The organism is Dokdonella sp. (genome assembly GCF_019634845.1).
Taxonomy (GTDB): domain Bacteria; phylum Pseudomonadota; class Gammaproteobacteria; order Xanthomonadales; family Rhodanobacteraceae; genus Dokdonella_A.
The window spans coordinates 57,672-162,057 of the sequence record NZ_JAHCAQ010000008.1 but is presented as its reverse complement, the minus strand read 5'-3'; the positions used below and the strand labels follow the sequence as shown (position 1 = coordinate 162,057).

The following is a 104,386-nucleotide window of genomic DNA, read 5'->3' as shown; positions in this document are numbered from 1 at the left end:
AGGCCACCCCCGCCGCGCCGCCGGCCGAAGCCACGCCAACGATCGCGGCCACGCCGCCGGCGACGGCGGGCGTGGCCGCCGCACCGGCGCCGAGCGCATCGGCACCGAGTGCGCCGGCGCCAAGTGCACCAGCGCCAAGTGCACCAGCGCCAAGTACACCAGCCGCTGCGGCCACCGCCACGGTCGGCGAGGTGAGCTGGCGCTGGCCGGCGGGCGGCGTGCTGGTCGGCTCCTTCGCCGCTGGCGATCCGACGCGGCAGGGCATCGACCTCGCCGGCAAGGCCGGCGACCCGGTACGGGCGGCCGCTGCGGGCAGCGTGGTCTACAGTGGCAATGGTCTGGTCGGCTACGGTGAGCTCATCATCATCAAGCACAACGCGAGTTTCCTGTCGGCCTATGGCCACAACCGCAAGCGCATGGTGCGCGAGGGCGAGCAGGTGCAGGCCGGGCAGGTGATCGCCGAGATGGGTTCGAGCAGTGCCAGCCGCGATTCGCTGCACTTCGAGATCCGCCGCAACGGCAAGCCGGTCAATCCGCTCGACTACCTGCCGCGACGGTGAGCCTCGTTCCGCTGCCGCTTGCAGCGGCGTAAGCTCGCGGCGTGACATCCGTTCCCGATCCATCCGCATTGCCCGACGGCGAGGAGCTCCTTGCGCTGTTCGATGCGGCTGGGTCGCAGGATGAGGAAACACGCAGTTCGACGGCGGCCTATCTGGCCGAGATCGGGCTGATTCCGCTGCTGGACGCCGCGCAGGAATGGGCACTGGCCGAGCGTGTGCAGGCCGGTGATGCGCTGGCGCGACGCAGCCTGATCGAGGCCAACCTGCGTCTGGTGGTGAGCGCGGCGCGCGGCTACGTGGGGCGCGGGCTGGCATTCATGGATCTCGTCGCGGAAGGCAACCTCGGCCTCATTCGCGCCGTGGAGAAGTTCGACCCGGCGCGGCGCCTGCGCTTTTCCACCTATGCGATGTGGTGGATCCGCGAGGCCATGCAGGCCGCGATCATGAACCAGGGGCGCACGGTGCGGGTGCCGGTGCATGTCCTGCGTGACCTGGCGCAGATGCTGCGCATCGAGCGCGAGCTCGCCGCGCAACTGGGCGTGGCGCCGGGTACCGAGCAGGTGGCGGCGGCAGCGGGGCGCGACGTGCGCGAGGTGGCACGCTTGTTCCAGCTCAGCGAGCACGTCTCCTCGCTCGATGCACTCGAGGCGGGACCGCGCGCGCTGATCGACCTGGTGCAGGAGCGCGACGAGGACGACAGCCTTGCCGCGCTCGGCAGCGAGGCCCTGCTGGGGTTGCTGGAACGGCTCAGCCCGCGCCAGCGCGAGGTGCTGCAGCGGCGCTTCGGACTGGGCGAGCATGCGGCACAGGCGCTGGCCGAGATCGGTCGCGAGCTCGGCATCTCGCGCGAACGCGCGCGTCAGCTCCAGGAAGAGGGCCTGCGCCGCCTGCGCCAACTGGCCGGCACGCCCCGAGTGTGATGCGCGCCGTCAGCGCGCGGCGTCACCGGGCAACATCAGGGCGACCACCACGCGGCGGCCTTCGTCGGCCAGCAGGTTGTAGGTGCGGCAGGCGGCGGCGTTGTCCATGATTTCGACGCCGATGCCTCGGCGCAGCAGGTGCGCCCGCAGTTCGGCGCGCGGGAACACCTGGCGCGCGCCGGTGCCGAGCAGCACGAGCTCGGGTTCGAGCGCGCCGATTGCGTCGAGCGCGGCCTCGTCGAGCTCACCGACGTCGCTGACCGGCCAGTCCTCGATCAGGCGATCGGGGGCGAGCAGGAAGCTGCGCGTGACGACGCGGTCGACGATCGTGACGTCGCGCTCGCCGTAGCGGCGAAAGTACAGGTAGCCGTCGGGCAGGTGCTGATCCAGTTGCATCGGACTTACCTGGGCAGCGTGAACTGGTTGCGCTCGGGGTTGCGGCGGTAGAAGCAGGCTGTCTTGCCGATGGCCTGCACGACGTCGGCGCCGGCGTGCGCGCGCATGGCCTCGATCAGCGTTGCGCGTTGTTCACGCTCGGCAGCCAGCTTGACCTTGACCAGTTCGTGGTGCGCGAGCGCGCCCTCGAACTCGGCCAGCACGGCTTCGGTGACGCCCTTCTGGCCGACCAGGATGACCGGGCGCAATTCGTGGGCAAAGCTGCGCAGGTAGCGCTTCTGGGAGGCGGTCAGGGACATGCGCGGTGGCGGCGTGGGCGGCTGGATCGGGCCTGACAGGGTATCATGGCCAATGCTCTCGACCCGGCGCCCCTCGATCCCTGCCCTGGCTGCACGCCGTTGCAGCGGCCGCGCCGTGGCCGCGCGAGTGCGGCGCGGCGATGCCGGCGCCGGACCAGGTAGCGCCTGATGGCCGCGCGGAGCAAATCCAGTGCGCGCTGGCTCAAGGAGCACTTCAACGATCCGTATGTGAAGCGGGCACAGGCGGAAGGCTGGCGTTCGCGCGCGGTGTTCAAGCTCGAGGAACTGATCGAACGCGACCAACTGCTGCGGCCCGGCATGGTGGTGGTCGATCTGGGCGCGGCGCCCGGCGGCTGGTCGCAAGTGGCGCGCGAGCGGCTGGGTGACCGCGGCCGCGTGATCGCGCTCGACATCCTGCCGATGCAGGGCATCGGCGGGGTCGACTTCATCCACGGCGATTTCCGCGAGGAAGCCGTGCTCAGCGAGCTTGAGCAGCGCCTGGCCGGCGCGCCGGTCGACCTTGTGCTTTCGGACATGGCGCCCAACATGAGTGGCGTGGCGGCGGTCGATCAGCCGCGCTCGATGCATCTGGTCGAACTGGCCGAGGAGTTCGCCGCGCGGCACCTGCGGCCGGGCGGTGCTTTCCTCACCAAGGTGTTCCAGGGCGAGGGCTTCGACGAGTTCGTGCGGCGCTTGCGTGGCGCCTACGCGCGCGTCAGCATCCGCAAGCCCAAGGCATCGCGCGCGCGCAGCCCCGAAGTCTACGCGCTGGCGACAGGCAAGAAAGGATAGGTATTCATGGCGACAAGGCACGATGGCGGTTTGCTGCTCGCGCAGCGCGGTTCCCTCGCGTTCACGGCGCGTTGGCCGGCTCTCGGGCAGGTTGTCGCCACCACCGGGCACTGCAGCCGGCAGCAGGAGATTGCACGATGAACGACATGGTCAAGAACCTCCTGTTGTGGGTGGTCATTGCGGTGGTGTTGCTCACGGTGTTCCAGAGCTTCAACCCACGCGCGGCGCAGCCGTCCGAAGTGGCCTATTCGCAGTTCACCCAGCAGGTCGGCAACGGCGGCATCTCGTCGGTGACGATCAGCGCCGAGAACCCGGCCCGTGCCACCGCCAAGCTCAAGGACGGCAACACGCTGTGGACGATGGTGCCGCTGGGTGCCAACGAACAGTTCAACGCCCTGCTGGCCAAGAGCAACATCGAGGTCACCCAGCAGCCGCTCGACAGCATCAACCCGTTCCTGCGCATCCTGTTCGACTGGGTGCCGATCCTCATCTTCATCGGCCTGCTGATCTATTTCATGCGCCAGATGCAGGCCGGTGCCGGCGGCCGCGGCGCAATGAGCTTCGGCCGCTCGCGTGCCAAGCTGCAGGGCGAGGATCAGATCAAGGTCACCTTTGCCGACGTTGCCGGCTGCGACGAAGCCAAGGAGGAAGTCGGCGAGCTGGTCGAGTTCCTGCGCGATCCGTCCAAGTTCACCAAGCTCGGCGGTAAGATCCCGCGCGGCGTGCTGATGGTCGGCTCGCCCGGCACCGGCAAGACGCTGCTCGCCAAGGCCATCGCCGGCGAAGCCAAGGTGCCGTTCTTCTCGATCTCGGGCTCGGACTTCGTCGAGATGTTCGTCGGCGTCGGTGCCGCTCGCGTGCGCGACATGTTCGAGCAGGGCAAGAAGCATGCGCCCTGCATCATCTTCATCGACGAAATCGACGCGGTCGGCCGCCATCGCGGCGCGGGTCTTGGCGGTGGCCACGACGAGCGCGAGCAGACGCTCAACCAGCTGCTGGTGGAAATGGACGGCTTCGAGGGCAGCGAGGGCGTGATCGTCATCGCCGCCACCAACCGCCCCGACGTGCTCGATCCGGCGCTGCTGCGCCCGGGCCGCTTCGACCGCCAGGTGGTGGTGCCGCTGCCGGACCTGCGTGGTCGCGAGCAGATCCTCAAGGTCCACATGCGCAAGGTGCCGCTGGCGAGCGACGTCGATCCGCTCACGATCGCGCGCGGCACGCCGGGCTTCTCGGGCGCCGATCTGGCCAATCTCGTCAACGAGGCGGCGCTGTTCGCCGCGCGCGACAATCGCCGTGACGTCGACATGAATCACTTCGAGCGCGCCAAGGACAAGATCATGATGGGCGCCGAGCGGCGCTCGATGATCATGAGCGAAGACGAAAAGAAGCTCACCGCCTACCACGAGGCGGGCCATGCGATCGTCGGCCTCACCGTGCCCGAGCACGACCCGGTGCACAAGGTCACGATCATTCCGCGCGGACGTGCACTCGGTGTCACGATGTTCCTGCCCGAGGCGGACCGCTACAGCCATTCGCGCACCTCGCTCGAAAGCCGCCTTGCCAGCCTGTACGGCGGGCGTGTGGCCGAGGAACTGATCTTTGGCGAGGACAAGGTCACCACCGGTGCCTCCAACGACATCCAGCGTGCGACCCAGATCGCGCGTGACATGGTCACCAAGTACGGCCTGTCGGAAGAACTCGGACCGATGACCTACGCCGAAGAGGAGGACGAGGTGTTCCTCGGTCGCTCGGTGACCCAGCACAAGAACGTGTCGGAAGCGACCGCGCGTCGCATCGACGAAGCCGTGCGCGCGACGATCGACCGCGCCTACGCGCGCGCCAAGGAGATCCTCGTCGCCAGCCACGCCAAGCTCGAGGCGATGGCGCAGGCGCTGCTGCACTACGAAACCATCGACAAGGACCAGATCGCCGCCATCATGGCCGGCGAGGAGCCGCAGCCGCCCAAGGACTGGCAGGGTGGATCGCGGCCCGGTCCGAGCAGCGGCGGCGGTGCGCCGCGTGCGGACAAGCCGCCGATCGGCGATCCGGCGGCGCAGCACTGAGGCGTCGCGGCGCCGCCTGGCGCGGCGCAGGGCCGGCCAAAATGTGATCGACGTCACACTTCGGCTCGCGTTTGTGTAGGATGTCGCCCCGGCGCGCCCGGAGGCGGCATGACCACGCAGCCCGGCTTTTTCGAGGAATTGAAACGCCGCCATGTGTGGCGTGTCGCGATCGCCTATGCGGTGACGAGCTGGCTGATCGTGCAGGTTGCGACCCAGGTCTTCCCGTTTTTCGACATTCCCAATTGGGCCGTTCGGCTCGTCATCGTGGTGATCGTGCTCGCCTTTCCGGCCGTTGTCGTGCTGGCCTGGGTGTACGAGATCACGCCCGATGGCATCCGTCGGACCCAGCCCGCAACAGCGCCCGATGCACGTCCGGCACATATCGGCAGGCGTGTCGCGCGCGCCCTCAACGCGCTGATCATCGGCGTGCTGGCACTGGCGGTGGCGGTGCTCGGCTGGCGCTTGCTGGCCCTGCAGCGGGTCGTGCAGCACAGCGCGCCGCAGGCGGGCACAACGGTCGCCACGGCCCCGTCCGCACCCGCGGCGCCAGCGGCGTCGAGCGCTGCCGCGGGCCACGCTGGCGCCGCGGCCGCCGGTCTTGCTGATCGGCGCAAGTCGGTGGCAGTGCTGCCGTTCGACAACGACGGCGATGACCGCAGCCAGCAGTATTTTTCCGATGGCTTGTCGCAGGACCTCATCACCGCGCTGTCGCAATTCGACTCGCTCAAGGTCATCAGCCGCGATTCGGCGTTCCAGTTCCGCGGCAGCCAGGACAGCCCGCGGATCATCGCCGCCAAGCTCGGCGTGGCGCACCTGCTCGAAGGCTCGGTGCGCAAGCAGAACGATACCGTGCGCGTCAGCGTCACCTTGGTCGACGCCGATGATGGCAGCGTGGTCTGGTCGCAGCGTTACGACAAACCTTACGGAGACCTGTTCGCGCTGCAGGATGCGATCACCCAGTCGGTGGCCGATGCGCTGCAGGCGCATCTGCTGGTCACGGCCGACGCGATCGGGCAGAGCGAGCGTCCGCCCGGTGGCAGCCTCGCTGCCTGGCAGGCCTATCAGCAGGGCCAGTACTACACCGCGCGCAACACCCAGGCCGACGTGCGCCAGGCGATCGATGCCTACACCCAGGCCACCCGGATCGATCCGCGCTACGCCGCCGCCCAGGCACGCATCTCCTACGCCTGGGCGGGGCTGGCCACGCAGTATCTGGTCGGCAGCGCGCGCGATGAAGCCTGGGCCAAGGCGCGCGACGCGGCCAACCGCGCCCTGCAACTGGCACCCGATCTGGCGCAGGCGCGCCGCGCACGCGGCCACCTGCTGCTCAACGCCGACTTCGACTGGGTCGGCGCGGAGGCGGAGTACCAGCGCGCAGTCCAGTTGGCGCCGCATGATGCCGGCATGCTGTTCAGCCTCGGCAACGTCGATGCCGCGCTGGGCCGGCTCGAATCCGCGGTGAGCCTCACCAACGAGGCACTGGCGCGCGACCCGTTGCGGGCACGCTGGTACAACTGGCTCGGCTTTTACCTGGCCGGGCTGGGCCGGCTCGACGAGGCACGGCACATGGTCGAGGCCGCAATCGAGCTGCAGCCGGCGGCCGACAGCTTTCACCAGCAACTGGCCGTGATTGCGATCCTGCGCGGTGACGCCGCGGCGGCGCTTGCTGCGGCCGAGCAGGAAAGCGATCCGAGCTGGCGCCGCGTGGCACTGGCGCTGGCCACCCAGATCGGCAGCGACCGCGAGGTCGCCGATGCCGCTCTTGCAGCGCTGATCACCAACGACGCCGACAACGCGCCCTACCAGATCAGCGAGGTATACGCGCTGCGCGGCGACGCCGACAACAGTTTCCAGTGGCTCGATCGGGCTTGGGACGTACGCGATCCGGGCGTGAGCAACCTGTTGGTCGATCCTTTGCTGCTGCGCTATCGCGATGATCCGCGCTTTGCGCGGTTCTGCGCCAAGGTGGGCCTTCCGCTGACCAGCGATGCGGTTGCGGTGCGGCCGCCAAGCTGATCCGCGCGACGTGCTGGCCTTGCGCCGCTGCCGCCGGCCGGCGTCGTCGACTGCCGCCAGCCATGCTAGGGTTGCGCGTTTGTGCGCGCGCGGTCGCCATGGCCGTGGTTGGCGCGACATGGCCGGGCGCCGCGGCGCGCGCTGGCCCGGACTTGGCTGGGGAGACACAGGCATGTGGGCAGATGGGAAATGGGCGCGTGCATCGCGCCGGACTCGAGTCGTCGTGGCGGGTGAGGTTGGCATCGCGCGGATGTTCCGCGCCGGAGCGCGCGGTCTGCGCGGCTGTGCCGGGGCGCGGGCAGTGCCAGCCCGGGCCGGTGTGACGGCGCTGCTGCTTGCGCTGTTCGCCTGCGGCGCGGCGCAGGCTGGCGCGCGCCAGTGGCTGCGTGTCGAGACCGATGCCGCGACGCTGCGGCAGGTGCTGGGAGCGCCGGCGCCGGCCAGCGACTATGGGCGTTTCCAGTGGCTCGAGGTCGATGACGACCAGCTCGCGCGGTTGCGCGCACGCGCCGGGCTGCGGCTCGACGTGGTGGAGGCACCGTTCGAGCTCGATCTGGGTGGCCAGCGCTTCGATCCGCTGGCCGGCGTGCCCGATTTCGGTGCCTGGCCGACGACGACCGCAGCGGCGGGACAGGCCGACTTCCGCCTCGTGCAGTTCAAGGGGCCGGTGCGCGAGAGCGACCTGCGGGCGCTGCGTCAGGCCGGCCTCGAACCCGTGCAGTACCTGCATCCGTTCGCCTACGTGGTGTGGGGCCGCGGCAGCGACCTGCAGACGCTGCAGCGCAGCGCCGCGGTGCGCTGGAGCGGCGAGTTCCTGCCGGCCTGGCGCCTGCTGCCGCAGTGGCGCCTGCTCGCGGCGGGCGAGCGCGAGGTGCATGTGCTGGTCTACCGGCATGCCACCGGGGTGATGGCCGCGCTCGCTGCGGTGGCGCCGATCAGCGCTCCAGCGCAGCCGATCGATCGCATGCTGGCCGTGGTCAGTCTCAAGCTGCGCACCGATCGGCTCGCCGAGCTGGCGGTCCTGCCGGGCGTGTATAGCGTGCAGCCGGTGCCGCTCGATGGCGGCCTGCGCGGCGAGATGAGCAATCAGGTCAATGCCGGCAACATCGATGCCGGCAACATCGCGTTTCCCGGCTACCTCGACTACCTCGACGACATCGGCGTGCACGGCAACGGCGTCATCCTGGCCGACGTCGATGGTGGCATCTACGATACCCATCCCGATCTCGTCAATCGCATGCTGCCCTGCCTGGGCAGCACCTGCGGCGGCAGCGCGGTCGATTCGCACGGTACCCATACCGCGGCGACGATGGCGGGCGACGGCAGTTCGGGGGTCAAGGCCGGTGCCTTCCTGCGCGGCCTCGGCATGGCGCCGCAGGCCAAGCTCATCGAACAGGTGTATGACCCGACCTTCACCCAGCCCGGCGGCATGCTCAAGCTGATGACCGAATCGCAGCGCAACGGCGCCTATGCTTCGGGCAACAGCTGGGGCCCGGCGGGCTCGCCGCTGGGCTACGACGGTGATACGCGCCAGGTCGATGTCGGCGTGCGCGATGCCGATCCGACGGCAGCGGGCGACCAGCCGCTGGTCTACGTGTTGTCGATCATGAATGGTTACGGCGGCAGCGTCAGCTCGCTCGGCACGCCCGACGAAGCCAAGAACCTGTTCGCGATCGGCTCGACCCGGATGCAGTCGAGCGCGACCGTGCAGTCGACGCAGATCGACGACATCTCGAGCAACAGCGCCCATGGCCCGGCGCAGGACGGGCGCAGCGTGCCGGCGATGGTGGCACCGGGCTGCTCGGAAGACTCGGCGGCCAGCGCCACCGGCTACGGACTCATGTGCGGCACCAGCATGGCCTCGCCACACGTGACCGGTGCAGCCGCGCTGTTCGCGGAGTACTACCGCGGCCTCACTGCCGGCAGCGATCCGAGCCCGGCCCTGGTCAAGGCCGCGTTCGCCGCGGTGGCCAAGAGTCTCATCGGTCATCTCGATGCCGATGGCGTCGTCATGACGCACCTGTTCGACAATCGGCAGGGCTGGGGCCGCATGCAGGTGACGCCGGTGCTTGCGCCCGCGCAGCACGTGGAATATCTCGACCAGAGCGTGGTATTCGACAACACCGGCGACAGCTGGTCGCACACCTACACCGCCGACGATCCGAGCCAACCGATACGCATCATGCTGGCCTGGACCGATGCGCCCGGTCATGGCCTGGGTGGCACCACGCCGGCGTGGAACAACAATCTCGACCTGCGCGTCACGGCCAACGGCCAGACCTATCTGGGCAACGACCTCGACGGCAGCGGCTGGTCGAAGACCGGCGGCAGCGCCGATGGCAGGAACAACATGGAAGCGGTGTTCCTGCAGTCCGCGCAGCATGGTGGTCAAGTCAGCGTCGAGGTCCTGGCCAGCGACATCAATTCCGATGCCTTGCCCAACAGCGGCGATGGAACCGATCAGGACTTTGCCCTGGTCTGCTACAACTGCCGGGCCGCCACGCCCGCGCTGAGCGATCTCGCCGTCAGCGCCAGTGCGACCGACGACCACGCCACGCCGGGCCAGCGGCTGACGTTCGCGGCCGAGATCACCAACGTCGGCCTGGCCGACGCCAGCGACGTGCACATCACGCTGATCGCGCCTGGGCTCGACGATGCCATCGTCACCACCGGCGCCGATTGGGATTGCGGGCTGACGGTCGCGCTGCTGTCGTGCACCCATGCCGGAGTGCTCGCAGCCGGCGCCAGTGTGGTCTTCCCGGTCGATGCGCGGGTCAAGCCTTCCGCGGCCGATCCGCTGCTGGCCACGTTCAAGGTATCCACGCCCAGTGCCGAGGTCGGGCTGGCCAACAACACGGTCGTGTTGTCGCTGCCGCTGCTCGACCGCATCTTCGGCGATGGCTTCGACGCCGCCGGTGCCCCGTGATCGCCGCGCGTCTGGAGTGTGCGGGGCGTGCGCTGGTGCTCGACCGGCCGCGCATCTGCGGCATTCTCAACCTGACCGCGGACTCGTTCTCCGGCGATGGGATCGGCGGCGCGGTCGAAGCCGCCGTGCAACACGGTCTGCGCCTGGTCGAGGAGGGCGCCGACCTGCTCGACATCGGTGCCGAGTCGACGCGACCGGGTGCCGAGCCGGTGCCGGCCGAGCAGGAAATCGCCCGCCTCGTGCCTGTGCTCGAGGCGCTGGCCGCGCGCACGACGGTGCCGCTGGCGGTCGACACCAGCAAACCCGAGGTGATGCGCGCGGCAGTGGCCGCCGGCGCCGGCATGATCAACGACGTCTGCGCGCTGCGCCGCGACGGTGCGCTCGATGCCGCCGCCGCGCTCGGTGTGCCCGTGTGCCTCATGCACATGCAGGGCGAGCCGCGCACGATGCAGGACGATCCGCACTACGACGACGTGGTCGGCGAAGTGCACCGCTTTCTCGGTGATCGCCTGTTCGCCTGCCAACTCGCCGGCATCGACCGCAAGAACATCGTGGTCGACCCCGGCTTCGGCTTCGGCAAGACGCTGGCCCACAATGTGGAACTGCTGCGGTCACTGGCGCGTTTCGCCGAACTCGCACCGGTACTGGCCGGGCTGTCGCGCAAGGCGATGATCGGCACGCTGACCGGACGCGAGGGCGGGGCCGCGCGCGCCACCGGTTCGGCTGTGGCCGCGTTGCTGGCGGTGCAGAACGGGGCCGCGATAGTGCGCGTGCACGATGTGGCGGCCACGCGCGATGCGCTGGCCGTGTGGCAGGGAGTGGGGCCGGCAGCCAGCAGCAACCGCCGCGAGGTGGCAGCGTCGCGGCCCACGTCGTGGGACGAGGACTGACGCCAGCGGCGCCGCGGCGGCCGCGTCTGGCTCAGGGTCGGCCGATCGGCTTGCGCGCGGCTGCCGGCGGCTGCAGCAGTTGCAGCGCAATTGCGCGCTCGCCGGCCAGTGCCTGGACCCGTGCCAGCGCGCTGCGCCATGCATCGGTCTCGCCGAGCGCGTGGTAGTAGCGCAGTTGCAGCAGGGCGCAGCGGAAGTCCTGGCCAGCCCAGCGCGCGACCTGGCCGACCACGCTGCCGGCCCGGTCGAGCTCGCCGGTGGCGAGCAGGCGATTGCCGTACGAGACCACGATGCGCGCGGTGGCGGCGGGCATGTCGTGCTGCGCAGCGCTGGCCAGCGCGGCCTCGTAGGCCTTGTGCGCCGCCGGCAGGTCATGCAGGGCCCAGGCCTGTTCGGCACGGGCGAGCTCGGCAAACTCCTGCATCGGCGGCTGCGCATCGACGCTGGCCCAGGCCGCGAACCGCGCTGTCTGTTGGTCGGCCTCGCCGTCACGCTGCTGCGCACGCAGGGCCTGCGTCAGCAGCAACCAGCTCCAGCTGCGTTCGAGGCGCGAGTCGGCATCGTCGAAGGCGTCGCTGGCGGACTGGGCAAGCTGGGCGGCATCGGCGTAATTGCCGCGATCGAAGTCGAGCCGCGCCTGCTCCAGTTGCAGCCGCGGCGTGATCGGGTCGCCGCCGCGCCCGATTTCGCCGAACAGTTGCGTCAGCAACGCCTGCGCCTGGCCCAGTTGTCCGTTCTGGATCAGCGCGGCGACCTGTTCAACCTGCAGGCCATGCCGGGCGTTGCGGTTTTCCAGCCGCTCCAGCAGCGGCAATGCACGTTGCACGGTGGCCAGGGCGGCGCTCGGCTGCAGCAGTGCGAGCTGGGTGCCGGCGGCGTTGCCGAGGGTGTCGACGAGCTCGTTCAGGGCGCCGAAGCGCTCGAAGCTGCGGGCGGCGGTTTCGTGTGCGGCGAGCGCTTCGGCGAGGTGGCCGCGCTTGGCGAGCATGATGCCTTCGTTTTCCTCGACGCGGGCCAGGGCCAGGCCGTCGCCGGCCAGTTCGAGCGCAACGCGGGCGCGCGAGAAGTTGCCTTGCGCGGCGCCGTAGTCGCCTTGCGCGGCGGCGCTGATGGCTAGACCCATGTAGGCCTGGCCGAGCGCTGCCGGCTGTTGGCGCGTCTCCAGCAGCGTCACGGCTTCGGCAAACGCGCGCCCTGCCACCGCGAGCTGGTTCTGGCGCACGGCGGTGGCGCCGATCCCGTTGAGGATGCGACCGCGCAGCACGGGCTCGGCTTCGGCGCCGACCTCGTGCAGCAGCGCCTGCAGGCGCGTTGCGGCATCCTCGAAGTGGCCGCCACGAAACGCGATCTGTGCCAGGCGCAGGCGCAGTTCAGGGCGCTCGCGCAGTGCCGGCGGCGCCTGCTCGAGCAGGTTGCGGGCGCCGTCGAGATCATCGGTGAACAGCGCCGCGTCGGCGCGCGAGAGCAATTCGTCGAGGGGCAGGTCAGCTGCCTCGGTGCCGGTCGGCTGCCGGTCCAGCTGAGCCAGCAGGCGGTCGCTCGCGCGACGTGCGGCAACGATCGCGTCGGCTGCCTGGGCCTGCACCTCGTGGACGGTGGTGGTGTCACGCTGCAGCAACAGGCGCACGTTCCACTGGCCGTCACGGCGCGACACGCTCGGCACCACGATCAGGTGGGCGCCGGTGGCGGCACCGACCGCCGCGCCGGTCGCGGCGGAGTCGTCGCGATGGGCGAGCGCGACCACGTTGTCGCTCGGCACCACGATGAGACCCGCGTGACGCAGGTGGTTGGCGATCAGATCCATGAGACCCAGTCGCAGCCAGGTCCAGTCCTGCGGCGCGCTGCCCACTTCGACCGGCAGCACGGCGAGCGTCGGCAGGCTGCCGCCCGCGCTGGGCGCGGCGGCCGCCGGTACATCGGACGCGGCCGGTCGCAGTTGCCACCACAGCAGTGTGGCCAGGGCCAGCAGCAGTGCGCCGGCGACGATCAGCCCTGCCGCGTGCCGGCGCGGCCCTGACGGTGCGGATTTCGGCGCCGGCGTCGGCACATGCACGGGCAGCGCGGTGTCGGCGGCATCGCCGGCAGGCTCCGGCGCAGTGGGTTGCGCCGCGAGCGCCGTTGCGGCCGATGTCGGTGCGATCGGCGCGCTGGCTGCCGTGAGCGGCGCAATCCAGCGGTAGCCGAATCGCGGGATGGTGCGGATCGCGCGCTGTTCGTTGCCATCGTCGCCGACGGCCCGTCGCGCCTTGAGTACGGTCTGCCCGAGCAAGGTGTCACTGACCTCGGCACGGCCCCACACGGCGGCGATGAGTTCGTCGCGCCCGACCGCGCGCTCATGATGTTCGATCAGGTAGGCGATGCAGTCGAATACCTTGGGCGACAGCGACGCCACTTCGCCGGCGCGGCACAGCTCGCGTGCCGACAGGTCGATGCGGCAATCGCCGAAACGGTAGACACGGACAGTCATCGGCACGAGCCTAGCGCGCGGTGATGGCCGCGGTCACGCGCTGCGCCGCCGCGTTCAGCGCCCGAGCAACCAGGTTGCCAGGCCCAGGAACAGCCCCAGGCTCGTGATGTCGGTGGCCTTGGTCAGGAAGATGCTCGATGCGGTGGCAGGATCGGCGCCGAGGCGCTTGAGGATCTGCGGCACGCCGCTGCCGACCACGCCGGCGAGCACCGAGGCGCCGGCCAGCGCGGTGAACGTGATTCCGGCCAGGGTCAGTGGCTGCGGGTTGTGCTGGTAGCTGGCCAGTCCGAACATGGCCAGCGCCGCGACGGCACCGGTGAGCACGCCATTGAGGAAGCCGAGCCAGGCTTCCTTGGCCATCAGGGCGAGGCCGCGACCGCGCTTGAGTTCGCCGAAGGTGAGTCCGCGCAGCGTGACGGCAAGCGCCTGGCAGCCGGTGTTGTTGCACTGGTCGGAGATCACGGGCAGGAACACCGCGAGCAGGACCACGTGATCGATGGTGTCCTGGAACGAACCGACCACGCTGGCAGTGATGAAGCCGGTCAGCAAATTGAGTTGCAGCCACGGATTGCGCAGGCGCAGGCTGCGCGTCCACGCCGTGCCGAGCCGCTCTTCCTTCTCGATACCGACCGTGGCGCCGAGCTGGGCGCTGATCTCGAAGGCCTGCTCCTCGAACAGCACGGCGCCGCGGACGAGTCCGAGCAGTTCGCCCTGCGCGTTGCACACGGGGTACACGGGATAGTGGCGATGCACCACTTCGCGCATCGCCGCGATGATGCTGGTTTCGGGCTGCAGCGCGAACGGTTGCGCCAGCATGATTTCGGCCAGGCGCTGGGTGGCGCGGGCGAAGGCCAGTTCGCGGAACGCGACCACGCCAAGCAGGTGTTGCCGCGCGTCGACGACGAACACGTAGGTGACGAGCGTATGCGAGACGACCGGACGCAGGCGCTCGATGACCTCGGCCACGGTGGCGTCGGCGCCGAATGTGGCCGGTGCCGGTTCGAGCAGGCGGCCCACGCTGCCCTCGGGCCAGTTCTGGCCGAGCAGCCAGGCGTCGGCGCCGGTCGCCACCGCGCTGAGGCGCGCGCGACGCTCGGCGCCGACGCGGTCGAGGATCGCCACCGCGCGGCCGGGCGGCAACTGACGCAACAGGGCGGCGGCCTCGCCGTCAGCCAACGTGGCCAGGCGTGCCGCGGCCGCTTGGGCGTCGATGTCGAGCAGTTCGGCGGCGGATGCGGGAATCGGCATCGGCGGGTACCGTGCGTGGGTGCGAGGCGCGCATCATGCCTCAAGCCAAGGTGCCGTTCACGAGCTCTTTAGGCGCTTGCGGTCACGATGGCTGTCACTCCACCCAGAGGTCGACGACATGAGCGGCAAGGTTCCGGCAGCGGTATTTGCGGGTGTGCTTGGCTTGACCCTGGCTGGCTGCGCGGCGACACCGCCGCGGGCCCGCTACTACGACGATGACTACTACCAGCGTCGGGCCCAGTTCGACTGCTCGCGCTGCGGCGTGGTCCGCGAGGTGGCCCAGGTCTACGTGCGCGACAACGCCACCAGCGGTGGCGGGGCGGTGCTCGGCGCGATCATCGGCGGCGTGCTCGGCAGCACGATCGGCAAGGGCGACGGACGTACTGCGGCGACGGTCGCCGGCGCGGTCGTCGGTGGCGCGATCGGCAACCAGGTCGAGCGCGATTCCAGCGACTATGGCGGCCGCCCGGCTTGGCGGTTCACGGTACGGCTCGACGATGGTCGCTGGGCCACCGTCACTCAGTGGCATCACGACAACCTGCGTCCGGGTGACCGGGTGATGATCCGTGACAACCGGCTGTTGCGCCTGCGCTGATCGCGCGGGGCGCCGGCGTCATCGGCCGGCACGGGCGGCGGCGCTGATCGCCGCCCGGGCGCCGGCCGGATTCAGTTGATGTGGTAGAAGTTGTGTGCGCCGATCGTGGTGGCCGCGGCGCCCTTGATCCAGGCGGGTGTGGTCGACTCGGCCAGCACGAAATGGTCGGCATCGGGCACCACCAGGCGGCGCCGGTCGATCGGCAGTGACCACATGTGGATGGCGTGGCCGGCCACGGCCCAGGCCGCGGCCCAGGCCCGCGGATTGCGCAGCGCGTACCGCGGATTGGTGGTGGTCAGCGCAAACTGGCCTGGCGCGCGCACCACGTCGCATACGGTATTGCCCCAGCGCCCGTGCTCGCGCCGGCGCATGGCAACCTCGGCCACGGCCATCTGGCCGACCTGCGATTCGCTGCGCGCTTCCAGATAGACGGTCGTGGCCAGGCAGACCTGATCGGCCGCCGGTTGCGGCAGGATCGTGGCAAGCCAAAGCAGAAAGGAAATGGTCATCGTGCTCCTTGGTTCATCCAGGGATGGCCAACCGCCTTGCCTTGGCGCGCTGCGCGCGTCACGACCCTGCGCCTTGGCGCACGGCGATTCACCATCGGTGTTTGAAAACCTGGTGCCTGCGCGACCGTTCGTCGCATTCCAGGCGCCACGTCGGCGGCGTCTGCCACCCCGGCAGTCGCTCCGACGTCTGGTCGCTGCCGGGGTCGAGTCCCGGCACTGGTTGCCGGCCCCGCAAGCGGAACCGGTCGCGTGCGCTTCGGTGGCGCACAAAAAAGCCCTGACTGAGCAGGGCTGGGTGCGGAGAATACGGACTGGAGCCGGGCTTGTCGCGTGCCGGGCGTTTCGCGTTCAGCGGCGGGTAAGTGTGCGTTTCTTTGTCATTCAATGGGATAGCGCTTCTGCGGCGTGTGGTCGCAGCCGCCCTCAGGCGCTCCCGGCGGTGTCGTCCGCGGCGGCGGGAGCGGCGAGTTCGGCCACCACCAGCGCCGCTGCCGGCTGCCCGCCCTGTGCCGGCACCGCATACAGCACCTCACCGATGCGTTGACCATCGGCATCGGACAGCGTGGTGCCGGGCGGCGGCGCCAGCGTGCCGGTCACGACGGCACGCAGACCACGCTTGTTGCCGCCGCGGAAATGCAGCCGGGCGGCGATCTCCTGCCCGGGGTAACAGCCCTTGTCGAAACTGAGTGCGCCGATGCGCTCCAGTTCGAGCGCCTGTGGCACGAAGCGGCCCGCCACGGCGGTCTCGAGCCACGGCAGCCGGGCGCATAGGTCCTCGCGCTGCCACTCCAGCGCCGCGGCGGCGTCGATCGGCAGTGCCGCCGGCGCCAGCAGCAGGCCGCGCTGGGCCGTCGGCGCCGGGCGCAGCAGGCAACCGTCGGCGTGGGCGAGCCATCGACCGAACGGCGGCGCAGTCGTGGCCGGCGGCGCTGCCAGCACCTGCCAGCCGGGCACGACGTCGATCTGCACCCTGCTGCGCAAGCGATAGCGGCCAACAGCGCTCGCCAGCGCCGCGGCATCGCCGCGTGGCAGCCACAGCAGCAGGCTGTTGGCATCGCTGCGCAAGGCCACGAACACGGCCTGCACGCGGCCTTGCGCGTCGAGCCATGCACCGCAGCCGCAATCGCCCGGCGCGAGCGCCTTGATGTCGCTGCTGAACTGGGCGTGGGCAAAGGCGATCGCGTCGGCGCCGGCGAGGCGCAGCAGCGCCGCCGCGGCGAGTGCGGAGGCCATCGATGCAGGGCTGGTCTGGGATGCCGCGCATCTTAGCAGCCGGCCATGGCCGCAGTGATCGATGTGCAATGCGCGGTGCGCAAGGCTTGTCCGCTGCGAGGTTGTCGGATCGTGGCGCAAGGTTTAACCTTCACGGCGCACTGCATCATGTCCAAGTCCTCGTCGATCACGCCCGCACCCGAGCCGTTGCCGCCATCCGGCCCAGCGACGCCGGTGCCTGCGCCGCAGCCGCCTGTCGAGCAGGGCGGTCGCGAGGGCCTTGATCCGGTGCGCTATGGGGATTGGGAAAAGAACGGCCGCTGCATCGACTTCTGATGCTGGGCGCAGCGCGCCGGCCGAACCACGACAACGCGAGCCAGGGCCAGCCATGTCAGCGAACGCGCGACCGCTTTCACCGCATATCCAGATCTACCGCTGGCAGGTGCAGATGGTGACCTCCATCCTGCATCGCGCGACCGGCATCGCGCTCGCGGCCGGGACCCTGCTGCTGCTGGCGATGCTGCTGGCGCTGGCGGCGGGGCCCGAGGCGTGGAGCGGACTGGCCGCCTTCGCGCGGTCCTGGATCGGTCTGCTGCTGCTGGTCGGTTGGAGCTGGGCGCTGTCGTATCACCTGCTCAATGGCGTGCGCCACCTGTTGCAGGACGTGGGCTGGGGTTTTGCGATCGCCCAGTTCGTGCGCAACGGCTTCCTCGTCAGCATCGGCAGCGTCGTGCTGACCGCGCTGCTGTGGCTGTGCGCCTGGCTCAAGTGGGGTGGGGCATGACCGCGTTGCGTACACCGCTCAAGACCGCGCTCGCGCTCGGCTCGGCCAAGCACGGCGTGCATCATTTCCTGGTCCAGCGCATCACCGCCGTCGCGCTGCTGCTGCTCGGCCTGTGGTTCGTCTGGCTCGTGCTGCGGCTGCCGGGTCTGGACTATGCCGGCGCGCATGCGCTGCTGGCCGAACCCTGCAACGCGCTGCTGATGGCCCTGTTCGTGATCGCCGTGTTCTGGCATGCGCAGCTCGGCCTGCAGGTGGTGATCGAAGACTACGTGCACAGCCACGGCTGGCAGCTCGTGCTGCAGGTGGCGATCCGACTGCTGTGCATCCTCGGCGCCGCTGCCGGCGTGCTTGCCGTACTCCGAATTGCGCTGGGACGTTGACATGGCCGGTACCGCTTACAAGATCCAGGAACACAAGTACGACATCGTCGTGGTGGGCGCCGGCGGCGCCGGCCTGCGCGCGACGATGGGACTGGCCGCAACCGGGCTGTCGACCGCCTGCGTGACCAAGGTATTCCCGACCCGCTCGCACACGGTGGCGGCGCAGGGTGGCATCTCGGCCGCGCTCGGCAACATGGGCCACGACGACTGGCGCTTCCACTTCTATGACACGGTCAAGGGTGGCGACTGGCTCGGTGACCAGGATGCGATCGAGTACATGTGCAAGCACGCGCCGGCGGCGGTCATCGAGCTCGAGCACTTTGGCGTGCCGTTCTCGCGCACCGAGGAAGGACGCATCTACCAGCGCCCGTTCGGGGGCATGACCACCGATTACGGCAAAGGCGTGGCGCAGCGCACCTGTGCGGCGGCGGACCGCACCGGTCACGCGATCCTGCACACGCTCTACCAGCAGGCGCTCAAGCACCACGCGCAGTTCTACATCGAGTACTTTGCGCTCGACCTCATCTTCGACCAGGACGGTGCCTGCCGCGGCGTGCTCGCGCTCGACCTCAACGAAGGCACCTTGCACCTGTTCCGCGCCCACGGTGTCGTGATCGCCACCGGCGGCTATGGGCGCGCCTATTTCAGTTGCACCTCGGCCCATACCTGCACGGGCGATGGCGGTGGCCTCGTGCTGCGCGCCGGCCTGCCGCTGCAGGACATGGAATTCGTGCAGTTCCACCCCACCGGCATCTATGGCGCCGGCTGCCTCATCACCGAGGGGGTGCGCGGCGAGGGCGGCTTCCTGACCAATTCCAAGGGCGAGCGCTTCATGGAGCGCTATGCGCCCAACGCCAAGGATCTCGCATCGCGCGACGTGGTCAGCCGCGCGATGACGATCGAAATCCGCGAAGGTCGCGGCGTCGGCGAACACCATGACCACATCTTCCTCAACCTGCAGCACCTGGGCGCCGACACGCTGCACGAGAAGCTGCCCGGCATTTCCGAGTCGGCGCGCATCTTCGCCGGTGTCGACGTGACCAAGCAGCCGATTCCGGTGCTGCCGACCGTGCACTACAACATGGGCGGCATTCCGACCAACTACCACGGCGAAGTCGTGCGCAAGGTCGGTGACGATCCCGACCGCATCGTCGAGGGCCTGTACTCGATCGGCGAGGCCGCCTGCGTGTCGGTGCATGGCGGCAATCGCCTGGGTTCGAACTCGCTGCTGGACCTCGTCGTGTTCGGTCGCGCGGTGGCGCAGCGCTGTGCCGAGACGATCAAGCCCGACACGCCGCACAAGCCGCTGCCGGCTTCGGCCTGCGACGAGGCGCTGACGCGGCTCGACGGCCTGCGCAATGCCAAGGGTTCGCTGCCGACGGCGCAGATCCGTCTCGACATGCAGCGCACGATGCAGGCCGACGCCGCCGTGTTCCGCACCGAGAAGACGCTGCAGGAAGGCTGCGCCAAGATGGACAAGGTGTTCGCCTCGTTCGCCGACGTGCGGGTGGCGGACCGCTCGCTGGTGTGGAACTCCGACCTCATCGAGACCTACGAGCTCAACAACCTGCTGTACAACGCCGTGGCGACGATCCACTCGGCCGAGCAGCGCCACGAGAGTCGCGGCGCGCACGCGCGCGAGGACTATCCCGAGCGTGACGACGTGAACTGGATGAAGCACACCCTCGTCAGCGTCGATGCCAACGGCAAGTGCAGCTTCGATTACCGTCCGGTGCACACCAACACGCTGACCAGCGACGTCGAGACGGTGCCGCCGAAGAAGCGCGTGTACTGAATGCCGGGAAATGGGCGGCGGCAGTCGATACAGCGGCTGCCGCCGCACGAGCCAGACCCCATTCCCGATTTCCCATCCCAGATCACCGGTGCAACGCCATGGCCGAATTTTCCCTCCCCAGAAACTCCAGGATCCAGCCCGGCAAGCATTTTCCGGCCAGCGAGGGAGCCAAGCGCACGCGCACGTTCCGCATCTACCGCTGGGATCCGGACACCAGCGACAACCCGCGCATGGACACCTACGAGGTCGACCTGGCGACGTGCGGGCCGATGGTTCTCGACGCGCTGCTCAAGATCAAGAACGAGATTGATGCGACGCTGACCCTGCGCCGTTCGTGCCGCGAAGGCATCTGCGGTTCCTGCGCGATGAACATCGACGGCACCAACACGCTGGCCTGCATCACCGCGATCGACGACTGCAAGGCCGGCGATGTCAGCATCCATCCGCTGCCGCACATGCCGGTGGTCAAGGATCTCGTGCCCGACCTCACGCATTTCTACGCCCAGCACGCCTCGATCAAGCCGTGGCTGCAGACCAAGTCGCCGGCGCCGCCCGACCGCGAGCGCCTGCAGTCGCGCGAGGACCGCGCCAGGCTCGATGGCCTGTACGAGTGCATCCTGTGCGCCTGCTGCTCGACCGCGTGCCCGAGTTACTGGTGGAACGCCGACCGCTACCTCGGTCCGGCGATCCTGCTGCAGGCTTATCGCTGGATCGTCGATTCGCGCGACGAGGCCACCGGCGAGCGACTCGACGAGCTCGAAGACCCGTTCAAGCTCTATCGCTGCCACACGATCATGAACTGCACGCGCACCTGCCCGAAGGGCCTCAATCCGGCCAAGGCGATCGCCAACATCAAGAAGCTGCTGGTCGAGCGACGCGGTTGAGTCGCATGCGTTGCCGCCGCTACCAGGGCGGGCGACAGCCGGCGGCAGCGCCGATGCCGCTCGGCGCGTGGACATGAACGGCGCGCCCGAGGTCATCCCGGGCCGCTTGCGTTGGCGCGCGCGGCGCGGCACGCGCGAGCTCGACCGCATGATCGGCTGGTGGCTCGAGAGCCGCTACCTGCAGGCGGCGACAGCGCAGCGCGAGGCCTTTGCCGATCTGCTCGAGGAGTCCGATCCGGACCTGTGGGACTGGCTCATCGCCCAGCATGCGCCGCCGGCGCGGTATGCGCCGATCCTCGATGAAATCCGCGCCCACCATCGCCTTTGACTACGCGCCGTCGCGGCGCCTGTTCGCGGCGCTGGCACTGGTCACCGCGTTGGCCACGCTTGCACCCTGGCTCAGCGCGCTCGGCTGGCCGGCCTGCGTGACGCTCGACATGCTGGTGCTCGGTGGTGCGGCCACGGCCGCCGGTCGCTTGCGGCGGCCACGGTTCCGGCGCATCGCCCACCAGGCCGCCGGCTGGGTGCTGCTCGATCGCGACGGCGGTGAACGCCTCGCCGGGCTCGTCGACTGGCGTCAGCTCGGCGACATGGTCACGCTCGACTGGCGCGTTGACCGCCGCCGCCGATTCCGGATCGTGCTCGCGCCCGACAATCTCGATGCCGACACGCGTCGCCGGCTCGTCCTGTTGCTGCGCAGCCTCGGACCCGACGCCGACGCCACCGCGCCGCTGCGCTGAAGCGGCGCTGCGTGCCCGTTGCCGCGCCGTTGTGCGCGCGCAATCTTCAGGGCAGGGCGAGGCCGCATTCGCGCAGCAGGCGCGCCAGCGCGATCAGCGGCAGGCCGACCAGCGCGGTCGGATCGCTGCTGTCGATGCGGTCGAACAATGCGATGCCGAGGCCTTCGGCCTTGAAGCTGCCGGCGCAGTCGAGCGGGCGCTCAGCCTCGACGTAGCGCGCGATCGCCTCGGCGTCGAGCGGGCGGAACAGCACCCGCGTGCAGTCGATGGCGCTGCGTGCGCGCGGTGCGGCGCCGCGCGTGTCGAGCACGCAGACCGCGGTATGGAACTGGACGACATGGCCGCTGCAGGCCGCCAGTTGCTGCCGCGCCGCCGCGATCGAGCCCGGTTTGCCGAGCGCCTGGCCGTCGAGCTCGGCGAGCTGGTCGCTGCCGATGATGAGCGCGCCGGGTTCGTCGACGGTGACCGCGCGCGCCTTGGCCTCGGCCAGCCGCAGCGCGGTGCGGGCGGGACTCTCGCCGGCCAGCGCCGACTCGTCGCTGGCCGGTGCGGCGACGCTGAAGTCGTGGCCGAGCCGCGCCAGCAGCTCGCGGCGGTAGCGCGAGGTCGAGGCCAGCACGAGGCGCGTCATGGTCGGCGCGCCCGGTTGGCGGCGTCGAGCAGTTCACGTGCGCCGTCGAGATCGGCGCGCGCCTGGTTGAGGCGCTGCAACTGCGGCTGCAACGCCTCGCGGGCACTGGCCAGCGCATCGCGCGCAGCCGTCAATGCCTGCAGCGAGGCGCGTGATCCCTCGTTCTTGAGCCACAGGCGATGGGCGAGCAGGTCGCGCAGGCCGGCGTCGAGCACGCCTTCCACCGATGCCGGCGTACCGGCGGTCGGCATCGCCCGCAACTGCGCCCGGCAGTGCATCACCTGGCTCTCGAACGAGTCGGCCAGGTCGAGCACCTGCCGCAGCAGGTCGCGGCGTGCCCGCAGGCGGCGCTCGCGCAGCGCCAGCAGCAGCACGGCTACAGCCAGCGCGAGCGCGCCGGCCAGCAGGTACGGCATCGCACACTTCCCCCTGTTGCCTGGCTGCAGTGTAGCCATATTGGCGTGCGGCGACAGACGCGGTTGACAGCGTGCAGCGCGCCACCTACCATCGCGCGCCCATGTCCGCAGCCCTGCCAGACCGCGTGGATGTCGCGCGCCAGGTGCAGGCTCGCCGCATCTACGAGGGAACCCTGCCGTTCATCGCCATGCCGCGCCTGTGCGGACTGTTGGCGACGAGCGCGGGCGAGGCGCGCTATCATGCGCAGTTCGACAGGGATGAGCTGGGCGTGGATTATCTCGGTGTGCGCGTGGACTGCGGCTTGCCGCTCGTGTGCCAGCGCACGCTCGAGGTGTTCACGCTGCCGGTGCAGATCGACGAAAGGCTCGGCCTGATCGTCGACGAGCGCGACGAGGCGGCGCTGCCGGCCGGATACGAACCGCTGCTCGTCGAGCACGGCACGATCGACCTGGCGGCGGTGATCGAGGATGAATTGATCCTCGCCGTGCCGGTGGTGCCAACCCAACCGGGCGCGGCGCTGGACTGGGTCGACGGCAGCACCGACGAAGCCGCCGAGGCGCCGCGGGCCAACCCGTTCGCGGTGCTGGCAGGGCTGAAGAAGGATGGCGCTGCGCGCTGACTGCGGTCGCGCCGGTCGCCGCCGGTGATTTTCATGGCGTGGCCCGGATGGCTGCGTCGCAGATGCGGACAGGGCGTCCGCGACACCCGACACGACGGCCACCAGGGTCGTCGCCAAGAGCCGGACGGGAACGTCCGCACCAGGAGTACACCATGGCTGTTGCCAAGAGTCGCAAAACCCCTTCCCGCCGTGGCATGCGCCGCGCCCATGACGCGCTGTGCAGCAAGCAGCTCGCGACCGACCCGACCTCGGGCGAGGTCCACGTGCGTCACCACGTGACCAAGGATGGCTACTACCGCGGCAAGAAGGTCATCGAGAGCAAGACGCCGGTTCACGAGGAAGGCTGAGCAACAGCCTCGCGCGCCGGCACCACGCCTGCGCGCCACGCGGCGCCGTGCCCGGCGCCGCCCCGTTTCGTGCAGGCCGGTTGTCGCCAGCGGCGGCAGCCGATCCAGGCCCATTCGTGCCGGCCGTGGCAGGACGCCCGGCATCGCTGTCTCCCGCGAGCGTGGCGGATGCGCGTTCGTTGGCCCGAAGGGGAACGGTCTTGATCCATTCGCGCATCGCCGGCACCGGCAGCTATCTGCCGCAGAAAATCGTCACCAACGCCGACCTCGAGGCTCTCGTCGACACCAGCGACGAGTGGATCGCCAGTCGCACCGGCATCCGCGAGCGGCGCATGGCCGCCGAGGGCGAGACCACGGGCGATCTGGCCTTCCATGCCGCCACCCGTGCGCTCGAGGCCGCCGGAGTCAAGGGCAGCGAGCTCGATCTCATCGTGCTCGGCACCACCACGCCCGACCTCATCTTCCCGGCCACGGCCTGCCTGCTGCAGCACCGCCTCGGCGCCAACGGTTGCGCCGCGTTCGACGTCAACGCCGCCTGCTCGGGTTTCATGTACGCGCTGGCGGTTGCCGATCAATTCATCCGCAGCGGTTCGGCACGCAAGGCACTCGTGGTCGGCGCCGAAACGCTCACGCGCATGCTCGACTACGGCGATCGCTCGACCTGCGTGCTGTTCGGCGACGGCGCCGGCGCGGTCGTGCTGGAGGCGTCGGACGGGCCCGGCATCATCACCACGCGCCTGCACGCCGATGGCGGCTACAAGCACCTGTTGTACAACCCGGTCGGCGTGTCGGCTGGCTTCCGCCTCGATGAGCCCAATGCCGGCGTGCGCGTCATGATGACTGGCAACGAGGTGTTCAAGGTCGCGGTCAAGACGCTCGACCGCATGGTCGGCGAGACGCTGGAAGCGGCCGGCATGCACGAGTCCGATGTCGACTGGCTGATTCCGCACCAGGCCAACCTGCGCATCATCGAGGCCACGGCGCGGCGCCTCAAGCTGCCGATGGAGCGCGTGATCGTCACGGTCGACCGCCATGGCAACACCTCGTCCGGTTCGGTGCCGTTGGCGCTCGACGAAGCGGTGCGTTCGGGCAAGGTGCAGCGCGGCCAGACCCTGCTGCTGGAGGCCTTCGGTGGCGGCTTCACCTGGGCGTCGGCGCTGCTGAAGTATTAGGCTGGCGCCGGGTGCGTCATGCGTGCCTGCGTGGCAGGCACGACGCGGCCCATGACCTTGCGCCGGTGGTGTTGCCGCGCATCGCGCCGACGCGGGCGGCGGGCGCGGAGCACGCTGGCCGCGCACGGTCGTCCGGCATTGTGTTTGCGTCGTCTTGCAGTGAGGTCGCGATGTCTTCAGCACACGGTTCCCAGGCGGCGAGTCTCGCCTTCGTTTTCCCGGGCCAGGGTTCGCAGGCCGTCGGCATGCTGGCCGAACTCGCCGAGGCGCACGCGGGCGTGCGCGAGGCCTTCGTCGAGGCTTCCGATGGCGCTGGCGTCGATCTGTGGGCGCTGGCGCAGGGCGGGCCCGAGGCGATGCTCAATCGCACCGAATACACGCAGCCCGCGCTGCTCGCCGCCAGCGTTGCAGTGTGGCGCGTGTGGCGCGCGCAAGGCGGCGCCGTGCCGGCGCGCCTGGCCGGCCACAGCCTCGGCGAATACAGCGCCCTGGTCGCCGCGCAGGTCCTGTCGCTGCACGATGCCGCGCATCTGGTGCGCATTCGTGGCCAGGCCATGCAGGACGCCGTGCCCGCCGGTGCCGGCGCGATGGCGGCGATCCTTGGCGCCGACGACGCGCTGGTCGAACAGGTCTGCCATGAACTGTCGGGCGAACACGTCGTGGTGCCGGCCAATTACAACTCGCCGGGGCAGATCGTGATCGGCGGTCACGCGCAGGCGGTCGACGCGGCGCTGGCGCTGCTGGGCGAGCGCGGTGTGCGCAAGGCGGTCAGGCTGGCGGTGAGCGTGCCTTCGCACACGCCGCTCATGCGCGAGGCGGCCAATCGCCTCGCCGCCGCGATGGCGGCCTACCGCTGGCAGGCCGCGCAGATCCCGATCGTGCAAAACGTCGATGGCGCCGTGCATGATGGCGCCGACGCGATCCGCGATGCACTCGTGCGCCAGCTGTATCTGCCGGTGCGCTGGACCCAGTGCATGCAGGCACTCGTTGCGGGCGGTGCGACGCGCGTGGCCGAATGCGGACCGGGCAAGGTGCTCACCGGCCTGGCCAGGCGCATCGACAAGAGCATCGACGCGCGCGCGCTAGGCACGCCGGCCGAGCTCGCGGCCGCACTCGAGGCCTGGCCGACCTGAGCCGGCGCTGCCACATTGCCGCCGTCGGCCTGCGCTGGCGTGGCCGCGGGCGGTGTCGAAATGGATCTCCCACGATTCGAGGATCGTCACGATCATGAGCAAGTCCCTGCAAGGTGAAATCGCGCTCGTCACGGGCGCCAGCCGCGGCATCGGTGCCGCCATCGCCGCTGCACTGGCCGCGCACGGCGCGACGGTCATCGGCACCGCCACCACCGCCGCGGGCGCCCAGGCGATCGGCGAACGGCTGGCGGCCGACGGCGGCGCAGGTCGCGTCCTCGATGTCACCGACGGCGCGGCGGTCGAGGCGCTGGTCGATGCGGTCGGCAAGGAGTTCGGCGCGGTGACGATCCTCGTCAACAACGCCGGCATCACGCGCGATCAGCTGCTCATGCGCATGAAGGACGAGGACTGGCAGGTGATCCTCGACACCAACCTCAGCTCGGTCTACCGCACCAGCAAGGCCGTGATGCGCGGCATGATGAAGGCGCGCAAGGGCCGCATCATCTCGATTGCGTCGGTGATCGGCCTGACCGGCAACCCGGGGCAGTCCAACTATGCGGCCGCCAAGGCCGGCATCATCGCCTTCTCCAAGTCGTTGGCGCGCGAGATCGGTTCGCGCGGCATCACCGTCAACGTGGTCGCGCCCGGATTCATCGACACCGACATGACACGCGCGTTGCCCGAGGCGCAGCGCGAGGCACTGCTGGGCCAGATCGCGCTCGGCCGGCTCGGTGCAGCCAGCGACATCGCCGAGGCCGTGGTGTTTCTCGCCTCGCCCGCGGCGGCCTACATCACGGGCGAAACCCTGCACGTCAACGGCGGCATGTACATGCCGTAGACGACCGTTCGCCGGTGTTGCCGACCGTTCGGCGGCGCATGGCGATCAAGTAGCGGCACCGCAAGGGTTCCACTACAATGCGGCGGCTTCGGGGAGCCGTGCCGTGCACAGCGGCGGTTTGCGCCTGAAAGAATCCCATCGCGAGGAACAACAACACATGAGCAGCATCGAAGAGCGCGTCAAGAAGATCGTCGTGGAGCAGCTTGGCGTGAAGGAAGACGAGGTGACGCCCAACGCATCGTTCGTCGACGACCTCGGCGCCGACTCGCTCGATACGGTCGAGCTGGTGATGGCGCTCGAAGAGGAATTCGAATGCGAGATTCCGGACGAGGAAGCCGAGAAGATCACCACCGTGCAGCAGGCGATCGACTACGTGAAGGCTCACGTCAAGGCCTGAGCGGTTGCAGGATCGTGTGGCAAGGCTGCGCCCTCGTGGCGCAGTTTTGTTTTGGCCCGGGCGCGCGGTGTTGCCGGTTCGATGCTTCGGCGGCAGCATGGCTTGACGGTCGGGCACCCTGGTGCTGAGGGCCCCGACGCGGTCATCGAAGGCCGCATCGGCCGGCGACAGCATCGCGATCGGTCTGGTTGTCTGAATCGAAGAGTCTGCCCATGAGCAAGCGTCGCGTCGTCGTCACCGGTCTTGGCATCGTCAGCCCCGTCGGCAACGACGTGGCTACCGCATGGACGAACATCCTCGCCGGCCACAGCGGCATCGGCCCGGTCACCCATTTCGACGCGTCCACGTTTCCGACCCGCATTGCCGGTGAGGTCCGCGACTTCGACCCGGCGCAGTACATCGCGCCCAAGGACGTCAAGAAGATGGACCCGTTCATCCACTACGGCATCGCCGCCTCGGTGCAGGCGCTGGCCGATGCCGGCCTCAAGCCGCACGAACATGACGAGGAACGCATCGGCGTTGCCGTCGGTGCCGGCATCGGCGGCATCGGGATGATCGAGAAGACCTCGATCACCTACCACGAGTCGGGCCAGCGCAAGATCTCGCCGTTCTTCGTGCCGGCCTCGATCATCAACATGGTCTCGGGCCAGCTCTCGATCATGCTCGGGCTCAAGGGCCCCAACATCGCCTGTGTCACCGCCTGCGCCACCGCCACCCACAACATCGGACTGGCCATGCGCATGATCCAGTACGGTGATGCCGACGTGATGGTCGCCGGCGGCGCCGAGTACTCGACCGTGGGCACCGCGATGGGCGGATTCTGCTCGGCGCGCGCGCTGTCCACGCGCAACGACGAGCCCACCCGGGCCAGCCGGCCGTGGGACCGCGATCGCGATGGCTTCGTGCTGTCGGACGGCGCCGGCGTGCTGATCCTCGAGGACTACGAGCACGCGCGTGCGCGCGGTGCCCGCATCTACTGCGAACTGGTCGGTTTCGGCATGAGCGGTGATGCCTGGCACATGACCGCGCCGAGCGAAAACGGCGAGGGCGGCGGACGCTGCATGGCCGTCGCGCTCAAGGACGCGCAGCTCGATGTCTCGCAGGTGCAGTACATCAACGCCCACGGCACTTCCACGCCAGCCGGCGATGCGGCCGAGGTGCAGGGCATCCGCGGCGTGTTCGGCGCGCATGCCGAGCGCGTGATGGTGAGTTCGACCAAGTCGATGACCGGCCACCTGCTCGGTGCTGCCGGTGGAATCGAGGCGATCTTCTCGGTGCTGGCGTTGCGCGACAACGTGGTGCCGCCGACGATCAACCTCGATGCGCCCGGTGAAGGCTGCGACCTCGACTTCGTGCCGCACACGGCGCGGCAGGCCAAGCTCGACGTGGTGCTGTCCAACTCGTTCGGCTTTGGCGGCACCAACGGCACGCTGGTGTTTCGCCGGTTCTGAGCCGCAGCCGGTCGACCGCCGCTGGCGGTTGCGGTCATGCGCCGCAAGGCCCGCGCGTGATCCGGCCGGCGCCCGCATGCGAAGCCAACGATGAGCCCTCTGGTCAAGGAAATCGCCGGTGTCCGCGACCTGCTGGCGCTGGCGGCGCGCTTTCCCGCGCGTTACCCAGGTTTGCTCGAAAGCGCGGCGCGCGGCAGTGCGCGCGCAGGCCGCGACCTGCTGCTCATGCACGAAGGCGAGCGTCTCGTGCTGGCCGCCGACGGCGGCCTCGCTGCCGGCAACGATGCCGGTCTGGCCGACGGATTCCTGGCGGCGCTCGATTCGCGCTGGCGCGCCGCGCGCACGACGCATGTGGCCGAGCCGCGGCTGCCGTTCCACGGCGGCTGGCTGCTCTATCTGGGCTATGAACTGGCGGCGCAGCTCGAGCCGCGGCTGTGCCTGCCGCCGGCGCTCGAGCCCTGCCTGCCGACCGCGTTGGCCCTGCGCTGTCCGGCCGCGATCATCGTCGACCACGCGCGCTGCCACACGATGCTGGTCGCCGAACCGGGGCGCGACGACCTCATCGCCGCGATGCAGGCCGATCTCGCCGCCGCCGCCGACTGGACGCCGCGCGCAGTGGCGATCGCCGCCATCGAGGAAGATGCGCCACAGGAATTCATCGACGGGGTCGCCCGCGTGCACGAGCACCTGCGTGCCGGTGATGTGTTCCAGGTCAACCTCTCGCGCGGCTGGCGTGCGCGCTGCGCGGAGCAGGCCGTGGCAGCCGACGTCTACGCGGCCCTGCGTGCGACCAATCCGGCGCCGTTTGCGGGCCTGCTGCAGTACGCGGGTGGCGCCGTCATCAGCTCGTCGCCCGAGCGCTTGCTCGAAGTGCGCGCCGAGGTCGTGCAGACACGGCCGATCGCCGGCACACGGCCGCGCCAGCCCGGCGATGACGATGCGGCCCGCATCGCCGAGCTCGTCGGCCACGTCAAGGAGCGCGCCGAGCACGTCATGCTGATCGACCTCGAGCGCAACGATCTTGGCCGGATCTGCGTGCCCGGCAGCATCGTCGTCGACGAGCTCATGAGCGTCGAGAGCTACGCCCACGTGCACCACATCGTCTCCAATGTGCGTGGCCGGCTGCGCCGCGACATCACACCCGGGCAGGCGATCGCGGCGGTGTTCCCGGGCGGCACGATCACCGGCTGCCCGAAGCTGCGCTGCATGCAGATCATCGCCGCGCTCGAAACCGGTGGCCGCGGCGCCTATACCGGCGCGCTCGGCTACCTCGACCGCAACGGCGACCTCGACCTCAACATCCTCATCCGGAGCTTGAGCATGCGCGGCCCTGACCTCGCGTTCCGGGCCGGCGCCGGTATCGTGGCCGACTCCGACCCGTGGCGCGAGCTCGACGAGACGCGTGCCAAGGCGCGCGGTCTGCTGCGCGCGCTCGGCGTCTGACGTCCGTGGCGAGGCCTGGATCGATCCTAATGATCGACCTTGCCCGGCAGTGACAGGTCGCCCGAGGCGACCTTGAACACGTCGACCACGCACAGCAGTGGTTCGTGCACGCTGGCATTGACGCGCAGCGCAGCTGTCACGCCGTCGAAGCGGCCGGCCTGCACGATGCCGATGTCGTCGAACGGAACCCGCACCTCGACGCTGGCGCCGCGGAACGTCGGTGCCCAGCCGGGACTGTCGATGAGGATCGGCAGCCCCGGCCAGGTCTTGGGCAGGCGCGGCTTGGCGCCGGCAGGGATGTCCACCACCTTGAGGGCGTCGGCGCCACAGGCCGCATCGGCTTGCAGCACCACCCAGTGCGAGTGCCAGACGCCGCCGTCGTTGTCAGGCTTGCCGTCGCCGTTCTCGTCGAACAGCGGCGTATCGTCGAAATCCGGGTGCGCGGTGACCGCGAAGGCGAGGATGCCGGCCTTCGCCTCGAAGCCGACCACGGCCGGATCGAGGCTGGTCGGCCACACGTAGGAGAACACCGAGCTGCCGGCACGCTGGCCCGATTTGGCCGGGCGGCTGGCGCCGGCCTTGCCTGACACGGCCATGTGGAAGATGGCGAGGTTGCCGGCGGTCGAGATCCGCGTGTGGACGATGTCGAACGGCGCCTTGACCAACCTGCCGGGTCCGGTGGCGATGCCGCCGTGGTGGCCGCCGTCATGGCCCGCCGCGGTGCCGGCGAAGGTGGCCGACAGTGCGGCGAGAACGAGCGTGGAGCGCAAGGAATTCATCACGGGTCGTGCCTGTGCAGTGGGGTCGGCCGGCAGTATCAAGGCACGGTATGTATGATTGGGATCTTTCCGTACGAGATAGATACCAATGCATCCGGAATCGGCGCCTTCGATCGATCGTCTCTCGGGCCTCCTCGAGCGCTTCCGTGTGCGCGCCCAACTGCATCATTGCGGTCCGCTGTGCGGCCGCGTGCACTTCGCTGCGAGCGACGGCCATGGCTACCTGCATGTCCTGCGCCGCGGTCGCCTGCGCGTGAGCCATCCAGGTGCGCGCGGCGTGCCGGCGACGCTGGGCTTCGACGAGCCGACCCTGCTGTTCTATCCGCGACCGCTCACGCACCGTTTCCACAACCCGCCCAGCGACGGCGCCGACTTCACCTGTGCGCGGCTCGACTTCGAAGGCGGCGCGCAGCACCCGTTGGCGCGTGCGCTGCCGCCGCTGGTCGCGTTGCCGCTGGCCCAGGTGGCGGGGTTGGAGCAGTCGCTGCAGTTGCTGTTCGCCGAGACCGACCGCGTGCGCTGTGGCCAGCGCGTGCTGGCCGACCGCCTGTTCGAGGTGGTCGTGATCCAGTTGCTGCGCTGGCTGCTCGATCACCCACGGCAGGCCGGCGTGCATGCCGGCCTCATCAGTGGATTGGCGCAGCCGCGTCTGGCGCGCGCGCTGGTCGCGCTGCACGACGCGCCCGGCGAAGCCTGGACACTGGAGCGGATGGCCGCCCGCGCCGGCATGTCGCGCACGGCCTTCGCGCAGGCGTTCCGCGCGCATGTCGGGCAGTCGCCCGGCGCGTACCTCGCCCACTGGCGCATCGCGCTTGCGCAGGATCGCCTGCGCGCGGGCCGCCCGGTCAAGCAGCTGGCCGCGGAGCTCGGCTATGCGAATCCGTCGGCGCTGTCGCGCGCCTTCGCGGCCCGCGTCGGCATGTCGCCGCGCGACTGGCTGGCCACGACCGCATCCTGAGCGCCGACACGGCCACGACCGCGAGTGGCCTGCTGCCCGCCGACCCTATCCCTCGCCAACCCCAGCCGGTACCCTCGCACCTCATGCGAAATCCCCCGATGTTCCCCTCGCGAATCCGTGGCGGCGCCGTGTTGCGCGTGCTGCTCGTGCTCGTGCTGCTGCTCGGCGCCACGCTGGCCGCGTGGCTGTTCGTGGCCTGGCGTGACTACCAGGCCTTCGTCGACGCGCCGCTGGCTGGCGGCGCTGCCGGCGCCACGCTGGAATTCCCGCGCGGCAGCGGCTATCGCGATCTGGTGCGCCAGCTGCGCCAGGCGCAACTGACGCAGGCGCCCGAGTGGCAATGGCGCCTGCTCGGCCGCGAGCTTGGCGTGAGCAGTCGCCTGCATGCGGGCGAGTACGCGCTGACGCCGGGCCTGAGTCCGCGCGAGCTGTTGCAGCGCATGGCGGCCGGGCAGGTGTTGCAGCACCATTTCACGATCGTCGATGGCTGGAGTTTCCGCCAGCTGCGCGTCGCGCTCGCGGCCGAAAGCGGCCTCGTGCAGACCTTGCCGGGCCTGGGCGATGCCGACATCGCGCGGCGCCTCGACATTGCCGACGGCAAACCCGAAGGCTGGTTCCTGCCCGAGACCTATGCCTGGGTCAAGGGCGAGTCGGACTTCGATCTGCTGCAGCGCGCCCATGCGGCCATGCGCAAGGCACTCGACCAGGCCTGGGCCGGACGCGATGCGCGGCTCGGACTGGCCACGCCCTACGAGGTGCTCGTGCTGGCTTCGATCATCGAGAAGGAAACCGGCGTGGCGGCGGAGCGGCCGATGATCGCCGGCGTGTTCCTGCGCCGGTTGCAGTACCGCATGCGCCTGCAGACCGATCCGACCGTGATCTATGGCATGGGCGAACGCTACGACGGCAATATCCGCAAGCGCGACCTGGAAACCGACACACCGTGGAACACCTACACGCGCGATGGCCTGCCGCCGACGCCGATCGCGCTGCCGGGCCTGCCGGCCTTGCAGGCCGCCACCCATCCGGCCGCTGGCGATGAGCTCTACTTCGTCGCGCGTGGCGACGGCAGTCACGAGTTCTCGCCCACGCTCGAGGCGCACAATCGCGCCGTGCAGAAATACCAGTTGCGCCGCCCATGACGACCATCGACTCACCCGATCGCGCGCCCGCGCGGGTCGCTGCCGACCCCGCCACGCGCGGGCGCTTCATCACGCTCGAAGGCGGCGAGGGCGCCGGCAAGAGCACGTTGCTCGCACTGGTGCGCGAGCGGCTGGCCGCGCGCGGCATCGACGTCGTGCTGACCCGTGAGCCGGGCGGCACGCCGCTCGGTGAAGCGGTGCGCGCACTGGTGCTCGATCCGGCGCAGCGCGGGATCCGTGCCGAGAGCGAGCTGCTGCTCGTGTTCGCGGCGCGCGCCCAGCATGTGCGCGAGCTGATCGAGCCGGCGCTCGCGGCCGGCCGCTGGGTGGTGTCGGACCGCTACACCGACGCCAGTTATGCCTATCAGGGCGGCGGTCGCGGCCAACCGATCGAGCGCATCGCCGCGCTCGAGGCCTGGGTCGCGCCGATCCGGCCCGACCTGAGCCTGCTGCTCGACCTGCCGGTCGCGCAGGGGCTGGCGCGGGCCGGCGCGCGCGGCGCCACCGATCGCATCGAAGCCGAGGACGCGGCCTTCTTCGAGCGCGTGCGCGCGGTCTACCGCGAGCGTGCCGCAGCCGAGCCGGGACGCTTCCGCATCATCGATGCGAGCCAGCCGCTGGCCGCGGTCTGCGCGGCCGCCGCGACGCAGCTCGATGCCTTCCTCGACCTGGCCGGAGTCGCGGCATGAGCCCGCTGGCGCCGTGGCACCTCGACGCATGGCGCAGCCTCGCGGCCGCGCTCGGGCAGCGGCGCCTGCACCACGCGCTGCTGTTCGCCGCACCGGCCGGGCTGGGCAAGCGCAATCTGGTGGAAGCGCTGGCGGCGGCGGCGCTATGCGAGCGGCCCGATGCGCAGGGTCTGGCCTGCGCCGGCTGCCGCGCCTGCACCTTGCGCGCCGCCGGCTCGCATCCCGATCTCGTGCGCGTGGGCCTGGAGCTGCGCGACGACGGCAAGCAGCGCAGTGAGATCACGATCGACCAGATGCGCGCGCTGAGCCAGCGGCTGGCGCTGTCGAGCCAGTTCGGCGGCATGCAGCTCGCGCTGATCGATCCGGCCGATCGCCTCAACGCGAGCGCGGCCAATGGCCTGCTCAAGACGCTCGAGGAGCCCGCAGCGGCCACCGTGATCGTGCTTGTCGCCGATGATGCGGCACGCCTGCCGGCGACGATCCGCAGCCGCTGCCAGCGCGTCGACCTGCCCGAGCCCGGCATGGCCGCGGCGCTCGACTGGCTGGTGGCGCAGGGCCTGCCCGCGACGCAGGCGAGCGCGGCGCTGGCGGCGAGCCAAGGCAATCCGGGGTTGGCACTGGCGTGGTGCGGCGATGCGAGCCTGCCGCTGCTCGAGTCCTGCGCGCAGGACTTGGCCGCGCTCGCGCGCGGGCGCAAGGGCGCGCTCGAGCTGGCCGAACAATGGGCTGCCGACCGGCCGGCACAGCGGCTGTGGTTTGCCGCCGTGCTGGCTCGTGACGAGGCGCGGCGCCGCGCTGCCGAGCCGAGCCTGTCCTTGACCGCACGGGCGGAAATCCCCAAGCTTGCGGCCTGGTTTGGCCGCGCCAATCGCGCGCGCGGCCTGTTGGTCACCAGCCTGCGGATCGACCTGTTGCTGCTCGATCTGCTGCGTGACTGGCCGCGGCGCGATGCGATTCCCGATTGAGGCTCGATCATGGCGACACCTGGCACCGGCGGCGCTCCGCGGCAGGGCATCCTCTCGCTCGCGATCAAGGACAAGGGCGCGCTGTTCAATGCCTACATGCCGTTCGTGCGCGGTGGCGGCCTGTTCGTGCCGACCTCCAAGCAGTACAACATTGGCGATGAGGTATTCCTGCTGCTGTCGCTGATGAACGAGGGCGACCGCCTGCCGGTGGCCGGCCGCGTGGCCTGGATCACGCCGTCCGGCGCACAGGGCAACCGCGTCGCCGGCATCGGCGTGCAGTTCAACGAGTCGGCCGACGGCGAAATGGCGCGCACCAAGATCGAATCGATCCTCGCCGGCATCCTCGGGCAGGAACGGCCGACCCACACGATGTAGCGCAATGCGCATCCTCGTCCTTGGCGCCGGCGCGATCGGTGGCTATTTCGGTGCGCGCCTGCTGCAGCATGGGGTCGACGTCAGCTTCCTGGTGCGGCCGGCGCGTGCGGCCACGCTGGCGGCCACGGGGCTGCGCGTGCACTCGGGGCGGGGTGATTTCAGCGCTGCGGTCGCCGCGCTGACGACGGTCGATGCCGCGTATGACCTCGTCATCGTGTCGTGCAAGGCCTACGACCTCGACGCGGCGATCACGGCGATCGCGCCGGCGGTGGGGCCGCATACGCGCGTATTGCCGCTGCTCAACGGCCTGCGTCACCTCGATGCGCTCGATGCGGCGTTCGGCGCCACGCGCGTGCTCGGCGGCCTCGCCCACATCTCGGTGACGCTCGATGCGAACGGCGCGATCGAGCATCTGGGCAAGCTCGAATGGTTGACCTTCGGCAGTCGCGGGCGCGACGCGCCGGTGCCTGCCGCCGTGCGCGGCGCGCTGATGGCGCTCGGTCCGCAAGCGATCGAGAGTGCCGACATCATCGCTGCGATGTGGGACAAGTTCGCCTTCATCAGCACGCTGGCCGGCATCACCTGCCTGCTGCGCGCCAACGTCGGGCAGATCCTGGCCACGGCCGACGGGGCGACGCTGATCCGCCGCCTGCACGGCGAGTGCCTGGCGGTCGCGGCCGGCAGCGGCCATGCGCTGCCGCCACAGCTCGTGGCGGCGGCCGATACGATCCTCGGCACGCCCGGTTCGCCGCTCAAGGCGTCGATGCTGCGCGACCTGGAGCGTGGCGCGCGTACCGAAGGCGAGCACATCCTCGGCGACATGCACGCGCGCGCCACGGCGTTGGGCATCGACGCGCCGCTGCTGGCGGCAGCACTCGCGCATGTGCGCGTGTACGAGGCCAGCCGCGCCGCGGCGTAGCGCTTCAGCCAGCGGCTGCCCGCGCGTACTGCTTGATCCTGGCCAGCATCGCGGCCAGCCCATTGCTGCGCGTGGGCGAGAGATGGCGCGCCAGTCCGATCGCGTCGATGAAATGGGGCTCGGTGGCGAGGATTTCGGCGGCGGAACGTCCCGAGTAGACGCGCAGCAGCAGCGCGATGAGGCCGCTCACGATCGAGGAGTCGCTGGTGGCGCGGAAGTCGAGTCGTCGTGCGTCGCCGGTGGCGTCGAGCCAGACCATCGACTGGCAGCCGGTGACCATGCGCTCGTCGGTCTTGAGTTCCTGCGGATAGGGCGGCAGCTTGCGGCCGAGGTCGATCAGGTACTGGTAGCGTTCGGTCCAGTCGCCGAAATAGGCGAACTCCTCGGCGATCGCGCTCTGCTCGGCTTCGGCGCCGGCGATGAGGTGCGGCTCAGCCACCGGTCTTCACCACTTTCCAGCGCGGTCCCTGCGCGGTGTCCTCGATGACGACGCCGACGGCGAGCAGTTCGTCGCGGATGCGGTCGGCGGTGGCGAAATCGCGGGCCTGCTTGGCGGCGACGCGCGCCTCGACGCGGCGCTGGATCTCGGCGGCATCGATCGTGTCGCTGGCCAGATCCTGCTTGAACCAGGCTTCGGGATCGTGCTGCAGGATGCCGAGCATGTCGGCGGCGCCGAGCAGTTCGGCCTTGGCGCGGCGCTGTTCCTCGCGCGTGCGTGCCGCGCGCGCGGCGGCGGCGAGCCCGGCGACGACGGCAAACGCCTCGGGCGTGTTGAGGTCGTCGCAGAGGGCGGCGTCGATTGCCGCCGGCGATTCGCGTTCGCCTGGCGCAACCTCGATGTCGGCCAGGTCACGCAGCACCGTGTACCAGCCGTCGAGCGTGGCGCGGGCCTGCGCCAGTGCCGCGTCGGACCAGTCCAGCGGCTGGCGGTAGTGCGCCTTGAGCAGCAGGAAGCGCAACACTTCGCCCGGGTAACGGTCGAGCAGGTCATGCAGCACGCGCACATTGCCGAGCGACTTCGACATCTTGCGCCCGTCGAAGGTCAGCATGCCGTTGTGCAGCCAGTAGCGCGCGAAGATCTTGCCGCCGTGCGCGCAGGTGCTCTGCGCGATCTCGTTTTCGTGATGCGGGAACATGAGATCGTTGCCACCGGCATGGATGTCGATCGATTCACCCAGGTGCGCGGCGGCCATTGCCGAGCATTCGATGTGCCAGCCAGGACGGCCGCGGCCCCAAGGGCTGTCCCAGCCGGGCAGGTCGGGCGTGGAGGGCTTCCACAGCACGAAGTCGGCCGGATTCTTCTTGTACGGCGCCACCTCGACGCGGGCGCCGGCGATCATGTCCTCGACCGAGCGGCCCGACAGCGCGCCATAGGCCGGGAAGCTCGTGACGTCGAACAGCACATGGCCCTGCGCCGCATAGGCATGGCCGTTGGCGATGAGACGCTCGCACATGGCGATGATCGGCGCGATGTGCGCGGTCGCATGCGGGGTGAGGTCGGCCGGATCGGCGCCGAGCCGCGCCATGTCGTCGCTAAAGGCGCGGGCGTAGCCGCTCGTGATCGTCTCGATCGGGACGCCGGCTTCACGCGCCGCGGCATTGATCTTGTCGTCGACGTCGGTGATGTTGCGGGCGTAGACGAGCTTGGGATACAGGCGTCGCAGCAGGCGGGCCAGCAGTCCGAACACCACCGGCGGACGCGCGTTGCCGATGTGGACGTAGTTGTAGACGGTGGGGCCGCACACGTACATCGTGACCCGCTGCGGATCGAGCGGGACGAATTCCTCGACGCGGCGGGTCAGGCTGTTGTACAGGCGCAATGGCATCGCGGCTTCCTTGGTGAGCGCGCAATGATAGCAGCCGCACTGCAGCATCCGGCCTCGGAACTGCGTCGGAAAGCCGCAGCGCAGGCCGTTGCGGCTTAGGTCGGGGTTCAGCGATCGCGTGCTGAAATCGCCTGCAGCAAGCGTCATGACCGACTGACGGGAAAGATCCGCGGCGGCTCTTCGTGGAGGCAACATGAAGGCAGTTTTTTGGGTGACATTGCTGCTGCTGGCGGGGACCCAGATGGCAGCGGCGCAGGAGCGGGGCTACGCGGACGATGGAACGAGCAACTCCAAGGTGGTCTGGGCCGACGTCCTGCGCGTCGATCCGGTGTACGACCATGTGCGCGCCCCGGCGCGCGAGGTCTGCGACGACGTGCCGGTGGCCTATCCGGGCGACACGGGCAGCAATCGCGCGGCCGGCACCGTGATCGGTGCGATCGTCGGCGGCGTGCTCGGCAGCACGGTCGGCAAGGGCGATGGGCGCCGTGCGGCAACGGTGGCCGGCGCGGTCGCCGGAGGCGCGATCGGCAACAACATGGCGCGCGGCAGTGATGGCTACTACGAAGGCGTCGAGCGGCGCTGTCGCATGGAAGCGGGCCCGGCCGAGCATCGCATCGTCGCCTACGACGTGCAGTACCGCTATCGCGGCGACGTGTTCATGTCGCGCCTGGGCTACGACCCCGGTGACCGCCTGCGCGTGCGAGTGAGCATCGAGCCGGCCGAATGAGGGCGTTGTCCACCCGGGCGATGTCTATTGCACCGCAACAGGTTAGCCGCTAAGGTGGCGCCCTCGAACAACGCGTGAATGTGCAGATCCGCATGAGCCTTCTGGCCGTCCAACCGCAGAACCTGACCAGCGCCCGCATGGCGGCTGGCATGACCTCGCGCGCGCGCCGACCGGAACCGAGCCATCCTGCCGGGTAGCCGATCGCGCGTTGCTGTATCGATTGGAGCGAAAACCCGGCCCCCGTGCCGGGTTTTTTGTTTCTGCTCGGGCCGGGACGAGATTTCGAGTCGATGAATGCGTGCGCGCGGCGCGTTCCGCGCCAGGAACCAGGCGGCCATCCGTGGCCGGAGTCTTCAACCAACGGCAGGTCACGATGACGATGCGACATTTCCTTTCCACTCAGGACTGGTCCCGCCCCGAGCTCGACGCACTGCTGGCGCAGGCCGCGCAGTTCAAGCGCCATCGCAGCGGCACCGCGCTGGCCGGCAAGTCGATCGCGCTGCTGTTCTTCAATCCGTCGATGCGCACGCGCACGAGCTTCGAGCTGGGCGCGTTCCAGCTTGGCGGCCACGCGATCGTGCTGCAGCCCGGCAAGGATGCCTGGCCGATCGAGTTCGAGTCCGGCACGGTCATGGACGGCGAGGCCGAGGAACACGTGGCCGAAGTCGCGCGCGTGCTGTCGCGCTATGTCGACCTCATCGCCGTGCGCGCGTTCCCGAAGTTCCAGGACTGGACTGTGGATCGCGAGGATCGCGTGATCCACGCCTTCGCGCGCCATGCCAGCGTGCCGGTCATCAACATGGAAACGATCACGCACCCGATGCAGGAGCTGGCCCACATCCTGGCGCTGCAGCAGCATTTTGGTTGCGCCGACCTGCGTGGCAGGAAGTACGTGCTGACCTGGACCTATCACCCCAAGCCGCTCAATACGGCGGTGGCCAACTCGGCGCTGCAGATCGCCACCCGCTTCGGCATGGACGTGACCCTGCTGTGCCCGAACCGCGACTACCTGCTCGATGCGCGCTACATGGAGTTCGCGCGGCGCAACGTGGCCGAGAACGGTGGTTCGCTCACGCTCAGCCACGATCCGCAGGAGGCCTATCGCGGTGCACACGTGGTCTACGCCAAGAGCTGGGGCGCGTTGCCGTATTTTGGTCGCTGGGCCGATGAAAAACCGATCCGCGATGCGCATCGCCACTTCATCGTCGACGAGGCCAAGATGGCGCTCACCGACCATGCCGTGTTCAGTCACTGCCTGCCGCTGCGGCGCAACGTCAAGGCCACCGATGCCGTGATGGATTCGCCCGCGTGCATCGCGATCGACGAAGCCGAAAACCGCCTGCATGTGCAGAAGGCCGTGATGGCGCGGCTGGTGGAAGGCCGTGATTCGTGATTGGTGATTTGCAACAGCAGTCTCCCACGCAACCCGTTTCCCCATACGAGCCCTCCCATGTCGCATCCTGCCGCGGTTCCGCAGCAACACTCAGCAAGCGCCAATGACGCACGCAAGCCCATCGTGCTCGCCTTCAGCGGCGGGCTCGACACGAGTTTCTGCGTGCCCTACCTGCAGGAGCGCGGCTGGGCCGTGCACACGGTGTTCGCCGACACCGGCGGCGTCGATGCGCAGGAGCGCGCCGCCATCGAGGCGCGTGCGCAGGAGCTCGGCGTGGCCTCGCACCGGACGGTCGATGGCGGCCCGGCGCTGTGGCAGCACTTCGTCAAGCCGTTCGTGTGGGCCGGCGAGGCCTACCAGGGTCAGTATCCGCTGCTGGTGTCGGATCGCTACCTCATCGTCGACGCGGCGCTGGCACGTGCCGCCGAACTCGGCACAGGCGCGATCGCGCATGGTTGCACCGGCATGGGCAACGACCAGGTGCGCTTCGACCTCGCGGTCAAGGCGCGCGGCGATTACGCGATCGTGGCGCCGATCCGCGAGATCCAGAAGGAACACACCCACACGCGCGCCTACGAGCAGCAGTACCTCGAGCAGCGTGGCTTCGCGGTGCAGGCCCGCCAGAAGGCCTACACGATCAACGAGAACCTGCTTGGCCTGACCATGTCGGGCGGCGAAATCGATCGCTGGGAAGCGCCGGGCGAGGGCGCGCGTGGCTGGTGCCAGCCGCGCAGCCAGTGGCCGGCAACGCCGCTGCGGCTGCGCATCGGCTTCGTCCACGGCGAGGCCGTTGCGCTCGACGGCGTTGCGCTGGCGGGTCCGGCCCTGCTGGCACGACTCAACCAACTGCTGGCGGCCTATGGCGTCGGGCGCGGCATCTATACCGGCGACACCACGATCGGCCTCAAGGGACGCATCATCTTCGAGGCGCCCGGCCTGGCGGCCCTTTTGGCCGCGCATCGGGCGCTCGAAGAAGCGGTGCTGACCAAACAACAGAACCGCTTCAAGCCCGAGGTCGCACGCAAGTGGGTCGAACTCGTCTACGAGGGCTTCTTCCACGATCCACTCAAGACCGACCTCGAAGCGTTCCTCGCTGCGAGCCAGCGCTGCGTCAGCGGCGAAGTCGTGCTCGAAACGCACGGCGGCAGCATCGGCGCGGTGGCGGTCAGCTCGCCCCACATTCTCAACGCCAAGGGTGCCACCTACGCGCAATCGGCCGATTGGGGCGTGGCCGAGGCCGAGGGCTTCATCAAGCTCTACGGCATGAGTTCGACGCTGTGGGCGCAGGTCAACGCGGACGCGGCCCAGTGAACGACCTGCTCACCGCCACCATCAGGCATCTGCGCGCACTGGTCGGTTTCGACACGCGCAATCCACCGCGCGCGATCGACACCGGCGGCATCTTCGACTACCTGCGCGCGGAGCTGGGCGGCTTCGACCTCGACCTGCGCGACCACGGGGCGGGTGCGGTGAGCCTGCTGGCGCGGCGCGGGCAGCCGCGCATCCTGTTCAACGTGCACCTCGACACGGTGCCCGATTCGCCGCACTGGAGTGCCAGCCCATTTGCCCTGCGCGTCGACGGCGAGCGTGCGGTCGGGCTCGGTGCCTGCGACATCAAGGGTGCGGCCGCCGCGCTGCTGGCTGCCGCACAGGCAAGCAACGGTGACGCGGCGTTCCTGTTCACGAGCGACGAGGAAGCCAATGACGCGCGCTGCATCGCGGCCTTCCTGCGCGAGCCGTGCCGATTCGACGCGGTCGTCGTCGCCGAACCGACGCGCGGCGAGGCCGTGCTGGCGCATCGCGGCATCGGCTCGCTGCTGCTGCGCTTTGCCGGTCGTGCCGGCCATGCCTCGGGCGAGCAGCAGGCCGCCGACAGCGCGCTGCACCAGGCCGTGCGCTGGGGCGCGCGCGCGCTCGATCACGTCGCGAGCCTGGCGGGTGAGGCGTTCGGTGGCCTGCGCGGCCTGCGTTTCAACATCGGCCGCATCGAGGGCGGCATCAAGGCCAACGTGATCGCGCCGACGGCGGAACTGCGCTGCGGCTTCCGCCCGCTGCCATCGATGGCCCACGACGACGTGCTGGCGGCGCTGCGCGCCTGCGCCGACGTCGCGCCCGTCGAGTTCAGCGAGACCTTCCGCGGCGCGCCCTTGCCGGCCGGCGATCCGGCCCATGCCGAGGCGCGTCGCCTTGCCGCTCAGCGACTGGCCATGCAATGGCAACTGCCGATCGGCCCGGCGGTCGATTTCTGGACCGAGGCCGCGCTGTTCTCGCAGGCAGGCTGCACCGCCCTGGTCTACGGCCCGGGCAACATCGCGCAGGCGCACAGCGCCGACGAATGGGTCGCACTGGAACAACTCGATCGCGCCGTCCACACCTACCACCGTCTGCTGGAGATCACGCCGTGAACACCGCATCTGCACTTGCCGCACTCGACCACGCCCTCGCCGTCGGCCGCGACGATCGGGGGTCGCTTCCGGCTGCCGGCTGCTGAGCGGGCGCTGACCATGACCGACCTGCGCCTGACGATCCTGCGGCTGCTGTCCAACATGGCCAGCACCAAGGAGATCCAGCAATATCTCAAGCGCTTTTCGCAGCTCGATGCGGCGCGCTTCGCCGTGGTCAAGGTCGGCGGTGCCGTGCTGCGCGACGAGCTCGAGGCGCTGGTGTCCTCGCTCGCGTTCCTGCAGCAGGTCGGGCTCACGCCGATCGTCGTGCACGGCGCCGGTCCGCAACTCGACGAGCGCATGCAGGCGGCCGGCATCGAGAAGCGCACCGTCGACAACCTGCGCGTCACCGACGCCGCCGTGCTCGCGATCGTGCGCCAGGTCATGCGCGAGGAAAACCTCAAGCTGGTCGAGGCGCTGCAGGCGCAGGGCGTGCGCGCCACCGCGATCCAGTCGGGCGTGTTCGAGGCCGAGTTCCTCGACCGCGACCTCTATGGCCTGGTCGGCAAGGTCGTGCGCGTGGACACCGACGGCATCCAAGCCGCGATCAAGGTCGGCTCGATCCCGGTGATCGCCTCGCTGGCCGAGACGCGCGAGGGACAGATCGTCAACGTCAACGCCGACTTCGCCGCCAACGAGCTGGTGCAGGTGCTGCAACCCTACAAGATCGTGTTCCTGACCGGCACCGGCGGCCTGCTCGACGAACGCGGCAAGATCATCGACTCGATCAACCTGTCGAGCGAATACGAGCACCTGCTGGCGCAGCCTTGGCTGGCCGGCGGCATGCGGGTCAAGCTCGAGCAGATCAAGGACCTGCTCGATGGCCTGCCGCCGTCGTCGTCGGTGTCGATCACGCGCCCGGCCGAGCTGGCCAAGGAACTGTTCACGCACAAGGGTTCGGGCACGCTGGTACGACGCGGCGAGCGCGTGCGGCGCGTGTCGTCCTGGGACGAGGTCGACTGCGGCCGTCTGCGCGAGCTCATCGAGTCGGCGTTCGGCCGCCGGCTGGTGCCCGACTACTTCGAGCGCACGCGCCTGTTGCGGGCCTACGTGAGCGAGAACTATCGCGCCGCCGTGATCCTCGTCGAGGATTCGGGCTACGTGTATCTGGACAAGTTCGCCGTGCTCGACGAGGCGCAGGGCGAGGGCCTCGGGCGTGCCGTGTGGCAGGTCATGCGCGAGGAAACCCCGCGCCTGTTCTGGCGCTCGCGCCACGGCAATGCGATCAATGCCTTCTACCACGACCAGAGCGACGGCTGCCTGCGCCTGCCGCGCTGGCGCGTGTTCTGGTGCGGGCTGGACGATTTCGCCGCGATCGAGCGCTGCGTGGCGCTGAGCGGCGCGCGCGCGCCGACCCTGCTCGACTGACATTTCTGGTGGCCGGCGCGGGCCGGCGAGGACACATGGCAATGGGCAACACGAAAACACTCGGCATCGTGGGCGCACGTGGCCATGTCGGTGCCGAGCTGATCCGGCTCGTGGTCGGCCATCCCGGGCTCGAGCTGGCCTTCGTTTCCTCGCGCGAGCTTGCCGGCACGCCGGTGCGCAGCCAGGTGGCCGAGTACGGCGGCGACCTGTGCTACGAGGACCTGTCGCACGAGGAAGTCGGCGCGCGGCGTGCCGATGCGGTCGTGCTGGCCCTGCCCAATGGCAAGGCCACGCCGATCGTGGCCGCGATCGCGGCGCAGCGGGCCGACAGCGTGGTCGTCGACCTGTCGGCCGACCATCGCTTCGATGACAGCTGGTACTACGGCCTGCCCGAGCTGACGCGCGCGCGCTACCGTGGTCAGCGCCACATCAGCAATCCGGGTTGCTACGCCACGGCGATGCAGCTCGTGATCGCGCCGCTCAAGGACGAGCTGGCAGCGCCGCCGGCCTGCTTCGGCGTGTCGGGATATTCGGGCGCCGGCACCACGCCGTCGGACAAGAACGATCCGGACAAGCTGCGCGACAACCTCATGCCCTATGCGCTCACCGACCACCTGCACGAACGCGAGGCCACGCGCCAGCTCGGCCTGCCGGTCGAGTTCATGCCGCATGTGGCGCCGCATTTTCGCGGCATTACGCTGACCGCGAACCTGTGGCTGCAGCAGCCGCGGCAGCAGGCCGAGCTGGTGAACCGCTATCGCTCGTTCTATGCCGATGAACCGCTCGTGCACGTGGTCGAGGCCGCGCCCTGGGTCAGCGCGATCGCCGGGCGCCACCATGTCGACATCGGCGGCATCACGCTGGCGCCGGGCGGCAAGCGTGTCGTGGTCGTCGCCACGATCGACAATCTGCTCAAGGGCGCTGCGACGCAGGCGCTGCAGAACCTCAACCTGGCATTCGGCTGGCCCGAGCTGGAGGGCATCCCCCATGACTGAGCTGCTGTGGCAAAAGGCCGGCATCGCGACCGACGAGCGCATCATGCGCTTCCTCGCCGGCGACGACGTGGTGCTCGATCGCGAGTTCTTCCTCCACGACATCGAAGCGAGCAAGGCCCATGTCGAGGGACTGGCCCGCATCGGCATCGTGAGCGAGGCCGAGTGCGCCGCATTGCTCGGCGAGCTCGACGCGCTGGGCGCCGATTTCCGCGACGGTCGCTTCGCGCTCGACGCGCGTTTCGAGGATGGGCACTCGGCGATCGAGGCGCGCCTCACCGAGCGTCTCGGCGACGCCGGCCGCAAGGTGCACACGGGGCGCAGTCGCAACGACCAGGTGCTGGTGGCCACGCGGCTGTGGCTCAAGGCGCAGTTGGCCGGGCTCGCGGGCCTGTGCCATGCGGTCGCTGGCGTGTGTCTGGCGCGCGCCGCCGACGCAGCGCTGCCGCTGCCCGGCTACACCCATCTGCAGCGCGCCGTGGTGTCGTCCACGGCGCTGTGGTGGGCGGGTTTTGCCGAGGCCTTCATCGACGACGCCGCGCGCGCGCGCGACACGTTGACCTGGATCGATGCGAACCCGCTCGGCACGGCGGCTGGCTATGGCGTCAACCTGGCGCTGGATCGCGACCACACCACGCGCGCACTCGGCTTTGCGCGCCTGCAGGTCAATCCCGTTTACGCGCAGCTCTCGCGCGGCAAGTTCGAGATCGCCGCACTCGATGCGCTCGGCGCGGCATTGCTCGACCTGCGCCGGCTGGCCTGGGACCTGTCCTTGTTCACGACCGCCGAATACGATTTCGTCAGGCTGCCGGCGCAGTACACCACCGGCAGCTCGATCATGCCCAACAAGCGCAACCCCGATGTGGTCGAGCTCATGCGCGCGAGCTACGCCGGCGTGGCCGCGGCGCGCAGCGAGATCGAACAACTGCTGTCGCTGCCCTCGGGCTACCAGCGCGACCTGCAGTTCAGCAAGGGCGCACTGGTGCGCGGGTTTGCGCGCGGCCTGGCCGCGCTCGCGCTGCTGCCTGACCTGCTCACGCGACTGCAGTGGAATGATGCGGCGATGCGCGCGGCAATCGAACCGGCCATGTATGCGACCGACGTGGCGATCGAGCAGGCCGTTGCCGGCGTGCCGTTTCGCGAGGCCTATCGCGCCGCCGCGGCAACCGCGGCCAGTGCGGGCGAGGGCAGGAGTCCACAGGCCAGTCTCGCTGCGCGCGTGTCTCCGGGTGCCTGCGCCGACCTGCGTCTGGCCGAGCTGCGCGAACGCTGGGCTCGGCTCGCACCTTGATTCGGCGCCGGCAAGGCGACGCCTCGGCTATGCTCGGCCGCCATGGCCATCGCCGCGTCGTCGCCCCCGTCCGTGTCCAGTCTTGAGTTCAGCCGTGCTGACCGCGTGCTCGTGGTGGCGCCGCATCCCGATGACGAAACCCTGGCCTGCGGCGAACTGATCCAGTGCGCGCTTGCCGCCGGTGCCAGCGTGCGCGTGTTGCTGGCCAGTGATGGCGACGACAATCCTTGGCCGCAGCGCTGGCTCGAACGACGATTGTGGATCGGTGCGGCTGCGCGGCGGCGATGGGGTGAGCGGCGGCGCGCCGAGGCGCTGGCCGCGCTCGAGGTCCTCGGCGCCGGTGCCATCGAGGTGCGCTGCCTCGGCTGGCCCGACCAGGGCCTGACGCGGGCACTGCTGGCCGATGACGCCGCGGTGACGCTGCTGGCCGCTGAACTGGGTACGTTCGCGCCGACGCAACTGGTCATGCCGGCGCTGGCCGACCGTCACCCCGACCACAGCGCGCTGCACGTCGCACTCGCGCTCGCCTTGCTGCGCACGCGCCTGCCGTGCCGATGCCTGCGCTATGGGGTGCATGGCGGCAGCGGCCCGACCGGGACGCCGCTGCCGAGTGCTCCGCCGCACCTGCAGCGCAAGTTGGCGGCGCTGGCTTGCCATGCGAGCCAGCTCGCACTCAGCCGCCGTCGACTGCTGGCCATCGCGCAGCGCCCGGAGTGGTTCGACCTTGCCGCGGCGCCGGCCGCAGATCCCGCCAAGGCGCTGGCCGAGCCGGTGATGCTGCGCCTGACTGCACAGGCGCGCTGGCCACTGCGCCACGAGTTGCTGGTGCTCGCGGCCAGCGCCGACGGCAGTGTCAGCCGCATCCGGGCGCCGCTGGGCCTGCCCGGACGCACGCCGTTCGCCATCGACACGGGCGCCGTGACGCTGCGACTGCAAGGCGGCGACCTGCAGCTCGCGCGGACCGGATCGACCTCGCCCCTGGTCGCGGTCTGGGCCAAGTTGCACCGCAGCGAACCGCGCCTGATCGTGTTCGATCGCGATGGCTGGCAGCAGGCAGAGGCCTGATTGTGCTGCGACTGCGGTTGGATTTGGGTGAGGGCTTCTGCTAGAGAAAACGCTAACAATCAATATGATAAGAAACATTTATAATGTTGATTGGCATTGCGTGTAACATTTTTCTTACGTCGACTGCACTATCCTCGGCGGTTCCGATCCTGTGTCGATTCCCCTGGCGCAACCCGCGCACCGGCCATGGCGCCGGATCGGCCATCTGTCTTTGTGAACAAGCGAGGTTGAGATGACCTACGACATCGGCATTGGTCGTTGCATGGAACTGGGCGACGACACGGTCGTCGTCAGGCTGGAGAGCGTGATGGTGCAGCGCCTGTCGCCGGGGTATCCCTGGCAGCGGCCCGGCACCACGACCCTGCGCCTGAAGCGCGACCTGTGCAGCACCTCGCGCCCGCCGCAGCCCGAGCAGGAGGTGTTCATCGATCGCGCCGCGCTGGCGCGCAAGTCGATGGGCGCGCTCGATCTGGCCGGCAACGGCAAGACGATCTCGGTCGACCTGCGCGCTTTGCTCGACAACCTCAATCCGCAACCTTCGGCCGGACCGCAGCCCAAGGGCGGTGCTCGCAAGGGTGGCGCGCGCTGAATTGGCTGCGACGCGGTCCTGCGTCGCAGAGTCTTTTATATCAAGGCGATACCACGGTTTCTTGTGGTGGATTGTCGGCTCTGTGCCGGGCGTCGGCGTCAGTCGACGAGCTGCTTGGCCTCGGCCGGGCCGACGATCTGGGCGTGCCTGACGCGGCCCCGCGATTCCAGCAACGGGTGCACGAACACGACACCGAGGATCAGTGCTGCGCCGAGGTAGAAGCGTGGCGTGAGCTCATGCTGCTCGCCCAGCAGCAGGGCCGCCAGTGCGATCGCGTAGACGGGCTCGAGGTTGGTGGCCAGTTGCGCCGCAAACGCGCTCATGTGGCGCAGCGCAACCAGTGACAGCGTGAACGGCAGCAGGGTGCAGGCGAGCGCCAGCGTCGCCAGCAGCACGGCGTCGTGCGCATCGGGCAGCGCGAATACGTCGCCCGCCAGCGGCGCGAACAGCCAAGGCAGGAGCGGGGCGATCGCGGTCACGGTCAACGTGCCCGCGCCCAATTCGAGCGCCGTCACCGCAAAGGCGTCGCCCTGTTCGACGAGGCGCTTGTTGAGCGAGCCGAACAGCGCCACGAGCAAGGCCGACACGGTGCCCACCGCCAGTCCGAGCTGCATCGAGGCCGGGATTCCACCGACCACGAGGGCGACGCCAGGCAGCGTCGCCACACCCAGGCTCAGCTCGCGCCACGAGAAGCGGCGCCGCGCGAGCCATGGCTCCAGCAGCGCGGTCATCGGTGTCGCCAGCGCGATGCAGGTCGCTCCGACCGAGGCGTTGGCGAGCTTGATCGAGCCGTAGAACGTGAACCAGTGCAGGGCGACCAGTACGCCGATGCCGGCGTAGGCGAGCGCGAGCCGCGGCGGGATCGCGCGCAGGCCGCGCCAGGTGCGCGGCACCAGCACGAGTGCGATCACCACGATCAGCATGCGCCACCACACCAGCGGCAGTGCCGACAGCGAAATGAGCTTGCCGAGGATGGCCGTGAAGCCCCACAGCAGGACGCAGAAATGGATTTGCCATTGCGCCTTGGCAGCGGGCGACAGGGTGCTCACGAATTGGTGACAATGCGGGCGGTGCAGGTGGCGCATCGTAGCGCAGGGGAGTCGGGCTGGTGACAGCGCCGCGCATGTGGTTCAACGGTCGGCCAGCGACACTCGACGATGTCGCCGCGCTGCTCACGACCAATTATGGGCATTTCACCGCGATGCAGGTGCGCAACGGGCGTGTGCAGGGGTTGCAGCGCCACTTGCAGCGCCTGCAGGACGCCACCCGGGCCTTGTTCGCCAGCGACCTCGACCTCGAGCGCGTTCGCGCGTGGCTGCGTGCGGCGGTGGGCAATGCCGATGCCTCGGTGCGGATCAGCGTCTATTCGCAGGCGTTCGATCGCGACCACCCGCTGCGCAGCGTGGCGCCCGACGTGCTGCTCGCGCTGGCGCCGCCACGCCGGATCGACGCCGCCTCGCTGCGCGTGTGCAGCATGCGCGTCGAGCGCGAAGCGGCCCAGCTCAAGCACCTGGGCAGCTTCGACCTGTTCCACCAGCGGCGCCAGGCCCAGCAGCTCGGCTTCGACGACGCATTGCTCGTGCGCGCCGACGGCGCGGTCGCCGAGGGCTCGGTATGGAACGTCGGCTTCTGCGACGGGCGCGGCATCGTTTGGCCCGACGCCCCGGCGTTGGACGGCATCGCCATGCAGGTGCTCAAAGCCGGGCTGGCCGAGCTCGGCGTGCCACAGTCGGTGCGGCGGGTCGAGCTGACCGAGGTGGGCGGCTTCGGCGGCGCGTTCTTCACCAACAGCACGCGTGCGGTAATGCCGCTGGCCGCCATCGACGCCGCGCCATTCGCGCTCGATCCGGCCTGGCGGGAGCTGCTCGAACGGGCGCTGGCCAGCCAGCCCTGGGAACGCCCCTGAGCGACCCGCGGTCGGTGAGGATCTTGACCGGGCGCGAGCGTGATGCAGTTCCCGCCCGGCGCGTGGCGCCGGTCCGCATCCGGCATCGAATCGTGCTGCTAGACTCTCGCCCGTTGCGATGGCGGGATGAGGCGGCGTCACGCAATCCCGCGCAGGCCGGGAGTGGCGGCCGCTACGGATCAGTTGCAGCCTTGGGTCCATTTGGGAGAGATCAGATGAAGAAGTCGTTGCTTGCCGTTGCCCTCGCCGTTACGGGCTTGGTGGCCAGCGCCAGCGCGTTTGCCGACAAGCCGGCGATCGGCGTGGCCGAGTTCAAGAATGAATCGGCGGCGGGCTGGTGGCGTGGCGGGGTGGGCTGGGAATTGTCGGGCATGCTGTCGAACGAACTCGCCAGTAGCGGGCACTTCCGCGTGGTCGAGCGCAACAAGCTCGAGAAGGTGCTCGAGGAACAGAATCTCGCCGCCTCGGGTCGCGTGCGGGCCGGCACCGGCGCCAAGATGGGGCAGGTGACAGGCGCCGACTATCTCGTGTTCGGTACCGTCACCGACTACGAGGAAAACACCGCCAGCACCGGTGGCGGCCTCAGTTTCAAGGGCATTTCGCTCGGCGGCAAGAAGTCCGAGGCCTACGTGCGCGTCGACGTGCGCGTGGTCAATGCCAGTACCGGTGACATCGAATTCTCGCGTGCGATCGAAGGGCGCAGCTCGGGTGGTGGCATCGCCGTGGGCGTCTACCGTGGCGGCTTCGGCGGCAACCTCGGCCACGAACAGAACACGCCGGCCGGCAAGGCCATCGGCGCCGCGCTGGTCGAAATCAGCGAATACCTCGATTGCGTGATGGTGGTGCGTGGCGGTTGCGAAGCCGAATACAACGCCAAGGAACAGAAGCGCCGCGCCGGCACCAAGAAGGCGCTCAAGCTCGACTGAGCCGGGCTGTACCCCGGAACGGTGGAATCAGGCAAGGCGGCGGGGCGACCCGCCGCCTTTTTTCATGGCCGGGCGGCGCCGTTCCACGCGCCAAGGCGTGCCCGTATCACCGCTGGCTGCTGCCCACCCACGCCGATTCGCGCCCATGGCCGCGGCGCTGGCATGTCCGGCCGAGGCGACGGCGCGGTGGGCGGGGCGGCAATCGGCTTGCCGGGGTCGGCGATGTGAGCATGGCGCCTGTCACTGCTGCGCAGCGATTGGGCAACGGCCAGGCGTGACGGCGCGCGCTGGACCCGCACCCAGGGAAGGACAACGGGCCGGCAGCAGCGCGCCGACGGGTTGGCTTCACTGGTTCAACGAGGTGCGCAAGGCCGTGAGCAGAGGATCGCGCTGTCCGACCGGCCGCGAGGCAATGTGGCCCTGGCCGACGGTCCAGATGATGATGCTGCCCAGTCCCTGCGCGCGCGCGTAAGCGCCCTTTTCAGCGACCGACTGCTCGTCGTCGTAGGAAACGAAGTTGCAGTTCTGCGGCCCCATCGCCGTCGATGAGGACAGGTACGGCACGCGGGCGGTGGCATCCCACATGCGCTTGGTTGCGACCGGATACTGCGTGACGACGTTGGCAAAGCTCATCACGCCGTCGTTGTGGTCGGCGGTGGTGCCGCCGGTCTGGCCCGGACCGGTCACGCCACGCCAGCAATAACCGTAGAAAGCCACGCCCATGCCAAGCTTCGCCGCCGGCACGCTGGCCGGTGCGGCGCGAAAGCCAAGGCGAATGCTCACGTCGACCGCCGACGGCGTGGCCGCGGTCGGCGGATTGGTGTTGTAGAGCGCGGAGTTGTGCCAGCTCTTCCAGCCGGTCCAGCCTTGCAGGGCGGAGCCGGCCATGTCGTAGGTCATGACGTTGATGCGGTCGAACAGCGGCGCGATCTCGTTCCAGTACGGGTCGGGCGTCATGTAGTTGGGGTTGAACCAGCCGACCGGAATCGTCAACAGCAAATTCGGGCGCGCTGCACGCAGGGCCTGCGCGAGCGCCTTGAGGCTGGCCCGGTCGCTGGCGCTGTCGAGTGGCTCCCAGTCGAGGTCGAGGCCGTCGTAGCCGTAGGCGTCGACGTCGGCGAGCAGGTTCGCGACGAAGGTGGCGCGGTGCGCCGGACTCGCCGCGTCGCTCCAGTTCATGTCCGAACAGACACCGCCGACGAGGTTGCAGGCGCCGCCGATCATGAGGATCGCCTTGCGCCCCGCTGCGTGCGCGGCGTTGACGGCGCTGTGGGCCCAGATCGGACCGTTGACCGCATCGATGTCGTAATCGTGCGAGAGCGTGCCGCCGGCAAGCGGCCGCTCGCGGCTGACCATGAGATGCGTGATCGCACCGAAATCGATCTCGCCGATCGGCAGCAAGGATTGTTCGTAGCCGGCCAGATAGCCCTGCACCCAGACCATGCGCTCGAAGCCGTTGACGAAGATTGCATCGCCCGCGGCGGGGCTGGTCGGTGTGTCGTCGGCCGCTGCGCTGATCGATGCCGCCGCGATCGTCAGAGCCGCCATCGTCCCGCGAAGAATACCCATCGCCATGCCACGATCTCCCATGGTCGGGCCGGCGACTGCCGGCCGCTGTGGCGTCATTACGTCAAAGCGCGTCGCCTGCGGACATGCGGCCTGCGCGGGACCGTTGCTGCGGCCGCCCGCGGCGACGACTTCGGCCCGCGAAGCGCCAGGGACAGGCACGCATGCGGCGTGGTGGGACAAGGATGCGGCGGTTGCCGCCGCCTGTCGCGATGCGCAGGCCTCAGCGCGGACGCGGCCCACGGCCGCGCTTGGGGCGATTGGGGCCGGGCGCGCGGTTGCCGCGATTGTCGTCGCGCCACGAGTTGCCGGGCGTGCCGTGCACATTGCCATGCACATTGCCGTGCACGTTGCCGCCGCGCGCCGGTGGCTTGCCGGGAGCGCGATTGCCGCCGCGCTCGTCGCGCTGGCGTGGCTGGAACTGGCCTGCCTGGAACGTCACCTCGGCCCCCGGTCGCGCGCCGCGCCGCTTGCGCCCGGGCTGTCCGGCGCTGTCGGGAAACCAACTGCGCAGAACCGCCGGGCTCAGGCCCGGTTCGGCCGCGATGACGGGATGTTGCGGCTTGCGCTGGCGACCCTGGCGCTGGCCCTGGCCCTGGCCGGGTGCGTTGCGATCCTGCCACGGCGTCTGCGCGCGTGCGCCGCGCGGTGCGCCCGGTCCCCTGCCGGGTTTGCCGGGCTTGCCGGCGCCACGGCGCTTGCGCTGCGGGTCGGATGCAGCGCGCCAGCCATCGTCACGTGCGCGGTCGAAGGCGGCGAATTCGCGCGCTTCCTCGTTGCGTGCGCCGGTCCAGGCCTGCTGGCTGGTGGCGGCGGGGCGGAATTCGGTCGGTGCCGCACGGCGCTGGCCGATCAGCGGCGCCAACGTGAGCCGCGGTTCGGCCCGCGCGATGCCGCTGCGCTCGCGCAGTTGTGCGACCTGTGCCGGGTCGAGCGCGGCGGACTGGCTGCGCAACAGCCCGCGCGGCAATTCCACGCTGCCGTAACGGATGCGCTTGAGGCGCGACACCATGAGCCCCTGCGATTCCCACATGCGACGCACTTCGCGATTGCGGCCTTCGCGGATGACCACGCGGAACCAGGAGTGGCTGTTGCCGCGGCTGATCACGCCGATTTCGTCGAAATGCGCCGGCCCATCTTCGAGTTCGACGCCGCTGCGCAGGCGCTCGATGACTTCATCGGGGACCTCGCCATGCACGCGGCAGATGTACTCGCGCTCGACGCCGGAACTGGGATGCATCAGGGCGTTGGCCAGTTCGCCATCGGTGGTGAGCAGCAGCAGACCGGTGGTGTTGATGTCCAGCCGCCCGACCGCGATCCAGCGCGCGCCCTTGAGTTGGGGCAACTGTTCGAACACGGTGGGGCGCCCTTCGGGGTCGTCGCGGGTGGCGACCACGCCGTCGGGTTTGTTGTAGAGCAGCACCTGGGCGTGCTCGGCGTTGTCGGCCACCACCACGAAGCGCTTGCCGTCCATCTCGACACGATCGCCGCTGTGCACGCTCTGGCCGATGCTGGCAACGGCGCCATTGATCTGCACGGCGCCAGCCTCGATGCGCGTTTCGAGCATGCGTCGTGAGCCGAGTCCGGCGTTGGCCAGCACCTTGTGCAGGCGTTCCTCGACCGCCGGCGTCGCGTCGGCGTCGCCGTGTTTGAGCTTGAGGATGGCGCGGGGTGGGGTGGTCATGGGCTGGTTTCCGGTGTGCGCGGCTGATCCGCGGCGGGGGCGGCGAGCGATTCGCTCGCGCCGGGGTCATTGGAGTCGGTGGTGGTGAAGTCCGCATCGACGGCGTGGTCGACGTCCTCGTCAGCGGTGGCGTCGAGGGTCTCGCCGTGGATGACCTCGGCGGCGTCGGCCGGGTCGGCATCGATGGCGATCGGCGCCGTGCCCAGTGGCGCGATGCCGTCGAATGCGAGCTGTTGCTCGATGTCCTCGAGATCGTGGATTTCGCCGAGCGTCGGCAGCTCTTCCAGCGATTTGAGCTGGAAGTAGTCGAGGAACTGGCGAGTGGTACCGAACAGGGCGGGCCGGCCCGGCAGGTCGCGGTGGCCGACCACGCGTACCCATTCACGCTCCTCGAGCGTGCGCACGATGTGGGTGGACACGGCCACGCCGCGGATCGCCTCGATCTCGGCGCGCGTGATCGGCTGGCGGTAGGCGATCAGGGCCAGCGTCTCCAGCAGCGCGCGCGAGTAGCGCGAGGGCTTCTCGGCCCACAGCCGCGCGATCAGGGCATGTTCCTCGCGCCGCACCTGGTAACGGAAACCGGAGGCGACCTCGACCAGTTCCACGCCGCGGCCGGCGCAGTCTTCCTGCAGCGACTGCAGTGCGTGCGCCAGCTGGTCGGGGGGCGGCATGTCGAACTCGTCGAACAGGCCGGCCAGTTGCGGGATCGTCAACGGGTGCGATGCCGCCAGCAGGGCCGCCTCGATGATGCGTTTGAGTTGGGGAGTTTCCATCCGAACGTCGGTTGCAGCGGGTGTGGGTGGGGCGGCGATCAGGTTGCTTCGCCGGCAGCAGTCGCCAGTGACTTGATGTAGATCGGTGCCAGGGCGACTTCCTGCACGATCTCGATGAGCTGTTCCTTGGCCAGTTCGAGCATGGCCAGAAAGGTCACCACCACGCCCAGGCGCCCTTCGCTGGTCTCGAACAGGCTCTCGAAGCGATGGAAACTGCCATCGCCGAGCGCCGCCAGCATGTCACTCATGCGGCTGCGCACGTTGAGCGTCTCGCGCCGGATCGCGTGGTGCCCATGCAGCTCGGCGCGCCGCATCACGTCCCTGAATGCGAGCAGCAGTTCGCGCAGGTCGACCGGCGGCGGCAGCCGGATCACGTTGCGGTCGTCGGTGGCGACGTGGGCCAGCGCGAAGTCGCGTTCCAGCCGCGGCAGCGTGTCGATGTCCTCGGCGGCCTTCTTGAAGCGCTCGTATTCCTGCAGGCGGCGCACCAGTTCGGCACGCGGGTCGACCTCGGCACCTTCCTCGGTCGGTGGCCGCGGCAGCAGCAGCCGCGACTTGATCTCGGCCAGGATCGCGGCCATCACGAGGTACTCGGCCGCGAGCTCGAGCTTCATCTCGTGCATCAGTTCGATGTAGTCGACGTACTGCCGCGTGATTTCGGCGATCGGGATGTCGAGGATGTCGAGGTTCTGGCGCCGGATCAGGTACAGCAGCAGGTCGAGCGGCCCCTCGAACGCGTCGAGGATGACCTCCAGCGCGTCGGGCGGGATGTACAGGTCCTGCGGAATTTCGAGCACGGGCTGGCCACGCACGAGCGCAAGCGGGATTTCCTGCTGCTGCGGCGGGGCTGCGAACGGCGAAGCCGGTTCAGGCGCGTTGGATGGTTGGGCAGTCTGGTTCATGCTCGTCCCATGAAGCCCGGCGCCTCACGACGCGGGTCAGCACAGGTCACAGCCGGTTACGACAGGGCGCCACCGGCACAAGCCCGGCGCGGCACCCGCAACGATACGGGACCGGACGCAACAGTCCGGCAACGACAAAACACTTCATCAAGACGGGACCGGTGGGCGGAGCGTGGCCGGCGTGGCAAGCGGCGGGTCCGACCGGTCGATACGCGCATAGCCTAAGCGCAAACGCGCACGCGCGCAATCGCCGCGCCAGTCATGGTGGCGGCGGCCCGCACAGCGACCGGCGCCGCGCATCGGGTAACATGATCGGCCGCCCACGGATGTGTTCCCATGCTGTACGCCATCATCGGCATCGATGTCCCCGACTCGCTGGCGCGGCGCGCGGCCGCACGACCGGCCCACGTGCTGCGGCTGGAGGCGTTGCGCAACGAGGGGCGATTGCTGCTGGCCGGGCCGTTTCCGGCCATCGACGGCACCGACCCGGGGCCGGCCGGTTACACGGGCAGCCTCATCGTCGCCGAGTTCGCCGATCTCGGCGCGGCCCGGGCCTGGGCCGATGCCGATCCTTACGTGACCGGCGGCGTGTACGCCAGCGTGTCGGTGCGGCCGTTCCGGCAGACCCTGCCATGAACGGGCGCGTCGAATCGATCCGTGCGCGCCTGACCACCCTGGCGCCGCTCGAACTGGTGGTCGAGGACGAGAGCCACCACCATGTCGGGCACGCCGGCGCGCGCGATGGTCGCGGACATTTCCGCGTGCAGATCGTCAGCGCGGCGTTTGCCGGCCTGGCACCGCTGGCGCGCCATCGCGTGGTCTATGCCGCGCTCGGCGAGCTGATGCAGACCGACATCCACGCGCTGTCGATCCAGGCGCGCAGTCCCAACGAAGTCTGAACCCGGATGCGCATCCGGGTTCGTCCAGTCAACATCCGGTGGTCGGCGTGCCGCGGCCACCCCGTCGAGGTAAGCGCTGCATGCGTCTGACAACGATCAAGCTGGCCGGATTCAAGTCGTTCGTCGATCCGACCACGTTGCATCTGCCGACCAACATGACCGGCGTGGTCGGTCCCAATGGCTGTGGCAAGTCCAACATCATCGATGCGATCCGCTGGGTGATGGGCGAGAGCGCGGCCAGCCGCCTGCGCGGCGATGCGCTCACCGACGTCATCTTTTCCGGCTCCAGCGGCCGCAAGCCGGTCGGCAGCGCGATGGTCGAGCTGCTGTTCGACAATTCCGATGGCGCGATCGCCGGTGAATACGCCAGCTACAACGAAATTTCGGTCAAGCGCGTGGTCAGCCGCGATGGCCAGTCGCAGTATTTCCTCAATGGCGTGCGCTGCCGTCGGCGCGACATCACCGACATCTTCCTCGGCACCGGCCTCGGGCCGCGCAGCTATTCGATCATCGAGCAGGGCATGATCTCGGAGATCGTCGAGGCCGACCCCGAGCAGTTGCGCAACCACCTGGAAGAAGCGGCCGGCATTTCCCGCTACAAGGAACGCCGCAAGGAAACCGAAAGTCGCATCAAGGCCACCCGTGAGAACCTCGACCGCGTGCGCGACGTGCGCGACGAGGTCGACAAGCAGCTCGAGCATCTCAAGCGTCAGGCGCGCACGGCCGAACGCTGGCAGCAGCTCAAGGCCGAGCAGAAGCGCAAGGAAGCCGAGGTCAGGGCGCTCGAGCTGCGTGCCGCGCAGGGCGAGCTCGACACCCATGCGGCCGCCCTGCGCAAGGCCGAACTCGCCATCGAACAGCGCATGGCGCAGCATCGCCACACCGAACTGGCGCTCGAGCAGGGGCGCGAGCAGCACGCGGCGGCTGCCGAGCAGGTCAATCAGGTGCAGGCGCAGGTGTACCAGGTCGGTGCCGAGATCGCGCGCATCGAGCAGCAGATCCAGCACCGCAAGCAGCTTGCCGAGCAGCTCGAGCGCGCGCGCGCGGAAACCGACCGCGCCCATGCCGAACTCAATGGCCATCTCGAGGCCGACGCGCAGCGCCACGCCGAAGCAGGCGCCGAGCTTGCCCAAGCCGAGCCGCAGCTGGAGACGCTGCGCGAGGCCGACGCCGCCGCGACCGAGGCCCTGCGCGAGGCCGAGGCACGGCTGGCGCAATGGCAGGGGCAATGGGACCAGCACACCCAGTCGACGTCGGCGGCGGGGCAGGCGGCCGAGGTCGAGCGCACGCGCATCGACTACCTCGACAAGCAGACCTTGGCGGCGGACCAGCGCCGCGTCGCGCTGGACGCCGAGCGTGCGGCGACCAACCTGGATGAGCTGGAGCAGGCGCTGGCGCAACTGGACCGCGACCACGACAGCCTGGGTGAGCAGGTGGCGCTGCTGACGGGTGGCCTCGACGAGCGGCGGCATGCCGCCGAGGCGGCGCTCGAAGCCGAACGCGCGACCCAGGCGGCGCTGTCGGCCGGTCGCAGCGAACGCGAGACGTTGCGCGGTCGGTTGGCCTCGCTGGAGGCGCTGCAGCATGCCGCGCTCGGCGAGGACGGCGCCGGTCAGGCCTGGCTGGCTGAACTCGGGTTGGGCGAGGCGCGGCGGTTGGGCGCCACGCTGCAGGTCGACGCCGGCTGGGAGCGTGCCGTCGAAACGGTGCTCGACGGCTGGCTGGACGCGGTCATGCTCGACGAGCCGCTGGCACACGCCGGAGAGCTGGGCAGTCTCGCCGGCAGCGACCTCGTGCTGATGGCGGCGCGCGCCGGCGGCAGCGAGGTCGCCGCCGATTCGCTCGCGGCACGGGTGCACGGACCGGCCGCCGCGCGCGCGCTGCTGGCGCGCGTGCGCTGCTGCGATTCACTGGCGCAGGCGCAGGCGCAGGCGGCGCAGTTGGCGCCGGGCGAATCGCTGGTGACGCCCGCGGGTGAGTGGTTCGGGCATGGCTTCGTGCGCGTGCAGCGCGGCGCCGGCGCCCAGATCGGCGTGCTGGCGCGCGAGCGCGAGATCCGCGAGGCCGGCGCGCGACTGGCTGCGCTGGAAGAGGAAATCCGCCTGCAGGGCGAGGCTCTGGAGGCGGGCAGGCAGCAGCGCATCGACGCCGAGCACGCACGCGAGGACGCCCAGCGCGAGCTTTACAGCGCGCACCGCCGGCTGGCCGAACTGGCGGGGCAAGTGCAGAGCCAGCGCGGGCGGATCGAGAGCGCCAGCGAACGCCAGCGGCGCATCGCGCAGGAGCTCGGCGAGGTTGTCGCCGCGCTCGACGCAGGCCGCGACCAGGCGCGCGAGGCGCGCAAGCGGCTCGAGGATGCGATCGAGCACATGAGCGGCCTCGAACGGCGCCGCCACGAACTCGACGGCGAGCGCCGCCAGTTGCTGGAGGCGCGTGAGGAAGCACGCATGAATGCCCGCGAGACCAGCGATCGCGTGCACCAGCTCGCGCTGTCGATCGAATCGCGGCGGACCACGGTGGCGGCGCTGCAGCAGTCGCTGTCGCGCATGCGCGACCAGCTCGACCAGTTGCAGGCGCGGCGCGAAGAGGTCGCGTTGCAGTTGGCCTCGTCCAACGACCCGCTGCCGGGGCTCGAGGACGAGCGTCAGCTTCATCTCAACCAGCGGCTGGTGGTCGACCGGCAGATGGTCGAGGTGCGCCAGACGCTGCAGGGGCACGACAACGAACTGCGCCGACTCGAACAGGAACGCCAGCAGTTCGAGCAGGGACTCACCGAGCAGCGCGAGGAGCTGGCCCAGTTGCGCCTGCGCGAGCAGGAATACCGCCTGCGCGCACAGGCCTTTGCCGCTGCCATCGCCGAGGCCGGGTTCGAGTTCGCGCAGCTCATCGACAGCGTGCCGGCCGACGCCGCAGTCGAGCGCTGGCAGGCCGAAGTGGCCGATCTGGAGCAGAAGATCCGCCGCCTCGAGCCGGTCAATCTCGCTGCGATCAGCGAATACGAGGAACAGGCGCAGCGCAAAACCTACCTCGACGCCCAGCTCGGCGACCTCGCCACCGCGCTGGAGACGCTCGAAGGCGCCATCCGCAAGATCGACAAGGAAACACGGGCGCGTTTCCGCGAGACCTTCGATCGCGTCAATGCCGGCGTGCAGGAGCTGTTCCCGCGCCTGTTCGGCGGCGGCCACGCCTACCTGGAGCTGACCGGCGAGGACCTGTTGTCGACGGGCGTGTCGATCATGGCGCGCCCGCCCGGCAAGCGCGTGACCTCGATCTCGCTGCTGTCGGGCGGCGAGAAGGCGATGACCGCGGTGGCGCTCGTGTTCGCGATCTTCCGCCTCAATCCGGCGCCGTTCTGCCTGCTCGACGAGGTCGATGCGCCGCTGGACGAGGCCAACGTCGGCCGTTTCTCGACGATGGTCAACGAGATGAGCGAGCACGTGCAGTTCATCTTCGTCACCCACAACAAGGCCACGATGGAGGCGGCGCGCCAGTTGTGCGGCGTGACCATGCGCGAGCCGGGCGTATCGCGGCTGGTGCAGGTGGATCTGGAGGAAGCGGCTAAACTGGCTGGCGCGGCATAGGCCGTGCCCATGGAGTCATCGACATGACGTGGAACCCGGCGGTCGGCATCCCCTTGCTCCTGGCAGGCGCGGTCGTGCTGGCCCTCATCTACGTGTTCGGGCGGCCGCGGCGCCCGCAGCAGGGCGAGCGGCGACCGGCGCGACCGGCCGACCGCGACGAGCGCATCGAGCCGACGCTTGGCGAGGCCGTCGAGGACGGCGAGCCGACCCAGGGCGAGCTCGACGTGTCGCTCATCGACGAGGGGGCCGCGCCGAGCGAGCCGCAGGTCGCGCGCCAGCGCCCGCCCGTGGGCGTACGCCCCGACCAGCCGATCGAGCGCATCGTCACCCTGTTCGTCGCGGCACGCACCGGTGACCTGCTCAGCGGCGCCGATGTGGTGGTCGCCGCCGAAAAGGCCGGGCTCGAATTCGGTGACATGGGCATCTTCCATCGCCTCGCGCTCGGCAAGAAGGTCGACGGGCCGATCTTCAGCATGGCCAACATGGTCAAGCCCGGCAGCTTCGACATGGCGCGCCTCAATGACGTGTGCACCCCTGGGCTGACGCTGTTCATGACGCTGCCGGGACCGCTGCCTGCGCTCGATGCCTGGGAAATGATGCTGCCGACCGCGCAGCGCCTGGCCGAACTGCTCGATGCGCAGGTGCTCGACGAGGATCGCAATGCGCTCGGCCGCCAGCGCATCGCGCATGTGCGCGACGAGCTGCGGGCCTGGGATCGCGAGCAGGAACGCGCGCGCATCCGCGCCGGGTATTGAGGGCCGCGCGGATGAGTCCGTCGCGGCGCAGGCCGGCACAGCAGCGCAGCGACAATGCCGCATCGCGTGACGGTTATTCCGATGCGCTGCAGATGCTGGCGCGACGCGAACACTCGACGCGGGAACTGGCCACCCGGCTGGCGCGGCGCGGCCATGACGCCGACGAGGCGGAGGCGGCCATCGCGCGCCTGCGCGAGCAGCATTACCAGAGCGACGAGCGTTTTGCCGCGGCCTTGGCCCGCCACCGCGCGGGGCAGGGATATGGCCCGCTGCGCATCCGCGCCGAACTCAGAAGCCATGGCCTGGCCGAGGCGGCGATCGGCGGCGCCCTCGACGAACTGGGCGCCGACTGGCTGGCCAATGCGGCCGCGCAATTGCGTCGCCATGCGGGCGGCAAGGCCATCACGGGTGCGGCGGCGCGGGCCCGCGCCGCCGCCTTTCTCTTGCGTCGCGGCTTCGATGCGGCGACAGTACGTGCCCTCACGCGCGCCGACCTGGCCGACCCGGACGCGGAGCCGGCTTGATCGCTCCGTTGCCTGGCGCCATCTTCGGCGTGCCCGCCGGTTCCGGCATTCCCTCGATTCCAGCCTGCATTGCGCATGAAAACCGCCGACATCCGCTCCGCGTTCCTCGATTTTTTCCGTGGCAAGGGCCACACCATCGTGCCGTCGAGCTCGCTGGTGCCCGCCAACGACCCGACCCTGCTGTTCACCAACTCGGGCATGGTCCAGTTCAAGAACGTGTTCCTCGGCAGCGAGAAGCTCAAGTTCGTGCGTGCGGCCGACGTGCAGCGTTGCCTGCGTGCCGGCGGCAAGCACAACGATCTGGATTCGGTCGGTTACACCGCGCGCCACCACACCTTCTTCGAGATGCTCGGCAACTGGTCCTTCGGCGACTACTTCAAGCGCGAGGCGATCGAGTGGGCCTGGGAGTTCCTGACCGGCGTGCTCGGCCTCGATCCGCAGCGGCTGTGGGTGACGGTCTACCACACCGATGACGAAGCCTATGGCATCTGGCGCGACACGATAGGGATTCCAGCCGCGCGCATCGTCCGCATCGGTGACAACAAGGGCGCGGCATACGCTTCGGACAATTTCTGGCAGATGGCCGACACCGGTCCCTGCGGACCCTGCACCGAAATCTTCTACGACCACGGCGCCGACATCGCCGGCGGGCCGCCCGGTTCGCCCGACGAGGACGGCGACCGCTACATCGAGATCTGGAATCTCGTGTTCATGCAGTTCGACCGCGCGGCCGATGGCACGCTGGCGCCGTTGCCGGCGCCCTGCGTCGATACCGGCATGGGTCTGGAGCGCCTCGCCGCGGTCCTGCAGCACGTTCATTCCAACTACGAAATCGACCTGTTCCAGCAGCTCATCGCCGAGGCGGCGCGTCTGACCGCCACCCGCGACCTCGAGAACAAATCGCTGCGCGTCATTGCCGATCACATCCGCGCGTGTGCGTTCCTGCTCGTCGATGGCGTGCTGCCGTCCAACGAAGGGCGCGGCTACGTGCTGCGCCGGATCATCCGCCGCGCGCTGCGCCATGGCTGGATGCTCGGCCAGAAGCAACCATTCTTCCACGCCATGGTGCCGACGCTGGTGGCGGTGATGGGCGATGCCTACCCGGAGCTGCCGGCACGGCGCGAACTGGTCGAGCGCGCGCTCAAGGCCGAGGAAGAGCGTTTCGGCGAGACGCTCGAGCAGGGCATGAAGGTGTTCGAGGAGGTGGCCGTCAGGGCCGGCGGCACGATCCCGGGGGAGGCCGCGTTCCGGCTCTACGACACCTACGGGTTTCCGGTCGATCTCACTGCCGACATCGCGCGCGAACGCGGACTGGCGGTCGACATGGCCGGCTTCGAGGCAGCGATGGAACAGCAGCGCGAGCGCGCGCGAGCGGCGAGCCACTTCGACAGCAAGGTCACGTTGCCGGCGGAACTGGCCAGCGTTCTTGCACCGACACGCTTCCTCGGCTACGAGGCCTTGTCAGCGAATGGTGCGATCGTGCGCGCAATCGTGCGCGAGGGTCGGGCAGTCGAAACCCTGCACGACGGCGAACAGGCCGTCGTCATCCTCGATCGCACGCCGTTCTACGCCGAATCGGGTGGTCAGGTCGGTGATACCGGCGTGCTGGCGAACGCCGAGGGGCGTTTCGAAGTGGCCGACACGGTCAAGCTCGGCGGCGTGTTCCATGCGCACCTCGGTCGCTGGCACGGTGCGCCGCTGCCGACGGGCGCACAGCTCGACGCCCAGGTCGACGCCGCGCGTCGCCAGGCGATCGTGCTCAATCATTCGGCCACCCACCTGCTGCATGCGGCGCTGCGCCAGGAGCTTGGCACGCATGTGCAGCAGAAGGGCTCGCTGGTGGCAGCCGATCGGCTGCGCTTCGATTTCGCACATTTCCAGCCGATCACGGCGGCGGAGCTGCGCCGCATCGAGGAGCTCGTCAACAGCGAGGTGCGGCGCAACGTGGTGGCCGAAGTGCGCGAGATGGCCTATCAGGACGCGCTCGACTTCGGTGCCATGGCGTTGTTCGGCGAGAAATACGGCGATGAGGTGCGGGTGCTGAAGATGGGCCAGTTCTCGACCGAGCTGTGTGGTGGCACGCATGTGGGGCGCACGGGTGACATCGGCCTGTTCAAGATCGTGTCCGAGGGCGGCGTGGCCGCCGGCGTGCGCCGCATCGAGGCCGTGACCGGCGCCGCGGCACTGGCCCATGTGGCGGCCGAAGAGGCGCGCCTGGAGGCACTCGCGGAACTGCTGTCGGGCAGCGGTGACGAGGTGGTCGACAAGCTGCGCCAGCTGTTCGAGCGACAGAAGCGGCTCGAGCGCGAACTGGAGTCGTTCAAGGCCAAGGCCGCCAGTTCGGCGACCCAGGATCTGGCTGCTGCGGCGCAGCGCATCGGCGCCGTCGCGGTGGTGGCGGCGCGCGTCGACGGGCTCGACGTCAAGGCGCTGCGCGAAGGCGTGGACCAGCTCAAGAACCGCCTCGGCGATTGCGTGGTGCTGCTCGCCGCCGGCGCCGACGGCAAGGCCAGCCTGATCGCCGGCGTGCACGGCGCGGCGCTGGCAAGGGTCAAGGCCGGCGACGTGGTCGCACACGTGGCTCGTCAGATCGATGGCAAGGGCGGCGGTCGACCCGACTTGGCGCAGGGCGGTGGCGCCGACTCGGCGGCGCTCGATGCTGCACTGGCGGCGCTGCCGGTGTGGCTGGAATCAAAATTGCTGTAAGCATCGCGCTGGCATGACCATCGTTCGTTGCGTGGTGCAATGGCCTTGGTTAGTATCGGGCGGCCTGTCGGTGCCGGCGGCGAGGGATCGATCAGGCAGTCGACAAGAGGGCGTCCAACGCCCCTGGCAATGGACCGCTCGATCGGGTGGTCGGCAGTACTGCGGCTTGACGTGCGGCACACAGACCGGACGCGTGCCGAATCAAGGAGAGCCAAATGCTGATCTTGACTCGCCGCGTAGGCGAGACTTTGATGATAGGTGACGAGGTGACCGTCACCGTGCTGGGTGTCAAGGGAAATCAGGTGCGTATCGGCATCAACGCACCCAAGGACGTGGCCGTGCATCGCGAAGAGATCTACCAACGGATCAAGCGTGAGCTTGCGCCTGGCGAGCTGGCCCACCCCGATGCGGACAAGGCGTCCGACTGATTGCTTTTGACCGCGCGCGTCGCGACCGGTATGCTCCGCAGCCCGTTGCGGCAGCGGTGTGGTTGCTGCGGCTTGCGGGATGTGACAACGGAGAGATGCCCGAGAGGCCGAAGGGGCTCCCCTGCTAAGGGAGTATAGGGTCAAAAGCTCTATCGAGGGTTCGAATCCCTCTCTCTCCGCCAGTATCATGCGATGCGTCCATCGTGCTGTGGCGGCGGCATGGTGCGTTATCCGGTTCACGCATCGTGCGATGCAACGAAACGGTTGACGCGCGACGGCGCAATCAGAATAATCGCGCGCCTTCGTCGGCTGGCGCCGATGAAGCATGCGAAGCGGTGCCGCGGTACCGTTTCGCGCGAGCAGACAATGCGCCCGTAGCTCAGCTGGATAGAGCACCAGGCTACGAACTTGGGGGTCGGGAGTTCGAATCTCTCCGGGCGCGCCATGCAATCCCAAGGGTGCTTCGGCACCCTTTTGATTTTTTGGTCGGTCACGCCGATGGTGGCCGGGTGACAGGCCGCTGCGCGATGGTCGTTGCGCGTTGGCGGTGAGGCGATTGACGATGCGCGATGGCGTTCGTACCATTGCGGGCTGTCTTGACGTATGAGCGGCGGCGTTCCGGGGTATAGCGCAGTCTGGTAGCGCGCCTGCTTTGGGAGCAGGATGTCGGGGGTTCGAATCCCTCTACCCCGACCATCGCGGCGATCGCACGTCGAGCAGTGGCAGGACGATGGTCAGCGGCTTGTGATGCGCCCGTAGCTCAACTGGATAGAGCATCGGCCTTCTAAGCCGACGGTTGCAGGTTCGAGTCCTGTCGGGCGCGCCAGTACTTCGCGCAGTGTCGCCACGGCGGCACATGCGCGGTGCGGTGATTGCCGACAGGCTGACGTGGTGGGTCGAGGTGGGCGCCGGTGCGGCGCGTGCCAGTCGACAGGATGTCGCCACGGACCGCGCCAGGGATGGAGCGGGTGCGGGTTGCTGGTGGACGTAGCTCAGCTGGTTAGAGTACTGGATTGTGATTCCAGTTGTCGTGGGTTCGAGTCCCATCGTCCACCCCATTTTCGTTACAATAGACGTTTCATGTGGGCCGTTAGCTCAGTTGGTAGAGCAGGAGACTCTTAATCTCTTGGTCCTAGGTTCGAGTCCTAGACGGCCCACCATTTTTTTCTGACGCTGCGTTCCGGCGACTCGCGCACGGCGTGCACGCGGCGGGGTCCGACCGGGCGAAAGTGGCGAAACTGGTAGACGCACCAGATTTAGGTTCTGGCGGGGCAACCCGTGAGAGTTCGAGTCTCTCCTTTCGCACCACGCCATCCCGTTGGGTACTCGTCGCTGTGACCGCTCCGGCTGCCCCGGATCGTGGACGTCGCTGTTGATTGAAGATCGTCCAGAGGAACATCATGCAAGTCTCGATCGAAAACGTCGGCTCGCTCGGCCGCAAGCTCACGATTCGCCTTCCCGCACAGCGCCTCGAGGACACCATCCGGACGCGTCTGGTGGAAATGAGTCGCACCGTGCGCCTCAAGGGCTTCCGTCCCGGCAAGGTGCCGACCAAGGTGATCGAGCAGCGCTTTGGCGGGCAGGTGCGCAACGAGGCGCTGTCGGACATGATCGGCTCGAGCTTCCAGGAAGCGATCGCGCAGGAAAAGCTGCGCCCGGCCGTGCAGCCGTCGATCGCCACCACCGGCCGCCCCGACAATGGCGAGATCGAATACACGGCAACCTTCGAGGTGCTGCCCGAAATCGGCAAGCTCGACGTTGCGGCGCTGGAAATCGTCAAGCCCACCGCGACGGTGACCGAGGCCGATATCGACCAGATGATCGACACCCTGCGCCTGCAGCGGCGCACGTGGTCGCCGGTCGAGCGCGCGGCGCGCGAGGGCGACATGGTGCTGTTCGAGTACGCGGCGCAGGGCGAGGGTTTCCGTCATCCCGAGAGCGGCATGGATCGCGTCGGTGCGGTGCTCGGTTCGGGCGCCTATTCCAAGGCGCTGGAGGACCGTATCGCCGGCCATGCGGCAGGCGAGGAGTTCAAGGCCCACGTCGATTTTCCGCAGGATGCGCGCACGCCGGCGCTGGCCGGCAAGTCGGCCGATGTCGAGGTCAGGCTCGTGCGCGTGCAGGAAGCCACCTTGCCGGCGGTCGATGACGCCTTCGTCGCCAGCTTTGGTGTCAAGGACGGCGGCATGCAGCGGTTCCGCGAGGACGTGCGCGCCAATCTCGAGCGTGAGCTCAAGAACGTGCTGATGTCGCGCCTCAAGGCCGACGCGCTCGACAAGTTGGTGGCGGCGCACCCGGAGCTGGAAATCCCGCAGGGCCTCATCGAGGCCGAGGCGCGCCAGCTGGCGCAGCAGGGTGGGGCGCAGGCCAGCCAGGCCATGCTCGAGTTCGTGCCCACCGCACGGCGTCGCGTTGCGGCTGGCCTGCTCATCGCCGAGCTGGCGCGGCAGAACGAGATCCGTCTCGATGCCAAGCGCGTTCGCGAGGCGCTGGCGATGATCGCCTCGACCTACGAGGAACCCGAGCAGGTCGTTGAACTGTATTCGCGTGACCCCCAGTTGATGGGGGCACTGCAGAACCGCGTGATGGAAGACCAGGTCGTCGAATGGCTGGCCGAACACGCGCGCTGCAGCGAACAGCAGCTCAGCTTCAGCGATGTCATGCGACCGGGTGCCTGAGCCACCCGGCTTCCCGGAGAACGTGATGCCCAGCCAGATCAGTCCCGCCACCAGCCTCAACCTCGTGCCGATGGTGGTCGAACAGACCTCGCGCGGCGAGCGTGCCTACGACATCTATTCGCGCCTGCTGAAGGAGCGCGTGGTGTTCTGCGTGGGCCCCATCGACGACTACATGGCCAACGTCATCGTCGCGCAGTTGCTGTTCCTGGAGTCGGAGAACCCCGACAAGGACATCAACCTCTACATCAACAGCCCCGGTGGGGTGGTGACCGCCGGGCTGGCGATCTACGACACGATGCAGTACATCCGTTGCGATGTCAGCACGATGTGCGTGGGCCAGGCGGCCAGCGCCGCCTCGCTGCTGCTGATGGCCGGCGCCAAGGGCAAGCGCTACGCCTTGCCGAACTCGCGCGTGATGATCCACCAGCCGTCGGGCGGTGCGCAGGGCCAGGCCACCGACATCGAGATCCAGGCCCGCGAGATCCTCTACCTGCGCAGCCGGCTCAACAACATCTACGTCCAGCACACCGGCCAGCCGATCGAGCAGATCGAACGCGACATGGAGCGTGACCGCTTCATGAGCGGCGACGACGCCAAGGCCTACGGCCTCATCGACGCCGTGCTCGACCGACGCGTGCCCGAGGCGACCCCGGCCGCCTGAGCGCCGGCTCCACCGGCACCAAACCGCCACGGCACGGCTCCCGGCATGGGGGCCGCGCTGTGTTATTCTGCCGCCGCATTTGCGGCAAGACTCAGAGGCATCGCATGACCGAGGATCGGCAAGGCCGAGCGGGCGAAGGCGGCAAGATCCTGTACTGCTCGTTCTGCGGCAAGAGCCAGCACGAGGTACGCAAGCTCATCGCGGGCCCGTCGGTGTTCATCTGCGACGAATGCGTCGAGCTGTGCAACGACATCATTCGCGAGGAACTGGAGGAAAAGGCCGCCAGTTCGCGCAGCGACCTGCCCAAGCCGGCCGAGATCCTCGACGTGCTCGATCAGTACGTCATCGGCCAGGCGCGCGCCAAGAAGGTATTGGCGGTGGCGGTGTACAACCACTACAAACGGCTCGAATCGCGCAGCCGCAGCGACGACGTCGAACTGGCCAAGTCCAACATCCTGCTGGTCGGGCCGACCGGCTCGGGCAAGACGCTGCTGGCCGACACGCTGGCACGCCTGCTCAACGTGCCGTTCACGATCGCCGATGCGACGACGCTGACCGAGGCCGGCTACGTCGGTGAGGATGTCGAGAACATCATCCAGAAGCTGCTGCAGAAATGTGACTACGACGTCGACAAGGCGCAGAGCGGCATCGTCTATATCGACGAGATCGACAAGATCTCGCGCAAGAGCGAAAACCCATCGATCACGCGCGATGTCTCGGGTGAGGGCGTACAGCAGGCACTGCTCAAGCTCATCGAGGGCACCATTGCCTCGGTGCCGCCGCAGGGTGGCCGCAAGCACCCGCAGCAGGAGTTCCTGCAGGTCGACACCAAGAACATCCTGTTCATCGTCGGCGGCGCATTCGCCGGCCTCGAGAAGATCATCCAGCAGCGCTCCGAGGCGACCGGCATCGGCTTCAATGCCGAGGTGCGCAGCAAGGACCGCCAGACCGATGCGGCCAAGCTGCTGGTCGACGTGCAACCCGAGGACCTGGTCAAGTTCGGCCTGATTCCCGAGCTGGTCGGCCGCTTGCCGGTGGTGGCGACGTTGGAGGAGCTCGACGAGGCGGCGCTGGTCAAGATCCTCACCGAGCCCAAGAACGCGATCACCAAGCAGTTCCGCAAGCTGTTCGAGATGGAAGGCGCCGAGCTCGAGTTCCGCCCCGATGCGTTGACCGCGATCGCGCGCAAGGCGATCAAGCGCAAGACCGGTGCGCGTGGCCTGCGCACGATCCTCGAGCAGGTGCTGCTCGACACGATGTTCAACCTGCCCTCGCTCGAGCACGTCAGCAAGGTCGTCGTCGACGAGGCCGTGATCAACGGTCAGGCCGAGCCCTACCTCATCTATCGCGGCAACATGCAGACCCGCGCGGCTGCCGAATAACGCCTGCTGCGCCCTTGCAAAGGGCGCCCGAACCCTCACTTGACGAAACGGCGGCGTGGCGACACGCTGCCGTCCAAGTGGTTTTTTTTTGCGTTCGCCCGGAGCCAATGCCGCGATGACCGATCCGTCCGCCAAGACCGAAATCTCGTCCGAGCCGAGCCAGCTGCCGGTGCTGCCACTGCGCGACGTGGTGGTATTCCCGCACATGGTGACGCCGCTGTTCGTCGGCCGCGAGAAATCGGTGCGCGCGCTCGAAGCGGCGATGACCGCCGGCAAGCAGGTGCTGCTGCTCACCCAGCGCAGCCCGGATACCGACGATCCGAAGGAGGCCGATCTGTACACGATCGGCACCGTCGCCAGCGTACTGCAATTGCTCAAGCTGCCCGACGGCACGATCAAGGTGCTGGTGGAGGGCCTCGGGCGCGCCGAGATCGCAGCGTTTGGCCAGCGCGACGGCTTGCTGTACGCACACGTGCGCCCGCTCGAGCCTGCCTACACGCGCAGCGAACGCGAAATCGGCGTGCTTGGACGCCAGCTGGTGGCCAACTTCGAACAGCTGGTCAAGCTGTCGCGCAAGATTCCGCAGGAGCTCATGGCGACGCTGATCGGGATCGAGGATCCGTCGCGCCTGGCCGACACGATCGCGACCCACCTTTCGGTGCAGTTGGCCGAGAAGCAGCGCCTGCTCGAGACCGCCGACGTGGCCGATCGGCAGGAACAACTGGTGGCGCTGGTCGATGGCGAGATCGACGTGATGCAGATCGAAAAGCGCATCCGCGGCCGCGTCAAGACCCAGATGGAGAAGAGCCAGCGCGAGTATTACCTCAACGAGCAGATGAAGGCGATCCAGAAGGAGCTGGGCGACTCGGAGGAGGGCGTCAACGAGTTCGAGGAACTGGCGCGCCGCATTGGCGCCGCCGGCATGCCCAAGCCGGTCGAGACCAAGGCGCGCGCCGAGCTCAACAAGCTGCGCCAGATGTCGCCGATGTCGGCCGAGGCGACCGTGGTGCGCAACTACGTCGAGAGCCTGCTCGGGGTGCCGTGGAAGAAGCGCACCAAGGTGCGCCGTGACCTGCAGGCCGCGCAGGACGTGCTCGACGCCGACCATTACGGCCTGGAGAAGGTCAAGGAACGCATCGTCGAATACCTTGCCGTGCAGCAGCGCGTGCACAAGATGAAGGGACCGATCCTGTGCCTGGTCGGCCCGCCCGGCGTGGGCAAGACCTCGCTGGGCCAATCGATCGCCAAGGCGACCAACCGCAAGTTCGTGCGCATGTCGCTCGGTGGCGTGCGCGACGAGGCCGAGATTCGCGGCCATCGCCGCACCTACATCGGCTCCATGCCCGGCCGCATCATCCAGAACCTGTCCAAGGTCGGCTCGAAGAATCCGCTGTTCGTCCTCGACGAGATCGACAAGATGTCGATGGACTTCCGCGGCGACCCGTCGGCGGCGCTGCTGGAAGTGCTCGATCCGGAGCAGAACCACACCTTCAACGACCACTACCTCGAGGTCGACGTCGACCTGTCCGAGGTGATGTGGATCGCCACCGCCAATTCGCTCAACATCCCGCCGGCGCTGGCTGATCGCATGGAGATCATCCGCATCCCCGGCTACACCGAGGACGAGAAGCTCAACATCGCCGAGCGCTATCTGGTGCCCAAGCAGCTCAAGGCCAATGGCCTCAAGGCCGCCGAGCTGTCGATCGCGGCCGAGGCCGTGCGCGACATCGTGCGCTACTACACGCGCGAATCGGGCGTGCGTGGTCTCGATCGCGAGATTTCCAAGATCTGCCGCAAGGTGGTCAAGGAGCTGAGCCTGGCCGCCGCCAAGGCGGCGAAGAAGGGCAAGGCGCTCGACGAGCGCAAGCGCAAGGTGGCGGTGGGCGGGAAGAACCTCGATGCCTATCTCGGCGTGCGCCGTTATGCCTACGGTCGCGCCGAGCAGCAGAACGAGATCGGCCTGGTCACGGGCCTGGCCTGGACCGAGGTCGGTGGCGACCTGCTCAGCATCGAGGCCACCGTGGTGCCGGGCAAGGGCAAGCTGCTGCACACGGGCCAGCTCGGCGACGTGATGCAGGAGTCGATCCAGGCGGCGCTGAGCGTCGTGCGTGGTCGCGCGGTCGCGTTCGGGCTCGATCCGGATTTCCACCAGAAGCTCGACATCCACGTGCACGTGCCCGAGGGCGCCACACCGAAGGATGGCCCCAGCGCCGGTATCGCGATGTGCACGGCGCTGGTGTCGGTGCTCACGCGCGTGCCGGTGCGCTCGGACGTCGCCATGACCGGCGAGATCACGCTGCGCGGGCGCGTGCTGCCGATCGGCGGGCTCAAGGAGAAGCTGCTGGCAGCGCATCGCGGCGGCATCACCACGGTCATCATCCCGGAGGAAAACCGCAAGGATCTGGCCGACATTCCCAAAAACGTCACGGCCTCGCTCGAGATCCATCCGGTGCGTTGGATCGATGAAGTGCTCGACATCGCGCTCGAACGCGCCTTGCCGCGACCGCTGCAGGGCGACGGCGAAGCCGTGCAGCATGGTGCCGCCGAGCACCAGGAAGGCGCGCGCGCGCACTGAACGGTGCCGCGCAGCGGCGTTTCGGCGCCGCTGCGGCCGGTCGCTCCGCAGCGGCGGCACGGGCTCGGCAGCCGGTCGGGCAGGGCACTGATGTGTTGCGCCTGCAGCATCGCCGCGGCGTCGCATCGCGGCTTGGATTTGCGCGCAAATGGCCTGAATTATGGGGTTTTGTTTGTTGCGTGGCCGCAGGGGCACTGGTATAAAGACCGCGCCGTGATCCAGGTGACGACATCAGTCCAGGCGGCCACGGCTAACCAGGCGCGTCAGATTGGCGGAGCAATCGCTCGTTCGTTCGCGCTGCGACTCGATCCGAATTTCTGCGGAACACACGTTCCGCGCAGGAGCATTCAATGAACAAAGGTGATCTCGTCAACGCGATGGCGGATGGTTCGGGGCTGTCCAAGGCTGATGCCGAGCGCGCGCTCGACGCCATGGTCGATGCGGTGAAGACCGAGCTGCAGGCCGGTGGCCAGGTGTCGCTGGTGGGCTTTGGCACCTTCCTCGTGCGTGCGCGCGCCGCACGTACGGGCCGCAACCCGCGCACCGGCGAGGACATCAAGATCGCCGCTTCCAAGGCACCGGCGTTCAAGCCCGGCAAGGCACTCAAGGACGCGGTGGCCTGAGGCAATTCAAGCGTCGACGCGCCCGGGTGCTTAGCTCAGCGGTAGAGCGTCGCCCTTACAAGGCGAGGGTCGGGGGTTCGAACCCCTCAGCACCCACCATCGACCGGTTCGCCGCGGGGTTGGCGGGCCGCAAGGCGCCGCCGGCCTGATCGACGATGCACGAAGGCGCCCCGCAAGGGCGCCTTTGTCTTTGCGGATCCTCCGCGCACCGCGCCAAGGCCGTACAATGCGCGGTTCCACCCCGTTTACCCGGCCGCTTGGCCATTCCCAGATCAGGTTTCCCGCTCATGTTGAGATTGCTGCGCGGCAAGGCGTCCAGGATATTCGTGCAGATCGTGCTCGTGCTGGTCACGATCGGCTTCTCGTTCTTCGGTGTCGAGAGCTACTTCCAGTCGCGCATCAACACCAGCGTCGCCACCGTCAACGGTGTCGACATCAGCCAGGAAGTGTTCCGCGAGCGCTTCGGCCAGTACCGGCAGATGATGGCGCAGCGGCTGGGCGAAGGCGTCGACCTCAGCATCCTCGACCAGCCCCAGGTCAAGCTTGGCTTCCTCAACCAGCTCATCGACGAGCAGGCGGTGGTCGGTGCCAACGAAGCGCTCGGCATCGTCGTGCCTGCGGCGGCGATCCGCGATGAGATCGCGCGCATTCCGGCCTTCCAGAACGATGGCCACTTCGATCCGGAGCAGTACAAGCTGGCGCTGGCCTCGATCGGCAAGAGCCCGCTGTCGTTCGAGGACGAGGTGCGGCGCAATCTCGCCGTGCGCCAGTTGCCGTTGCAGCTGGCGGCCTCGGTGATCGTGACCGATGCCGACGTCGACCGTTACCTGCGCCTGCACGAGCAGCGCCGCGATTTCGGCTTCGTCAAGCTCGACAAGCCGGCGCAGCACGACACCGAAGTGACGCAGCAGCAGATCGACGACTACTTCAAGGAGCACCAGGCCGAATTCATGGTGCCTGAGCGCGTGGCGATCGAATACGTCGAGCTCGACGCGGCGAAGATCCCGTTCGACGAGACGCCGCCCGACAGCGTGCTCCAGGAGCGCTACGAGAAGGAGAAGTCGCGCTTCGTCACCGCAGAGCAGCGCGAAGCGTCGCACATTCTCATCAAGGTCGGCGGCAAGGGCAGCGCCGAGGACCAGAAGGCCGCCCTGGCCAAGGCCGAGGACATCGAGAAGCAAATCAAGGACGGCAAGGATTTCGCCACGCTGGCCAAGCAGTACTCCGACGACCTGGGTTCGAAGAACCAGGGCGGCGACCTGGGCTGGCTCGACAAGGGCGTCACCGACGAAGCGTTCGAGAATGCCTTGTTCGCGCTCGCCAAGGGGCAGGTCTCGGCGCCCGTTCTCGGCAGCGAGGGCTACCACATCATCAAGCTCGTCGACGTGCGTCCGGGCAACACGCGCAGCTTTGCCGAGGTTCGCACCGAACTGCTCAAGGAATACCAGAGCAGCGAGCGCGACCGGCTGTATTCGGAGAAGGCCGGTCATCTGACCGATCTCGCCTACCAGGATCCGACCTCGCTCGATGGCGTGGCCAAGGACCTGAACCTGCCGATCCAGAAGGCGGGCCCGTTCGCGCGCGTCGGTGGCGAGGGCGTGGCGGCCAATCCGGCCGTGGTCAAGGCGGCATTCTCCGACTCGGTGCTCGTGCAGAAGAACAATTCCGACCCGGTCGAGCTTGGCCCCAACCACATCATCGTGCTGCGCGATGCCGAGCACCTGGCGGCCACCCCGAGGCCGTTGGCCGAGGTGCAGGGTGAGGTGCGTGCCCGCATCCTGACCCAGCGGCTGTCGCAGCAGGCGCGCGCCCATGCCGACTCACTGTATGCACAATTCGCGCAGGGCAAGTCGCTGGCCGAGCTCGCGACCGCCAACGGCCTCAAGGTCGAGGACGAGAAGGGCATAGGGCGCGGGGCGGTGAACATCGACAGCGCAATCGTCAAGGCTGCGTTCTCGATGCCGCGCGGCGAGGCCGGCAAGCCCAGCCACAAGCTGGTCGAGCTGGGCGGCGACAGCTACGCGCTGGTCGAGCTGCGGAACGTGACCGACGGTGATCCGGCCACGCTCGATGCCACCACGCGCGCAGCCGCCCGCAATACGCTGCAGCAGAACCTCGCGGCCACCACCACCGAAGAGTTCATCACCTCGCTGCGCAGCAACGCCAAGATCCAGCGCTTCGAGAACCGCCTCAGCGACCAGAGCAACGAATAGGCGCCGCGAGCAGGGCGCCGCCGCCACCGTTGGGGGTGGCTGGCGGCGCCGCCGAGACGGCGGTCCCCGACGGCCGTAGAATGCGGCCATGGACGTGCCTGCATCAGTTGCGGTGACCGGATCGGCGAACGCCATGTTCGACGCCGTGTATGCGCGCCTGAAGGCGATGGCCGCGCGGCAACTGCGTGTGCGCGATCGCGGCACGCTCGACACCACGGTGCTCGTGCACGAGCTGTATCTGCGCATCGGCAAGCACGACCAACTCCATTTCGACGATCCCGCGCAGTTCTTCGCCTACGCGGCGCAGGCCATGCGTCACCTGCTGGCCGATCACGCGCGCGATCATCTGCGCCAGCGTGCTGGTGGCGGTTGGGTCGCGATCACCCTCAGTGGCAGCGACAGCGGATTGGCACTGGAGGACGCACAGGGCGCGCTGGCGCTCGATTCGGCGCTGCACCAGCTCGAAGCAATCGATGCGCGGGCCGCGCGGGTGGTGGAGCTGCGCTATTTCGCCGGTCTGCCGCTGGAGCAGGTTGCCGAACAGTTGGGCGTCACCCGCCGTACGGTCGATCGCGACTGGGCGTTCGCGCGTGCGTTCCTGCACGATCAGCTGGCCTGAGCGTGTCGCAATCGCGCGCGCCACGGCGTTGATTGCCGCGATGACCCACTCCCCACCCGACCACGAACCCAGCGCCGACGGCGCCCTGCGCGAGGCGTTCGACCAGTTGCGCGAGTTGCCGGTCGACGACCGTGCGCAATGGCTGAGCAAGCATGTTGCCGACGACGCCCGGCGCGATCACCTGCTGCGCTTGCTGGCCGCACATGACCGCCGCGGCTTCCTCGACACCGCCGTGGGCGAGCATGCCGAGCGCCTGGCCGCTGCCGGCCTGCTCGGCTCGCGCGTGGGTGCGTTCCGGATCGTGCGTGCGCTCGGCCAGGGCGGCATGTCGGCGGTGTTTCTCGCCGAGCGCGAAGGTGCCGACTTCCGCCAGCAGGCAGCCGTGAAGCTGTTGCGGCGCGGACTGTATTCGGAACTCGAACAGCGGCTGTTCCAGCGCGAACGACAGGTGCTGGCGGCGCTGGCGCACCCCAACATCGCACGCCTCATCGATGGCGGCGTGACCGAGGCGGGGATTCCCTACCTCGTCATGGAGTACATCGATGGCGAACCGATCACCGACTATGCGGCGGCGCATGGGCTGGACGTGCGCTCGCGCGTGCAGATGTTCGCGGCACTGTGTCGGGCGGTCGCCGAGGCCCATCGCAACCTCATCGTGCATCGCGACATCAAGCCCTCCAACACCCTCGTCACCGCCGATGGCACAGTGAAGCTGCTCGATTTCGGTATCGCCAAGTTGATGGCCGAGGATGAGGTTGCGGCGCACGCCACCGCGGGCGTGTTCACGCCCGACTACGCCGCCCCCGAACAGGTGCGAGGTGAGCCGATCACCACCGCCACCGACGTGTACGGCCTCGGCGTGCTGCTGCATGAGCTGCTGCTCGGGCTGCGCCCTTGCGGCCAGCCGACGCGACGCCCCTCGTCGCGGGTCAACGAAATCACCGACGCAGCAGTGCCACCGTCAGCTCGGTTGCGCCTGCGGCGCGCACTGCGTGGCGACCTCGACAACATTTTGCTCAAGGCGCTGGCCGAGGAGCCGCAGCGACGTTATGCCTCGGCGGGCGCGCTGGCCGACGACATCGATCACTACCTCGCTGGACGTCCGGTATCGGCGCATCCGCCCTCGCGGCTGTACCGCACACGCAAGTTCGTGCAGCGTCACCGCGGAGGGGTGGCGCTGAGCGCGCTGTTCCTCGTTGCGATCCTCGCTGCGCTCGGCATGGCCCTGTGGCAGGCCGAGCGGGCACGCGAGCAAGCCACGCGCGCCAACACCGTGCGCGACTTCGTGCTCGGTCTGTTCGATGCCGCCCGCGCGCACCTGCCGCGCGATCAGCGGCTCACGCCCGAGCTGCTGGTGGAGCAGGCGCAGCAGCGGCTGGCCGCGGCCAGGCTCGATTCACTCACGCGCGCCGACCTGTCGCAGACGCTGGGCGAAGTCGAGCTGTCGATGGCGCGCTTCGCGCAAGCGCAGTCGCTGTTCGCGCAGGCGGCCGCGGCGGCAGTCGCCGCCGGCGATTCAGCGGCGGCAATGCGCGCGCAGGTGGCGCACGCGCAGGCGCGTCAGCGCGCCGGAGACGACGAGGGCGCGCTGGCCGAGCTGGCACCGCTGGTGCCGGCGTTGCGTGCCGCACCCGATGCCGATTTGTCGCGTGCACTGGCGATCCGCTCTGCTGCGCAGATGGTGCTGGGCAAGCCCGATGCCGCCATCGCCGACCGCCGCGAAGCGGTCGCGATCGCCCAACGCCGGTACGGTACCGACAGCGAGGCGGCAAGGGCGGCGCAGTTCGAACTGGGCGATGTCCTCGCGCAGGCGCAGCGTTACCCCGAGGCCATCGCGGTGCTGCAGCCAGCCGTCGATGGCTGGCAAGCGGCCCATGGCGCCGAGGATGACCGCTACCTCGATGCGCTCGGCAGTCTCGCCGTCGCCAGCGATGGGGTTGGCGATCTGCCCGGCGCCGAGGCCCGATTCCGCGCCTTGCTCGCGCTCAAGTTGCGCATCTACCGCGCGCCTCACGACGCGATCGCGACCACCCTGCGCTCGCTTGGCACGATTGTCGCGCGCCAGGAAAAGTACGCCGAAGCCGATGCGCTGCTGCAACAGGCGCTGGCGATGCAGCAGGAGGTCTACGGCGGCGATCACGTCGAGATCGCCAAGACGTGGGATGCGCTGGGCAATGCCGCCGTCGCGCAGCGCCACTTCGCTGCCGCGCAGTCCGACTATGAAAAGGCCATTGCGATATGCAAGCGGGCACGGATCGCCGACGAGGTTTGTCCACGCGCACGCAACAACCTCGGCATGGCCTATTACCGGCAGAACCAGCTCGATGCCGCACGGCGGGAGATGGAACAGGCCCTGACCGAGCGGCGCACGCTGTTCGGCGACGACCATCCGAGCGTTGCCTACTCGCTGTCGACGCTGGCCAATGTCGAAGCCAAGCAGGGCGATCATGGCGCGGCGCTGCGTGATGCGGCCGAGGCCCTCGCCATCCTCGGGCGCGGTGGCCGCGCCGACTCGCGCGAGGCCGCACTGATCCGGCAGGGCTATGCGCAGGCCCTGTGGCTGGCCGACCGCAACGACGAGGCCCTGCGCGAGATCGACCACTGCCTGGCCGACTGGCAACGCGTGGAGCCGAACGGCAAGGTCGTGCGCGTGCGCATGCTGGTGCAGAAGGCGCAGATCCTGCGCGACCTCAAGCGCGACGACGAAGCGCGCGCGGCTGCCGACGCAGCGATCGCGCTACAGCTCCCGGCGGACGACCTGCCGCCGCTCACGCGCACGCTGCTGCGCCAGTTGTCGGGACGCAGCGACGTCTACCCGGAATCGCCCGCCCAGTAGCGTGCACGGCCGCCGCCACGACATGAATGGCAGCGAAAGACGCGCCCGCGCTGTCGCCGCGGCCTGTCGCAGGCGGTCAGCGAGTGGCGTTCCCCGCCGATGCGCACCGTTGGCTGCGCCCCTGCGTCGGCTGGAGACCCACCATGACCCGTGCACTTGCCTTCCTGTACGGAGTGTTCTGCTACCTGCTTTTCCTCGTGACGTTCCTCTATGCGATCGGCTTCGTCGGTGGTTTTGGCGTGCCGACCTCGCTCGATTCGCCGGCGGCCGGACCGTTCGGCGAGGCGCTGCTCGTCGATGCGCTCCTGCTCGGCCTCTTCGCCGCGCAGCACAGCGTGATGGCGCGACCGGCGTTCAAGCGCTGGTGGACCCGCTGGGTGCCCGCCGCCGTTGAGCGCAGCACCTACGTGCTGGCGTCGAGCCTCGCCCTGATCCTGCTGTTCTGGCAATGGCGCCCGCTCGGCGGAACGATCTGGCAGGTCGACAATGCGGTTGGCGCGGCGCTGCTGTGGGCGCTGTGCGCGCTGGGTTGGCTGATCGTGCTGAGCGGCACCTTCCTCATCAATCACTTCGACCTCGTCGGCCTGCGTCAGGTGTGGCTGAACCTGCGCCAGCGACCGTGTCCGCCGGTGGGGTTCACCTCACGCGGCTATTACCGCTTCGTGCGCCATCCGCTCATGCTCGGTTTCATCATCGCCTTCTGGGCCAGCCCGCACATGACCTTGTCCCATCTGCTGTTCGCATTGGCGAGCACGCTCTACATCGTGCTGGCATTGCGTTTCGAGGAACACGACCTGGCCGCGAGCCTGGGCGAGCCCTACCGCGACTATCAGCGCCATGTACGCATGCTGCTGCCGCTGCCGCGGCGGCCATGAGCGGCTTGGCGAACCCAACGACACCGCGCGACGCCCGCCGCGGACGCGGCCTGGCGGATACGCCCGCCGTTGCGACCCGATGTCCGGCGACGCCCCTGATTGCGTCGCATAACGCAGGGCCGCTCATCACCGGCGGTCGCTTGCTGCCCGCACCAACCGCGGACAGCCGGACCGCGCCAAGCGCGCTTCACGGCACTCCGTTCTGCGCTCTTCGCCTGATGAGGCTTTTGCCGCAACCCGGCAAGTCGGGAGCGGCTACCGCGGTGCGTTCGGGCCAGCGGCTGGCAGGTGCGCGTGCCACGACCGACCGCGCGCTGCGGGGGGCGGTTGCGATTGGGCCCGCGACGACGCCTGGCGTGTGTTGTGTGGCGGTGGGTCAGGGATTCGAACCCTGGAAGGGGTTACCCCCTTGCTAGTTTTCAAGACTAGTGCCTTAAACCGCTCGGCCAACCCACCGTTGTTTTTGCACTTGACCCGCGTCCGGCCCGGCTGGCCTGATGGCGGCATCGTTCGCTGCGCACTCGCATGCCGGTGGCCGATGTCGCTGCCTGCTGCGGCACCTTGCGCTGGCGCGCCGCAGCGCGACTGCATTGCGTGACGACCCGGCTGCGTCCAGCGGCGGTCCGGATGCGGCGATTATATGCGGACGCGGCCCTTGGCATGCGCTATTGTCTGGCCTCCGGGCTACATGGGGAGCGAAGCGATGATTCGCGTAGTGCTGGTGGATGATCACGAGCTCGTGCGCACGGGTTTTCGCATGATCCTGGCGCAGCAGGGCGGCATCGAGGTCGTCGGTGATGCGGCCGATGGCGAGGAGGGGCTGGCCCTGATCCGTCGCAGCGAGCCCGATGTGGCGATCATCGATGTCCACATGCCGCGCCTGAGCGGCATCGAGCTGACCGACCGCGTGCGCAAGTACAAGCTCAGGACGCGCATCGTCGTGCTGACGATGGTCAGTGATTCGCCATTCCCGAAGCGATTGATCGAAGCTGGCGCGAGCGGTTATCTGACCAAGGGCTGCCCGGCCGACGAGCTGATCCGCGCCGTGCGCACGGTGGCCGACGGCAAGCGTTACCTGTCACCCGACATCGCCGCGGCGCTGGCGCTGGGGCAGATCGATGGCAGCGGCGAGTCGCCGTTCGCCGCATTGTCGACGCGTGAGCTCGACGTGGCGTTGATGCTCGCGCGCGGCGAGACGATGCAGGCGATCGCCAATCGGCTCAACCTCAGCGCGAAAACGGTTGCGACCTACAAGTACCGCCTGTTCGGCAAGCTCGACATCGACAACCCGGTGGCGCTAGCCAGTCTGGCCCGGCGCCACGGTCTGCTCGACGAAGCCAGCTGAGCGCGCGCTGCTGCGAGCGACGCCAGCGGCGTCGCTCGCAGGGCCAGGCATCAGCTGCCCGCAGCATCCTTGTGCTCGGACGGCGCCGGTGACGGCGCGGGGACGCGATCCGGCGGTGCCGTGCTCGCGGTCGGTGTGGTCGGCGCAGGCGCCGCCGGCGTGGCCGGTGCGGGGCTCGCGCTGCCACTGCGCTCGACGGGGTGCGCCTGCGCAGGCGCGCCGGCGGTGGCGCTTGCGGGCGCGGCGGTCGGTGTTGGCGCAGCGCCGCTGCCGGTCGTTGTCGGACCTGCAGCAGTCGGTGCAGATGCCGGCTTGGCTGGCTGGGCGGTGGGGCGGGGCGAACCGAGCGGCAAGTCGAGCGTGTGCGAAGGCGGCAGCGGTGCGGGCGCGCCGCTGAGCACGGCAGCGACCGAACTGGCGATCGGGTTGGCGTGGGTGGGACCCAGCGATCCTGCCGCGATACCGGGCAGTCCCGGTCGCGGACTGAACGCCGCGTCGGGGCGCCGTTCCGGCATCGGTGGTGTCGCTGCGGGCGCGGGCTTGGCCGCAGGCGCGCGTTCGGCTGCCGGCGCGCTCGCTGTCGCCGCGGGTGTGGCCGGGCGTTCGGCTGCGGCCGGTGGCATTGCCTGGGCTGCGCGTTCGCTTGCGTCCGGCGTGGCTGCAGGCGTGCGTTCGGCTGCCGCTGCGCTCGGCGTCGCCGCGGGTGTGGCTGGGCGTTCGGTCGCGGCCGGTGGCACTGCCTGGGCTGCGCGTTCGGTCGTTGTCGGCGGGCTTGCTGGCGCGGTGGCTGCGCTCGTGCTCGCGGTGCTTGCCGTGGGCGCCGGCGCGGCGGCGGGGGCCGGCACGCTGGCTGCAGCGGCTACTGCCGCCGTTGCGGCGACCGGCGCCGGTGCAGACGGGTCACGCTGCGGCGCCGTCGCGGGCGTGCGCGCCGCCGGCTGGGCCTGCTCGCCGCTGCGGTCCTCGTCATCGACATCGTGCGATTCATGATCGGCGTGTCCGCTGCCGTCGGCGCCCGTGGCGGTGGCGCCGTCCTTGCGGCGGCGACGGCCACCGCGGCGGCCGCGGCGACGTGTCCGCAACTCCTCGCGGTTGCCATCGGCGGCGACGTTGGCATCGGCGGCGGCGGCCGGTGTGTTGGCTGCCTCGAGCGTGGCGATGGCGCTCACGTCAGGCGTGAGCGGTTCACCTGCTGCGGTCGGTGCGGGTGCCGGCGTGGCAGCGGGCGTCCGCGGCGTTGTTGGCTGTGGCGCGGCTTCGGTCTTGCGTGGCGTGGCGCCAGCTGGACGAGCCTCGCCGCGCGCGGCGTCCTGCGGCGTCGGCTTTGCACTGCCACGATCGTCGCGGCGCGGCTGCGCCGACTGGCGCTGGCCCTGCTGCTGGCCGCCACTGCGTGCGGCCTGGCCGCCGCGTTCCTGCTGGCGCGCGTCGCGCTGGCCCGTCTGGCCGTTGGCTGCGCCGCGTGCGCCGGCCGGGGCCTGCGCCCGCGACCCAGCTGGCCGCGCTGGGCGCGGGCGACTGCGCTGCAGGCGCCGCCCAGGCGCGCGGCGCTGCGGGCCGGACGCGGACGGGTGCTGCCGGCGTGGCGGCGGCCGGCGTGCCACGGAAGAGCTGCGCGATGCGGGCAAACAGGCCCGGGCGCGCGGCAGCGCCTTCGGCGGCGACGCGCACCGCCGGCACGGGCGACGACACGGGCGCCGGCGCGGGTTCGGGGCGTTCGGGCGCCGGGGTGGCGCGCACCACGCCCGCCACGGCGGGCTGCTCGGGTTCTTCGCTCGGCCGCAGCATCGTCGGCAGCGGCGTGGCCGCCACCGGTGTGGTGCGCTGGTAGCTTGGCTTGACCTCGTCGCCGAGGTCGGCCGCGCGCAGGCGCTGGATTTCCAGATGCGGCGTCTCGAGCTTGTCGTCGGCGACCACGATGACGTTGACGTCGTGGCGCGCCTCGATTTCGCTGAGCTGCTTGCGCTTCTCGTTGAGCAGGAAGTTGGCCACGCTCGGCGGTGCTTGGACCAGCACCTGGCCGGTGCTGTCCTTCATCGCGTGCTCCTCGACCAGGCGCAGCGCCGACAGCGACAGCGATTCCACGCTGCGGATGCGGCCATGGCCTTCGCAGCGCGGGCAGACGATCTGGGTGGATTCGCCGAGCGAGGGACGCAGGCGCTGGCGTGACATCTCCAGCAGGCCGAAGCGCGAGATGCGACCGATCTGCACGCGGGCCCGATCGAGCTTGAGCGCGTCCTTGAGCTTGTCCTCGACCTCGCGCTGGTGGCGCGGGCTGTCCATGTCGATGAAGTCGATGACGATGAGGCCGCCGGCGTCGCGGATGCGCAACTGGCGCGCGATTTCCACCGCGGCTTCACAGTTGGTGTTGAACGCGGTTTCCTCGATGTCGCTGCCCTTGGTGGCCTTGGCCGAGTTGATGTCGATCGCGGTCAGGGCTTCGGTCTGGTCGATCACGATCGAACCACCCGAGGGCAGGCGCACGGTGCGCTCGAAGGCGTGCTCGATCTGCGTCTCGATCTGGAAACGCGAGAACAGCGGCGTCGTGTCCTGGTAGAACTTGAGCTTGCGCAGGTTGTTGGGCATCACCTGCTGGACGAACTCGCGCGCGTCCTGGTACAGCTCCTCATGGTCGATGAGGATCTCGCCGATGTCGTTGCGCAGGTAGTCGCGCAGCGCGCGGATGATGAGCTTGGATTCCTGATAGATGAGGAACGGCGCGTTGCGCGACTGCGCGGCTTCGGAAATCGCCTTCCACAGTTGCAGCAGGTAGTCGAGGTCCCACTGCAGTTCCTCGGCATCGCGGCCGAGTCCGGCGGTGCGCACGATGAGGCCCATCTCGTCGGGCACGTTGAGATGATCGAGCGCCTCCTTGATGTTGGTGCGGTCCTCGCCCTCGATCCGGCGCGACACGCCGCCGGCCTTCGGGTTGTTGGGCATCAGCACCATGTAGCGGCCAGCGAGGCTGATGAAGGTGGTCAGCGCCGCGCCCTTGTTGCCGCGTTCCTCTTTCTCGACCTGCACGACCAGTTCCTGGCCTTCCTTGAGCAGCTCGCGCATGCTCGCCTTGTTCGGGTTGAGGCCCGGGGCGAAGTACTGCGGGGAGATTTCCTTGAGCGGCAGGAAGCCGTGGCGGTCGGCGCCGTAGTCGACGAAGCAGGCTTCGAGCGACTGTTCGACGCGGGTGATGCGGGCCTTGTAGATGTTGGCCTTCTTCTGTTCCCGTGACGGGATCTCGATGTCCAGGTCGTAGAGGTTCTGGCCGTCCACGATCGCCACGCGCAACTCTTCCCGCTGAGTCGCGTTGATCAACATGCGCTTCATTGTCGTGTTTCCTTGTCGGCGCTCGACTGTCGTCGGCGCTGCGCGTGGTTCGCGCTGCGCGGCCCCGCGTTTCGCGGGTCGACGGCGGCAGGTGCGCCCGTCTTGTCATCATGCCGACGCTTCCGCGCGCCGGCCCGGGTTGGGGTTGTTGCCCGCCCGCGAATCCGCGCCGCCCTTCGGGCGACGCGCAATTTGCGACTCGACCCACTACGATCGCGGCTGCGGTGGCGCACGTCGCTCCACTGGAGCTCGTACGTGCGCTGCGGCAGGGATGTGGTGGACGGGTGCGTCAATCGAGCTGCGACCTCCCGCGGATGGGGGGACGAAGCGACGCAACTGGCGTCGCGCAGGATATAGGGCGCAGGCACTTTTTTCAATGAAGACACGCACTTCGACGACAAATCGCAAGGCCCGCCGGAACCCGTCCAAGGGGTCGCCCGGCGCTGCCGCAAAGGGTGCCGCCGCCACGACCCGCCAGGCGCGGCCGGGCGCTGCCGCCGGGCCGGGCCCGCGCGGCGCCGGCAAGCGGCCGGCGGCGGGGCGCAGCGAGAAGCGCCGCGAGCGGCCGGCCGCAGCGGTGCTGGCCGGACCGCTGCGGGCGCCACGGTGCGCGGTGAGGCCGCGCCCAGGCGGAGCGACCGCCACGGCGCGGGCGCCCAGCGTCCGGCGCGCCGCGTGAGCGCGAGCGCGAACCGGCGGTGGTGGCCGCGCCGCCGCCACCGGCGCGCGTGGAGAGCGTCACCGTGGCCGAGGATCGCGCCGGCCAACGGCTCGACAACTTCCTGCTGGCGCGCCTCAAGGGCGTGCCGCGCAGCCTCGTCTACCGCATCTGCCGCAGCGGCGAGGTCCGCATCAACGGCGGTCGTGTCCGGCCCGACCAGCGGCTCGCCGCAGGTGACCTGGTGCGCATCCCACCCGTGCGGCTGGCGGCGCCGGGCGAGCACGTGCAGCCATCGGCCAGCCTGCTCGCGCGCATCGAGGCCACGATCATCCACGAGGACCGCGACTTCCTCGTCATCGACAAGCCCGCCGGCATCGCCAGCCATGGCGGCAGCGGCGTCAGCCTGGGCGCGATCGAGCTGCTGCGCACGGCGCGTCCGCGCGACACGCTCGAACTCGCCCACCGGCTCGACCGCGACACCAGCGGCGTGCTCGTGCTGACGCGGCGGCGCTCGGCGCTGCTGGCCCTGCACGCGGCGATCCGCGACGCCCGCGTCGACAAACGCTATCTCGCCCTGCTCGAGGGCCAACTGCCGCGCACGCCGCTGGTGGTCGATGCGCCGCTGCTCAAGTCGGTGCTGCAGGGCGGCGAACGCATGGTGCGCGTCGACGCCGAGGGCAAGAGCTCACGCTCGCGCTTCGTCGAGCTGCAGCGGTTCGAGTCCGCCAGTCTGGTCGAGGTTGGCCTCGACACCGGTCGCACCCACCAGATCCGCGTGCATGCCCGGCACATCGAGCATCCGATCGCCGGCGACGACAAGTACGGCAACCGCGACTTCAACAAACGCATGCGCGAGCATGGTCTGCATCGGCTGTTCCTGCACGCGGCGCGCTTCGCGTTCGAGCTCGGCGACAGGAGCTTCGTGTTCAACGCGCCGCTCGCCGCGGAGTTGGCCGCCGTGCTCGACACCCTGCCGGACGGCGGCGCATGATCGACCTGGTCGGCTTCGACGGTGACGACACGCTCTGGCACAGCGAGGGGTACTACCAGCACGCCGGTGCCGAGTTCGAGCGCATCGTCGGTCGCTGGATCGACGTCGCCGACGCCGAGGTGCGCAGCCGCCTCTACGCCGCCGAGCGGCGCAACCTCGCGCTGTTCGGTTATGGCGCCAAGAGCATGGCGCTGTCGATGGTCGAGGCGGCGATCGAGCTCACCGACGGGCACATCGCCGCCACGGACATCCACGCCATCATCGCGCTCGGCAAACGCGTGCTCGAACATCCGGTGGAACTGCTGCCCGGCATCCGCGATGCGGTCGCCGCCGTCGCCGCGTGCCATCGCATCGTGCTCATCACCAAGGGCGATCTGTTCCACCAGGAACGCAAGGTCGCGCAGAGCGGCCTCGCCGACCTGTTCCACCGCATCGAGATCGTTTCGGAAAAGGATCGGCACAGCTACGCACGCGTGCTCGCCGAATGTGGTGTCGAGCCGGCGCGCTTCGCGATGGTCGGCAATTCGATGCGCTCGGACATCGAGCCGGTGGTCGAGCTCGGCGCCTGGGGCGTGCACATGCCCTATCACGTGACCTGGGCGCATGAGCTCGAGCATGGCGTCGAGGGCGGCCACCCGCGCGTGGTCGTGGTCGACTCGCCCGCACGCATCGTCGCGGCGATCGAGCATTGCGCCCGCAGCGGCACGCCGCAAGCGGCCTGAACCGGCCGCTGGGCTCAGCCTGCGCGCAGGTCGTCGACCTTGGCGGCGCAGATGAAGTCGTTGAGCGAGAGGCCGCCGACGTCGTGCGTGGAGTAGTGCACCGCGACGCGGTTGTAGCTCACGTCCAGCTCCGGGTGATGGTCCTCACGGTGCGCGATCGAGGCCACCGCGTTGACGAACGCCATCGTGTGGAAGTAGTCGGCGAAGGCGAACGCCTTGCGGATCCCGCCTGTTCCCGTGTCGATGTGCCAGTCCGGCAGCACCGCCAGCCACTGCCGGGCAGTGGCGGCATCGACCGCGTCGGCCGCGCCGCGGCGCGGCACGCAGTGGCTGGCAAGCAGCGCGGGCAGCGAGCGGTCGGGCATCGCGCGGCCTATTGGCCCTGGACGTGGCCGTGCAGCGTCGACAGCTTGCCCGGCAGCGAGGAGAAATAGGCGGCCAGATCGTCGATTTCCTGATCGCTGAGCGGCCCGGCGAAGCCGGCCATGATCGGGTTGGTGCGCTTGCCCGATCGATACTCGTGCAGGGCGCGAGCCAGGTAGTCGCGATACTGGCCGGCCAGGCGCGGGTACTGCGGGTCGATCCCGGCGTTGCCGTCGGTGCCGTGGCAGGCCTGGCAGGCGATCGCCTTGGCCTTGCCGGCGTCGAGGTCACCCTTGGCCAGCGCCGGAGTGGCGAGCACGGCCAAGGTCGAAATCGCGAGCGATGCAAAGATGCGCGTCATGGGATGGCTGTCCTGGTTGGGGCGCTTACGGCGCGATGCCGGCGAGGAAGGTGGCGATGTCGCGGATGTCCTGGTCGGACATGCTCTGCGCCTGGGCCTGCATGGTCGGATGGGCGCGCTCGCCCTTCTGGTATTCGGTCAGCGCATTGACGAGGTAGTCGTAGTTCTGGCCACCGATGCGCGGGACGTGATAGTTCGGGTAGGGATTCTTCCAGCCTTCGATGCCATGGCAGCCGGAACAGGTGTAGGCCTTGGTCCTGCCGGCAGCAGCGTCGCCCTTGTCCGCGGCCAGCGCGGTGGTGGAAGCCATGGTCAGGAGCAGCACAAGGCAAGTCGCTCGAATCATCGGATCGTCCCGCAGCGATAGATGGGAAAAGCAGGTCACGCAAGTATAGCCATCAAAGCGCGCCGGCTACTACTGCAAACCTGACCTGGATCAAGGCGCATCGCGTGTGGCACGGCCGGTCGGGGGCGATCGTGGGGCGCTGATCCGCACCTGCACGCGACGCGGCGGTGATGCGGCTGCCCGCGCACCGGGCCGACGCGTTGGCGCGAGCCGGCGATCGATCGCCGGCGTTGCCGTGGATGTCGCCGCTGGGGTTTGTCTTGCGCAGCTGGCGAGCAGCGGGGCTGGCTCGGCGTGGAACGAGGCGGTGCATCCTCGACTGCACGCTGGGCGGTGCGGCGATGGATGACGTGACCCATCGTGTCGGGATCGAGTCCAGTGGCGAGCGCTGCGTGACCTTGCAGGGTGCAGGCAATGTTGCCGATGCGGGTCCGCTCGGTTTGGCCTGTCGTGAGGGCAGTGGTCACACCGACACGTTGGCGAGCGGCACGCTCACGGTCATCGGCGTCGCGTCGGTGAACTGGGCACCGCTCGCGGCGGCATCGCCATTGGCTGCGCGCCGGCGACCGTGCCCAGGCCGGAGGCGCGCCGCCGTGGGCCAGGCGCGAACCGCGCTGCCTGCGGCTGCCCGGCGTGACGGTCCGGGCGCGTGGTCGGCGGCTGGCGCGCAGCCTCGTCGCCGCCATCGGCAGGCATGACTTGCGACCTGCGTGACTTGCGGCCCATGCGCCCTTGTCTGGTGTTTTAGTAAGGTACAACACCAGATATTTTACACGGGCGCAGCGTCATGATTTTCAAGAGTTTATTGGGTCAAGGCCATGGCGGTGGCGCGATCTCCGCGCTGTTCGCGGGCGCTCTGGCCGTGTCGCTCGGCGGCTGCGGCGGCGGTGGTGCCGCGGCGGCTGACAAGCAGGCCGACGCGCGCAATGCGGTACCGGTGGAGGCGGTTCGCGCCAGCCAGCAGTCGATCACGGCCAACTATTCGGGTACGGCCACGCTCGAGGCGGTCGGCGAGGCGCAGGTGGTGGCCAAGACCAGCGCGGTCGTACTCAAGATCCTTGCCGAGGAAGGCAGCCGCGTGCAGCAGGGACAAGTGCTCGCGCAGCTCGATGCCGACGCGGCGAACAACAAGCTCGCCCAGGCCACGGCGACGCTGCGCAAGGCGCAGGCGGCCTTCGACAAGGCCGAGCGCGGTTACGCGCTCAAGATCACCCCCAAGTCCGACTACGACAGCCTGCACTATGACCTCGAGGCGCAGAAGGCCGTGGTCGCCGGCGCGCAGCTCGAGCTGTCGTACACGCGCGTGGTGGCGCCGATCTCGGGCGTGATCGCGCGGCGCTCGGTCAAGGTCGGCAACCTCGTGCAGCTCAACCAGGCGCTGTTCGACATCGTCGATCTCGATCCGCTGCAGGCCGTGCTCAACGTGCCCGAACGCGATCTCGACACGCTCAAGGCCGGGCAGGGCGTGCGCATGCGCGTCGATGCGCTGCCGACGCAAGTGTTCGATGGCGTGATCGCGCGCATCGCGCCGGTGGTCGATGCCAGCAGCGGCACCTTCCGCGCGACCTGCGAATTCCGCGATTCCACCCGCACGCTCAAGCCCGGCATGTTCGGCCGCATCGAGGTGGCCTATGACCAGCGCCACGATGCGCTGGTGGTGCCGCGCAACGCGATCGCCGAGGAGGATGGCGAGACCTCGCTGTTCGTGGTGGAGCCGGCGCCCGCCGCGGCGCCTGCCGCGGGCAAGGCTGCCGACAAGGCAGCACCACCTTCGTTCGTGGCCAAGCGCCGCGTGGTCAAGGTCGGTTATGCCGATGGCGATCGCATCGAGGTGCGTGAAGGCATCAGCGCCGGCGAGCGCGTGATCACGGTCGGTCGCAATGCCGTGCGCGACGGCACCCAGGTGCAGGTGCTCGATGCCGGCACCGCCGCGGTCGGTGCGTTGGCTCTGCACGCGGATGCGGGATCGGCGCGGTGAACCTGCCCGAATTCGCCACCCGGCGCCGCGTCACGGTCGGCATGCTGACCGTGACTCTGGTGCTGTTCGGCGTGATTGGCCTGGCGGGCCTCAAGGTCAACCTGTTGCCCGACCTGTCCTATCCCACGCTCACGGTGCGTACCGATTACGAAGGTGCGGCGCCGGCCGAGATCGAGAACCTCGTCAGCCAGCCGATCGAGGAAGCGGTCGGCGTGGTCAAGAACGTGCGCAGGGTGCATTCGGTCTCGCGCACGGGGCAGTCCGATGTCGTGCTCGAGTTCGCCTGGGGCACCGACATGGACATGGCCAGCCTCGAAGTGCGCGACAAGCTCGACAGCGTGCAGTTGCCGCTGGAAGCGAACAAGCCGCTGCTGCTGCGCTTCAATCCTTCGACCGATCCGATCCTGCGGCTGGGCCTGGCCATGCGCGCCGGCGCCGCGACCGGCGAGGTGCAGCTCAAGCAACTGCGGCGCTATGCCGACGAGGATCTGAAGAAGCACCTGGCGCCGGTGGCTGGCGTGGCGGCGGTCAAGGTTGGCGGCGGCCTCGAGGACGAGATCGAGGTGCTGATCGACCAGCAGCAACTGGCGCGCCTGGGCATCGACATCGACGAGGTCAACACGCGGCTGAAGAACGAGAACGTCAACGCCTCGGGCGGCCGCATCGACGAGGGCAGCCAACGCTTCCTCGTGCGCACGGTCAACCAGTTCCGTTCGCTCGACGAGATCCGCAACCTCGTGATCCGCATCGACGCCGGCGTGCCGATCCGTCTCAAGGACATTGCCCAGGTGCGCCAGGGTCACAAGGAGCGCGAAGGCATCGTGCGCATCGATGGCCGCGAGGCGATCGAGCTGGCCATCTACAAGGAAGGCGACGCCAACACCGTCAGCGTGGCCAAGGCGGTGCGCGCCGAACTCGATCGGCTTGCCGCGAGTCTGCCGGCCGGCGCCAGCCTCACCACGATCGAGGACCAATCGACCTTCATCGAGGCGGCGCTGCACGACGTCGAAAAGGACGCGCTGATCGGCGGTGCGCTGGCGATCCTCATCATCCTGCTGTTCCTCGGTGACGGCTGGAGCACGTTCATCGTCTCGCTGTCGCTGCCGGTGTCGCTGATCGCGACCTTCTTCTTCATGGACCAGTTGCACCTGTCGCTCAACGTCATGTCGCTGGGCGGGCTCGCGCTGGCCACCGGCATGGTGGTCGACGATTCGATCGTGGTGCTGGAGAACATCGCGCGGCTGCGCGAGCGTGGCCTCGGCGTGGTGGCGGCGGCGGTGCAGGGCGCGCGTGAGGTCGGCATGGCGGTCACTGCGTCGACGCTGACCACGGTGGCGGTGTTCTTTCCGCTCGTGTTCGTGCAGGGCGTGGCGGGTCAGTTGTTCCGCGACCAGGCCCTGACGATCACGTTCGCGATGCTGGTGTCGCTGCTGGTGGCGATGAGCCTGATCCCGATGCTCGCTTCGCTCAAGGGCCGCGCGCCATTGGCGTGGCCGGACGAGCCCGCCGGTGGCGGTTCGTTGTGGCGCACCGCCTGGAGCGGCGCCGGCGCGCTGCTGGTGTGGCCGCTGCGCGGTCGGCGCGGTGCCGCAGGCATGGCCCTGTTCGCGCTGAGCCTGCCGCTGCGCGTGCCGGCGGCGGCGATCTATTTCGTGCTCGTGTGCGTGCTGGTCGCGCTCGGCGGCCTGCTCGGCGTTCTCGTGCGGGTGCTGTTCGCCGCCGCGCGACTGCTGCGCGGCGAGGCCACTGCGGCACCGCGCGAACGACTGCGCGAGGCGGCTGCGCGGCTGCGCGCACTGTGGCGTTGGCCGCTCGACGGCAGCGGCCCCTCGCGCCGCCGCTGGTTCATCGCGACCCTGCCGCTGCGCCTGCCGGCGCTTGTGCTGCTGGCCGCGTGGTGGCCGCTCGGCGTCCTCGTCGCAGCGCTGCTGGTGGCGCTGGGCTGGGTCGCGCGGCGTGGCCTGGCGCTGCTCGGTTGGCTCGTCGTCGGTACCTACGATCGCGCGGCGCGGGCCTACCACCGCCTGCTGCCTCGCGCGCTGGCCCATCCGTGGCGCGTGCTTGGCACGGCTGCGCTGGCGCTGGCCGGCACGCTCGCGCTGGTGCCGACGCTCGGCCTCGACCTCATTCCGCAACTGGCGCAGGGCCGCTTCGACATGACCGTGACGTTGCCGCCCGGCACGCCGCTGGCCGAGACCGATCGTGTGGTCGCGACGATTGCCTCGCGACATGCGCAGGATCCCGGCGTGGCCTCGATCTATGGCGTGGCCGGCAGCGGCACGCGGCTCGATGCCAATCCGACCGAGTCGGGCGAGAACATCGCGCGGCTGTCGATCGCGCTGACCGATGGTGGCGGCAAGGCGATCGAGGCCGCCGCGATCGAGCGCCTGCGCAGCGACCTGCCGCGCCGCGATGCGAGCGTCAAGTTCGCGCGACCGCAGCTGTTCAGTTTTGCCGCGCCGCTCGAGGTCGAAATCCGCGGTTACGATCTCGATGCGCTGGCCAAGGCCGGCCAGCGCCTCGGCGAACTCATGCGCGCCTCGCCGCGCTTTGCCGACGTCAAGTCGACGGTCGAAGGCGGCTATCCCGAGGTGCAGATCCGCTTCGACCAGGACCGCGCCGCCGCGCTCGGCCTCACCACGCGCGATATCGCCGATCGCATCGTGCGCAAGGTCAAGGGCGAGGTGGCCACGCGCTACGACTTCCGCGACCGCAAGATCGACGTGCTGGTGCGTGCGCGCGCCGATGATCGCGCCAGCGTCGCCGACATCGGCAATCTCGTCATCGGTTACGTCGCGCCGGCCGCCGCCAGTCGCAGCGGCACCGGCAGCGGAACCGGTAGCAGCACCGGCACGGCGCTCAGCGACAGTGCGCGCAGCAGTGGCGATGTGCCGATCCGCCTGTCGGCCGTGGCCGAGGTGGTGGCGACCCAGGGTCCGAGCGAGATCCACCGCGTCAGCCAGGAGCGCGTGGCGATCGTGTCGGCCAACCTGCGCCACGGCGACCTGGGCAGTGCGGTGGCCGAGGTCGAGCGCATCGTCGCCAGTCATCCGCTGGCGGCCGGGGTCAAGGTGCACGTCGGCGGACAGAGCGAAGAGCTCGATGCGTCGGTGCATTCGCTGCTGTTCGCGCTCGGCCTTGCGATCTTCCTCGTCTACCTCGTGATGGCTTCGCAGTTCGAGTCGCTGCTGCATCCGTTCGTCATCATGTTCTCGATTCCGCTGGCGGCAGTCGGTGCGGTGCTCGCGCTCAAGCTGTCGGGTTCGGCGGTGTCGGTGGTGGTGTTCATCGGCCTCATCATGCTGGTCGGCATCGTGGTCAAGAACGCGATCGTGCTGATCGATCGCGTCAACCAGTTGCGCGAGGCCGGCGTGGCCAAGCGCGAGGCGCTGGCGCAGGCGGCCGAGTCGCGCCTGCGGCCGATCGTGATGACGACGCTGTGCACGCTGTTCGGCTTCGCGCCGTTGGCGCTGGGCTGGGGCGAGGGCGCCGAAGTGCGCGCGCCGATGGCGCTGACGGTGATCGGTGGCCTGGCGGTGTCGACCCTGCTCACGCTAGTGGTGGTGCCGGTGGTGTACGACCTGCTCGATCGGCGCGGCGATGCGTGGTACGCGGCGCGCGCGCGAGCGGCGCAGGCGGTCAGCCCGGATCGCGACGAGTCGGCGGCAGCGAGCGTGGTTCGCGCTGCCGGTGCACCCGGCGCGCCGCTGGCGGAGTCGCCGGCATGACGTTGGCCGAACTCAGCCTGCGTCGCCCCGTCACCGCGATCATGTTCTTCGTGTCGATGTTCGCGATCGGCCTGATCGCGGCATTTCGCTTGCCGCTGGAGCAGTTTCCGTCGATCGACGCGCCGTTCCTGTTCGTGCAGGTGCCGTATCCGGGCTCCACGCCGGCCGAGATCGAACGCACGATCACGCGCCCGATCGAGGAGGCGTTGGCGACGCTGCCCGGCATCAAGCGTATGCAGTCCTCGTCGGCGGCCGAATCGGCGCAGGTGTTCCTCGAATTCAAGTGGGGCGAGCCGATCGCGATCAAGGCGGTGCAGGCGCGCGAGCGCATCGACGCGATCCGCGCCGAGCTGCCATCCGACCTGCAGCGCTATTTCGTGCAGAAGTTCTCGACTGCCGACCAGCCGGTGCTGCAGTTGCGCATCGCCTCGCGCGGCGCCGACCTTGCCAATGCATGGGAACTCATCGATCGCGAGATCAAGCGGCCGCTCGAGCGCATTCCCGGCGTAGCCAGCGTGGAGATTTCCGGCATCGGCAAGCCGGAAGTGCAGATCGAGCTGTCGGCCGATCGGCTCGCCGCGCATCACATCGCGCTCAACGAGCTCTACCAGCGCCTGCAGGCGGCCAACTTCTCGCTGTCGGCCGGGCAGATCGACGCGGCCGGTCGGCGCCTGCGGGTCGAGCCGCAGGGGCAGTGGCGCAGCCTCGACGACATCCGCGCCGTGCCGGTCGACGCCAGCGGCCTCAAGCTCGGCGACATCGCCAGCGTCAGCCTGCGCCCAGCGCGGGTCGAGTTCGCGCGTCGCCTCGATGGCAAACCGGCCGTCGGCATCGACATCCGCCGTGAACGCAACGCCAACCTGGTCGACATCGGCAGCGCGGTGATGGCGCGCGTGCGGCAGATCCAGACCTCGCCCGAGCTGGCCGGCATCCAGGTCTATGCGATGGAGAACCAGGCCGACAACGTCACCGGCGCACTGTCGCAACTGGGGCGTGCCGGGCTCGAGGGCACGCTGCTGTCGGTGCTCGTGCTGTTCTTCTTCCTGCGCGACTGGGCCTCGACGCTGATGGTGTCGCTGGCGATTCCGATCTGCTTCGTCATCACGCTCGGCTGCATGCATTTTCTCGGCATCAGCCTCAACGTGCTGTCGATGATGGGCCTGCTGCTGGCGGTCGGCATGCTGGTCGACAACGCGGTGGTGGTGGTCGAAAGCATCTACCAGTACCGCGAGAAGTTTCCCGAGCGGCCGTGGTACAGCGCCGTGCAGGGCACTCAAGTGGTGGGCGTGGCGATCGCGGCCGGCACCCTGTCGAGCGTGATCGTGTTCCTGCCCAACATCTTCGGCGAGGCCAACAACATCTCGATCTTCCTCGCCCAGGTCGCGATCACGATGTCGATCGCGCACCTGGCATCGTGGCTGGTGGCGGTCAGTCTGGTGCCGATGCTGGCCTCGCGGCTGCCTGCGCCGCGCTTCCTTGGTCGTGACAGCGTGATCACGCGGCTGCGCACGCGCTACGGGCGCATCATCGAGTGGACGTTGTGCCATCGCCGCTGGACGATGTTCGCGCTGGTGGCGATGAGCGTGCTGAGCCTGCTGCCGATGACCCGCACCCGCTACGACATGTTCGACGATGGGCAGTCGCGCCAGTTGCAGTTGTTCTACCAGCTCAACGCCAACTACCGCCTCGCTGACCTCAAGCCGGCGATCGTCAAGGTCGAGAAATACCTCGACGAGAACCGCGCGCGGTTCCAGATCGCGTCGGTGTATTCGTGGTACAGCGAGCAGGGCCAGGCGGTGACGCGGATCCTGCTCACCGCGCCGCAGCCGGGCCTGGGCCAATGGCTGGCCGAGCTCGTCGGGCGCGGCAGCACGCGCCCGGCGGCGCAGATCAAGGAGGACATCCGCGCCGGCCTGCCGCGGCTGGCGATCGGCCAGATCGGCTTCGACGGCAACGGCGATGGTGGGCTCAGCGGCGGGGTCGACATCGCCCTGGTCGGCGATTCGATGCAGACGCTGCGCGAACTGTCGGGCAGTGTGGTCGGCGTGCTGTCGCACCTGCCGAGCCTGCGCGACGTGCGGCCCGACCAGGGCAATGGCGACCGCGAGATGCAGGCGCGTGTCGATCGAGATCGCGCGCGTCGCTACGGCTTCGATGCGCAGACCGTGGCCAGCTTCATCCAGATCGCGCTGCGCGGCATGCCGCTGCGCGACTTCCATGCCGACGACCGGCAGCTGCCGGTGTGGCTGCGCTTCCAGGGCAGCGACACGCGCAGCATGGACGGGCTGTCGGATTTCACGCTGCGGGCCAGCGACGGCAGCCAGGTTCCGCTGCTGGCGATGCTGCGCACCGATTCGCAGGCCACGCCGTCGGCGATCCAGCGCCAGGACCGCATGACCGCGTTCAAGATCGTGGCCAATCTGGCCGACGGCAAGACGATGAACGACGCCCGGGCCGACATCCGCAAGGCGCTCGATGCGCTGGCCTGGCCGCCCGGTTACCGCTGGAGCTTCGGTCAGGGTTTCGACCGCGCCGACCAGGCCGGCAACCAGATGCTGTTCAACACGCTGATCGCGCTGCTGCTGGTGTACGTGGTGATGTGCGCGATGTTCGAATCGCTGATCTATCCGGCCGCGATCCTCACCACCTTCGTGTTCTCGGTGTTCGGCGTGTTCTGGCTGTTCTGGCTCACCGATACCACGTTCTCGCTGATGGCCGCGATCGGCATCCTCATCCTCATGGGCGTGGTCGTTAACAACGGCATCGTGATGATCGTGCACATCAACACGCTGCGCCACGAGGGCCATTCGCGCAGCGAGGCGCTCGTGCTCGGTGCGCAGGAACGCCTGCGCCCCGTGCTGATGACGATGGCGACGGCGATCCTCGGCATGCTGCCGCTCGCGCTCGGCGGCGCGCAGGCCTGGAGCAACGGTCCGCCGTACTACCCGATGGCGCGCGCGATCGCCGGTGGCCTGACCTTTTCCACGATCGTCACGCTGCTCGCGCTGCCGTGCATCTACGCCCTGCTCGACGATGCGCGGCAGTGGACGCGGGCGACCGTTGCCGCGGCGCGGCAGGGGCCGCGCGGGGCGCGCATCGCGGCCGGCGGTCCGCTTGCGCCGGCGGCATCCGCGCCTGGCGGCGCCATGCACAACGGGTGAGCCCGCGCGGGCGCGACGCGAGTGCCGCGGTCGCGCGCTCAGGCGAGCGTGCCGCCACTCGCGCGCAGGTCGTGCTCGACGGCGAGCGCGCAGGCGAGCGTCAGCCGCACGCCTTCGAGCATCGTCGCCAGCGCCATGCTCGGCTGGCCCGCGTGCTGCGCGGCCTGTGCCGGCAGGCATGGCAGGTGCAGAAAGCCGCAGCGCACCGCCGGCGTGCGCTGCGCCAGGCGCTGCGCGAACAGGTAGAACACCTGGTTGCAGACATAGCTGCCTGCCGACAGTGACAGTCCGGCCGGAATGCCGTGCGCGCGCAGCGCGGCGACGATCGCCTTGAGCGGCAGCGTGGCGAAGTGCGCCGGCGGACCGTGTGCGAGCACGGCCTCGTCGATCGGCTGGGCGCCGTCGTTGTCGGCGATGCGTGCATCGACGAGATTGATCGCGACGCGCTCGAACGAAAGTTCGCTGCGGCCGGCCGCCAGCCCGAGCGCGAGCACGAGCGCCGGATCGTGCTCGGCCAGCAGCGCATCGATGACGGGTCCCACGCGCGCGAATGCGACCGGCAGCGTGGCGGTGACGATACGGCGCTTGCCGAGCCACTCGCCGTCGAGCGCGCGCACGATGTCCTGCGCCGGGTTGGCGCCATCGCCGCCGAACGGCTCGAACCCCGTGACCAACAGCGGACGCGCGTCGTTCATCACAGCACCAGCCACCACATGAGTCCGAAGTTGACCGCCAGCAGCATCAGGGCGGTCGGCCATTGGGCGCGGATCACGCCGTACTGGTCGGGCAGTTCGAGCAGCACGGCCGGCACGATGTTGAAGTTGGCCGCCATCGGCGTCAGCAGCGTGCCGCAATAGCCGGTCAGCATGCCGATCGAGCCGAGGATCGCCGGCGCCGCGCCATGCTGCTGCACGAGCAGCGGCAGGCCGATGCCGGCCATGAGCACGGGAAACGCCGCGAACGCATTGCCCATGATGACCGTGAACAGCACCATGCCGAGCGCGAACGCGACGAGGCAGGCCAGTGCGTTGTCGGTCGGGATCACGGCGCCGACCAGCGCCGTGATCGCATCGCCGACGCCGGTGGTGGCGAAGACGCTGCCGAGCGTGGCCAGCAGCATCGGCAACAACGCGGCCCAGCCGAGCGCATCGAGCAGGCGGCGGCCCTCGCCCAAGCCGGTGGCGAGGCCGGCGCGGGTGACGCGCAAGGCGGCCACGAAGGCGACGACACAGGCCAGGCCCAGTGCGGTCAGCGTCGACTGGTGGGCGTCGACGAGCAGCCGCTCGCCCCAGCGCAGCCACGGTCCGGCCAGCACCAGCGCCAGCGTTACCAGCGGAATCGCCAGCGCGGGGCCGAACAGTCGATTGCCCAGGCGCTGCGCGCTGGCGCGGCGTGCCTCGAGCGTTGCGGCATCCTCGGCGGTGGTGCCTAGCCTGCCGCGCGCTGCCATGACGCCGAGGCCGACCACGCCGAGCCCCATGGCCTGTGCCGGCCAGCGCAGGCCTGCGGCGCTGGCGGCCAGCACCGCGTCGCCGAACAGGAACGGCCCGGCGAGGATGGCCCAGAAGCCGGCCATGGACCAGCGCCGCTGGCGCAGGTTGAGCAGCGCCGCGTACAGCAGGAAGGCGCCGAGCAGGGCGTAGACGTGGGTGAGTTTCAGCATGCGGGTTCGCGGTCGGTGCCGGTCGAGGCGCGCGCGCGCCGCTCGAGCCGGCGCTGGAAATGGACCAGCCGCAGCGCATGGATCACGAAGGCCGCGATGGCGGTCGGCAGCGCCCACAGCGCGATCGCGAGCGGTTCGAGTTCGATGCCGTGCTGGGCGTAGAAGCCCTGGATCAGCAGCACCGCACCGAGCGCGATGAACACGTCCTCGCCGAAGAACAGGCCGATGTTGTCGGTGGCGGCGGCCATCGCATCGACCTCGTGGCGGGCGGTCGCAGCGAGCGGGCCGGTGCTGCGTTCGGCAGCGGCCTGACTCATCGGCGCGACCAGTGGCCGCACGGTCTGGGCGTGACCGGCGACATTGGTGAGGCCGAGCATCGACAGGATCTGGCGCAGCGCGAGGTAGCTGGTGAGGAAGCGCGTCAGCGTGAGGCCGCGGAACCCGGCGATCCAGTCGCGCGCGCGTTCGCGCAGGCCGCAGTGTTCGAGCAGGCCGATCACCGGCAGCGTCATCACCATGAGCAGCAGCGCGCGATTGCCGACAAAGGCGTTGCCGAGCATGGCCAGCAGGTCGCCGATGCCCATGCCGGCCGCCAGGCCGCTGACGATGCCGGCGACGACCACCACGAACACGGGGTTCAGGCGCAGCACGAAGCCGATGACGACGCTGGCGACGCCAAGCAATGGCCAGTAGTTCATGTGTCGATCCTTGCATGGCACGCGCAGATGGAGACGCCGGCCGCACCCAGGCTCTCGCGCAGGCGTGCGGCGAAGCGCGCCGCATCGGGCCGGTCGCCGTGCACGCACAGCGTGTCGGCGCGCAGTTGCAGCAGGCTGCCGTCGTCAGCCATGACGCGGCCGTGGGTGGCGATCGCCAGCCCCTGCGCCACGGCCGCGTCGACGTCGTCGATGACCGCGCCGGCCGCGCGGCGCGGCAGCAGCGTGCCATCGGCGCGATAGCGGCGATCGGCGAAGGCCTCGTGGGCGACCTTGAGCCCTAGCGCGGCGCCGGCACGCGGCAGCGCGCTGCCGGCGAGGCCGACGAGGACGAGCGCCGGATCGAACGCATGCACGGCGCCGGCGATCGCGGCGGCGAGGTCGGCGTCGCGCGCGGCCATGTTGTAGAGCGCGCCGTGCGGCTTGACGTGATGCAGCACCTGGCCGGCGGCACGCGCGAACGCGGCGAGCGCGCCGATCTGGTACAGCGTGAGCGCATGCGCCTCGGCGGCGCCGATCTGCATCTCGCGGCGACCGAAGCCCTGCAGGTCGGGCAGGGCGACATGGGCACCGATCGCCACGCCATGCCGCGCTGCGAGCGCCACCGTGCGTTGCATCGTGTCGGCATCGCCGGCGTGGAAGCCGCAGGCGATGTTGGCCGAGCTCACCTGCGCGAGCACGCCCGCGTCATCGCCCATCCGCCAGGCGCCGAAGGATTCACCGATGTCACTGTTGAGGTCGATGCGCAGCGTCATGGCAGTCGGGCGGCGATGGCCTGTTGCAGCCGGGAGAGTTCACGTTCGCGCTCAAGATAGCGGTTCTGCGCCTCGTCGAGGTCGATTTCGACGAAGTGGAGCGGATCGCCCGGCCCGCGCTGGGCCAGCCGGGGCAGATCGATCGCCGCCACCTGGCCGATGCGTGGATAGCCGCCCGTGACCGGGTGCTCGGCCATGAGCACGATCGGTTGGCCGCCGGTCGGCAGTTGCACGGTGCCGAAGGCGCAGGGCTCGCTGGCGAGTTCGAGCGGCCGCTCGAGCGCCAGCCGCGCGCCGTCGAGGCGGTAGCCGACGCGATTGGAGGCGGCGCCGATGCGGAACCTCGTGCCGTACAGCGCCGCGCGCGAGGGACCGTCGAGCGCGCCGAAATGGTGGCCGCGGATGAGGCGCAGCGGCTGGCTCGGATCGACGTCGAACCACGGTCGCGGATCGAGCGACCAGCGTGCGCGCGGGGCACTGCTGGCGACGAACAGCAGCGAATCGCCTTGCTGCAGCGGCGCACCGAAGCCGGCATTGAGGTCGGTGGCACGCGAACCGAGCAATGGCTTGCAGCGCAGGCCGCCCGCCACCGCGAGGCTCAGTCGCTGGCCGCACCGGGCGCGGCCGCAGTCGAGGACCGCGCCGGCGGTGACCGGCAGGCGTTGCCATGGCGCCACCGGCACGCCGTCGAGGCAAGCGTCGAAGGGGGCGCCCGTGAGCGCGATGACGGTGTCGGCATCGAAGCGCAGGCGCGGCCCGAGCACGGTGATTTCGAGCGCCGCGGCGTCCTCGTCGTTGCCGACGAGCGCATTGGCCAGGCGGTGCGCGACCCCGTCCATCGGTCCGGCATGGCCGACGCCGAGCGCCGCGTAGCCGTAGCGGCCACGATCCTGCAGCGTGGTCAGGAAGCCCGGCTTGAGGACGGTCAGGCTCATGCCGTGGCCGCCGCCAGGAGGGTGAATTCGTCGGCTTCGATGGCGCGGAACCGCACGCGGTCACCCGGCAGCAGCAGGCTCGGCTGCGCGCGCGCGGGATCGAACAGGCGCAGCGGCGTGCGCCCGATGAGGTGCCAGCCACCGGGCAATTGCGCCGGATAGATGCCGGTCTGGGCGCCGCCGATCGCGACCGAGCCGGCCGGAACGCGCAACCGCGGCTGCGCGCGGCGCGGCATCTGCAGGCCCGGGTCGAGTCCGAGCAGGTAGGGGAAACCCGCGGCAAAGCCGAGCATCGCCACGCGATAATCGCGCCCGACATGGCGCGCGATGACGCTGTCGGCATCGAGCGCGGCATGGGCCGCCACCGCGGCAAGGTCGGGTCCCGATTCGCCGCCGTAGCAAACCGGGATCTCGACCAGACGACCCTCGTCGGCGGCCAGTCGCGGCGGGGTGGCGAATACGGCCTCGAGCGTGCCTGCCAGGTGCCGCCACGGCGGTTCGCCATCGCGACCGGCCCAGAACGGCGCGTCGTAATGCAGGGCCAGCGTGGCGTAGGCTGGGATCAGGTCGATGAGACCCGGCATCTCGACGCGGCGCAACAGCTCGGCCGCGGCATGCACGCGTGCATTGGTGTCGCGATCGATGCCAGCGCCGAAACGCAGCAGCAGGATGTCTTCGCCCAATGGCTCGATCTGGCAGCCGCTGGCGGCGAGCGTCGGCATCAGTCCAGCTGTGCCTGCAGGGCGCCACGCAGGCGCGCCAGCAGCGCGTCACGCGCCGCGGCTTCGTAGGCGATCGGCGTGCCCTGTCCCCACACCGGCCGCGGCCAGGCGCAATCGTGTGCGTAGCGCGCGATCAGGTGCACGTGCAGCTGCGGCACGAGATTGCCGAGCGCAGCGATGTTGAGCTTGTCCGGCTGCAGCAGGGTCTCCCAGGCACGCCCGACCGCGGTGATTTCATCGAGCAGGGTGCAGCGGTCATCGCGGTCGAGGTCGATCAGCTCGCGCGCGCCGGCGATGCGCGGCACGAGCAACAGCCACGGAAAACGCGCGTCGTCGAACAGGCGCAGCTGCGACAGCGCGAGGTCGCCGACCGGATGGCTGTCGGCGGCCAGGCGCGCGTCGAGCACGAAGCTCATGCGCCACCGCACAGGTGGCGGGCGAAGAAGTCGAGCGTGCGCTGGCGCGCCAGATGCGCACTGTCGGCGTGGTAGTACTCGGCGCTGCCATCGCGGTCGAACGCATGCCGGGCCCCGGGATAGACGAAGATCTCGGCCTGCGGCCAGGCCTCGCGATGACGCGCGATGGCCGCCGGCGGGATCGAGTCGTCGCGCGCACCGAAGTGGAACATCAGCGGTGCCTGGGCCGCTTCGTCCATGACGCGCACGTTGCGGCTGCCGTAATAGCTCACGGCCGGCAGCGCGAGGCGGGTTGCCGCGAGCAGGGCGATGCTGCCGCCCCAGGAAAACCCGACGCAGCCGATGCGGCCTGCCGAGGCGATCGCTTCGGCGGCACTGGCGACGTCCTCGACGGCCAGTTCGAAGCCGACCTCGCCGACCAGTTGCCGGCCACGACGGGTCGACTCCTCGTCGTAGCCGAGCGCCACGTCGCGCTCGACGTGATCGAAGAACACGGGGGCGATTGCGGTGTAGCCGGCCTCGGCAAAGCGCTCCACCACCGAATGGACCCACGCATTGATGCCGTAGATCTCATGCACGACCACGATGCCGCCGCGTGGCGTGCCGCTGGGCTTGGCCAGATAGGCACCGATGCACTGCATGCGCGAGGTGTTGAGGTTGATGCTCTGGCCCATGACTGCTCCACTGGCAATCCGGCAAGCCTATGCGGCGCTGCTCAGCTGTCAATGGTGGCCGTGGCCTGGTAGCGGCGCACGCAGTTGCGGCCGGCCCGCTTGGCCATGTACAGGGCCTGGTCGGCGGCGCCGAGCAGGGCGGCCGCATCGACCCTGCCGCCGAGGTCGGCCACGAAGGCGATGCCGATGCTGATGGTGGCGACGCTGTCCAGTTGCGGGGCCAGTCGGGCCAGCTCGGCGTTGACGCGCTCGCGCAGGCGTTCGGCCAGCGCCAGCACCTCGTCGGCTTCGTGGCGGCAGACGATGGCGACGAATTCCTCGCCGCCGTAGCGGCCGACGATGTCGTCGGAGCCCAGCGCCTCGCGCATCGAAGCCGTGCCGGTGATCAGCACCTGGTCACCGAACAGGTGGCCATGGCCGTCGTTGATGCGCTTGAAGTGGTCGAAGTCGATGAGCATCAGCGCCAGCGAGTGCTCGTCGGCGGTGCAACCGAGCAGGCGCTCCTCGAGGCAGTGCAGCAAATGACGCCGGTTGGCGACCTGGGTCAGCGGATCGGTGGTGGCCGCGCGCAGCAGGTCGCTGGCCTGGGCCCGCAGCGTGGCATTGGCGGTATCGAGCGCCAGACGCTGGTGTTCGATTTCGGTGTTGCGCGCCGCCAGCTCGCGGTTGAGGCGGCGCACCGCGCGATGGCGCCAAACCAGCACGCCCAGGCCGAGCGCGAGGCTGGCCAGCACGATCGCGAACAGGTCGCGGACGAGGGCCTGGCGCTCGATGCGCACGGCCTGCAGCTCGTTGTCCTTGGCCAGCAGCGTGACCCGGTGCTCGGCCTCGGCGCGCTCGCGGCTGACTTCGAGCATGGCGAGCTGGCGGCTGGCGCGGATCCCGCTGAGCTCTTCCCGCGCCTGGGCGTACTTGTGCGCGTAACGCAGCGCCTCCTCGGGTTTGTCTTCGCTGCGCGCGAGTTGCTCGCGCAGCGCATACGCCTGGGCCAGTTGGGTGCGCAGGCGCGTGCCTTCGAGGCCGGCAATGGCATCGTCGATGAGCTGGCGAGCCTGCGCGGTGTCGCGGTGGAGCAGGGCCGCTTCACTCAGGTGCAGCAGCGAGCGTGCGACGATTTCGCGCTGGCGCAATTCGCGGCCAAGGGCGAGTGCCTGTTGCAGGTGGGTGGTGGCGGCTTCGTCCTCGCGCAGGCCGAGCAGGGCGCGGCCGAGCTCGAGGTGGTCGAGTCCCTGGTGGGGAAGGTCGTCGAGCGCGGTGTCGATGGCCAGTGCCTCGCTGGCGGCGGCGCGTGCCTTGGTGTACTCGCCCAGCTCGTTGAGCAGGCTACTGTAGGAGCCGATCAGCGTCGAATACGACGATGGCGGCGCGCCACGTTGCTCGGCCGCTGCCAGCGCCTTCTCGAAATAGCCGCGCGATGCGGTGCCATCCTCGATGTCGCGGTAAAGCAGGCCGAGGTTGCGGTAAATGTGGTCGATGCGATCGCCGGGGTTGGTCAGGGCCTCGAGCTGCACCTCGAGGGCCTTGGCGAAATCGCCACGGTCGCGCAGCACGGTGCCCAAATCGGTCAGCGCGCGCGCCTGGCCGGTGCGATCGCCGGCCTCGGCGAACAGTTCGCGGGCGCGTTCCTGGTGGGCGATGGCGGTGTCGAGGTGCCCGCGGCGCCGCTCGAGGATGCCGAGCATGTTCTCGGCCTGGCCCTGCGCGAGCGGATCGTGCAGCCGCTGGCCGAGCTCGGCCGTGCGCTGCGCGTGAAGCAGGGCATTGTCGTAGTCACCGAGCGCGGTCGCGCTGCGACCGAGCATGGTATGGAGCGCCAGCACCGCAGCGTGGTCGCCGCGCCGCTCGGCGATCGCGAGCGCGCGTTCCCAGGCGCGGTCGGCGACGACGGGCACGTCCAGCGAGGCCGCGAGGTCGCCGATGTTGTCGAGCAGAATCTGCTGCGCCGCGCTGCCGCCGATGGCGCCGGCCAGCCCCACTGCGAATTCGCCGCCCAGCCGGGTCTCCAGCGCCGCCATCAGCGCGCGGCTGCCACGGGCGAGCTCGGCGCGCGGGTAGTCGTCGGCGTGCGCGCTCAACGCAGCCGCGGCGCCGCACGCAGCGACGCACAGGACGCACCGCAGCAGGAGTCGGTGCGCGGAAGACCGCGTACCAGCGTAGGACAGGCTCATGGAGTGACCGCGGCACCGCATACGACGCGGTGGGCCATGTTAACACCGGCTCGTGACCACTACCGGCAACGCCGCTAAACTTTACGATTCCAACATCGTCCCGAGTTCCAATGGCCCGTCGCAACCCGCGGATCGGCTTCGTCAGCCTCGGCTGCCCGAAGGCGCTGGTCGATTCCGAACGCATCCTGACCCAATTGCGGGTCGAGGGCTATCAGCTCATCGCCGGTCATGCCGATGCCGATGTGGTGGTGGTCAACACCTGCGGCTTCATCGACGCCGCCGTGGCCGAATCGCTCGATGCGATCGGCGAGGCCGTGGCCGAAAACGGCAAGGTCATCGTGACCGGCTGCCTCGGCAAGCGCGCCGACCTGATCCGCGAGACGCATCCGCAGGTGTTGTCGGTGTCGGGGCCGCAGGACTATGCAAGCGTGATGCAGGCGGTGCATGCGGTGCTGCCACCGCGGCACGACCCATTCCTCGACCTCGTCCCGCCGCAAGGCATCAAGCTCACGCCGCGCCACTACGCCTATCTCAAGATCTCGGAAGGCTGCAACCATCGCTGCACGTTCTGCATCATCCCGTCGCTGCGCGGCGACCTCGTGTCGCGGCCGATCGACGAGGTGCTGATCGAAGCCGAAAAGCTCGTCAAGGGCGGCGTCAAGGAACTGCTCGTCGTCTCGCAGGACACCAGCGCCTACGGCGTCGACCTCAAGTACGCCGAGCGTGAATGGCGCGGCAGTGCCTACGCGACGCGCATGCAGGGCCTGTGCGAAGGCCTGGCCGAGCTTGGCGTGTGGAC

92 protein-coding genes and 9 tRNA genes (1 of these 101 running past the window's edge) are annotated in these 104,386 nt (G+C 69.3%); 71 read left to right on the top strand and 30 right to left on the bottom strand.

Annotated features, from left to right (window positions below; translation table 11 throughout):
* Both KF903_RS07900 and KF903_RS07895 read left to right on the top strand, forming a co-directional pair.
* On the top strand, positions 1-560 hold a 560-nt coding region (locus tag KF903_RS07900), incomplete at its 5' end, for a peptidoglycan DD-metalloendopeptidase family protein (RefSeq protein ID WP_291213380.1).
* Positions 561-601: 41 nt separating this feature from the next.
* A complete protein-coding gene (locus tag KF903_RS07895) occupies positions 602-1,480 on the top strand; it encodes a sigma-70 family RNA polymerase sigma factor (RefSeq protein ID WP_291213378.1) in 879 nt (292 codons plus the stop codon).
* 9 nt (positions 1,481-1,489) lie between these two features.
* On the opposite strand, the gene KF903_RS07890 is transcribed toward KF903_RS07895, so the two are convergent.
* Positions 1,490-1,876, bottom strand: coding sequence for an Mth938-like domain-containing protein (locus tag KF903_RS07890; RefSeq protein ID WP_291213376.1), 387 nt, complete (start codon positions 1,874-1,876; stop codon positions 1,490-1,492).
* 5 nt (positions 1,877-1,881) lie between these two features.
* Positions 1,882-2,175, bottom strand: a complete 294-nt coding sequence (gene yhbY, locus KF903_RS07885; protein WP_291213374.1) for a ribosome assembly RNA-binding protein YhbY — start codon at positions 2,173-2,175, stop codon at positions 1,882-1,884.
* Between the two features lie 168 nt (positions 2,176-2,343).
* Between yhbY and rlmE the strand changes: the two genes are divergently transcribed.
* The 5 genes from rlmE (at position 2,344) to folP (ending at position 10,862) form a co-directional block, all read left to right on the top strand.
* Entirely contained in the window at positions 2,344-2,967 is a 624-nt protein-coding gene (rlmE, locus tag KF903_RS07880; RefSeq protein ID WP_291213372.1) for a 23S rRNA (uridine(2552)-2'-O)-methyltransferase RlmE, read from the top strand.
* A gap of 137 nt (positions 2,968-3,104) precedes the next feature.
* Positions 3,105-5,030 (top strand): ATP-dependent zinc metalloprotease FtsH, encoded by a 1,926-nt coding sequence (gene ftsH, locus KF903_RS07875; protein ID WP_291213370.1) that lies wholly within the window; start codon positions 3,105-3,107, stop codon positions 5,028-5,030.
* Between the two features lie 108 nt (positions 5,031-5,138).
* A complete protein-coding gene (locus tag KF903_RS07870) occupies positions 5,139-7,046 on the top strand; it encodes a hypothetical protein (protein ID WP_291213368.1) in 1,908 nt (635 codons plus the stop codon).
* 301 nt (positions 7,047-7,347) lie between these two features.
* The gene (locus tag KF903_RS07865; RefSeq protein WP_291213366.1) at positions 7,348-9,972 is read left to right on the top strand and encodes a S8 family serine peptidase; all 2,625 of its coding nucleotides are present in this window, start codon (positions 7,348-7,350) and stop codon (positions 9,970-9,972) included.
* On the top strand, positions 9,969-10,862 hold the full coding sequence (folP, locus tag KF903_RS07860) for a dihydropteroate synthase (RefSeq protein WP_291213364.1): 894 nt from the start codon (positions 9,969-9,971) through the stop codon (positions 10,860-10,862). Before KF903_RS07865 ends, folP begins: the two co-directional genes overlap by 4 nt.
* Positions 10,863-10,893: 31 nt before the next feature.
* Here folP and KF903_RS07855 read toward each other — a convergent pair whose 3' ends face one another.
* Together KF903_RS07855 and KF903_RS07850 are read right to left on the bottom strand one after the other, a co-directional pair.
* Positions 10,894-13,329, bottom strand: coding sequence for a winged helix-turn-helix domain-containing protein (locus KF903_RS07855; RefSeq protein WP_291213362.1), 2,436 nt, complete (start codon positions 13,327-13,329; stop codon positions 10,894-10,896).
* Positions 13,330-13,383: 54 nt separating this feature from the next.
* Positions 13,384-14,577, bottom strand: a complete 1,194-nt coding sequence (locus KF903_RS07850) for a magnesium transporter (protein WP_291213360.1) — start codon at positions 14,575-14,577, stop codon at positions 13,384-13,386.
* Between the two features lie 118 nt (positions 14,578-14,695).
* On the opposite strand from KF903_RS07850, the gene KF903_RS07845 reads away from it, so the two are divergent.
* A complete protein-coding gene (locus KF903_RS07845; protein ID WP_291213358.1) occupies positions 14,696-15,172 on the top strand; it encodes a glycine zipper 2TM domain-containing protein in 477 nt (158 codons plus the stop codon).
* 71 nt (positions 15,173-15,243) lie between these two features.
* On the opposite strand, the gene KF903_RS07840 is transcribed toward KF903_RS07845, so the two are convergent.
* Together KF903_RS07840 and KF903_RS07835 are read right to left on the bottom strand one after the other, a co-directional pair.
* Positions 15,244-15,681 (bottom strand): cell wall hydrolase, encoded by a 438-nt coding sequence (locus tag KF903_RS07840; protein ID WP_291213356.1) that lies wholly within the window; start codon positions 15,679-15,681, stop codon positions 15,244-15,246.
* Positions 15,682-16,104: 423 nt separating this feature from the next.
* Positions 16,105-16,914 (bottom strand): folate-binding protein, encoded by an 810-nt coding sequence (locus KF903_RS07835; RefSeq protein WP_291213354.1) that lies wholly within the window; start codon positions 16,912-16,914, stop codon positions 16,105-16,107.
* Between the two features lie 45 nt (positions 16,915-16,959).
* On the opposite strand from KF903_RS07835, the gene KF903_RS07830 reads away from it, so the two are divergent.
* From KF903_RS07830 to KF903_RS07800, 7 genes are all read left to right on the top strand, one after another.
* On the top strand, positions 16,960-17,229 hold the full coding sequence (locus tag KF903_RS07830; protein ID WP_291213352.1) for a DUF1674 domain-containing protein: 270 nt from the start codon (positions 16,960-16,962) through the stop codon (positions 17,227-17,229).
* 52 nt (positions 17,230-17,281) lie between these two features.
* Positions 17,282-17,677: a succinate dehydrogenase, cytochrome b556 subunit gene (gene sdhC / locus KF903_RS07825; RefSeq protein ID WP_291213350.1), complete on the top strand. Its 396-nt coding sequence runs from the start codon at positions 17,282-17,284 to the stop codon at positions 17,675-17,677.
* On the top strand, positions 17,674-18,057 hold the full coding sequence (gene sdhD / locus KF903_RS07820) for a succinate dehydrogenase, hydrophobic membrane anchor protein (protein WP_291213348.1): 384 nt from the start codon (positions 17,674-17,676) through the stop codon (positions 18,055-18,057). Before sdhC ends, sdhD begins: the two co-directional genes overlap by 4 nt.
* Before the next feature lies 1 nt (position 18,058).
* Entirely contained in the window at positions 18,059-19,852 is a 1,794-nt protein-coding gene (gene sdhA / locus KF903_RS07815) for a succinate dehydrogenase flavoprotein subunit (protein ID WP_291213346.1), read from the top strand.
* A 98-nt stretch (positions 19,853-19,950) separates the two neighbouring features.
* A complete protein-coding gene (locus KF903_RS07810; RefSeq protein WP_291213344.1) occupies positions 19,951-20,736 on the top strand; it encodes a succinate dehydrogenase iron-sulfur subunit in 786 nt (261 codons plus the stop codon).
* A gap of 73 nt (positions 20,737-20,809) precedes the next feature.
* Positions 20,810-21,064 carry a succinate dehydrogenase assembly factor 2 gene (locus KF903_RS07805; protein WP_291213342.1) on the top strand — a complete coding sequence of 85 codons (255 nt, stop codon included), beginning with the start codon at positions 20,810-20,812 and terminating at the stop codon, positions 21,062-21,064.
* Positions 21,036-21,476: a hypothetical protein gene (locus KF903_RS07800; RefSeq protein ID WP_291213340.1), complete on the top strand. Its 441-nt coding sequence runs from the start codon at positions 21,036-21,038 to the stop codon at positions 21,474-21,476. The genes KF903_RS07805 and KF903_RS07800 overlap by 29 nt, the downstream gene beginning before the upstream one ends.
* 46 nt (positions 21,477-21,522) lie before the next feature.
* Here KF903_RS07800 and KF903_RS07795 read toward each other — a convergent pair whose 3' ends face one another.
* Both KF903_RS07795 and KF903_RS07790 read right to left on the bottom strand, forming a co-directional pair.
* Positions 21,523-22,107 carry a Maf family nucleotide pyrophosphatase gene (locus KF903_RS07795; protein WP_291213338.1) on the bottom strand — a complete coding sequence of 195 codons (585 nt, stop codon included), beginning with the start codon at positions 22,105-22,107 and terminating at the stop codon, positions 21,523-21,525.
* A complete protein-coding gene (locus KF903_RS07790) occupies positions 22,104-22,523 on the bottom strand; it encodes a hypothetical protein (RefSeq protein ID WP_291213336.1) in 420 nt (139 codons plus the stop codon). Before KF903_RS07790 ends, KF903_RS07795 begins: the two co-directional genes overlap by 4 nt.
* 101 nt (positions 22,524-22,624) lie before the next feature.
* On the opposite strand from KF903_RS07790, the gene KF903_RS07785 reads away from it, so the two are divergent.
* From KF903_RS07785 to KF903_RS07750, 8 genes are all read left to right on the top strand, one after another.
* Positions 22,625-23,143 (top strand): YceD family protein, encoded by a 519-nt coding sequence (locus tag KF903_RS07785; RefSeq protein ID WP_291213334.1) that lies wholly within the window; start codon positions 22,625-22,627, stop codon positions 23,141-23,143.
* A 152-nt stretch (positions 23,144-23,295) separates the two neighbouring features.
* The gene (gene rpmF / locus KF903_RS07780; RefSeq protein ID WP_291213332.1) at positions 23,296-23,490 is read left to right on the top strand and encodes a 50S ribosomal protein L32; all 195 of its coding nucleotides are present in this window, start codon (positions 23,296-23,298) and stop codon (positions 23,488-23,490) included.
* Positions 23,491-23,669: 179 nt separating this feature from the next.
* Positions 23,670-24,662: a beta-ketoacyl-ACP synthase III gene (locus tag KF903_RS07775; RefSeq protein ID WP_291213330.1), complete on the top strand. Its 993-nt coding sequence runs from the start codon at positions 23,670-23,672 to the stop codon at positions 24,660-24,662.
* Between the two features lie 170 nt (positions 24,663-24,832).
* Positions 24,833-25,795 (top strand): ACP S-malonyltransferase, encoded by a 963-nt coding sequence (gene fabD / locus KF903_RS07770; protein ID WP_291213328.1) that lies wholly within the window; start codon positions 24,833-24,835, stop codon positions 25,793-25,795.
* A 94-nt stretch (positions 25,796-25,889) separates the two neighbouring features.
* A complete protein-coding gene (fabG, locus tag KF903_RS07765) occupies positions 25,890-26,633 on the top strand; it encodes a 3-oxoacyl-ACP reductase FabG (RefSeq protein ID WP_291213326.1) in 744 nt (247 codons plus the stop codon).
* 157 nt (positions 26,634-26,790) lie between these two features.
* Positions 26,791-27,030, top strand: coding sequence for an acyl carrier protein (acpP, locus tag KF903_RS07760; protein WP_291213325.1), 240 nt, complete (start codon positions 26,791-26,793; stop codon positions 27,028-27,030).
* A gap of 212 nt (positions 27,031-27,242) precedes the next feature.
* Positions 27,243-28,481: a beta-ketoacyl-ACP synthase II gene (gene fabF / locus KF903_RS07755; RefSeq protein WP_291213323.1), complete on the top strand. Its 1,239-nt coding sequence runs from the start codon at positions 27,243-27,245 to the stop codon at positions 28,479-28,481.
* 90 nt (positions 28,482-28,571) lie between these two features.
* The gene (locus KF903_RS07750; protein WP_291213320.1) at positions 28,572-29,924 is read left to right on the top strand and encodes an aminodeoxychorismate synthase component I; all 1,353 of its coding nucleotides are present in this window, start codon (positions 28,572-28,574) and stop codon (positions 29,922-29,924) included.
* Positions 29,925-29,950: 26 nt separating this feature from the next.
* On the opposite strand, the gene KF903_RS07745 is transcribed toward KF903_RS07750, so the two are convergent.
* Complete coding sequence (locus tag KF903_RS07745; RefSeq protein ID WP_291213318.1) at positions 29,951-30,703, bottom strand: hypothetical protein; 753 nt, start codon at positions 30,701-30,703, stop codon at positions 29,951-29,953.
* Between the two features lie 88 nt (positions 30,704-30,791).
* Here KF903_RS07745 and KF903_RS07740 point away from each other — a divergent pair, with 88 nt between their 5' ends.
* The 6 genes from KF903_RS07740 to KF903_RS07715 all read left to right on the top strand — a co-directional run bounded on the left by KF903_RS07740 (position 30,792) and on the right by KF903_RS07715 (position 35,751).
* Positions 30,792-31,661: an AraC family transcriptional regulator gene (locus KF903_RS07740; RefSeq protein ID WP_291213315.1), complete on the top strand. Its 870-nt coding sequence runs from the start codon at positions 30,792-30,794 to the stop codon at positions 31,659-31,661.
* Between the two features lie 98 nt (positions 31,662-31,759).
* The gene (gene mltG, locus KF903_RS07735; protein ID WP_291213312.1) at positions 31,760-32,803 is read left to right on the top strand and encodes an endolytic transglycosylase MltG; all 1,044 of its coding nucleotides are present in this window, start codon (positions 31,760-31,762) and stop codon (positions 32,801-32,803) included.
* On the top strand, positions 32,800-33,492 hold the full coding sequence (gene tmk / locus KF903_RS07730; RefSeq protein ID WP_291213309.1) for a dTMP kinase: 693 nt from the start codon (positions 32,800-32,802) through the stop codon (positions 33,490-33,492). Before mltG ends, tmk begins: the two co-directional genes overlap by 4 nt.
* Entirely contained in the window at positions 33,489-34,457 is a 969-nt protein-coding gene (holB, locus tag KF903_RS07725; protein WP_291213307.1) for a DNA polymerase III subunit delta', read from the top strand. The genes tmk and holB overlap by 4 nt, the downstream gene beginning before the upstream one ends.
* A gap of 9 nt (positions 34,458-34,466) precedes the next feature.
* Positions 34,467-34,832 (top strand): PilZ domain-containing protein, encoded by a 366-nt coding sequence (locus tag KF903_RS07720; RefSeq protein WP_291213304.1) that lies wholly within the window; start codon positions 34,467-34,469, stop codon positions 34,830-34,832.
* 4 nt (positions 34,833-34,836) lie between these two features.
* On the top strand, positions 34,837-35,751 hold the full coding sequence (locus KF903_RS07715) for a ketopantoate reductase family protein (protein ID WP_291213301.1): 915 nt from the start codon (positions 34,837-34,839) through the stop codon (positions 35,749-35,751).
* A 4-nt stretch (positions 35,752-35,755) separates the two neighbouring features.
* Here KF903_RS07715 and KF903_RS07710 read toward each other — a convergent pair whose 3' ends face one another.
* The gene (locus tag KF903_RS07710) at positions 35,756-36,190 is read right to left on the bottom strand and encodes a SufE family protein (protein ID WP_291213298.1); all 435 of its coding nucleotides are present in this window, start codon (positions 36,188-36,190) and stop codon (positions 35,756-35,758) included.
* Positions 36,183-37,577 (bottom strand): cysteine--tRNA ligase, encoded by a 1,395-nt coding sequence (cysS, locus tag KF903_RS07705; RefSeq protein WP_291213295.1) that lies wholly within the window; start codon positions 37,575-37,577, stop codon positions 36,183-36,185. The genes KF903_RS07710 and cysS overlap by 8 nt, the downstream gene beginning before the upstream one ends.
* 193 nt (positions 37,578-37,770) lie before the next feature.
* Here cysS and KF903_RS07700 point away from each other — a divergent pair, with 193 nt between their 5' ends.
* The 9 genes from KF903_RS07700 (at position 37,771) to KF903_RS07660 (ending at position 47,446) form a co-directional block, all read left to right on the top strand.
* Positions 37,771-38,304: a glycine zipper 2TM domain-containing protein gene (locus KF903_RS07700; protein WP_291213292.1), complete on the top strand. Its 534-nt coding sequence runs from the start codon at positions 37,771-37,773 to the stop codon at positions 38,302-38,304.
* Positions 38,305-38,677: 373 nt separating this feature from the next.
* Positions 38,678-39,697 (top strand): N-acetylornithine carbamoyltransferase, encoded by a 1,020-nt coding sequence (locus tag KF903_RS07695; protein WP_291213289.1) that lies wholly within the window; start codon positions 38,678-38,680, stop codon positions 39,695-39,697.
* Positions 39,698-39,754: 57 nt separating this feature from the next.
* Positions 39,755-41,008 carry an argininosuccinate synthase gene (locus tag KF903_RS07690; RefSeq protein ID WP_291213286.1) on the top strand — a complete coding sequence of 418 codons (1,254 nt, stop codon included), beginning with the start codon at positions 39,755-39,757 and terminating at the stop codon, positions 41,006-41,008.
* Positions 41,005-42,102 (top strand): acetylornithine deacetylase, encoded by a 1,098-nt coding sequence (locus KF903_RS07685; protein WP_291213283.1) that lies wholly within the window; start codon positions 41,005-41,007, stop codon positions 42,100-42,102. Before KF903_RS07690 ends, KF903_RS07685 begins: the two co-directional genes overlap by 4 nt.
* A gap of 99 nt (positions 42,103-42,201) precedes the next feature.
* A complete protein-coding gene (locus KF903_RS07680; protein ID WP_291213280.1) occupies positions 42,202-43,509 on the top strand; it encodes an acetylglutamate kinase in 1,308 nt (435 codons plus the stop codon).
* Between the two features lie 41 nt (positions 43,510-43,550).
* Positions 43,551-44,504 carry an N-acetyl-gamma-glutamyl-phosphate reductase gene (argC, locus tag KF903_RS07675; RefSeq protein WP_291213277.1) on the top strand — a complete coding sequence of 318 codons (954 nt, stop codon included), beginning with the start codon at positions 43,551-43,553 and terminating at the stop codon, positions 44,502-44,504.
* The gene (locus KF903_RS07670) at positions 44,497-45,792 is read left to right on the top strand and encodes an argininosuccinate lyase (RefSeq protein ID WP_291213274.1); all 1,296 of its coding nucleotides are present in this window, start codon (positions 44,497-44,499) and stop codon (positions 45,790-45,792) included. The genes argC and KF903_RS07670 overlap by 8 nt, the downstream gene beginning before the upstream one ends.
* A gap of 72 nt (positions 45,793-45,864) precedes the next feature.
* Positions 45,865-46,857: a PIG-L family deacetylase gene (locus KF903_RS07665; protein ID WP_291213271.1), complete on the top strand. Its 993-nt coding sequence runs from the start codon at positions 45,865-45,867 to the stop codon at positions 46,855-46,857.
* 232 nt (positions 46,858-47,089) lie between these two features.
* Positions 47,090-47,446: a hypothetical protein gene (locus KF903_RS07660; RefSeq protein WP_291213269.1), complete on the top strand. Its 357-nt coding sequence runs from the start codon at positions 47,090-47,092 to the stop codon at positions 47,444-47,446.
* Positions 47,447-47,544: 98 nt separating this feature from the next.
* Here KF903_RS07660 and KF903_RS07655 read toward each other — a convergent pair whose 3' ends face one another.
* Positions 47,545-48,486: a DMT family transporter gene (locus KF903_RS07655; RefSeq protein ID WP_291213390.1), complete on the bottom strand. Its 942-nt coding sequence runs from the start codon at positions 48,484-48,486 to the stop codon at positions 47,545-47,547.
* A gap of 68 nt (positions 48,487-48,554) precedes the next feature.
* Between KF903_RS07655 and KF903_RS07650 the strand changes: the two genes are divergently transcribed.
* Complete coding sequence (locus KF903_RS07650) at positions 48,555-49,352, top strand: aminotransferase class IV (protein ID WP_291213267.1); 798 nt, start codon at positions 48,555-48,557, stop codon at positions 49,350-49,352.
* 215 nt (positions 49,353-49,567) lie between these two features.
* A complete protein-coding gene (locus KF903_RS07645; protein WP_291213265.1) occupies positions 49,568-50,278 on the top strand; it encodes a CsgG/HfaB family protein in 711 nt (236 codons plus the stop codon).
* Positions 50,279-50,623: 345 nt separating this feature from the next.
* Here KF903_RS07645 and KF903_RS07640 read toward each other — a convergent pair whose 3' ends face one another.
* The 4 genes from KF903_RS07640 to KF903_RS07625 form a co-directional block, all read right to left on the bottom strand.
* Positions 50,624-51,826, bottom strand: a complete 1,203-nt coding sequence (locus tag KF903_RS07640; protein ID WP_291213262.1) for a glycoside hydrolase family 18 protein — start codon at positions 51,824-51,826, stop codon at positions 50,624-50,626.
* A 241-nt stretch (positions 51,827-52,067) separates the two neighbouring features.
* Positions 52,068-53,528: a pseudouridine synthase gene (locus KF903_RS07635; protein WP_291213259.1), complete on the bottom strand. Its 1,461-nt coding sequence runs from the start codon at positions 53,526-53,528 to the stop codon at positions 52,068-52,070.
* The gene (scpB, locus tag KF903_RS07630) at positions 53,525-54,301 is read right to left on the bottom strand and encodes an SMC-Scp complex subunit ScpB (RefSeq protein ID WP_291213256.1); all 777 of its coding nucleotides are present in this window, start codon (positions 54,299-54,301) and stop codon (positions 53,525-53,527) included. Before scpB ends, KF903_RS07635 begins: the two co-directional genes overlap by 4 nt.
* A 38-nt stretch (positions 54,302-54,339) precedes the next feature.
* On the bottom strand, positions 54,340-55,203 hold the full coding sequence (locus KF903_RS07625) for a ScpA family protein (protein WP_291213253.1): 864 nt from the start codon (positions 55,201-55,203) through the stop codon (positions 54,340-54,342).
* A gap of 336 nt (positions 55,204-55,539) precedes the next feature.
* Between KF903_RS07625 and KF903_RS07620 the strand changes: the two genes are divergently transcribed.
* The 24 genes from KF903_RS07620 to mddA all read left to right on the top strand — a co-directional run bounded on the left by KF903_RS07620 (position 55,540) and on the right by mddA (position 78,558).
* Positions 55,540-55,839 (top strand): YciI family protein, encoded by a 300-nt coding sequence (locus tag KF903_RS07620; RefSeq protein WP_291213250.1) that lies wholly within the window; start codon positions 55,540-55,542, stop codon positions 55,837-55,839.
* Positions 55,836-56,102, top strand: a complete 267-nt coding sequence (locus KF903_RS07615; protein WP_291213247.1) for a BolA family protein — start codon at positions 55,836-55,838, stop codon at positions 56,100-56,102. Before KF903_RS07620 ends, KF903_RS07615 begins: the two co-directional genes overlap by 4 nt.
* 80 nt (positions 56,103-56,182) lie before the next feature.
* Entirely contained in the window at positions 56,183-59,683 is a 3,501-nt protein-coding gene (gene smc, locus KF903_RS07610) for a chromosome segregation protein SMC (RefSeq protein ID WP_291213243.1), read from the top strand.
* A 23-nt stretch (positions 59,684-59,706) separates the two neighbouring features.
* A complete protein-coding gene (gene zipA, locus KF903_RS07605; RefSeq protein WP_291213241.1) occupies positions 59,707-60,438 on the top strand; it encodes a cell division protein ZipA in 732 nt (243 codons plus the stop codon).
* 11 nt (positions 60,439-60,449) lie between these two features.
* Positions 60,450-60,962 (top strand): regulatory protein RecX, encoded by a 513-nt coding sequence (locus KF903_RS07600; protein WP_291213238.1) that lies wholly within the window; start codon positions 60,450-60,452, stop codon positions 60,960-60,962.
* A 75-nt stretch (positions 60,963-61,037) separates the two neighbouring features.
* Positions 61,038-63,668 (top strand): alanine--tRNA ligase, encoded by a 2,631-nt coding sequence (gene alaS, locus KF903_RS07595; RefSeq protein WP_291213235.1) that lies wholly within the window; start codon positions 61,038-61,040, stop codon positions 63,666-63,668.
* Positions 63,669-63,883: 215 nt separating this feature from the next.
* The gene (gene csrA, locus KF903_RS07590; RefSeq protein WP_291213232.1) at positions 63,884-64,096 is read left to right on the top strand and encodes a carbon storage regulator CsrA; all 213 of its coding nucleotides are present in this window, start codon (positions 63,884-63,886) and stop codon (positions 64,094-64,096) included.
* Positions 64,097-64,185: 89 nt separating this feature from the next.
* Positions 64,186-64,278: transfer RNA gene (locus tag KF903_RS07585), tRNA-Ser, on the top strand.
* A gap of 186 nt (positions 64,279-64,464) precedes the next feature.
* Positions 64,465-64,541, top strand: a tRNA-Arg gene (locus KF903_RS07580).
* Positions 64,542-64,715: 174 nt separating this feature from the next.
* Positions 64,716-64,792: transfer RNA gene (locus KF903_RS07575), tRNA-Pro, on the top strand.
* A 53-nt stretch (positions 64,793-64,845) separates the two neighbouring features.
* Positions 64,846-64,922, top strand: a tRNA-Arg gene (locus tag KF903_RS07570).
* Between the two features lie 155 nt (positions 64,923-65,077).
* Positions 65,078-65,154: transfer RNA gene (locus tag KF903_RS07565), tRNA-His, on the top strand.
* 26 nt (positions 65,155-65,180) lie between these two features.
* Positions 65,181-65,256: transfer RNA gene (locus KF903_RS07560), tRNA-Lys, on the top strand.
* A 63-nt stretch (positions 65,257-65,319) separates the two neighbouring features.
* Positions 65,320-65,404 (top strand) — tRNA-Leu (locus KF903_RS07555).
* A 92-nt stretch (positions 65,405-65,496) separates the two neighbouring features.
* Complete coding sequence (gene tig / locus KF903_RS07550) at positions 65,497-66,774, top strand: trigger factor (protein WP_291213230.1); 1,278 nt, start codon at positions 65,497-65,499, stop codon at positions 66,772-66,774.
* Positions 66,775-66,811: 37 nt separating this feature from the next.
* Entirely contained in the window at positions 66,812-67,435 is a 624-nt protein-coding gene (gene clpP / locus KF903_RS07545; protein ID WP_291213388.1) for an ATP-dependent Clp endopeptidase proteolytic subunit ClpP, read from the top strand.
* A gap of 104 nt (positions 67,436-67,539) precedes the next feature.
* Positions 67,540-68,817 (top strand): ATP-dependent Clp protease ATP-binding subunit ClpX, encoded by a 1,278-nt coding sequence (gene clpX / locus KF903_RS07540; protein WP_291213227.1) that lies wholly within the window; start codon positions 67,540-67,542, stop codon positions 68,815-68,817.
* A gap of 115 nt (positions 68,818-68,932) precedes the next feature.
* Positions 68,933-71,392, top strand: coding sequence for an endopeptidase La (gene lon / locus KF903_RS07535; RefSeq protein WP_291213225.1), 2,460 nt, complete (start codon positions 68,933-68,935; stop codon positions 71,390-71,392).
* A gap of 317 nt (positions 71,393-71,709) precedes the next feature.
* Positions 71,710-72,015, top strand: a complete 306-nt coding sequence (locus tag KF903_RS07530) for an HU family DNA-binding protein (RefSeq protein ID WP_291213386.1) — start codon at positions 71,710-71,712, stop codon at positions 72,013-72,015.
* 24 nt (positions 72,016-72,039) lie between these two features.
* Positions 72,040-72,114, top strand: a tRNA-Val gene (locus KF903_RS07525).
* Between the two features lie 188 nt (positions 72,115-72,302).
* Positions 72,303-74,228, top strand: coding sequence for a SurA N-terminal domain-containing protein (locus KF903_RS07520; RefSeq protein WP_291213222.1), 1,926 nt, complete (start codon positions 72,303-72,305; stop codon positions 74,226-74,228).
* 133 nt (positions 74,229-74,361) lie between these two features.
* Entirely contained in the window at positions 74,362-74,847 is a 486-nt protein-coding gene (locus KF903_RS07515) for an ECF-type sigma factor (protein ID WP_291213219.1), read from the top strand.
* A 40-nt stretch (positions 74,848-74,887) separates the two neighbouring features.
* Positions 74,888-77,683 carry a serine/threonine-protein kinase gene (locus KF903_RS07510; RefSeq protein WP_291213215.1) on the top strand — a complete coding sequence of 932 codons (2,796 nt, stop codon included), beginning with the start codon at positions 74,888-74,890 and terminating at the stop codon, positions 77,681-77,683.
* Between the two features lie 143 nt (positions 77,684-77,826).
* Complete coding sequence (gene mddA, locus KF903_RS07505; protein WP_291213212.1) at positions 77,827-78,558, top strand: methanethiol S-methyltransferase; 732 nt, start codon at positions 77,827-77,829, stop codon at positions 78,556-78,558.
* A 366-nt stretch (positions 78,559-78,924) separates the two neighbouring features.
* On the opposite strand, the gene KF903_RS07500 is transcribed toward mddA, so the two are convergent.
* Positions 78,925-79,014: transfer RNA gene (locus KF903_RS07500), tRNA-Ser, on the bottom strand.
* Between the two features lie 247 nt (positions 79,015-79,261).
* On the opposite strand from KF903_RS07500, the gene KF903_RS07495 reads away from it, so the two are divergent.
* Positions 79,262-79,903, top strand: coding sequence for a response regulator (locus KF903_RS07495; protein ID WP_291213209.1), 642 nt, complete (start codon positions 79,262-79,264; stop codon positions 79,901-79,903).
* 1,185 nt (positions 79,904-81,088) lie between these two features.
* Here the strand turns inward: KF903_RS07495 and KF903_RS07490 are convergent.
* Positions 81,089-83,227 (bottom strand): Rne/Rng family ribonuclease, encoded by a 2,139-nt coding sequence (locus KF903_RS07490; protein WP_291213206.1) that lies wholly within the window; start codon positions 83,225-83,227, stop codon positions 81,089-81,091.
* Positions 83,228-83,970: 743 nt separating this feature from the next.
* Here KF903_RS07490 and KF903_RS07485 point away from each other — a divergent pair.
* Together KF903_RS07485 and KF903_RS07480 are read left to right on the top strand one after the other, a co-directional pair.
* Positions 83,971-84,879: an RluA family pseudouridine synthase gene (locus tag KF903_RS07485; RefSeq protein WP_291213203.1), complete on the top strand. Its 909-nt coding sequence runs from the start codon at positions 83,971-83,973 to the stop codon at positions 84,877-84,879.
* On the top strand, positions 84,876-85,601 hold the full coding sequence (locus KF903_RS07480; protein ID WP_291213201.1) for an HAD family hydrolase: 726 nt from the start codon (positions 84,876-84,878) through the stop codon (positions 85,599-85,601). The genes KF903_RS07485 and KF903_RS07480 overlap by 4 nt, the downstream gene beginning before the upstream one ends.
* A gap of 14 nt (positions 85,602-85,615) precedes the next feature.
* Here KF903_RS07480 and KF903_RS07475 read toward each other — a convergent pair whose 3' ends face one another.
* Genes KF903_RS07475 through KF903_RS07465 form a run of 3 tightly spaced genes read right to left on the bottom strand, consistent with a single transcriptional unit; the run spans position 85,616 to position 86,635 of the window.
* Positions 85,616-85,966: a 4a-hydroxytetrahydrobiopterin dehydratase gene (locus KF903_RS07475; RefSeq protein WP_291213198.1), complete on the bottom strand. Its 351-nt coding sequence runs from the start codon at positions 85,964-85,966 to the stop codon at positions 85,616-85,618.
* 8 nt (positions 85,967-85,974) lie between these two features.
* Positions 85,975-86,325 (bottom strand): cytochrome c, encoded by a 351-nt coding sequence (locus tag KF903_RS07470; protein ID WP_291213195.1) that lies wholly within the window; start codon positions 86,323-86,325, stop codon positions 85,975-85,977.
* Between the two features lie 25 nt (positions 86,326-86,350).
* The gene (locus KF903_RS07465) at positions 86,351-86,635 is read right to left on the bottom strand and encodes a c-type cytochrome (protein ID WP_291213192.1); all 285 of its coding nucleotides are present in this window, start codon (positions 86,633-86,635) and stop codon (positions 86,351-86,353) included.
* Between the two features lie 823 nt (positions 86,636-87,458).
* Here KF903_RS07465 and KF903_RS07460 point away from each other — a divergent pair.
* Genes KF903_RS07460 through KF903_RS07450 form a run of 3 tightly spaced genes read left to right on the top strand, consistent with a single transcriptional unit; the run spans position 87,459 to position 95,538 of the window.
* Complete coding sequence (locus KF903_RS07460) at positions 87,459-88,649, top strand: efflux RND transporter periplasmic adaptor subunit (protein WP_291213189.1); 1,191 nt, start codon at positions 87,459-87,461, stop codon at positions 88,647-88,649.
* Entirely contained in the window at positions 88,646-92,377 is a 3,732-nt protein-coding gene (locus KF903_RS07455) for an efflux RND transporter permease subunit (protein ID WP_291213187.1), read from the top strand. Before KF903_RS07460 ends, KF903_RS07455 begins: the two co-directional genes overlap by 4 nt.
* Positions 92,374-95,538, top strand: coding sequence for an efflux RND transporter permease subunit (locus KF903_RS07450; RefSeq protein ID WP_291213185.1), 3,165 nt, complete (start codon positions 92,374-92,376; stop codon positions 95,536-95,538). The genes KF903_RS07455 and KF903_RS07450 overlap by 4 nt, the downstream gene beginning before the upstream one ends.
* A 38-nt stretch (positions 95,539-95,576) precedes the next feature.
* On the opposite strand, the gene pcp is transcribed toward KF903_RS07450, so the two are convergent.
* Genes pcp through KF903_RS07405 form a run of 9 tightly spaced genes read right to left on the bottom strand, consistent with a single transcriptional unit; the run spans position 95,577 to position 103,494 of the window.
* The gene (gene pcp / locus KF903_RS07445) at positions 95,577-96,233 is read right to left on the bottom strand and encodes a pyroglutamyl-peptidase I (protein ID WP_291213182.1); all 657 of its coding nucleotides are present in this window, start codon (positions 96,231-96,233) and stop codon (positions 95,577-95,579) included.
* Positions 96,233-97,201, bottom strand: a complete 969-nt coding sequence (locus tag KF903_RS07440; RefSeq protein ID WP_291213180.1) for a DUF979 domain-containing protein — start codon at positions 97,199-97,201, stop codon at positions 96,233-96,235. The genes pcp and KF903_RS07440 overlap by 1 nt, the downstream gene beginning before the upstream one ends.
* Positions 97,195-97,899: a DUF969 domain-containing protein gene (locus KF903_RS07435; RefSeq protein ID WP_291213177.1), complete on the bottom strand. Its 705-nt coding sequence runs from the start codon at positions 97,897-97,899 to the stop codon at positions 97,195-97,197. The genes KF903_RS07440 and KF903_RS07435 overlap by 7 nt, the downstream gene beginning before the upstream one ends.
* A complete protein-coding gene (locus KF903_RS07430) occupies positions 97,896-98,672 on the bottom strand; it encodes a 5-oxoprolinase subunit PxpA (RefSeq protein ID WP_291213175.1) in 777 nt (258 codons plus the stop codon). The genes KF903_RS07435 and KF903_RS07430 overlap by 4 nt, the downstream gene beginning before the upstream one ends.
* Entirely contained in the window at positions 98,669-99,607 is a 939-nt protein-coding gene (locus KF903_RS07425; RefSeq protein WP_291213174.1) for a biotin-dependent carboxyltransferase family protein, read from the bottom strand. Before KF903_RS07425 ends, KF903_RS07430 begins: the two co-directional genes overlap by 4 nt.
* A complete protein-coding gene (pxpB, locus tag KF903_RS07420) occupies positions 99,604-100,329 on the bottom strand; it encodes a 5-oxoprolinase subunit PxpB (protein ID WP_291213170.1) in 726 nt (241 codons plus the stop codon). The genes KF903_RS07425 and pxpB overlap by 4 nt, the downstream gene beginning before the upstream one ends.
* Positions 100,329-100,745, bottom strand: coding sequence for an HIT family protein (locus tag KF903_RS07415; RefSeq protein WP_291213167.1), 417 nt, complete (start codon positions 100,743-100,745; stop codon positions 100,329-100,331). Before KF903_RS07415 ends, pxpB begins: the two co-directional genes overlap by 1 nt.
* Positions 100,742-101,419, bottom strand: coding sequence for a dienelactone hydrolase family protein (locus KF903_RS07410; protein ID WP_291213164.1), 678 nt, complete (start codon positions 101,417-101,419; stop codon positions 100,742-100,744). The genes KF903_RS07415 and KF903_RS07410 overlap by 4 nt, the downstream gene beginning before the upstream one ends.
* 41 nt (positions 101,420-101,460) lie before the next feature.
* Positions 101,461-103,494: a diguanylate cyclase gene (locus KF903_RS07405; protein ID WP_291213161.1), complete on the bottom strand. Its 2,034-nt coding sequence runs from the start codon at positions 103,492-103,494 to the stop codon at positions 101,461-101,463.
* Positions 103,495-103,697: 203 nt separating this feature from the next.
* On the opposite strand from KF903_RS07405, the gene rimO reads away from it, so the two are divergent.
* Positions 103,698-104,386, top strand: the 5' portion of a protein-coding gene (gene rimO, locus KF903_RS07400; protein WP_291213159.1) for a 30S ribosomal protein S12 methylthiotransferase RimO. Its footprint extends 631 nt past the window's final position; only the first 689 of its 1,320 coding nucleotides appear in the window; its start codon is at positions 103,698-103,700; its stop codon lies beyond the right edge, outside the window.

What these genes read in the sequence shown, in the direction of transcription:
- KF903_RS07890 (WP_291213376.1), bottom strand. Translation starts at nt 1,876, where the DNA reads ATGCAACTGGATCAGCACCTGCCCGACGGCTACCTGTACTTTCGCCGC.
- yhbY (WP_291213374.1), bottom strand. Translation starts at nt 2,175, where the DNA reads ATGTCCCTGACCGCCTCCCAGAAGCGCTACCTGCGCAGCTTTGCCCAC.
- rlmE (WP_291213372.1), top strand. Translation starts at nt 2,344, where the DNA reads ATGGCCGCGCGGAGCAAATCCAGTGCGCGCTGGCTCAAGGAGCACTTC.
- ftsH (WP_291213370.1), top strand. Translation starts at nt 3,105, where the DNA reads ATGAACGACATGGTCAAGAACCTCCTGTTGTGGGTGGTCATTGCGGTG.
- KF903_RS07870 (WP_291213368.1), top strand. Translation starts at nt 5,139, where the DNA reads ATGACCACGCAGCCCGGCTTTTTCGAGGAATTGAAACGCCGCCATGTG.
- KF903_RS07855 (WP_291213362.1), bottom strand. Translation starts at nt 13,329, where the DNA reads ATGACTGTCCGTGTCTACCGTTTCGGCGATTGCCGCATCGACCTGTCG.
- KF903_RS07850 (WP_291213360.1), bottom strand. Translation starts at nt 14,577, where the DNA reads ATGCCGATTCCCGCATCCGCCGCCGAACTGCTCGACATCGACGCCCAA.
- KF903_RS07845 (WP_291213358.1), top strand. Translation starts at nt 14,696, where the DNA reads ATGAGCGGCAAGGTTCCGGCAGCGGTATTTGCGGGTGTGCTTGGCTTG.
- KF903_RS07840 (WP_291213356.1), bottom strand. Translation starts at nt 15,681, where the DNA reads ATGACCATTTCCTTTCTGCTTTGGCTTGCCACGATCCTGCCGCAACCG.
- KF903_RS07835 (WP_291213354.1), bottom strand. Translation starts at nt 16,914, where the DNA reads ATGGCCTCCGCACTCGCCGCGGCGGCGCTGCTGCGCCTCGCCGGCGCC.
- KF903_RS07830 (WP_291213352.1), top strand. Translation starts at nt 16,960, where the DNA reads ATGGCCGCAGTGATCGATGTGCAATGCGCGGTGCGCAAGGCTTGTCCG.
- sdhC (WP_291213350.1), top strand. Translation starts at nt 17,282, where the DNA reads ATGTCAGCGAACGCGCGACCGCTTTCACCGCATATCCAGATCTACCGC.
- sdhD (WP_291213348.1), top strand. Translation starts at nt 17,674, where the DNA reads ATGACCGCGTTGCGTACACCGCTCAAGACCGCGCTCGCGCTCGGCTCG.
- sdhA (WP_291213346.1), top strand. Translation starts at nt 18,059, where the DNA reads ATGGCCGGTACCGCTTACAAGATCCAGGAACACAAGTACGACATCGTC.
- KF903_RS07810 (WP_291213344.1), top strand. Translation starts at nt 19,951, where the DNA reads ATGGCCGAATTTTCCCTCCCCAGAAACTCCAGGATCCAGCCCGGCAAG.
- KF903_RS07805 (WP_291213342.1), top strand. Translation starts at nt 20,810, where the DNA reads ATGAACGGCGCGCCCGAGGTCATCCCGGGCCGCTTGCGTTGGCGCGCG.
- KF903_RS07800 (WP_291213340.1), top strand. Translation starts at nt 21,036, where the DNA reads ATGAAATCCGCGCCCACCATCGCCTTTGACTACGCGCCGTCGCGGCGC.
- KF903_RS07795 (WP_291213338.1), bottom strand. Translation starts at nt 22,107, where the DNA reads ATGACGCGCCTCGTGCTGGCCTCGACCTCGCGCTACCGCCGCGAGCTG.
- KF903_RS07790 (WP_291213336.1), bottom strand. Translation starts at nt 22,523, where the DNA reads ATGCCGTACCTGCTGGCCGGCGCGCTCGCGCTGGCTGTAGCCGTGCTG.
- KF903_RS07785 (WP_291213334.1), top strand. Translation starts at nt 22,625, where the DNA reads ATGTCCGCAGCCCTGCCAGACCGCGTGGATGTCGCGCGCCAGGTGCAG.
- rpmF (WP_291213332.1), top strand. Translation starts at nt 23,296, where the DNA reads ATGGCTGTTGCCAAGAGTCGCAAAACCCCTTCCCGCCGTGGCATGCGC.
- fabD (WP_291213328.1), top strand. Translation starts at nt 24,833, where the DNA reads ATGTCTTCAGCACACGGTTCCCAGGCGGCGAGTCTCGCCTTCGTTTTC.
- fabG (WP_291213326.1), top strand. Translation starts at nt 25,890, where the DNA reads ATGAGCAAGTCCCTGCAAGGTGAAATCGCGCTCGTCACGGGCGCCAGC.
- acpP (WP_291213325.1), top strand. Translation starts at nt 26,791, where the DNA reads ATGAGCAGCATCGAAGAGCGCGTCAAGAAGATCGTCGTGGAGCAGCTT.
- fabF (WP_291213323.1), top strand. Translation starts at nt 27,243, where the DNA reads ATGAGCAAGCGTCGCGTCGTCGTCACCGGTCTTGGCATCGTCAGCCCC.
- KF903_RS07750 (WP_291213320.1), top strand. Translation starts at nt 28,572, where the DNA reads ATGAGCCCTCTGGTCAAGGAAATCGCCGGTGTCCGCGACCTGCTGGCG.
- KF903_RS07745 (WP_291213318.1), bottom strand. Translation starts at nt 30,703, where the DNA reads ATGAATTCCTTGCGCTCCACGCTCGTTCTCGCCGCACTGTCGGCCACC.
- KF903_RS07740 (WP_291213315.1), top strand. Translation starts at nt 30,792, where the DNA reads ATGCATCCGGAATCGGCGCCTTCGATCGATCGTCTCTCGGGCCTCCTC.
- mltG (WP_291213312.1), top strand. Translation starts at nt 31,760, where the DNA reads ATGTTCCCCTCGCGAATCCGTGGCGGCGCCGTGTTGCGCGTGCTGCTC.
- tmk (WP_291213309.1), top strand. Translation starts at nt 32,800, where the DNA reads ATGACGACCATCGACTCACCCGATCGCGCGCCCGCGCGGGTCGCTGCC.
- holB (WP_291213307.1), top strand. Translation starts at nt 33,489, where the DNA reads ATGAGCCCGCTGGCGCCGTGGCACCTCGACGCATGGCGCAGCCTCGCG.
- KF903_RS07720 (WP_291213304.1), top strand. Translation starts at nt 34,467, where the DNA reads ATGGCGACACCTGGCACCGGCGGCGCTCCGCGGCAGGGCATCCTCTCG.
- KF903_RS07715 (WP_291213301.1), top strand. Translation starts at nt 34,837, where the DNA reads ATGCGCATCCTCGTCCTTGGCGCCGGCGCGATCGGTGGCTATTTCGGT.
- cysS (WP_291213295.1), bottom strand. Translation starts at nt 37,577, where the DNA reads ATGCCATTGCGCCTGTACAACAGCCTGACCCGCCGCGTCGAGGAATTC.
- KF903_RS07700 (WP_291213292.1), top strand. Translation starts at nt 37,771, where the DNA reads ATGAAGGCAGTTTTTTGGGTGACATTGCTGCTGCTGGCGGGGACCCAG.
- KF903_RS07695 (WP_291213289.1), top strand. Translation starts at nt 38,678, where the DNA reads ATGACGATGCGACATTTCCTTTCCACTCAGGACTGGTCCCGCCCCGAG.
- KF903_RS07690 (WP_291213286.1), top strand. Translation starts at nt 39,755, where the DNA reads ATGTCGCATCCTGCCGCGGTTCCGCAGCAACACTCAGCAAGCGCCAAT.
- KF903_RS07680 (WP_291213280.1), top strand. Translation starts at nt 42,202, where the DNA reads ATGACCGACCTGCGCCTGACGATCCTGCGGCTGCTGTCCAACATGGCC.
- argC (WP_291213277.1), top strand. Translation starts at nt 43,551, where the DNA reads ATGGGCAACACGAAAACACTCGGCATCGTGGGCGCACGTGGCCATGTC.
- KF903_RS07670 (WP_291213274.1), top strand. Translation starts at nt 44,497, where the DNA reads ATGACTGAGCTGCTGTGGCAAAAGGCCGGCATCGCGACCGACGAGCGC.
- KF903_RS07660 (WP_291213269.1), top strand. Translation starts at nt 47,090, where the DNA reads ATGACCTACGACATCGGCATTGGTCGTTGCATGGAACTGGGCGACGAC.
- KF903_RS07645 (WP_291213265.1), top strand. Translation starts at nt 49,568, where the DNA reads ATGAAGAAGTCGTTGCTTGCCGTTGCCCTCGCCGTTACGGGCTTGGTG.
- KF903_RS07640 (WP_291213262.1), bottom strand. Translation starts at nt 51,826, where the DNA reads ATGGCGGCTCTGACGATCGCGGCGGCATCGATCAGCGCAGCGGCCGAC.
- KF903_RS07635 (WP_291213259.1), bottom strand. Translation starts at nt 53,528, where the DNA reads ATGACCACCCCACCCCGCGCCATCCTCAAGCTCAAACACGGCGACGCC.
- scpB (WP_291213256.1), bottom strand. Translation starts at nt 54,301, where the DNA reads ATGGAAACTCCCCAACTCAAACGCATCATCGAGGCGGCCCTGCTGGCG.
- KF903_RS07625 (WP_291213253.1), bottom strand. Translation starts at nt 55,203, where the DNA reads ATGAACCAGACTGCCCAACCATCCAACGCGCCTGAACCGGCTTCGCCG.
- KF903_RS07620 (WP_291213250.1), top strand. Translation starts at nt 55,540, where the DNA reads ATGCTGTACGCCATCATCGGCATCGATGTCCCCGACTCGCTGGCGCGG.
- KF903_RS07615 (WP_291213247.1), top strand. Translation starts at nt 55,836, where the DNA reads ATGAACGGGCGCGTCGAATCGATCCGTGCGCGCCTGACCACCCTGGCG.
- smc (WP_291213243.1), top strand. Translation starts at nt 56,183, where the DNA reads ATGCGTCTGACAACGATCAAGCTGGCCGGATTCAAGTCGTTCGTCGAT.
- zipA (WP_291213241.1), top strand. Translation starts at nt 59,707, where the DNA reads ATGACGTGGAACCCGGCGGTCGGCATCCCCTTGCTCCTGGCAGGCGCG.
- KF903_RS07600 (WP_291213238.1), top strand. Translation starts at nt 60,450, where the DNA reads ATGAGTCCGTCGCGGCGCAGGCCGGCACAGCAGCGCAGCGACAATGCC.
- alaS (WP_291213235.1), top strand. Translation starts at nt 61,038, where the DNA reads ATGAAAACCGCCGACATCCGCTCCGCGTTCCTCGATTTTTTCCGTGGC.
- csrA (WP_291213232.1), top strand. Translation starts at nt 63,884, where the DNA reads ATGCTGATCTTGACTCGCCGCGTAGGCGAGACTTTGATGATAGGTGAC.
- tig (WP_291213230.1), top strand. Translation starts at nt 65,497, where the DNA reads ATGCAAGTCTCGATCGAAAACGTCGGCTCGCTCGGCCGCAAGCTCACG.
- clpX (WP_291213227.1), top strand. Translation starts at nt 67,540, where the DNA reads ATGACCGAGGATCGGCAAGGCCGAGCGGGCGAAGGCGGCAAGATCCTG.
- lon (WP_291213225.1), top strand. Translation starts at nt 68,933, where the DNA reads ATGACCGATCCGTCCGCCAAGACCGAAATCTCGTCCGAGCCGAGCCAG.
- KF903_RS07520 (WP_291213222.1), top strand. Translation starts at nt 72,303, where the DNA reads ATGTTGAGATTGCTGCGCGGCAAGGCGTCCAGGATATTCGTGCAGATC.
- KF903_RS07515 (WP_291213219.1), top strand. Translation starts at nt 74,362, where the DNA reads ATGTTCGACGCCGTGTATGCGCGCCTGAAGGCGATGGCCGCGCGGCAA.
- KF903_RS07510 (WP_291213215.1), top strand. Translation starts at nt 74,888, where the DNA reads ATGACCCACTCCCCACCCGACCACGAACCCAGCGCCGACGGCGCCCTG.
- mddA (WP_291213212.1), top strand. Translation starts at nt 77,827, where the DNA reads ATGACCCGTGCACTTGCCTTCCTGTACGGAGTGTTCTGCTACCTGCTT.
- KF903_RS07495 (WP_291213209.1), top strand. Translation starts at nt 79,262, where the DNA reads ATGATTCGCGTAGTGCTGGTGGATGATCACGAGCTCGTGCGCACGGGT.
- KF903_RS07490 (WP_291213206.1), bottom strand. Translation starts at nt 83,227, where the DNA reads ATGAAGCGCATGTTGATCAACGCGACTCAGCGGGAAGAGTTGCGCGTG.
- KF903_RS07480 (WP_291213201.1), top strand. Translation starts at nt 84,876, where the DNA reads ATGATCGACCTGGTCGGCTTCGACGGTGACGACACGCTCTGGCACAGC.
- KF903_RS07475 (WP_291213198.1), bottom strand. Translation starts at nt 85,966, where the DNA reads ATGCCCGACCGCTCGCTGCCCGCGCTGCTTGCCAGCCACTGCGTGCCG.
- KF903_RS07470 (WP_291213195.1), bottom strand. Translation starts at nt 86,325, where the DNA reads ATGACGCGCATCTTTGCATCGCTCGCGATTTCGACCTTGGCCGTGCTC.
- KF903_RS07465 (WP_291213192.1), bottom strand. Translation starts at nt 86,635, where the DNA reads ATGGCTTCCACCACCGCGCTGGCCGCGGACAAGGGCGACGCTGCTGCC.
- KF903_RS07460 (WP_291213189.1), top strand. Translation starts at nt 87,459, where the DNA reads ATGATTTTCAAGAGTTTATTGGGTCAAGGCCATGGCGGTGGCGCGATC.
- KF903_RS07450 (WP_291213185.1), top strand. Translation starts at nt 92,374, where the DNA reads ATGACGTTGGCCGAACTCAGCCTGCGTCGCCCCGTCACCGCGATCATG.
- pcp (WP_291213182.1), bottom strand. Translation starts at nt 96,233, where the DNA reads ATGAACGACGCGCGTCCGCTGTTGGTCACGGGGTTCGAGCCGTTCGGC.
- KF903_RS07440 (WP_291213180.1), bottom strand. Translation starts at nt 97,201, where the DNA reads ATGCTGAAACTCACCCACGTCTACGCCCTGCTCGGCGCCTTCCTGCTG.
- KF903_RS07435 (WP_291213177.1), bottom strand. Translation starts at nt 97,899, where the DNA reads ATGAACTACTGGCCATTGCTTGGCGTCGCCAGCGTCGTCATCGGCTTC.
- KF903_RS07430 (WP_291213175.1), bottom strand. Translation starts at nt 98,672, where the DNA reads ATGACGCTGCGCATCGACCTCAACAGTGACATCGGTGAATCCTTCGGC.
- KF903_RS07425 (WP_291213174.1), bottom strand. Translation starts at nt 99,607, where the DNA reads ATGAGCCTGACCGTCCTCAAGCCGGGCTTCCTGACCACGCTGCAGGAT.
- pxpB (WP_291213170.1), bottom strand. Translation starts at nt 100,329, where the DNA reads ATGCCGACGCTCGCCGCCAGCGGCTGCCAGATCGAGCCATTGGGCGAA.
- KF903_RS07415 (WP_291213167.1), bottom strand. Translation starts at nt 100,745, where the DNA reads ATGAGCTTCGTGCTCGACGCGCGCCTGGCCGCCGACAGCCATCCGGTC.
- KF903_RS07410 (WP_291213164.1), bottom strand. Translation starts at nt 101,419, where the DNA reads ATGGGCCAGAGCATCAACCTCAACACCTCGCGCATGCAGTGCATCGGT.